The 114094-nt window shown below is 46.4% G+C and carries 112 protein-coding genes, 2 tRNA genes and 1 pseudogene (1 of these 115 cut by a window edge); 52 read left to right on the top strand and 63 right to left on the bottom strand.

What is annotated here, in order from left to right; translation table 11 throughout:
- Window positions 1-72: 72 nt before the first annotated feature.
- The 5 genes from HMPREF9194_RS01410 (at window position 73) to HMPREF9194_RS01390 (ending at window position 4617) form a co-directional block, all read left to right on the top strand.
- On the top strand, window positions 73-1725 hold the full coding sequence (locus tag HMPREF9194_RS01410) for a Na/Pi cotransporter family protein (RefSeq protein ID WP_016524578.1): 1653 nt from the start codon (window positions 73-75) through the stop codon (window positions 1723-1725).
- A 40-nt stretch (window positions 1726-1765) separates the two neighbouring features.
- Window positions 1766-2965, top strand: a complete 1200-nt coding sequence (locus HMPREF9194_RS01405; RefSeq protein ID WP_016524577.1) for a hypothetical protein — start codon at window positions 1766-1768, stop codon at window positions 2963-2965.
- On the top strand, window positions 2962-3729 hold the full coding sequence (locus HMPREF9194_RS01400) for a Nif3-like dinuclear metal center hexameric protein (RefSeq protein WP_016524576.1): 768 nt from the start codon (window positions 2962-2964) through the stop codon (window positions 3727-3729). The genes HMPREF9194_RS01405 and HMPREF9194_RS01400 overlap by 4 nt, the downstream gene beginning before the upstream one ends.
- Before the next feature lie 70 nt (window positions 3730-3799).
- Entirely contained in the window at window positions 3800-4348 is a 549-nt protein-coding gene (gene lspA, locus HMPREF9194_RS01395) for a signal peptidase II (RefSeq protein WP_016524575.1), read from the top strand.
- A complete protein-coding gene (locus tag HMPREF9194_RS01390) occupies window positions 4345-4617 on the top strand; it encodes a hypothetical protein (RefSeq protein WP_016524574.1) in 273 nt (90 codons plus the stop codon). The genes lspA and HMPREF9194_RS01390 overlap by 4 nt, the downstream gene beginning before the upstream one ends.
- A 6-nt stretch (window positions 4618-4623) precedes the next feature.
- Here the strand turns inward: HMPREF9194_RS01390 and HMPREF9194_RS01385 are convergent, their stop codons facing one another.
- Window positions 4624-6288 carry a hypothetical protein gene (locus tag HMPREF9194_RS01385; RefSeq protein WP_016524573.1) on the bottom strand — a complete coding sequence of 555 codons (1665 nt, stop codon included), beginning with the start codon at window positions 6286-6288 and terminating at the stop codon, window positions 4624-4626.
- A 114-nt stretch (window positions 6289-6402) separates the two neighbouring features.
- Window positions 6403-6474 (bottom strand) — tRNA-Val (locus HMPREF9194_RS01380).
- 179 nt (window positions 6475-6653) lie between these two features.
- Between HMPREF9194_RS01380 and glpK the strand changes: the two genes are divergently transcribed.
- Window positions 6654-8159 carry a glycerol kinase GlpK gene (glpK, locus tag HMPREF9194_RS01375; RefSeq protein ID WP_040846445.1) on the top strand — a complete coding sequence of 502 codons (1506 nt, stop codon included), beginning with the start codon at window positions 6654-6656 and terminating at the stop codon, window positions 8157-8159.
- A gap of 58 nt (window positions 8160-8217) precedes the next feature.
- Here glpK and HMPREF9194_RS01370 read toward each other — a convergent pair whose 3' ends face one another.
- From HMPREF9194_RS01370 to HMPREF9194_RS01335, 8 genes are all read right to left on the bottom strand, one after another.
- Window positions 8218-8511, bottom strand: a complete 294-nt coding sequence (locus tag HMPREF9194_RS01370; protein WP_016524571.1) for a hypothetical protein — start codon at window positions 8509-8511, stop codon at window positions 8218-8220.
- A gap of 12 nt (window positions 8512-8523) precedes the next feature.
- Window positions 8524-10080, bottom strand: a complete 1557-nt coding sequence (pheS, locus tag HMPREF9194_RS01365) for a phenylalanine--tRNA ligase subunit alpha (RefSeq protein WP_016524570.1) — start codon at window positions 10078-10080, stop codon at window positions 8524-8526.
- Window positions 10081-10086: 6 nt separating this feature from the next.
- A complete protein-coding gene (locus tag HMPREF9194_RS01360) occupies window positions 10087-10482 on the bottom strand; it encodes a hypothetical protein (protein ID WP_016524569.1) in 396 nt (131 codons plus the stop codon).
- 78 nt (window positions 10483-10560) lie between these two features.
- The gene (locus HMPREF9194_RS01355; protein WP_016524568.1) at window positions 10561-11358 is read right to left on the bottom strand and encodes a hypothetical protein; all 798 of its coding nucleotides are present in this window, start codon (window positions 11356-11358) and stop codon (window positions 10561-10563) included.
- Window positions 11334-11972, bottom strand: coding sequence for a rhomboid family intramembrane serine protease (locus tag HMPREF9194_RS01350; RefSeq protein WP_016524567.1), 639 nt, complete (start codon window positions 11970-11972; stop codon window positions 11334-11336). The genes HMPREF9194_RS01355 and HMPREF9194_RS01350 overlap by 25 nt, the downstream gene beginning before the upstream one ends.
- 28 nt (window positions 11973-12000) lie before the next feature.
- Complete coding sequence (locus HMPREF9194_RS01345) at window positions 12001-13584, bottom strand: DUF5312 family protein (RefSeq protein WP_016524566.1); 1584 nt, start codon at window positions 13582-13584, stop codon at window positions 12001-12003.
- Window positions 13585-13602: 18 nt separating this feature from the next.
- A complete protein-coding gene (gene dusB, locus HMPREF9194_RS01340) occupies window positions 13603-14595 on the bottom strand; it encodes a tRNA dihydrouridine synthase DusB (RefSeq protein ID WP_016524565.1) in 993 nt (330 codons plus the stop codon).
- 18 nt (window positions 14596-14613) lie between these two features.
- Window positions 14614-15387 (bottom strand): TatD family hydrolase, encoded by a 774-nt coding sequence (locus HMPREF9194_RS01335; protein WP_016524564.1) that lies wholly within the window; start codon window positions 15385-15387, stop codon window positions 14614-14616.
- 184 nt (window positions 15388-15571) lie between these two features.
- Between HMPREF9194_RS01335 and HMPREF9194_RS01330 the strand changes: the two genes are divergently transcribed.
- The 4 genes from HMPREF9194_RS01330 to HMPREF9194_RS01315 are packed head-to-tail and all read left to right on the top strand — an operon-like array spanning window position 15572 to window position 18554.
- Window positions 15572-16591 carry a M23 family metallopeptidase gene (locus HMPREF9194_RS01330; RefSeq protein ID WP_016524563.1) on the top strand — a complete coding sequence of 340 codons (1020 nt, stop codon included), beginning with the start codon at window positions 15572-15574 and terminating at the stop codon, window positions 16589-16591.
- 26 nt (window positions 16592-16617) lie between these two features.
- Window positions 16618-17046 (top strand): bactofilin family protein, encoded by a 429-nt coding sequence (locus HMPREF9194_RS01325; RefSeq protein WP_016524562.1) that lies wholly within the window; start codon window positions 16618-16620, stop codon window positions 17044-17046.
- Window positions 16986-17594, top strand: coding sequence for a YaaR family protein (locus tag HMPREF9194_RS11735; RefSeq protein ID WP_084663047.1), 609 nt, complete (start codon window positions 16986-16988; stop codon window positions 17592-17594). Before HMPREF9194_RS01325 ends, HMPREF9194_RS11735 begins: the two co-directional genes overlap by 61 nt.
- Window positions 17595-17624: 30 nt before the next feature.
- Window positions 17625-18554, top strand: coding sequence for a PSP1 domain-containing protein (locus HMPREF9194_RS01315; protein WP_016524560.1), 930 nt, complete (start codon window positions 17625-17627; stop codon window positions 18552-18554).
- Between the two features lie 31 nt (window positions 18555-18585).
- Here the strand turns inward: HMPREF9194_RS01315 and HMPREF9194_RS01310 are convergent, their stop codons facing one another.
- Complete coding sequence (locus HMPREF9194_RS01310; protein ID WP_156827978.1) at window positions 18586-19290, bottom strand: class I SAM-dependent methyltransferase; 705 nt, start codon at window positions 19288-19290, stop codon at window positions 18586-18588.
- 161 nt (window positions 19291-19451) lie between these two features.
- Between HMPREF9194_RS01310 and HMPREF9194_RS01305 the strand changes: the two genes are divergently transcribed.
- From HMPREF9194_RS01305 to trhA, 6 genes are all read left to right on the top strand, one after another.
- On the top strand, window positions 19452-19889 hold the full coding sequence (locus HMPREF9194_RS01305) for a radical SAM mobile pair system MarR family transcriptional regulator (RefSeq protein ID WP_016524558.1): 438 nt from the start codon (window positions 19452-19454) through the stop codon (window positions 19887-19889).
- Window positions 19886-20581, top strand: coding sequence for a radical SAM mobile pair protein A (locus HMPREF9194_RS01300; RefSeq protein ID WP_016524557.1), 696 nt, complete (start codon window positions 19886-19888; stop codon window positions 20579-20581). The genes HMPREF9194_RS01305 and HMPREF9194_RS01300 overlap by 4 nt, the downstream gene beginning before the upstream one ends.
- Window positions 20563-21474: a radical SAM mobile pair protein B gene (locus tag HMPREF9194_RS01295; RefSeq protein ID WP_016524556.1), complete on the top strand. Its 912-nt coding sequence runs from the start codon at window positions 20563-20565 to the stop codon at window positions 21472-21474. The genes HMPREF9194_RS01300 and HMPREF9194_RS01295 overlap by 19 nt, the downstream gene beginning before the upstream one ends.
- A gap of 704 nt (window positions 21475-22178) precedes the next feature.
- Window positions 22179-22685: a YchJ family protein gene (locus HMPREF9194_RS01290; RefSeq protein WP_016524554.1), complete on the top strand. Its 507-nt coding sequence runs from the start codon at window positions 22179-22181 to the stop codon at window positions 22683-22685.
- 38 nt (window positions 22686-22723) lie between these two features.
- The gene (gene rlmB, locus HMPREF9194_RS01285; protein ID WP_016524553.1) at window positions 22724-23518 is read left to right on the top strand and encodes a 23S rRNA (guanosine(2251)-2'-O)-methyltransferase RlmB; all 795 of its coding nucleotides are present in this window, start codon (window positions 22724-22726) and stop codon (window positions 23516-23518) included.
- A gap of 58 nt (window positions 23519-23576) precedes the next feature.
- On the top strand, window positions 23577-24437 hold the full coding sequence (gene trhA, locus HMPREF9194_RS01280; RefSeq protein ID WP_016524552.1) for a PAQR family membrane homeostasis protein TrhA: 861 nt from the start codon (window positions 23577-23579) through the stop codon (window positions 24435-24437).
- A 9-nt stretch (window positions 24438-24446) separates the two neighbouring features.
- On the opposite strand, the gene proB is transcribed toward trhA, so the two are convergent.
- Genes proB through HMPREF9194_RS01265 form a run of 3 tightly spaced genes read right to left on the bottom strand, consistent with a single transcriptional unit; the run spans window position 24447 to window position 27082 of the window.
- A complete protein-coding gene (proB, locus tag HMPREF9194_RS01275; protein WP_016524551.1) occupies window positions 24447-25241 on the bottom strand; it encodes a glutamate 5-kinase in 795 nt (264 codons plus the stop codon).
- Complete coding sequence (locus tag HMPREF9194_RS01270) at window positions 25238-26503, bottom strand: glutamate-5-semialdehyde dehydrogenase (protein WP_016524550.1); 1266 nt, start codon at window positions 26501-26503, stop codon at window positions 25238-25240. The genes proB and HMPREF9194_RS01270 overlap by 4 nt, the downstream gene beginning before the upstream one ends.
- Window positions 26504-26512: 9 nt before the next feature.
- Window positions 26513-27082 (bottom strand): hypothetical protein, encoded by a 570-nt coding sequence (locus tag HMPREF9194_RS01265; protein ID WP_016524549.1) that lies wholly within the window; start codon window positions 27080-27082, stop codon window positions 26513-26515.
- 676 nt (window positions 27083-27758) lie between these two features.
- Between HMPREF9194_RS01265 and def the strand changes: the two genes are divergently transcribed.
- From def to HMPREF9194_RS01250, 3 genes are read left to right on the top strand one after another with little or no spacing between them, the layout of a single operon-like run.
- Window positions 27759-28343, top strand: coding sequence for a peptide deformylase (def, locus tag HMPREF9194_RS01260; RefSeq protein ID WP_016524548.1), 585 nt, complete (start codon window positions 27759-27761; stop codon window positions 28341-28343).
- Window positions 28337-29314 carry a methionyl-tRNA formyltransferase gene (gene fmt / locus HMPREF9194_RS01255; RefSeq protein ID WP_016524547.1) on the top strand — a complete coding sequence of 326 codons (978 nt, stop codon included), beginning with the start codon at window positions 28337-28339 and terminating at the stop codon, window positions 29312-29314. The genes def and fmt overlap by 7 nt, the downstream gene beginning before the upstream one ends.
- 10 nt (window positions 29315-29324) lie before the next feature.
- Window positions 29325-30362, top strand: a complete 1038-nt coding sequence (locus HMPREF9194_RS01250) for a PASTA domain-containing protein (protein ID WP_016524546.1) — start codon at window positions 29325-29327, stop codon at window positions 30360-30362.
- Between the two features lie 13 nt (window positions 30363-30375).
- On the opposite strand, the gene HMPREF9194_RS01245 is transcribed toward HMPREF9194_RS01250, so the two are convergent.
- Window positions 30376-30879 carry a VOC family protein gene (locus HMPREF9194_RS01245; protein ID WP_016524545.1) on the bottom strand — a complete coding sequence of 168 codons (504 nt, stop codon included), beginning with the start codon at window positions 30877-30879 and terminating at the stop codon, window positions 30376-30378.
- A gap of 282 nt (window positions 30880-31161) precedes the next feature.
- On the opposite strand from HMPREF9194_RS01245, the gene hxlA reads away from it, so the two are divergent.
- From hxlA to HMPREF9194_RS01210, 7 genes are all read left to right on the top strand, one after another.
- A complete protein-coding gene (gene hxlA / locus HMPREF9194_RS01240) occupies window positions 31162-31788 on the top strand; it encodes a 3-hexulose-6-phosphate synthase (protein WP_016524544.1) in 627 nt (208 codons plus the stop codon).
- A complete protein-coding gene (hxlB, locus tag HMPREF9194_RS01235) occupies window positions 31785-32351 on the top strand; it encodes a 6-phospho-3-hexuloisomerase (protein WP_016524543.1) in 567 nt (188 codons plus the stop codon). Before hxlA ends, hxlB begins: the two co-directional genes overlap by 4 nt.
- A gap of 161 nt (window positions 32352-32512) precedes the next feature.
- Window positions 32513-33493, top strand: coding sequence for an autoinducer 2 ABC transporter substrate-binding protein (locus HMPREF9194_RS01230; protein WP_016524542.1), 981 nt, complete (start codon window positions 32513-32515; stop codon window positions 33491-33493).
- Window positions 33494-33685: 192 nt separating this feature from the next.
- On the top strand, window positions 33686-35212 hold the full coding sequence (locus HMPREF9194_RS01225; RefSeq protein ID WP_016524541.1) for a sugar ABC transporter ATP-binding protein: 1527 nt from the start codon (window positions 33686-33688) through the stop codon (window positions 35210-35212).
- Window positions 35209-36216, top strand: coding sequence for an ABC transporter permease (locus tag HMPREF9194_RS01220; protein WP_016524540.1), 1008 nt, complete (start codon window positions 35209-35211; stop codon window positions 36214-36216). Before HMPREF9194_RS01225 ends, HMPREF9194_RS01220 begins: the two co-directional genes overlap by 4 nt.
- A gap of 17 nt (window positions 36217-36233) precedes the next feature.
- Window positions 36234-37229, top strand: coding sequence for an ABC transporter permease (locus HMPREF9194_RS01215; RefSeq protein ID WP_016524539.1), 996 nt, complete (start codon window positions 36234-36236; stop codon window positions 37227-37229).
- 11 nt (window positions 37230-37240) lie between these two features.
- Entirely contained in the window at window positions 37241-37669 is a 429-nt protein-coding gene (locus HMPREF9194_RS01210) for a hypothetical protein (RefSeq protein WP_016524538.1), read from the top strand.
- Here the strand turns inward: HMPREF9194_RS01210 and HMPREF9194_RS01205 are convergent, their stop codons facing one another.
- On the bottom strand, window positions 37670-39283 hold the full coding sequence (locus HMPREF9194_RS01205; RefSeq protein ID WP_016524537.1) for a Na+/H+ antiporter NhaC family protein: 1614 nt from the start codon (window positions 39281-39283) through the stop codon (window positions 37670-37672).
- 100 nt (window positions 39284-39383) lie between these two features.
- Here HMPREF9194_RS01205 and aroE point away from each other — a divergent pair, with 100 nt between their 5' ends.
- Both aroE and rpiA read left to right on the top strand, forming a co-directional pair.
- Window positions 39384-40874: a shikimate dehydrogenase gene (gene aroE / locus HMPREF9194_RS01200; RefSeq protein WP_016524536.1), complete on the top strand. Its 1491-nt coding sequence runs from the start codon at window positions 39384-39386 to the stop codon at window positions 40872-40874.
- Complete coding sequence (gene rpiA / locus HMPREF9194_RS01195; RefSeq protein WP_016524535.1) at window positions 40867-41652, top strand: ribose-5-phosphate isomerase RpiA; 786 nt, start codon at window positions 40867-40869, stop codon at window positions 41650-41652. The genes aroE and rpiA overlap by 8 nt, the downstream gene beginning before the upstream one ends.
- Here rpiA and HMPREF9194_RS01190 read toward each other — a convergent pair.
- The 5 genes from HMPREF9194_RS01190 to HMPREF9194_RS01170 form a co-directional block, all read right to left on the bottom strand.
- A complete protein-coding gene (locus HMPREF9194_RS01190; protein ID WP_016524534.1) occupies window positions 41649-43100 on the bottom strand; it encodes a sodium-dependent transporter in 1452 nt (483 codons plus the stop codon). The two genes, rpiA and HMPREF9194_RS01190, sit on opposite strands and share 4 nt — an antisense overlap.
- Before the next feature lie 9 nt (window positions 43101-43109).
- Entirely contained in the window at window positions 43110-43904 is a 795-nt protein-coding gene (gene proC, locus HMPREF9194_RS01185; RefSeq protein WP_016524533.1) for a pyrroline-5-carboxylate reductase, read from the bottom strand.
- 92 nt (window positions 43905-43996) lie between these two features.
- A complete protein-coding gene (gene hypD / locus HMPREF9194_RS01180) occupies window positions 43997-46372 on the bottom strand; it encodes a trans-4-hydroxy-L-proline dehydratase (protein ID WP_016524532.1) in 2376 nt (791 codons plus the stop codon).
- Between the two features lie 3 nt (window positions 46373-46375).
- Entirely contained in the window at window positions 46376-47293 is a 918-nt protein-coding gene (locus HMPREF9194_RS01175) for a glycyl-radical enzyme activating protein (RefSeq protein ID WP_211209547.1), read from the bottom strand.
- A gap of 15 nt (window positions 47294-47308) precedes the next feature.
- Window positions 47309-48475, bottom strand: a complete 1167-nt coding sequence (locus HMPREF9194_RS01170) for a CD0519/CD1768 family membrane protein (RefSeq protein WP_016524530.1) — start codon at window positions 48473-48475, stop codon at window positions 47309-47311.
- Window positions 48476-48769: 294 nt separating this feature from the next.
- Between HMPREF9194_RS01170 and HMPREF9194_RS01165 the strand changes: the two genes are divergently transcribed.
- Entirely contained in the window at window positions 48770-49330 is a 561-nt protein-coding gene (locus HMPREF9194_RS01165) for a helix-turn-helix domain-containing protein (protein WP_016524529.1), read from the top strand.
- 75 nt (window positions 49331-49405) lie between these two features.
- Here the strand turns inward: HMPREF9194_RS01165 and vapC are convergent, their stop codons facing one another.
- The 8 genes from vapC to HMPREF9194_RS01125 all read right to left on the bottom strand — a co-directional run bounded on the left by vapC (window position 49406) and on the right by HMPREF9194_RS01125 (window position 58482).
- Complete coding sequence (gene vapC / locus HMPREF9194_RS01160) at window positions 49406-49810, bottom strand: type II toxin-antitoxin system tRNA(fMet)-specific endonuclease VapC (RefSeq protein WP_016524528.1); 405 nt, start codon at window positions 49808-49810, stop codon at window positions 49406-49408.
- Complete coding sequence (gene vapB, locus HMPREF9194_RS01155) at window positions 49810-50040, bottom strand: type II toxin-antitoxin system antitoxin VapB (protein ID WP_016524527.1); 231 nt, start codon at window positions 50038-50040, stop codon at window positions 49810-49812. Before vapB ends, vapC begins: the two co-directional genes overlap by 1 nt.
- 230 nt (window positions 50041-50270) lie before the next feature.
- Window positions 50271-53459 (bottom strand): hypothetical protein, encoded by a 3189-nt coding sequence (locus HMPREF9194_RS01150; protein WP_016524526.1) that lies wholly within the window; start codon window positions 53457-53459, stop codon window positions 50271-50273.
- A 178-nt stretch (window positions 53460-53637) separates the two neighbouring features.
- The gene (gene era, locus HMPREF9194_RS01145) at window positions 53638-54525 is read right to left on the bottom strand and encodes a GTPase Era (RefSeq protein WP_016524525.1); all 888 of its coding nucleotides are present in this window, start codon (window positions 54523-54525) and stop codon (window positions 53638-53640) included.
- A gap of 69 nt (window positions 54526-54594) precedes the next feature.
- Entirely contained in the window at window positions 54595-55671 is a 1077-nt protein-coding gene (locus HMPREF9194_RS01140) for a YkvI family membrane protein (RefSeq protein ID WP_156827977.1), read from the bottom strand.
- Window positions 55672-55736: 65 nt separating this feature from the next.
- A complete protein-coding gene (locus HMPREF9194_RS01135; RefSeq protein WP_016524523.1) occupies window positions 55737-56732 on the bottom strand; it encodes an ornithine cyclodeaminase family protein in 996 nt (331 codons plus the stop codon).
- A gap of 6 nt (window positions 56733-56738) precedes the next feature.
- Window positions 56739-57608 carry a hypothetical protein gene (locus tag HMPREF9194_RS01130; RefSeq protein ID WP_016524522.1) on the bottom strand — a complete coding sequence of 290 codons (870 nt, stop codon included), beginning with the start codon at window positions 57606-57608 and terminating at the stop codon, window positions 56739-56741.
- 58 nt (window positions 57609-57666) lie between these two features.
- Window positions 57667-58482, bottom strand: coding sequence for a TrmB family transcriptional regulator (locus HMPREF9194_RS01125; RefSeq protein ID WP_016524521.1), 816 nt, complete (start codon window positions 58480-58482; stop codon window positions 57667-57669).
- 476 nt (window positions 58483-58958) lie between these two features.
- Between HMPREF9194_RS01125 and HMPREF9194_RS01120 the strand changes: the two genes are divergently transcribed.
- Genes HMPREF9194_RS01120 through HMPREF9194_RS11730 form a run of 4 tightly spaced genes read left to right on the top strand, consistent with a single transcriptional unit; the run spans window position 58959 to window position 62840 of the window.
- Window positions 58959-59990 carry a thiamine ABC transporter substrate-binding protein gene (locus HMPREF9194_RS01120; protein WP_016524520.1) on the top strand — a complete coding sequence of 344 codons (1032 nt, stop codon included), beginning with the start codon at window positions 58959-58961 and terminating at the stop codon, window positions 59988-59990.
- 2 nt (window positions 59991-59992) lie between these two features.
- Window positions 59993-61606, top strand: coding sequence for an ABC transporter permease (locus HMPREF9194_RS01115; protein ID WP_016524519.1), 1614 nt, complete (start codon window positions 59993-59995; stop codon window positions 61604-61606).
- Window positions 61603-62313, top strand: a complete 711-nt coding sequence (locus HMPREF9194_RS01110; RefSeq protein ID WP_016524518.1) for an ABC transporter ATP-binding protein — start codon at window positions 61603-61605, stop codon at window positions 62311-62313. Before HMPREF9194_RS01115 ends, HMPREF9194_RS01110 begins: the two co-directional genes overlap by 4 nt.
- A gap of 59 nt (window positions 62314-62372) precedes the next feature.
- A complete protein-coding gene (locus tag HMPREF9194_RS11730) occupies window positions 62373-62840 on the top strand; it encodes a hypothetical protein (RefSeq protein ID WP_016524517.1) in 468 nt (155 codons plus the stop codon).
- A 51-nt stretch (window positions 62841-62891) separates the two neighbouring features.
- Here HMPREF9194_RS11730 and HMPREF9194_RS01100 read toward each other — a convergent pair whose 3' ends face one another.
- A complete protein-coding gene (locus HMPREF9194_RS01100) occupies window positions 62892-63680 on the bottom strand; it encodes an AraC family transcriptional regulator (RefSeq protein ID WP_016524516.1) in 789 nt (262 codons plus the stop codon).
- A gap of 156 nt (window positions 63681-63836) precedes the next feature.
- Here HMPREF9194_RS01100 and melA point away from each other — a divergent pair, with 156 nt between their 5' ends.
- The 4 genes from melA to HMPREF9194_RS01080 are packed head-to-tail and all read left to right on the top strand — an operon-like array spanning window position 63837 to window position 68266.
- Window positions 63837-65159, top strand: a complete 1323-nt coding sequence (gene melA, locus HMPREF9194_RS01095) for an alpha-glucosidase/alpha-galactosidase (RefSeq protein WP_016524515.1) — start codon at window positions 63837-63839, stop codon at window positions 65157-65159.
- A 58-nt stretch (window positions 65160-65217) separates the two neighbouring features.
- The gene (locus tag HMPREF9194_RS01090; RefSeq protein ID WP_016524514.1) at window positions 65218-66489 is read left to right on the top strand and encodes an ABC transporter substrate-binding protein; all 1272 of its coding nucleotides are present in this window, start codon (window positions 65218-65220) and stop codon (window positions 66487-66489) included.
- A 47-nt stretch (window positions 66490-66536) separates the two neighbouring features.
- Window positions 66537-67439 carry a carbohydrate ABC transporter permease gene (locus HMPREF9194_RS01085; protein WP_016524513.1) on the top strand — a complete coding sequence of 301 codons (903 nt, stop codon included), beginning with the start codon at window positions 66537-66539 and terminating at the stop codon, window positions 67437-67439.
- Window positions 67436-68266, top strand: coding sequence for a carbohydrate ABC transporter permease (locus tag HMPREF9194_RS01080; protein ID WP_016524512.1), 831 nt, complete (start codon window positions 67436-67438; stop codon window positions 68264-68266). Before HMPREF9194_RS01085 ends, HMPREF9194_RS01080 begins: the two co-directional genes overlap by 4 nt.
- Before the next feature lie 121 nt (window positions 68267-68387).
- Here the strand turns inward: HMPREF9194_RS01080 and pflA are convergent, their stop codons facing one another.
- Window positions 68388-69110: a pyruvate formate-lyase-activating protein gene (gene pflA, locus HMPREF9194_RS01075; RefSeq protein WP_016524511.1), complete on the bottom strand. Its 723-nt coding sequence runs from the start codon at window positions 69108-69110 to the stop codon at window positions 68388-68390.
- Window positions 69111-69119: 9 nt separating this feature from the next.
- Window positions 69120-71360 (bottom strand): formate C-acetyltransferase, encoded by a 2241-nt coding sequence (gene pflB / locus HMPREF9194_RS01070; RefSeq protein ID WP_016524510.1) that lies wholly within the window; start codon window positions 71358-71360, stop codon window positions 69120-69122.
- A 190-nt stretch (window positions 71361-71550) separates the two neighbouring features.
- On the opposite strand from pflB, the gene HMPREF9194_RS01065 reads away from it, so the two are divergent.
- Entirely contained in the window at window positions 71551-71904 is a 354-nt protein-coding gene (locus HMPREF9194_RS01065; protein WP_016524509.1) for a hypothetical protein, read from the top strand.
- Window positions 71905-72031: 127 nt separating this feature from the next.
- Entirely contained in the window at window positions 72032-72436 is a 405-nt protein-coding gene (locus HMPREF9194_RS01060; protein WP_016524508.1) for a hypothetical protein, read from the top strand.
- Window positions 72437-72610: 174 nt separating this feature from the next.
- On the opposite strand, the gene HMPREF9194_RS01055 is transcribed toward HMPREF9194_RS01060, so the two are convergent.
- Both HMPREF9194_RS01055 and HMPREF9194_RS01050 read right to left on the bottom strand, forming a co-directional pair.
- Complete coding sequence (locus HMPREF9194_RS01055; protein ID WP_016524507.1) at window positions 72611-73564, bottom strand: bile acid:sodium symporter family protein; 954 nt, start codon at window positions 73562-73564, stop codon at window positions 72611-72613.
- 265 nt (window positions 73565-73829) lie between these two features.
- The gene (locus tag HMPREF9194_RS01050; RefSeq protein WP_016524506.1) at window positions 73830-75776 is read right to left on the bottom strand and encodes an RHS repeat domain-containing protein; all 1947 of its coding nucleotides are present in this window, start codon (window positions 75774-75776) and stop codon (window positions 73830-73832) included.
- A 106-nt stretch (window positions 75777-75882) separates the two neighbouring features.
- Between HMPREF9194_RS01050 and hisIE the strand changes: the two genes are divergently transcribed.
- Both hisIE and hisD read left to right on the top strand, forming a co-directional pair.
- Entirely contained in the window at window positions 75883-77217 is a 1335-nt protein-coding gene (gene hisIE / locus HMPREF9194_RS01045; RefSeq protein ID WP_016524505.1) for a bifunctional phosphoribosyl-AMP cyclohydrolase/phosphoribosyl-ATP diphosphatase HisIE, read from the top strand.
- Window positions 77214-78554 carry a histidinol dehydrogenase gene (gene hisD, locus HMPREF9194_RS01040; RefSeq protein WP_016524504.1) on the top strand — a complete coding sequence of 447 codons (1341 nt, stop codon included), beginning with the start codon at window positions 77214-77216 and terminating at the stop codon, window positions 78552-78554. The genes hisIE and hisD overlap by 4 nt, the downstream gene beginning before the upstream one ends.
- Before the next feature lie 6 nt (window positions 78555-78560).
- Here hisD and HMPREF9194_RS01035 read toward each other — a convergent pair whose 3' ends face one another.
- The 7 genes from HMPREF9194_RS01035 to HMPREF9194_RS01005 all read right to left on the bottom strand — a co-directional run bounded on the left by HMPREF9194_RS01035 (window position 78561) and on the right by HMPREF9194_RS01005 (window position 86989).
- Window positions 78561-79496 (bottom strand): 1-acyl-sn-glycerol-3-phosphate acyltransferase, encoded by a 936-nt coding sequence (locus HMPREF9194_RS01035; protein WP_016524503.1) that lies wholly within the window; start codon window positions 79494-79496, stop codon window positions 78561-78563.
- Window positions 79497-79577: 81 nt separating this feature from the next.
- Complete coding sequence (gene gdhA / locus HMPREF9194_RS01030; protein WP_016524502.1) at window positions 79578-80924, bottom strand: NADP-specific glutamate dehydrogenase; 1347 nt, start codon at window positions 80922-80924, stop codon at window positions 79578-79580.
- Window positions 80925-81025: 101 nt separating this feature from the next.
- Complete coding sequence (locus tag HMPREF9194_RS01025) at window positions 81026-82627, bottom strand: ABC transporter substrate-binding protein (protein ID WP_016524501.1); 1602 nt, start codon at window positions 82625-82627, stop codon at window positions 81026-81028.
- Between the two features lie 17 nt (window positions 82628-82644).
- Window positions 82645-83325, bottom strand: a complete 681-nt coding sequence (locus HMPREF9194_RS01020) for an ABC transporter ATP-binding protein (RefSeq protein WP_016524500.1) — start codon at window positions 83323-83325, stop codon at window positions 82645-82647.
- Complete coding sequence (locus tag HMPREF9194_RS01015; RefSeq protein WP_016524499.1) at window positions 83318-84991, bottom strand: dipeptide/oligopeptide/nickel ABC transporter permease/ATP-binding protein; 1674 nt, start codon at window positions 84989-84991, stop codon at window positions 83318-83320. Before HMPREF9194_RS01015 ends, HMPREF9194_RS01020 begins: the two co-directional genes overlap by 8 nt.
- Complete coding sequence (locus HMPREF9194_RS01010) at window positions 84988-85914, bottom strand: ABC transporter permease (protein WP_016524498.1); 927 nt, start codon at window positions 85912-85914, stop codon at window positions 84988-84990. Before HMPREF9194_RS01010 ends, HMPREF9194_RS01015 begins: the two co-directional genes overlap by 4 nt.
- An 85-nt stretch (window positions 85915-85999) precedes the next feature.
- Window positions 86000-86989, bottom strand: coding sequence for a helix-turn-helix domain-containing protein (locus HMPREF9194_RS01005; RefSeq protein WP_016524497.1), 990 nt, complete (start codon window positions 86987-86989; stop codon window positions 86000-86002).
- A gap of 102 nt (window positions 86990-87091) precedes the next feature.
- On the opposite strand from HMPREF9194_RS01005, the gene HMPREF9194_RS11725 reads away from it, so the two are divergent.
- From HMPREF9194_RS11725 to HMPREF9194_RS00990, 3 genes are read left to right on the top strand one after another with little or no spacing between them, the layout of a single operon-like run.
- Window positions 87092-88249, top strand: coding sequence for a C40 family peptidase (locus HMPREF9194_RS11725; RefSeq protein ID WP_016524496.1), 1158 nt, complete (start codon window positions 87092-87094; stop codon window positions 88247-88249).
- A gap of 20 nt (window positions 88250-88269) precedes the next feature.
- On the top strand, window positions 88270-89055 hold the full coding sequence (locus tag HMPREF9194_RS00995) for a hypothetical protein (RefSeq protein WP_016524495.1): 786 nt from the start codon (window positions 88270-88272) through the stop codon (window positions 89053-89055).
- Window positions 89052-90005 (top strand): alpha-hydroxy-acid oxidizing protein, encoded by a 954-nt coding sequence (locus tag HMPREF9194_RS00990; protein WP_016524494.1) that lies wholly within the window; start codon window positions 89052-89054, stop codon window positions 90003-90005. Before HMPREF9194_RS00995 ends, HMPREF9194_RS00990 begins: the two co-directional genes overlap by 4 nt.
- Here HMPREF9194_RS00990 and HMPREF9194_RS00985 read toward each other — a convergent pair.
- The 16 genes and pseudogenes from HMPREF9194_RS00985 to HMPREF9194_RS00915 form a co-directional block, all read right to left on the bottom strand.
- Complete coding sequence (locus HMPREF9194_RS00985; protein ID WP_016524493.1) at window positions 89995-91008, bottom strand: hypothetical protein; 1014 nt, start codon at window positions 91006-91008, stop codon at window positions 89995-89997. The genes HMPREF9194_RS00990 and HMPREF9194_RS00985 overlap by 11 nt on opposite strands.
- 101 nt (window positions 91009-91109) lie before the next feature.
- Complete coding sequence (locus HMPREF9194_RS00980; RefSeq protein WP_016524492.1) at window positions 91110-91712, bottom strand: hypothetical protein; 603 nt, start codon at window positions 91710-91712, stop codon at window positions 91110-91112.
- Between the two features lie 94 nt (window positions 91713-91806).
- Window positions 91807-91941: pseudogene (locus tag HMPREF9194_RS12035) on the bottom strand (Txe/YoeB family addiction module toxin); the annotation flags it as partial.
- A 28-nt stretch (window positions 91942-91969) separates the two neighbouring features.
- On the bottom strand, window positions 91970-92230 hold the full coding sequence (locus tag HMPREF9194_RS00975) for a type II toxin-antitoxin system RelB/DinJ family antitoxin (protein ID WP_016524491.1): 261 nt from the start codon (window positions 92228-92230) through the stop codon (window positions 91970-91972).
- Window positions 92231-92441: 211 nt separating this feature from the next.
- Window positions 92442-92714, bottom strand: a complete 273-nt coding sequence (locus tag HMPREF9194_RS00970; protein ID WP_040846103.1) for a type II toxin-antitoxin system RelE family toxin — start codon at window positions 92712-92714, stop codon at window positions 92442-92444.
- On the bottom strand, window positions 92707-92940 hold the full coding sequence (locus tag HMPREF9194_RS00965; RefSeq protein WP_016524490.1) for a hypothetical protein: 234 nt from the start codon (window positions 92938-92940) through the stop codon (window positions 92707-92709). The genes HMPREF9194_RS00970 and HMPREF9194_RS00965 overlap by 8 nt, the downstream gene beginning before the upstream one ends.
- Window positions 92941-93106: 166 nt before the next feature.
- Complete coding sequence (locus tag HMPREF9194_RS00960) at window positions 93107-93382, bottom strand: hypothetical protein (RefSeq protein ID WP_040846102.1); 276 nt, start codon at window positions 93380-93382, stop codon at window positions 93107-93109.
- A complete protein-coding gene (locus HMPREF9194_RS00955; protein ID WP_016524489.1) occupies window positions 93357-94121 on the bottom strand; it encodes a hypothetical protein in 765 nt (254 codons plus the stop codon). The genes HMPREF9194_RS00960 and HMPREF9194_RS00955 overlap by 26 nt, the downstream gene beginning before the upstream one ends.
- A complete protein-coding gene (locus HMPREF9194_RS00950; protein WP_016524488.1) occupies window positions 94121-94945 on the bottom strand; it encodes an SH3 domain-containing protein in 825 nt (274 codons plus the stop codon). The genes HMPREF9194_RS00955 and HMPREF9194_RS00950 overlap by 1 nt, the downstream gene beginning before the upstream one ends.
- A gap of 65 nt (window positions 94946-95010) precedes the next feature.
- Window positions 95011-95640 carry a hypothetical protein gene (locus tag HMPREF9194_RS00945; RefSeq protein ID WP_016524487.1) on the bottom strand — a complete coding sequence of 210 codons (630 nt, stop codon included), beginning with the start codon at window positions 95638-95640 and terminating at the stop codon, window positions 95011-95013.
- 238 nt (window positions 95641-95878) lie between these two features.
- Window positions 95879-96475, bottom strand: coding sequence for an HD domain-containing protein (locus HMPREF9194_RS00940; RefSeq protein ID WP_016524486.1), 597 nt, complete (start codon window positions 96473-96475; stop codon window positions 95879-95881).
- Between the two features lies 1 nt (window position 96476).
- Complete coding sequence (locus HMPREF9194_RS12425; protein ID WP_016524485.1) at window positions 96477-96857, bottom strand: hypothetical protein; 381 nt, start codon at window positions 96855-96857, stop codon at window positions 96477-96479.
- Between the two features lie 69 nt (window positions 96858-96926).
- Window positions 96927-98924 (bottom strand): heavy metal translocating P-type ATPase, encoded by a 1998-nt coding sequence (locus HMPREF9194_RS00930; RefSeq protein ID WP_016524484.1) that lies wholly within the window; start codon window positions 98922-98924, stop codon window positions 96927-96929.
- Between the two features lie 15 nt (window positions 98925-98939).
- Window positions 98940-99242 (bottom strand): ArsR/SmtB family transcription factor, encoded by a 303-nt coding sequence (locus tag HMPREF9194_RS00925; protein ID WP_016524483.1) that lies wholly within the window; start codon window positions 99240-99242, stop codon window positions 98940-98942.
- A gap of 62 nt (window positions 99243-99304) precedes the next feature.
- Window positions 99305-99826: a DNA-deoxyinosine glycosylase gene (locus HMPREF9194_RS00920; protein ID WP_016524482.1), complete on the bottom strand. Its 522-nt coding sequence runs from the start codon at window positions 99824-99826 to the stop codon at window positions 99305-99307.
- Window positions 99826-101928 (bottom strand): methyl-accepting chemotaxis protein, encoded by a 2103-nt coding sequence (locus tag HMPREF9194_RS00915; protein ID WP_016524481.1) that lies wholly within the window; start codon window positions 101926-101928, stop codon window positions 99826-99828. Before HMPREF9194_RS00915 ends, HMPREF9194_RS00920 begins: the two co-directional genes overlap by 1 nt.
- A 341-nt stretch (window positions 101929-102269) precedes the next feature.
- On the opposite strand from HMPREF9194_RS00915, the gene ychF reads away from it, so the two are divergent.
- Together ychF and HMPREF9194_RS00905 are read left to right on the top strand one after the other, a co-directional pair.
- Window positions 102270-103403, top strand: a complete 1134-nt coding sequence (gene ychF, locus HMPREF9194_RS00910) for a redox-regulated ATPase YchF (protein ID WP_016524480.1) — start codon at window positions 102270-102272, stop codon at window positions 103401-103403.
- Window positions 103404-103787: 384 nt separating this feature from the next.
- A complete protein-coding gene (locus HMPREF9194_RS00905; protein ID WP_016524479.1) occupies window positions 103788-104885 on the top strand; it encodes an endonuclease/exonuclease/phosphatase family protein in 1098 nt (365 codons plus the stop codon).
- 2 nt (window positions 104886-104887) lie between these two features.
- Here the strand turns inward: HMPREF9194_RS00905 and rd are convergent, their stop codons facing one another.
- Window positions 104888-105049: a rubredoxin gene (gene rd, locus HMPREF9194_RS00900; RefSeq protein ID WP_016524478.1), complete on the bottom strand. Its 162-nt coding sequence runs from the start codon at window positions 105047-105049 to the stop codon at window positions 104888-104890.
- A gap of 62 nt (window positions 105050-105111) precedes the next feature.
- Here rd and HMPREF9194_RS12525 point away from each other — a divergent pair, with 62 nt between their 5' ends.
- On the top strand, window positions 105112-105234 hold the full coding sequence (locus tag HMPREF9194_RS12525) for a hypothetical protein (RefSeq protein ID WP_281166959.1): 123 nt from the start codon (window positions 105112-105114) through the stop codon (window positions 105232-105234).
- Here the strand turns inward: HMPREF9194_RS12525 and HMPREF9194_RS00895 are convergent.
- Window positions 105226-105299, bottom strand: a tRNA-Ala gene (locus HMPREF9194_RS00895). The genes HMPREF9194_RS12525 and HMPREF9194_RS00895 overlap by 9 nt on opposite strands.
- Window positions 105300-105539: 240 nt before the next feature.
- Here HMPREF9194_RS00895 and prfA point away from each other — a divergent pair.
- From prfA to sdaAA, 3 genes are read left to right on the top strand one after another with little or no spacing between them, the layout of a single operon-like run.
- Window positions 105540-106583: a peptide chain release factor 1 gene (prfA, locus tag HMPREF9194_RS00890; protein ID WP_425425516.1), complete on the top strand. Its 1044-nt coding sequence runs from the start codon at window positions 105540-105542 to the stop codon at window positions 106581-106583.
- An 18-nt stretch (window positions 106584-106601) separates the two neighbouring features.
- Window positions 106602-107288, top strand: coding sequence for an L-serine ammonia-lyase, iron-sulfur-dependent subunit beta (gene sdaAB / locus HMPREF9194_RS00885; RefSeq protein WP_016524476.1), 687 nt, complete (start codon window positions 106602-106604; stop codon window positions 107286-107288).
- The gene (gene sdaAA / locus HMPREF9194_RS00880) at window positions 107272-108174 is read left to right on the top strand and encodes an L-serine ammonia-lyase, iron-sulfur-dependent, subunit alpha (protein WP_016524475.1); all 903 of its coding nucleotides are present in this window, start codon (window positions 107272-107274) and stop codon (window positions 108172-108174) included. The genes sdaAB and sdaAA overlap by 17 nt, the downstream gene beginning before the upstream one ends.
- Window positions 108175-108489: 315 nt before the next feature.
- Here the strand turns inward: sdaAA and HMPREF9194_RS00870 are convergent, their stop codons facing one another.
- The 3 genes from HMPREF9194_RS00870 to HMPREF9194_RS00860 form a co-directional block, all read right to left on the bottom strand.
- The gene (locus HMPREF9194_RS00870; RefSeq protein WP_016524473.1) at window positions 108490-109746 is read right to left on the bottom strand and encodes a radical SAM protein; all 1257 of its coding nucleotides are present in this window, start codon (window positions 109744-109746) and stop codon (window positions 108490-108492) included.
- 224 nt (window positions 109747-109970) lie between these two features.
- On the bottom strand, window positions 109971-111248 hold the full coding sequence (locus HMPREF9194_RS00865; protein ID WP_016524472.1) for an O-acetylhomoserine aminocarboxypropyltransferase/cysteine synthase family protein: 1278 nt from the start codon (window positions 111246-111248) through the stop codon (window positions 109971-109973).
- Window positions 111249-111252: 4 nt separating this feature from the next.
- Complete coding sequence (locus HMPREF9194_RS00860) at window positions 111253-112164, bottom strand: glycoside hydrolase family 113 protein (protein WP_040846100.1); 912 nt, start codon at window positions 112162-112164, stop codon at window positions 111253-111255.
- A gap of 136 nt (window positions 112165-112300) precedes the next feature.
- Here HMPREF9194_RS00860 and HMPREF9194_RS00855 point away from each other — a divergent pair, with 136 nt between their 5' ends.
- Window positions 112301-112627, top strand: a complete 327-nt coding sequence (locus HMPREF9194_RS00855; RefSeq protein ID WP_016524470.1) for a BrnT family toxin — start codon at window positions 112301-112303, stop codon at window positions 112625-112627.
- Complete coding sequence (locus tag HMPREF9194_RS00850) at window positions 112593-112865, top strand: BrnA antitoxin family protein (protein ID WP_016524469.1); 273 nt, start codon at window positions 112593-112595, stop codon at window positions 112863-112865. Before HMPREF9194_RS00855 ends, HMPREF9194_RS00850 begins: the two co-directional genes overlap by 35 nt.
- 24 nt (window positions 112866-112889) lie before the next feature.
- Here HMPREF9194_RS00850 and HMPREF9194_RS00845 read toward each other — a convergent pair whose 3' ends face one another.
- Window positions 112890-114094, bottom strand: the 3' portion of a protein-coding gene (locus HMPREF9194_RS00845; RefSeq protein ID WP_016524468.1) for a transglycosylase domain-containing protein. 1171 nt of this gene lie beyond the right edge of the window; only the last 1205 of its 2376 coding nucleotides appear in the window; the start codon falls outside the window, past its right edge; its stop codon occupies window positions 112890-112892.

Genomic DNA, 114094 nt, shown 5'->3' with positions numbered 1-114094 from the left:
AAAATCATGCCCGTCACCCCGTTCAGGTCATCAAGCCTTGTCCGGTTTGCCCGAAATATGATAGGCTGAATCGTGCGTATTGTAACGGTTATATTTCAGCTTGCCGGCAGCCTTGCCCTGCTCATGTACGGCATGAAAATGCTCGGCGAGGGCATTCAAAAAAGCGCGGGAAACAGCTTGCACCGTTTTTTGGCAGTTATGACAAGCAACCGTTTTGCCGCGGTATTTACCGGCTGTCTTATTACCATAATTATCCAATCGTCCGGCGCCACCACCGTTATGGTCGTGTCGTTCGTCAACGCGGGTTTAATAACGCTGCAGCAATCCGTAGGCGTTATCTTCGGCGCAAACATCGGCACAACGGTTACCGCATGGATTGTCGCTCTGTTCGGTTTTCAATTCAACATTGCCGCCGCGGCCATCCCCGTCTTCGGTATCGGCTACCTTATAAAATACGTACGCAAAATCAAAAAAGAAAGCGCGGGCGAAGCGCTCATGGGTTTCGGCCTGCTTTTTTTAGGCTTGGATTTTTTATCGGCGCTGTCGCCCGGCGCGGACAACGCGGCTGTTTTGAACGTTTTTCAAAACAACGGCACGGTAAGCATCCTCTTGGGAATGCTCGGCGGCTTGCTGATTACGGCAATTATCCATTCGTCGAGCGCGGCTACGGCCGTTATTTTAACCCTGTGCCGCAACAGCGTCTTGCACTGGGAATTTGCGGCCGCAATGGTGCTCGGATGCAACATCGGTTCTACGATTGATGCGGTATTGGCATCGATGGGCACAAAGGCAAATGCGCGCCGCGCGGCCCTCGTTCACGTGCTGTTCAATGTTGCCGGCAGTATTCTCGCATTTATTTTTTTCCGGCCGCTATTGGCACTCGTCGACTTTATTACCCCGGGCACGGTTATGCAGACACTGCCTTCCCACGTTGCCATGCTGCATACCTTATTCAACGTGCTGAGCACGCTTTTGTTTTTACCCTTTACCTCACAAATCGCCTTGTTAACCGAAAAGCTGATTAAAACCGAGCCGAACGAAATTCCCGGTGAATACCGTTTGGACTTTATTTCAAGCGGTATAAAAGAATCCGTAGAACCGCACATTATACGGGCCGAAAAAGAAATCTCGGATATGATCATGCTGGCGATTGCAATGTTCGCGCGCATACGGGAAGGTTTTTCCGACAGAACCGAACGCTTTATTTCGCAGCAAATGGAATTTATTGAAGAACGCGAAGAATATGCCGACCAAATGCAGGAGCAGCTTTCCCTCTACCTGTACAAATGCACGGAACTGCCGGTTACCGAGCGCCAACGCAACAATCTTGCCGCCATGCTGCATATCGTGGACGAAATAGAAAATATTACCGACGATTGCTGCAGCATAGCCATTCACTTAAAGCGCAGCATAGAAAAAAACATGCAATTCGACAAAGCCGATATGGACGCACTGCAGCCCTACGTGGATTTGGTTGAACAATTATTGAACTTTGTAAACGCGCATATAAACCGCCCGCTTTCGCCCGAGGAAATGGCACAAGCGGCGGAGACCGAAAACAAAATCGATTCGTTCAGGAAAGAATTAAAAAAGGTTGCGCGTAAACGGCTCGAAGAAGGCGCGGACGTTAAAGCCGAACTTTTATACATCGATTTGGTGCGCAATATCGAAAAAATAGGCGACCGCGCATACAGTATTTCCGAAGCCCTCACGCGCACAAAATAAGCCCGTTGTACTATTTTTTCTTTTGATTTATGATAGACGAATGCTGGGTTTATCCGATGAATTTTTGGGACAGGCAGCCGTCCTGCTGCTGCTTTTGCCGGTACTGTTCCGCCCGTTTTTCAAAAAACACGCATACGCGGATTCGACCGTTACGCTTTCGCCGCTGAGCGTCGTTCTCGCGCTCCTGCTCATCGCCGTGTACGGGCTGTCGTATGCACTTGCGGCAATCACGGTAATTGCGCTGTCGGTGCTGCTGATCAATATCCGCGCTCTGCAGCGTTTTAACAGCCGTCTGTATGTGGACCGCTACAGCATGACCTTTCGCATTGCGGCCGTTATCGAATCGATTGTCGTGCTCTTTGCGCTTGCCGCCCTCTTCGTTTTGAGGCCGGAACCGGCTCCGACCGAGCCGCAGCGGACGCTGTACACGGGGTCGTTCAGCCGGGGCTTTGTACCTAAACGGGAATTTTTTCGCCGCACAAGCCTTATAACCTCACTGTACGAACCGCGCGGCAACAATGCTGCAGACGGGAATAATACCGCTGCCGGCACTGCCGGTTCGACACCGAAAAAAAAGCGCATAGCGGTCTTTGTGCCCGACATAAAAAACGTCAGCGGCGATTCCGCGCTGCGTTTAAGCGCCGCATCTATGCAGGGAATTACCGTTTTTACCGGTGACTTTTACGAACCGAGCCTTTTAAAAAACACTCCGAACAAAATGCTTTTTAACCGCTTTTATACAAAGGCCTTCAGCCTGCACCGTCTGTACCGAAACCCAAAGCGTTTCGGCGCGGTTAAAGCCGATTTGCTTGTGCAAAAAGAGGCCGAAACCGAAGCGCTTCTTATAAAGGCCGGCGAGTATGCCGACTCGGTCGTCCTGGTAACCGAAGGCGATTCGCTTTTATGCGCAAAAGAACTGTACGCAAAATATCCTTCGTTTGTACGGGGAATCTTCGATTCTTCAACGCTGCAGGGCATTGAAAATGCACCCTCCGGGAGCCGACCCGATACTTTTAACTCCGGAATTTCCCTTTCGGCGGAATTTAAAAAAGCGGCCGATTACTATTCGGCTCAAAGGGCCGATTTACTTTTCGTAAATCCGTCCGATTCGCTCGCGCTCTTTTATACGGATTTTAAAAACATAGGCGGCTTTTTTGCCGCACGTCGCGCCGAAAAAACAAATCAAAGCCCCGTCCGCTTTGCCGGCGCACTTAAATCATATATGGAGAAGCTGCCATGACCTTACATGAAATCGACACATGGTTTCGTTCGGTTTTGAATCCCGACGCATACGCACAGGACCCTTCGCAAAACGGCATACAGGTACAAAACGAAGCGCCGGATGCAACGCAAATCGTAAAAGCGGCCTTTGCCGTCGACGCTTGCGCCGAAACGATACGGCGCACCGCAGCTGTCGGCGCCCGGCTTTTGGTTGTCCATCACGGCATATTTTGGAACCGCGAACAGGTACTCACCGGCGCCCACTATCGGCGCATAAAAGAACTCATCGTCAACGACATCGCTTTGTACGCGTCCCATTTGCCCCTGGACGCACACGAAGAAGTAGGGAACAATTACGGACTTGCCCGCCGCTTACGGCTGAACGACTTACGCCCCTTCGGCACGTGGAAGGGCATGACGATAGGCGTTTTCGGCGAATTTTCAGAGCCGGTCGATCTTGATGAACTCATGCGGCGATTGTTCCCGAACGGAGAAAAGGTGCGCACATTGTTGCCCTTCGGCACAAAAGAAATTAAAAAAGCCGCGATTATTTCAGGCGGCGCGGGGAGCGATTTGCCGCAAGCAATCGCCGAAGGCGCCGATGTTTTTATCACGGGCGAAATAGAACACGAACAATACCACGAAGCGCTCGAAAACCGCATCAACGTTATAGCCGGCGGCCACTACCAAACGGAAACGGTAGGCGTTTCGCTGCTTGCCGAAAAAATGCGCAAAGAGCTTGGAATCGAAACCGTTTTTATCGACGTTCCCACGGGCTTATAGGGCACTTTTCCGTTTATGCCGAATCCTTTCCCGCTAGGCGTTTTGTAAAAAAAATGCTATAGTGAATGTCATGGTAAAAGATTCCGTATTAAAAGACAAGAAAGCCTTATTCAAAAAGCTTGTGCCGCTGCTGCTGACAATCGCCGTCATCGCGGCGGATCAAATAACAAAACACCTTGTCGTACAAAACATTCCGCCGTATACGGTCGGTGCCGGCTTTTTCGGCGACCTCGTGCGCATCATTCACGTGCATAATCCGGGCGTCGCGTTCAGTATCGGCGTCGGATTGTCGCATCCGGTCAGACGGCTTGTGTTCGCCTTTTTGCCCTTGATTGTCCTCGTATTGATTTTGGTGCTGTATTTCAAGTCGAACGATTTTACGCCCTTGCAGCGCTGGGGCATCTGCGGCATCGTCGGCGGCGGGTTCGGCAATTTGATCGACCGCTTTTTCAGGGCGGAAGGCGTTATCGACTTTATAGACGTGAAGTTTTTCGGCATATTGGGCTATGACCGCTGGCCGACTTTTAACGTAGCGGATATGTCGGTCGTCATTTGCGGCATTTTGCTTTTGATTTCCTTTTTTGCCGCCGGCGCAAAAGCAAAAGGAGAAGACGCATGACAAAAAAACAAACGACCATCGTATTCCTTATAACCGCGACGATTGCCAACATTTTGCTGATTCTTATTTTGCTCGTTTTATTTACGGTTGCAGGCGGCCTTATTTTTAAAGAAAATTTGGGAACCGCCCTGCCCTTTTTGTTTTTGGGCGCGATTATCTCCGGAATTTTTATCTATCAAAAAGCGGTAAAATTCGTTATAAGAAAATTCAATTTGGAAGATAAAATGGAGCCGCTTTTTTCGCACAACCGACGCGGCCCGCGCGACTGAAAACAATCAATATCCGTCGGACATGGCGCGGTTAAGGTCGCGCTGATACAGTTCCTGATACACAAGGCTTCGCGTGCGCAGTTTTTCTTTTACCTCTTGAGCAAAAGGCATGTGGCGCCAAAAAATCCCGCGGATGTCCTTTTCGAGGCGCTGCACGCCTTCGCTTTCCTTAGTCATCCACAAAAGATAATCTTTTATAAAATAATCTTTTATGTCGCCTTTCAGTTTTTCCGACACAAACCACTGATAATACTGTCCGGTCAAGCCTTCTTCCATCCAATAATATGAGGCCTTTTCCTTTGCAACCTGCCAGCGTAAATCGGCAACGGCCATAAGCAAAGCGGCTTTTAAACTTTTCGGGTACATCGGAATAACGATGCGGCCGCGGCTCGTAATGCGGTTGTAGCGGTCGAAGGGCTCCCAGCAAAAGCCGAATTCGCCGTAGGTCGGAATTAAAATAACGAAGGGAACGATTCGGTTCAGCACGTTTTTATGCATGCGGCAAAAAGCGGTCGGGTCAACCGATTCTATCCACGACATAATATCGATGACGTTTTCACGGAAGCCGGTTTCGCGCGGAATACAGTGAAAAAACTCGCGCGTAAAAATCGGAAACTGATTTCCCTGCCGCCCGACGGTCATCTTTGCCATTTGGCGTACCGTCGTTATTTCGGTATCGATTTCGGAACTGCTTACTTCCACGTTTTGTTCGGCGCCGGATGCAAGCTTTTGTTCCAACGAATTGGAAATTTCTTTCGCTTCTTCAAACTCGGCGGCATAAGAAGTCAGTTCTTTATCGTTTTTTAAAAAAGCGCGCAGCCGTTCGTTTATTTCGAATACGATTCGTTTTTGCATTTCGGAAAGCGGCTGCTTGTGAGGTTCGGCACCCATAATCGGCGGATGATCGAAGACGATGTCTATGCGGGATCGTATTTCCGCCTCAAGCATGGCGCGCTCGCTTTCTTTCATCGTTAAAAAGTTTTCGGCCGATTGCAGTTTTCCCGCGTTCTTCGTTTTAAGCTGCATAATGCGCGCGGCTTCTTCGGCGCTTCCCGCAGCAGGTTTTTTGCGCACGGGCGATTCGTCGGTAGCCGAAATCTTTATGCGACCCGCGGCAATATCGCGGAACCATTCGTCAAGATAATAAACCGGTTCGTTCGAAACGTTTTCCACAATCGCTTTGGAAAACATATCCTTTTGCTCGGTCGTAAATAAAGACGGCAAAACAACCCCGTAGCGCAGCACCATCTTTTTTATTTCGGGAGTCGAGCGGCTCGCCATCTTCGGCGCGAGGGAACGCACGAATTCCCAATAAGCCGTAACCAGCTGCTGGCGCAAAACCGTACGGTCTTTTGCGTCCTGACAATTCAAATATTTGGACAAAACCGTGTGCAGGCGCTGAGCGCCTTCTTTTTCACCCGAGAGCGCAACCTTGTAATAGGACGCGTCGTTAAAAACCTGCGTCGTGTACGTATCGGAAAAAAAACGCTCTACCGGCTGAAAATGTTTGATGAGCAAGTTGACGGGCGCCCACGGAGCGGTCGGTTTCAGGTTTGCAGGATCTACGGTAAGATCTTCTTCGTGATTTTGTTCGATTTCTTCGTCCGCCGCCAAATCAGCTTCGGCATTTTCAAGCAAAGCCGCAATTTCGGGAGCTAATTCATCACTCATATCAACGTCCTTTTAAAATGCTGACCGCATGGTTTTAATCAGTGTAACATGTTACGCTTTCTTGTGCAAGGACAATGAAGTAGTGCAGATGAGATGACGGGAAACAAGATTGTCTGGACGATACTGGATTTGAACCAGTGACTTCTACCGTGTGAAGGTAGCACTCTACCGCTGAGTTAATCGTCCGCAAAAAGTACGATACCATAAAACGCCGTTTTTGTAAACAGGGTGCATAAGGTATGCATAAGGTATTCCTGCTCAACACCATTGATTACCGATTTTTTACAATTCCGGGATTCCGCATTATAAAAATTTCCAACGGAACCCCTCTTGTAAAATTCTTTTCCTGTGATACAATGGACTGTATGAACGATTACATTTTAGCCCTCGATCAGGGAACGACCAGTTCCCGCGCGATTTTATATAATGCGGACGCGCAGCCGCTGCTTTCGTGCAACAAAGAATTTACGCAATACTATCCGCAGCCCGGCTGGGTCGAACACGATGCCGAAGAGCTTTTTGAATGCCAGCTCGCCGTCATGAAAGAAACGGTGCAAAAAGCCGAACAAAAATTCGGCATACGCGCTTCGGATATTGCCGCGGCGGGCATTACGAATCAGCGCGAAACGGTTGTGCTGTGGGACAAGGCGACGGGAAAACCCGTATACCGCGCCGTCGTGTGGCAGTGCCGCAGAACGGCCGGCTTGTGCGAACATTTGCGTAAAGAAGGCATGAATGAAGTTATCCGCGAAAAAACCGGACTTTTGCTCGACGCGTATTTTTCGGCAACAAAAATAAAATGGATTTTAGACAATGTTGAAGGTTTGCGCGCTCGCGCGCAAAACGGTGAAATCCTTGCAGGCACCATCGATACCTGGCTTATATGGAAACTCAGCGGCGGGAAACGCCACGTTACGGACGTTACAAATGCAAGCCGCACCATGTTGTACAATATTTATGCAGGCGGCTGGGACAAAGATCTTTTAAACCTGCTCAACATACCGCTTTGCATGCTGCCCGAAGTACGCAATTCCAGCGAAGTGTACTGCAATACAAGCGAACAAGTGTGCGGCTTTTCGATTCCGCTCGCTTCGGCCGTCGGCGACCAACAGTCGGCTTTGTTCGGGCAAGGCTGCTTTAACAAGGGCGACGTCAAAAACACGTACGGAACGGGCTGCTTTATGCTTATGAACACCGGCTCGGTTCCGGTCGTATCAAAAAACAAGCTCCTTACCACCATTGCGCTCGGCATAAACGACGAAGTGCAGTACGCTTTGGAGGGCAGTATTTTTATGGGCGGCGCAACGATAAAGTGGCTGCGCGACGAACTTGAACTTATTTCTTCGGCTCCCGAAATCGACCGCTTGGCCGAATCGGTTCCCGATTCAAACGGCGTATACATAGTGCCGGCCTTTACCGGTTTGGGCAGCCCCTATTGGGACATGTATGCGCGCGGTACGATTATCGGCCTTACGCGCGGCGTAAAAAAAGCGCATATTTGCCGGGCGGTTTTGGAAGCGATTTGCTATCAGGTAAAAGACGTTATAAACTGCATGGCCGAAGACGCATCTCAGCCGGTTGCCTCGTTAAAGGTCGACGGAGGCGCGAGCGTAAGCAATATTATGCTCCAGTTCCAAGCCGACATAATGAACACAAGCGTGTGTCGCCCCAAAAACGTTGAAACGACGGCGCTCGGAGCGGCTTTTTTGGCGGGTTTGGCGGTCGGATTTTGGAAAAACAAAGACGATATTTTGGCGCATTGGCAAACCGACCGTTTGTTTACGCCGCACATGAGCGATGAAAAGCGCGAAGAACTGTATGCCGGCTGGAAGCGCGCGGTCGACCGTTCGCGCGGCTGGATAAAAAAGTAGCGAAAACCGGCGGCTTTAAAATAAAATCCGCATACGTTCCGGTTCGCGCCGCACGGTTTTATACATCAAAAGCGGAGGGTTCTTCTTTCGGCTTGTTTTGCCGCAATTCGGCAAGCTCCGAAGAAGCTTTAAGCGAACCTTTGTGAGCGAAAAAAGCGATTGCGGCCAGCGCAAGCAAAATAAGTCCCATCGCGGCATAAAACCAGACGGGCGGCGTTCCTTCGCGTATCGCTTTCCACATATTGTACGCCATAAACGCTAAAGCCAAAAAACAGATATTCCGGCTGCGTTCGAGAGAACGCTTTTTTTCTTCCAGAGCGGCGGCGCGCTCATTCAATTCCGATTCGGTCATAGATTGTTGCGTTTATAAAGCGCGGCGAAGGCGCGTTTGTTCGATGTCGGTGCTGAAGAGGTCGCGCAAATCGTTGATACCCAGCGCCATAAGCGCCATGCGGTCTATACCGATACCCCACGCAAGAACGGGAACTTCAACGCCCATTGCTTTCGTAACTTCGGAACGGAATATCCCCGAACCGCCCAGTTCGAACCAGCCCAAAACGGGGTGTTTTATGTGCACTTCGATTGAAGGCTCGGTAAAGGGGAAGTAGCCGGGAACATATTTGACGTCCGTTGCCCCCGCAATTTCGACGGCGAACATTTCCAAAAAGCCGAGCAGCGTTTTAAGGTTTACTTCTTTGCCGAGTACGATGCCCTCGGTTTGATAAAAGTCCGACAAGTGGGTTGCGTCAACCTTATCGTAGCGGAAACAGCGCGCAATGCCGAAGTATTTTCCCGGAACCGAGGCTTTCGCAAGCTGATGAGCCGACAAAACCGTTCCCTGACTGCGCAAAATAAGGCGGCGCGTAAAATCGCGGTCAAACGTATAATTCCAGCCGCGGCTTCCCGTATTGCCGCCGTTTTCGTGTGCGGCGGCTACGTTCGACAAAAAAGGCTCGTCGATTTTTTTTGCGTACATCGGATTTTTTACGTAATAAACGTCGTGAATGTCGCGCGCCGCGTGGAACTGCGGCATAAACAGCGCGTCGCTGTTCCAAAATTCCGTTTCGACAAGCGGCCCGTCGAATTCTTCAAAGCCGAGCGAAGCGAGTTTATCTTTTACGCTTTCCAAAAACGACACGTAAGCGTTTGCGCGGCCGGGTATGACGCGCGCCGGAGGAATGCCGATATTGTACGAGCGGAAGCTTGCGTTTTTCCATTCGCCGGAAGCGAGCAATTGAGGCGTTACTTCTCCGATTTCGTTTCCGGTAATGCCGGCTTTTTTAAGCGCTTCGGCAACCGGCGCAGATGAATCGGTCAGTTTATACGTAACCGTTTCACGCTCGACGATTTTAAACGGACTGTCCGCCGCACCGCGCTTTTTTGCAAGTCCTGCAATAATGTCCTGTTCTTCGGGCGAAAGCGAATCCCGGTCGAGCTGACCGTTTTCCGAAGCGGCGGCCCTTTTTAACAATTCTTTGACAATCGAAATGCGCTTCGGAAGCGGCTTGTCGGTTACGACAACCTGCTTTTCGTCGTTCATCGCCAAAACGCCGTCTTTTGAAAGCTGGCCGAATGCGCTTCCGATGTCTTTATTTTCGATGTGCAGCGCCGCCGCGATTTTCGGCAGAATGTGCGCGCCGTGTTCTTTTATAAAGTTCACAAACCGCTCTTCGATCGTGCTGCCGATTTTTACGACGCTGCGGCCGAGTTCGGTAATTTCGTAATACGTGTGCGCCGTCCGTCCGGTTTCTTCGGCAAGTCCTTTTCCCGTAAGCCACGAAAACGCCTGGTTCGCATGTCCTTCCTTGTAGCCGAGGTCTTTTTCAAGCCGGGAGGCGGTAAGTTCGTCTTTTGCCGTATAGGCGAGCAAAACCTTCACTTCAAGCGGATGAAGGTTTTTTATGAGAGCTTGTATGTCCATGTCGATTTAATATACCGTTGCCTGTTTTTCCAAAAACCGAATGCGCGAAGTATAATATACTTTCTTTTTTGCACCGTCGTATTTTGTGGAATCGGCGCCGCGGTACACATAATGATAGTACTTGCGCACGCCTTTTTCTTCGGTTTCCTGAATGAATTTCATCGCACGGTCGCGAATTGCAATCATCGCATCGGCCTGATTAAACATGCTTTGATTAATCGTAAACGTAAAAAACGCTTCACCGGTCGCGGGAAGATATTCAATCGTCATCGTGTACGGAAGACCGGCTTCCGTTTTTGCTTCTTCTTCGATTTTTACGACATTCAAGTCTTCGGGAATCTGAGCGCACAAAACGGTTCCGACGCACAAAGCAAAAATCACACCAAAAAGTATCTTTTTCATTCAATCCTCCTAAGCAAAACAAAAACTTCCGTCTGTACCGAAGTTTCATACGGTTTTCGGCCGCAGCCGCATATCGAATTAAAATTGCGTATACTCGTCTATTTTACTCACAAACAGAAAAAAATCAAGGTCGGCGCAGTACTTTCCGCTTTTTATATAATAGCGGGGCAAGTCCGTTAAAAGTACGGTGCCGCTTATTTCTTTCGGCTTATTTTTTAAGAGGCTTTGCGCATAAGAGCGCACCGCGTTTTTAAGCGCAATGCGGCACGCTTCTTTTATGCCGTCTCCGCCTGCGGAAATCGGCGCTTCTCCCCTGCCTGCGATTTTCGGGTAGGCTGCCGACTGCCAGCGAAGGCGCCTGATGCGCATCGCTTCGCTGAGCCGGTACTCAACCCAGCATTCAAGCCGGTTCGATTCGGGAACGAAAACGGCATCGGTATAGGAAAGCCGTTCGTCATCTGCGTCGATGCGGACAATCGGCTGCACTTCGAAAAATTCGGGAACGGCGCGCAGTTTGTCCGACGGAGTATAGGAAAAGCGCCAGCCGTACACCAAGCCTTCGGTCATAAAGGGCGCAAGCGCTTTAAGTTCGGCAATGGCCGGCTCATAGGCTTTTTTGCCCTTTCCGCCCGTTTTTTGCAAAGAAGGAAGATCGTCGATCGGATACCACAGCGGGAAGCGCAAAAATTCATAAGATGCCGCGTTTTGCGCATGGGTGCAAAATGTGCCGGAGAAAAATCCGTACAAAAACATCAATACGCCCGCTACGAAAAAAAACGGCGCGCGCTTTCGCAATGTTTTTTGCGGCGTGTTTTTGAGCGACAAATCTTTCGGCGCCGGTGTAAGGATTTTCAGCGCCGGTATGCGTCTTTCCATATTTTCCACGGGCTTTGTCCCATACGGATTTTTATATACGCCCACGCTGCCGCAAAGCCGAAAAGGTGTGTCATGTGCGCGACTCCGGAGCGGGCGCCGAAAAGCTGATTGGCGGCTTCAATAAGCGCAAAGCCGACAACGAGCAGGGGCGCCGGAACGGGCAAAACGCCCCAAATATATATGCGCGAACGCGGAAACAAAACGGAAAACACCAACAAAACGCCGAACACGGCACCCGAAGCGCCGAGCAAAAACACATTGTGCATGCCCGCCGCAAGATACACGGCAAATGACAGCGCCCCGGACGCGATTCCCGTAAAAAAATACATAAGCACAAATTCTTTCGAACCCAAGGAACGTTCAACGGCAATGCCGAAAAACACGACGCCCAACATATTGCCGATCAAATGCATAAGGTTCGCATGCACGAACATATACGTTACAAACTGCCAATACATATGGGCGCGGACAATCAAAGCCGTATTCAAAGACAAGTAGACACTCAAGCGCGGGTACGCTTCGGTTAAAATAAAAACGAGCACGTTCAGCGCGGTTATGATTAAAGCGCAGTTGCGGTATGAATACGAAAAACGTCGGCGTATATTCGGTTCCAAAGCATCCTCCTATCGACGCCCGATACTACTATCGGTTTGCTTTTGCGGGAAGTTCCACCTGCCCGATAACCGCATAGTTTTTCATCACGAGCAAAAAAGCCGCCCACTGCGGCAGCGATTGTTCAAGAAAATCGACGCGGCTGCGGTTGCGCGAAGAGGTAAACAAAAATTTTATATTCGACATAACTTCCGGAACGGACTTTTTTGCATCGTCGGTAAGAAGCAGCAAATAACGGTATAAATCGTAAAAATACGATACCTGCGTTTGCACGAAATTCTTGGCTTCCGCATTCACATTGTTCACCATGACTGCCAAATTGCGCGAAAATTCGGGATCGCGGCGCCCGTCGTTCATGTAGCCGATAATCAGGTTTATATCGTTTTTTGCGCCTTTCGCAAAGGATTGTTCAAACGCGTTCAAAATCCGCTGAGCATCGTTGCATGCATACACGGTTGACGAAAAATCCGTTTTTTGCTCCGGATTGTTAAAAAAACCTTCGAGAATAATGTCGTTCAAAAGCCCTTTTACCTGTTCTTCAAAAAAGCGGCTTAAAAAGGTTTTTATAATCTGCATCGGCGTTATCCACAAAAACGAAACCGCCGAATCCTGCTTTAACAGTTTGTTGTTTTCTTCGTTGTATGAAGCCAAAGTCAAAAGCGGCGTATCGCCGAACAGGTCCTTCGTTTCGCGCTCAAGCTGACTGTCCTGCAGCTCGACTTTTATACGCTCTTCTTCCGACTGAAAACGCGTGCGCAAACGCGATGCATAATCGGCAAGCGGCGACGATTTTACAAAAACGGTATCCGGCTTAAAAGAGGCGTCGTCTTTGGCGATTAAGATACATGCTTTGAGCGTTTCGCCGTTCAAAAATTTCGTAAGCACGGCGGCGATTTTTTTTACGTGCACGACCACTTCGTCGGTAGGCAACTTGGCATCGTTTTGGGCGGAAGAAGCAATCGCCATAAGGGCGCGCGCCAACGAAGCGTTTATTTCAAGGCCGGAAGTAATATAATACAGATCCTGCAAAAAAGTTACCGTTTTGTCTATGAGAACCGGCGCGAAGGTGTTTTCGGGATTCAAAGAATCGAAGGCCGGATTGAACGCTTTTAAAAATGCGATAAAATTAAACGCGCACAAATCGTAAAAAATTTCAAGATTTTTTAATGTGGCTTCTATTTGAATAAAGGCCGGCGAACGCAGCATGTGTATGAGTTCTTCCAAAGTATGGTTTTGCGATTCGGCCTCCCGCTGAATGTTACCGCTTTGCTCGAATCTATGCTTGCGCTCTTCGTAAGAAAGCGAGGCGAGTTTTTGCCGATCGTTTTGCATATAGCCGGTTTCTATGAGCATATCGTACACGCGATTTTTAATGCGGGCGTTTTCGCTCGCGCGCATAAAACCGAGCAGTTTAAACAGGGGCGTCGTGTGCGTATACAGCAAAAAGATAAGCTCGCCGAAAGCCGGAAGCAGCTCGCCGTTTTTATACAGGGGCGGATTCATTTGCCGAAGCTGCGTTTCAAGCTTTCTCAGTTGCTGCTTTTGGGGCATGTCGGATTTTTCCTGAGCGAATAAGGATTTAAAAAAATCGATAAGCTGCTGTAAAATACCCATATGTTTATTGTAAAGAGATTATTCCGTTTTGACAATAAGCGCTTGAAAGATTTCCCGATAATCGTCGGCGGTTTGCGCCGAAACAACCTGTTTGCGGTACTGCGCGCTGCCTTCAAAGCCTTTTATGTAAGCGCAAAAGCGCTTGCGCATTTCGCGGCAGGCAACGTCTTCGCCTTTGTCGGCGCATAAAAGTTCCAATTCGGAAAAAGCGGCCTTTAAGCGCTCTTGCAGCGGCACCGGCTCATAAGAACCCGTTTGCAAAAAATCGCGGGTTTGGCGGAATATAAAAGGATGGCCCATGGCGCCGCGCGCAAACATGACAGCCGCGCAGCCCGTTTGCTCAAAAGCCGCACGCGCGTCTTCGGGGCTGAATATATCGCCGGAAGCGAACACGGGAATTTTTCCTTCCAAAAGACGAACGCAGGATGCGATAACGCTTTTGTCCGCCTTGCCCTCATAGCCCTGCGCGCGCGTGCGGCCGTGAACGGTTAAAGCGGCCGCTCCGGCCTCACAGGCGGCGCAAGAAGCTTCGTGCCACGTTAAATGTTCGGCGTCCCAGCCGGAACGTATTTTTACCGTTACGGGAATCGGCACCGCTTCAACGGCCGCGCGCACGATTTCGTAGAGCTTTTCGGGATACCGGGTTAAAAAAGAGCCCGCCCCGCTTTTAATGATTTTAGGCACGGGGCAGCCCGCGTTTATGTCGATAAGTTCGGGCTTTACGCGTTCGTACACAAGGCGCGCGGCCTGAGCGACAACCGCCGCATCGCCGCCGAAGATCTGCACCGCATAAGAGCTTTCGTTCGGCGCGCGCTTCATAATCGCTTCGGTTTTATCGGAACCGCGCACCAACGCTTCGGCGGACACCATTTCCGTGTAAGCAAAATCGGCGCCGCCGAGCCGGCACACGCTGCGAAAAGCGCGGTCGGAATAGCCGGCGACGGGCGCAAGAAACAAATTGCCCGCAATGCGCAGCGAACCTATATCGACGGGACGGTACAAAGACTGCATAAAAACCGAAAATCGGCGTTACTCGGGCAAACGGAAAAAAGCGCAGCTGTTTTTCCACAATTGAGCGGCAAGCGCTTCCATGTCGGTTTCGAGCATTTCAGCCAAAAAGCGCACCGTAGACGGTATGTACGAAGGCATATTGCGCTTGCCGCGGTATTGCGCGGGAACCATAAAGGGGCTTTCCGATTCTATCAGAATACGGTCAAGCGGCAAAGCCAGCACCGTTTCGTGCAGGTTGCGCGCATTGCGGTACGTAAGGTTGCCGGCAAACGAAAAATATAAATTCATGTCGAGCGCTTTTTTTGCATACTCGGCGTTTTCGGAATAACAATGCAAAACGCCGCCGGCCGAAGGAATGCGTTCCGATAAAATATCGAGCACGTCTTTTCCCGCATCGCGGTTATGGATAATGACCGGCATATTCATCTTTTCGGCAAGCTCCAGCTGCGTAATGAACAATTCTATCTGCGAACGCTTGTCGCCGAATTTACGGAAATAATCCAAACCCGTTTCACCGAGGGCGACGACGTTCGGCAGTTTCAGGCTTTCTTCTACGGTTTTAAGCCAATCGCGGCCCGGATTGTTCACCTCCGAAGGAGCGACTCCGACTGCATGATACACTCCGGATACGGACTTCAAGTTGCCGTACACAAGGGAAAAATCATGCAAACTGTTGCAAATGCTTACGATCCGCGTAACTTGGGCTTGCTTCGCTTCCTGAACGACGCGCAACTGTTCAATGGGATCTTCGTAAATAAGCCCGATGTGGGCATGAGTATCAAAAAACTGCATGGCTTTCTTCCAAAAAAGATAATACGGGACAACACGGATCCCGGAGAAGCGCGGGCATCAAGAATTCCCGCATCTCTACCGATAAGAATAACATAGGAATTGTGTATCGTCAACAAATATTTATATTTGACATGATTGTTTTCTGATGATATACTGAAGTATCGTATATATTGTGGAGAAAAGTGTGGCACGGATCCGTACATATAAAAGATTGGAAAAAAGCCTCGTCCATTCGATAATGGTGTTTTTCGGGGGCGTATTCCGTAAAGTTGCCGCGTTTTTCGTTTCGGCCTTTAAATTCTGCGACCGCAAACTGACGATTATGATCGTTCCGCATTCGCAAAGCAAGGTTATCAATTTCAGAACAAACATCTTTTCTTTAGGCGCGGGAACCTTGCTGTTTTTCGGCATTCTCGTTTCATTCTTTTACTTTAACCGCCGCACGGCAACTTCAGCGGCCGAAATAGCACGGCTCCAAGACGAAAACCGCAAAACGCTTGCAAGCTTGGACGAACTGCGCGACGAAAACAACAACCTTTTGCAAACCGCCGAACGCTTTCAAAACACGCTGAGCCGGGCGCTTTCGCTTATCGGTATAAATCAGACGGCGGTTACGCGCAATTCGAATCAAAACAGCGACTTGTCGTCTCTGTTCGGCATGCGTGAAATTGCGCGCGGTTCGGTAAAAGAAAGCGCCGACGTACGCGAGCTTTCGGATTATCTTGAAAATACCATTCAGCCCATAGAACAAATCGGCAAAATGCTTCAAACGCAGGGCGCGATGTTTTCCGATACGCCGAACATTTGGCCGATTAAAGGCGGTTTGGGACATTTTTCGATGCCGTTCGGTCAAGCGCTCCATCCGATTACCGGCCAGTGGTATATTCATAAAGGGCTTGATATTTCGACCTACCGTTCCGGCGATCCGGTTATTTCAACGGCAAACGGACAAGTCGTTACGGTTACTTACGACGCTTCTTTCGGCAACTACGTTATTATTCAGCATAAATACGGATATTACACACGGTACGCCCACATGCAGTCCGTCCGCGTAAAAACGGGACAGTTTGTTTCTCAAGGCGAAGTAATCGGAACGATAGGAAATTCGGGCGTTTCGACCGGACCGCACTTGCACTACGAAGTGCACATCGGTTCGGATGTTGTGGATCCGGCAAAATACGTTAACATTAAGCTTAAAAATTAATCCCGCCGGCACAACGGGAGTTTTCCATGAGTTCACAGTATGATGATATTTCCGTAAATACGCTCATTGCTCCGGGCACTTTTATCAAGGGCGACATGCACTTGGAAGGCTTTATCCGGCTCGACGGCGATATAGACGGGAATATAGATACTTCCGGCAAAATCATCATCGGGAAAAACGCGCGCGTACGGGGCAATATAACGGCTCTTGCCGCGGTTATAAACGGCATTGTCGAAGGCGATATTGTCGCGCCGGAAGGCGTTCAGCTTTTTTCTACGGCTTCGGTTCGCGGCGACATCGTTACAAAAAAAATATCGGTTGAAGAAAATGTTTTTGTGCAGGGACAGTGCATTGTCCTTGACGACGAAAACGCCTTTAACGGGGCAAAAAGTTTATGGCAAGACAAAAAAGCCATCCGCGAAAAAGCCTTTGCCGAAACACGGAGCGCTTTTTAATGGCCGCAGTGGACCCGATGCATATATCGCCGTTTTTCAACGTTCCGGACGCACAGCCGCGCAAAAAGGTTAAAGACGAACGAACGTCGGCAAAGGGCAAAAACGCCGGTTCGGTTTTCGGTACCCTGCTTAAAGAAACCGAAAAAGAAGCCGCGCTCGAAACGGAATTTGAAACCGAAAGCGAAGTTCGGGAAAATCAAAACGTGCGGGGAAAGGCGGGTTTGTCGTTCGACGAGCGGCTTACCGAATTGGTGGATGCCGTCTATGCGGCCGGCGACGAGTTGAAAAAAAATCCTTTTACCGATACCTTTATAAGATATAAAAAACAGCTTTCGCGTTTTATGAAGTTCGTTGTGCAAAATGCATATGAACTGGAAGTGCGCGAACGGCGGAAAGGAACCAAAAGGCAGCAGCTTGTAACCGTGCAAACGATAAACGCGAAGCTGGACGAGCTTGCCGCCGATATTCTGTACAACCAAGCGGATCAGCTGAAAATTCTTGCCAAGATCGAAGAAATAAACGGCCTTTTGGTGGATTTTTTATCCTGAATCCGGAATTTTACAAATTAAGGAAACGTCATGTTTGATGAAGATATAGAAAAACCGAGCAGCGAAGAAGACCTTTTGGCGCTGGAAGATTCCGATGCGCGGCAGGACATTCAGGGCGATGCCGGCAACTTTGTTTTTCCTTCTCCTTTGTATAAACTCGCGCTGGATTATTCGGGTGAAAGTTTATACGCAACTGCGCCGCAAGACTGCACTTTGGCAGCCGGCGACTTTATTGCCGTGTCGACCCGCTACGGAAAAGATTTGGCAAAGGTGCTCGGAATTGTAAAAAAACCGATCGGGATCCGAGCACAGGATATTGTCGAAGCGGAATGCAAAGCTTCGCCGGAAGATTTAAGCCGTGCCGCCGATTTACGTAAAAAGGAAAAAGAAGCCCTGCGCATCTTTAAAGAAAAAACGGCGGCGCATAAGCTCGACATGAAACCGCTCGGCGTTCATTACCTTTTCGACGAACAAAAAGTGCTGTTCTTTTTCAGCTCCGATAATCGCGTGGATTTCCGCGAACTGGTTAAAGATTTGGTTTCGGTGTTTAAAATCCGCATAGAACTGCGTCAAATAGGTGTGCGCGACGAATCGCGTTTAACCGGCGGCTTGGGAGTGTGCGGGCGCCCGTATTGTTGTCATTCGGTTTCCGATAAATTGCGCCCCGTTTCGATCCGCATGGCAAAAGAACAAGGCCTTTCGCTTAATTCCATGAAAATATCCGGTCAATGCGGGCGGCTTTTGTGCTGCCTGTCTTACGAATACGATTGGTACGCCGAAGCGCGCAAAAAAATGCCGGGAGAAGGTTTGCAGATTTTTTACGACAATACGAACTTCCGCATAAGCGAATCGAACCCTATTACCGGTATGATAAAAATGTCCGGAGAAGACGGGCGCGTGCTGGAAATCCCCTCTTCGCGTTTTAAACATACGGAAGGACGCTGGCGCCTAACCGACTGATTCAAAGCCTGCGAAACGGCACGGCCTCGTCTTACTTAAGCACCCACACGGCGGCCTTATCGGCACCGCAGCGCTCGCCTTCCCAATCCGTATAAAAATCGACCGAATCGAATCCCGCTTCTTTTGCGAAACGTTCCGTTTCGTCCGCGGGCGGCATATACACCGGCACATCGGTGCGCACGGGGATAAACTTTTCGCCTTCACGCTCCAAGTGCTGCGAAAGCAAAAGCGTGCCGTCATCGTCCTTTTTTAAGACGGAAAGCAGTTTTACGCGTATGCTTTCGCGCACCTGCGGAAATCCCGGCATATGCAGTACTAAGGAACCGCCGGGCGCAAGCAGCTTCCGACAATCGAAAAAGAATTTGCGGAATAAAATCTTATCGCCGATAAAATACAGCGCGTCTTCGAGCATGTATAAACACTGATAAAAACTTTTTGCCAAAAATCTGCCTATTTCCGAAGGCGTCATTTGAAAAAAGCGCACGTCGGCATTCGGGATCCGTTTGCGGCGCACGGCCGTATCGATAAAATCCCGCGAAGCATCCGTACCCGTCACATCGTAACCGTCGCGGGCAAGCGCATGCTCAAAAGCGCCGGACGCACAGTTTATACGTAAAAGCCGTGCGGGCGCTTCATAGTGCCGTAAAAGTGTACCGAAAAAGCTTTTTTGCCCGTCCGAAACGGGATATAATTCATCATAGTATTCGACAATATTTTCCAAAGATTCCATGTGCATGAATATACTATATTTTTTGAAATAATACTACAGTTTTTAATAAATATTAAAAAACCGTAATGAATCGGACACGTTAACGAATTTATCCTGAAAAGTTAATCCGTTGACAATAGAATCTCCTATATGGTAGTATCTAATTGCTACTATATAGGAGAGTTTATATGAAAACGAACGGCGGCTTTCTTGTAACGAAGATTAAACAGCTCGGAGATCGAATTTTTGAAAAGATTCTCGGCGAAAAGAATATTGACGCGTTCAACGGCGCGCAAGGTCGAATTCTCTATGTACTGTGGCAGAAGGACGGGATTCCAATCAAGTCGCTTTCGGAGAAATGCGGATTGGCTATCACCTCGCTTACTACGATGCTGGAACGAATGGAAAATCACGGGCTTATAAGCCGTGTGCAGGCTGAAACGGATAAGCGAAAAACGCTCCTGTATCTGACCGAAAAATCCCGCTCCTTAAAAAGCGAGTATGATGCCGTATCCGAAAAGATGAGCGCAATTTACTACGAAGGTTTTTCAGATAAAGAAGTCACTCAGTTTGAGCATTACCTTGAACGTATCAGAAAAAACCTGGAGGCACGGCAGGGAACATGAGTATTTGCATAAAGGATCAAATCCAAAATATAAATCTGGTCATCGGCTGCACAGTAGGCTGTGCTTATTGCTATGCACGAAACAATGTAAAGCGGTGGCACATAATTGACGACTTTGCATATCCGGAGTTCTTTCGCGGCAAACTCAAGATAATGGAAAAACAGCGTCCGCATAATTTTCTCCTGACGGGTATGAGCGATTTGTCAGGGTGGAAAGAGGAATGGCGGGAGGAGGTTTTTGACAATATCCGTAAAAATCGGCAACACCGGTTTCTCTTTTTGACCAAGCGGCCCGACTTGCTGGATTTCGATACCGACCTTGAAAACGCATGGTTTGGCGTTACGATCACACGGAAATCCGAACTGTGGCGGATCGATGTCCTGCGAAAGAATATCCGGGCAAAACACTATCATGTCACCTTTGAGCCGCTGTTTGACGATCCCGGAAAGGTTAATCTGACAGATATCGGCTGGATCGTAGTCGGTACGATGACCGGAGCGCAAAGCAAAAAGGTTCATACGGAGCCGGATTGGGCATACTCTCTGACAGATCAGGCACATACACTTGGTATTCCGGTTTTTATGAAAGAAGATCTTGTCCCTATCATAGGTGAGGAAAAAATGATTCAGGAAATGCCTGAAGAATTTAATAGAGTATTGGAGGCGCAGAAAACATGGCACAAGCGGAAATAAACGGCATCCTTATCGGAAACGTTGATACCAAGAATATTATGACCAAATCCGGCCTGCCGGTAGGCGGATATTCGGTCAACCCTTATGTAGGGTGTACTCATGCCTGCAAATATTGCTATGCATCATTCATGAAGCGCTTTACAGGACATACCGAAGCGTGGGGCACTTTCCTTGATGTGAAGCACTGGCCTAAGCTGAAAACCCCGAAGAAGTATGCCGGACAGCGTGTGGTCATCGGGTCTGTAACGGACGGCTATAATCCGCAGGAGGAAACATTCTGTAATACCAGAAAGCTGTTGGAACAGCTCAGGGGCGGCGGCGCAGACATCTTGATCTGTACAAAATCGGATCTTGTGGTACGCGATATTGATCTTTTGAAGGAATTGGGACGGGTTACGGTGTCATGGTCAATCAATACGCTGGATGAGGATTTCAAAAAAGATATGGATAGTGCCGTAAGCATCAAGCGGCGCCTTAATGCTATGAAGCGGGTATATGACGCAGGTATACGTACCGTATGCTTTGTTTCGCCTGTATTTCCGGGCATCACGGACTTTGAAGCAATATTCGAAAAGGTAAAGGATCAATGCGACCTGTTCTGGTTGGAAAATCTTAATCTGCGCGGCGGCTTCAAAAAGACAATTTTGGATTACATCGCGGAAAAGTATCCTGATCTGGTGCCTCTTTATAATGAGATCTATAATAAACATGACCGCAGTTACTTTGAGGCATTGGAAGTAAAAGCCGAAGAGATGGCGAAAAAATATAACTGCCCGTTTGTAGATAACGAAATGCCGTACGGCAGAGTTCCGCAAGGGCATCCGGTGATTGTGGATTACTTCTATCACGAAGAAGTCAAAGGATCGGATAATACGGGGAAAAGAAAGCGATAACCTCCGGTTTGTTTAAAAAAAGCCATCGGTTTATTTTCAGTAAGAAATATTTTATTTTTTTGCCCGCTTCGCCGAATTTGACAAAAAATATTTTGTTTTTCTTTCTTTTGATGAATCCGGCAAAAAATATACAGTGCAGACACTAAAGTCTTTAAAAACGGGCTTTGGTACGTAGTTTTCCCTCTAAAATTATATTGTCTGCACCTATAACATAGATGAGCAGTTATCTGTCCAAACTATGTTCCAAGGAGGCGTGTATGGATTATCTTCCCCGGCACAAAAGTGTAGAAGAATTGACTTTTACCGAAAATTGCATGCCTTGCTGCGCTATCTTTGTAAAAAGCAGGCAACAAGTTATTTTACGCAGAGCATCGACGAACTTGTTGAAACGACAAAAAACAACGAAAAGTTAGAACTTCGTAACTGTCACTGAATATTCATAAAGATGACTTACTCAGACAGGGTTCACAAATAGGAGAGAAAATAGGCTTTGAAGAAGGTATGCGCAAGGGGGCATATCAAGCAAAAATAGAAACGGCAAAGATTTTGTCAACCATGCATTTATCTTGTTCGGACATAGCAAAAGCCACCGGCCTTGCCGAAGCGGAAATAGAAAAGCTGTAAATTCCGATAAATGATAAAGCTCCGACAATGAGTTCTCGCCGCTCGTTGACCGGCGCGGGGGATTTGCGTATAATCGGGATATGGAAAAGCAAAATACTCAAAAGCAGTGCCCGTGCGGCTCGGGTAAGCTTTTTGCGGACTGCTGCGGGCCCGTTATTGCCGGAAAAACCGCGGCGAAAACAGCCGAAAGTTTAATGCGTGCGCGCTATTCGGCCTATGTTATGCATGACATAGACTTTATCGTTTCGAGCTGTGCGCATGAAAAAGGCGAAAATAATATAGATACGGAAGAAACGCGCCGCTGGAGCGAAGAATCCGAATGGCTCGGCTTAAAAATAATCAACACCGAAAAGGGCGGCGAAAACGACACGCAAGGTATAGTGGAATTCGGCGCGGCGTACAGCCGCAAGGGGCTGAAAGACGTTCATAAAGAAAAAGCCGAATTCGTAAAAGAAAACGGCCGCTGGCTGTATAAAACGGGAACGATTACCCCCGTTACGATTGTGCGCGAAGGCAAAAAACCGGGCAGAAACGAAAGCTGCCCCTGCGGTTCGGGCAAAAAATATAAGCATTGTTGCGGGCGATAGCACACAGCAATGCGTGCTGCTGCGGACAGTAAAAACATATGCAGATAAAAACGGGCTTCCACGCCATAGAAGAATACCTTAAAAGTACCGAACATCTTTTAAAAACAAAACCCGATGCGGCGCACGGTATCGAAATCTTATATTCGAAAGCGGGTCCGCGCGTAAAAAAAATTTTGGAACGCGCCCGCGCTTTGCACATTCCGTGCACGCAAACGGACGACGCACACCTTGATTCGCTTGCGGCGCACCTGAACGCTTTGTCGAGGGAACACCGCGGCATTGTGCTTTCGCTGCCTGCGGGAAAAGAAGAAAAAACGGTCGATTTCGACACCTTTATCGACATGCTGACCGAAAGCTGCGCAAGCGAAAAACGCAGCGCGTTGGTCGTTATGCTGGATTCGGTTACCGATCCGCATAATGTCGGCGCGGTTATCAGAAACTGCGACCAGTTAGGCGCCGATTTACTCGTCCTGCCAGAACGCCGCGGAGCAAACGACGCTTCCGTTATCGAACGGGCAAGCGCGGGAGCTTCTTCATGGGTTCCGACCGCGGTAGTAACCAATTTGGTGCGCAGCGCAGAAAAACTGCGCGAAAAAGGCTTTTGGGTATACGGCGCGGCGGCAAACGGAACCGGCGCCCACACGCTTGATTTGACGGGAAACGTCGCCTTCATTATGGGAAGCGAAGGGTCGGGCATAAGCCGCCTTTTAGCGTCCAAGTGTGACGATTTCGTGTCGATTCCGTGCAGCGGCAAGCTCGACAGCTTAAACGTATCGGTTGCGGCCGGCATTTTACTTTACGAACGGCGACGCCAGCTTTTAAATAAAGCGTAAAAAGCGTGCAACCTTTTGTTCAAAAAACGCTCTAAACTATGAATGCCGAGGAGAACTCATGAACGATTCACCGGATAAAGACAGCGAACTTTCAATCCGCGAAGAAGCGGAACAGAAAATCAAAGAAATAAAGCGCAAGGCAAAACAGGATATAGACGACGTAAAATACGAAATGCAGCTGAAGCTTTTGGCCGACAACCGAAAAGCCATAGATCGCGCGTGCAAAAAGGAAAACAGGCGGCGCTACCGTGAGGCAAAGCGCGAAGCGTACCGCAACCGCACCAAACGCTATTCGCTCGGCGAAGAAATATTCAATTCAATTACGCACGGCATAGGAGCTGGTCTTGCAATCGCGGCTTTGGTGCTGCTTATCGTAAAGGCGGCCACGCAGGCGCCGCACGGACTCAAAGCGTATTATGTAACGAGCTGGACACTTTTCGGTTCCTCTTTGGTTATCTTGTACCTTATGTCGACGCTCTACCACGCGCTTACGCCTCCCAAGGCGAAGAGCGTTTTTTCCGTATTCGACCACGCATCGATTTACGTGCTCATAGCCGGAACATACACGCCCTTTTGCCTCGCATCGCTGCACGGCGCACTCGGCTGGACCTTATTCGGCATTATTTGGGCGCTTGCGATAACGGGCATCACGCTGTACTCCGTATTCGGCAGCAAATTGCGTGCAGCTTCGGTCATCACGTACATTCTCATGGGATGGCTCATCGTTTTTGCGTTTAAGCCGATGTACAATGTGCTTCCGCCTGTAAGCATCGTTTTTTTAATAAGCGGCGGTATCGCATACACCGCCGGCGTCTTTTTTTACTCGATGAAAGACCGCAAATGGATGCATTCGATTTGGCACTTGTTTGTCATGGCCGGAAGCGTCTTGCACTTTTTTTCGGTGTATTTTTCGATTTAACCGCCGCAACTAATCGCGGCAAAAGAGTGTAGCGTCGGCCGAACCGGAAGCGAGGTTTTCCAATATGCGCTCTTTGCCTCCGTTTGCCAAAATCATCGGTATGCCGCAGGCGAACATTTTTTCGGCGGCTTGAAGCTTTGTTTCCATGCCGCCGGTGCCGAACGCGTTTGTTTTGCCGATGCTGATGTGCTTTTTTAATTCATCGATGTCCGAAACTTTTTGTATCAATTCGGCGCCGGGGTTTTCTTTGGGATTCGCCGTATACACGCCGTCTATATCGCTGAACAAAATCAGTAAGTCGGCCGACCACAATTCGGCGGTAAGCGCGCTCAAATTGTCGTTGTCGCCGATACGGATTTCTTCGACGCACACCGAATCGTTTTCGTTTATAACGGGGAGCACGCCTTCATCGACGAGCGTAAAAAGCGTGTTGCGCATATTCAGCGTTCTGTAGTCGTGGGTAAAATCCTCTTTGGTAAATAACAGCTGACCGATGTGAATTCCGTACTTAAAAAACGCGGCGCGCCATTGATACATCAGTTCCACCTGCCCGATCGCACAGAGCGCCTGCCGATAATGGATATCTTTTTTGCGCGTCCATCTGTTCAGCGCGGACATGCCGGCAACCTGAGCGCCGGACGACACAATGACAAGCTGTTTGTTCCGTGCAATCAAATCGGCACACTGAGCGGCAAAGCCGTCCATAAAATCGGTATTGATTGTACCGTCCGCTTTTGCAAGCGTATTCGAGCCTATTTTTATAACGATTTTGCGCGCACCGGCTATCGCATCGGCAACATTCATCGAACCTGTCCTTCTCCGTCTATGCAGTATTTTGTCGTCGTAAGCGCGCTTAATCCCATGGGACCGCGCACGTGCAGTTTTTGCGTGCTGATTCCCCATTCGGCGCCGAAGCCGAATTCTCCGCCGTCGGTAAAGCGCGTGGAAGCGTTTACATATACGCAGGCGGCATCGACTTGCGTTTGAAAAAACCGCGCGTTCGCAACGCTTTCGGTAATGATCGATTCGGAATGTCCGCTGTTGTGTGCATTGATGTGTGTAACGGCTTGTTCAACCGAATCGACGACTTTTACGGCAAGTATATAATCCAAAAACTCGGTACCGAAATCGCCGTCGGACGCAGGCACAAGCTTTGTGTTCCGCACCGAAGAAAGCGCGGAGTTTTCAACGGCGGCATTCAGTATGGGAAAAGAACGCTCGCAGCAGCGCAGTTCCGCCCTGCCGGCAAAACGTTCGGCCAAAGCGGGCAAAAAACATTCGGCGAGGTTTTTGTGCACCAACAGCGTTTCGATCGCATTGCATACGCCGGGGCGCTGCAGTTTTGCGTTTTCGGCAACGGCGAGCGCCGCTGCGATATCGGCGCTTTCGTCGACAAACAAATGGCATACGCCCGTTCCCGTTTCTATAACGGGCACCGCGGCGTTCGCGCACACCGTTTCGATAAGGTTTTTACCGCCGCGCGGAAGCACGACGTCTATTTTCCCGCGCGCTTTAATGATTTGATTGACTTCTTCGTGTCCGCCGCAAGCCAGCTCGAGCGCGTGCGGAATCGGCAGCGCTTTTTTTATCGCGTTTACGAGCGCCTTATTCGATTCAAGCGCGCTCGAACTTCCGCGCAACAGCAGCGCATTACCGCTTTTCCACGCTAAAGAAAAAGCTTCCGCGGTAACGTTCGGCCTCGATTCGTAAATGATGGCGGCAACGCCCATCGGAACGCAAACCTTTTTTATGTTTAAACCGTTTGCCGTTTTCCAGCCTTCGAGCACGCGCCCGATCGGATCAGGTTGAGCGATGACAGTCTGAATGCTTCGGATTATTGCGCCGATGCGCTCCTCGGTTAAAAGCAGGCGGTCTGCAAGAGAATCTTTGATGCCGGCCTTTCGGGCTTTTTCAACATCGATTTTATTTGCAGCTAAAATTTCGGAACGCGCATCGCCGATCGATTCGGCCGCTTTCGCAAGCGCCGCATTTTTTTGCGCCGTACAAAGGCCGGCCAAGCCGAAAGAAGCTTCGCGCAAGCCTGCAAAAATTCGTTCGTCAATCATAGCGGCAGGTCAATAATTTGCCAAAAAACACATACCCAGCAAAATGTACAGCCGGGCAAGATTTTCGGAACACTTTTTTTTCGGCGATACGTTTTGTAAAAACTGCCAAAACACGCCGAAGTCCGGGTCGATGCGCAAAGCGTATTCGGCAAAGTCGTCTTTTTTCGACTGCGAACCGAAGAGCAAATATACGACATCGTGCAGCAGCAGCATAAACTGCTCGTAGACACCGCCGTAGGCTCCTTTTTCCAAGGCGGAACAGATTCCGTCAATCTGAAAAAGAACCTGTTCCTTTAAAGCTTCGTCCGATTTTTCCACCCACGTTTTTTGTACAAGCAGGGCCGAATTGCGGTGGAAACTTTTTATGAGCTTTTGTTCGGCTTCTTTTCTGATGCCGGAAGACTTTTGCGTCAAGCGCGCAAATACATGGTCGGAATCAAAAATGCCGGCAACGACGGAAGCGCTTTGTGCGAGAACTCCTTCATCGCCGCTTTGCGAAAAATTTTCCAAAGCGGCGGCAACTTCGTTGTTGACGATTTGAGCCAATAGTTTTTTTTGTGTGTTTCCGGAATTCCGCATACCTAAGGGTGCCTTTTTCCGGCGGTTTTGTCAAGGGTGTGCCGGCAGGGATTCGGCATAAACGAAAAAACGGTGAAAAATAAAATACATTTATAGCGAAACTTCGCCCGTACTCGGCATGGTTGCGCTTTTAGGGCAAAATTACCCGTGATAAACGCGCAAAACGCCTCGCGGGCGGGTTTCGCTCTGACCGTGTTTTTATTTGCATTTTTTTCATTTCTCTACTCATGCCGAGCCTCTGCCCGTCGAAGCATCGCGAACAGTCAAATCCGGCAGCTCTGGGCCGCGACCTCCAAAAAAGATTGTGCAGGGACGTACAATTCTTTCTCCGAGTTTTGTTTGCACAAAACTCGCCTATCTATAACTCTTTCCGGCTTCCTACCAGGACAATTTGAATGTTGCGGCAAGGATGCCGCTGAAACGGACCGTCTTGTGAGTTTTCAATGTGTCGCCGGGCAGCGATTCGGTATGAGCAGAAAGTTCAAAAGAGTCGTGTTTATGGGAAATGGCGTGAAAAAAGTACCCGTGAACGGCTTGTGAGCGCAGCGAATTGCCTGAACGGGTGCTTTTTTTTCACGCCTTATCGAAAGCTGATATTTTTTGTTTCCCTTCATGCTGAAGCCCTGCAAGCGTACTTCTTGACCCGATTTTTATATTTGTATACTATAATAGGGATATGAAGATTTTTAAATTAGGCGAAGACGTGCTCAGACAAAAGGCGCTTCCGGTGGAACATATAAACGACGATATCCGTTCTTTAGCCGCACAAATGCTGACGGCAATGCAGGAAAACAACGGCATCGGATTGGCGGCTCCGCAAGTCGGTATGTCGCTGAGGCTTTTTGTCGTCGATACCGGAGACGGAGTTCAGCGCATATTTATAAATCCGCAAATAATCGAAACGTCCGAAAAAACGAGCCTGTACGAAGAAGGCTGTCTTTCGATTCCGAAAGTATACGAAAAAATCGAACGCCCCGAAAGGGTAAAAGTTCAGGCATTTGACGAAAAGGGCGCCCCCTTTACGCTGGATGCCGACGGCCTTTTGGCGCGCGTCATTCAGCACGAATACGACCACTTGGACGGCGTTCTGTTCATCGATCGCGGAGATCCGGAATTCAAGCAGGCAACTATAGAAAACTTTAAACGGCGCGAAGAACGCAGGCGCGAAAAAGCCGCACAAAAAGAAGCGCAGGCGCGAAAAATCGCGGCAAAAATCGCTCACAAAAAACAAACGGCACAAGAGGCGACAAGCCGGTGCTGAATATTGTTTTTGCGGGAAGTCCCGCCATAGCCGCAATTTTGCTGAAGGGGCTTATCGAATTAAAACAAGTCGGCATTGCCGCAGTCCTTACAAACGCGCCTTCTCCGGTCGGGCGCAGTAAAACGCCGGTGAGCACGCCGGTCGCGCAGCTTGCGCATGAAAACGGCCTTACCGTTTTGGAGCCGGAAAAGCTCGATACTTCCGTGCGCGAAAAAATCGCCGCGCTCAAGCCGGATCTTTTAGTGTGCTTTGCCTACGGCAAAATATTCGGCCCCAAATTCCTTGCGCTTTTTTCGAAAGGCGGCATAAACCTGCATCCGTCGCTTTTACCCAAATACCGCGGGCCTACGCCCGTTCCTGCAGCAATCCTTGCAGGAGAAACAAAAACCGGCATTACCGTGCAGCGTTTGGCGCAGCGCATGGACAGCGGCGATATCCTCGCCCAAAAAGAAATCGTCCTGGACGGAACCGAAACGGCCGAAGAAGTGCTCATGCATGCCGCGCGCGAAGGAGTTCCGCTCGTGTCGGACGTGCTTGCCCAAATTGAATCGGGGACGGAACGGGCGGTTGCGCAAAACGAAGAAGAAGCGTCGTACTGTAAAGTTTTTTGCAAAGCGGACGGTCTTTTGGACTGGACAAAAAGCGCGGCAAGCCTGTGCGCTCAAGTACACGCCTTTCAGCCTTGGCCGGGAACGTTCACCTATGCGGGAAACGCCAAGCTCTACATTCATACCGCAAGCGTATACCGCGGCGACTGCACATTCGGCGAAGCGGCGGCGGGGACCGTTATCGGTATAGACAAAGACTGCGGAATTCTGGTACAAACAGGAGACGGAGTTCTTGCAATACAAAAACTGCAAAAGGAAGCTAAAAAAGCCATGTCGTGGAAGGATTTTTTGAACGGCAGCCGGAACTTTATCGGCACGCAATGTTCGAGTTCTGCGTCTTCGAACGTTCCGTCCGCGCAATAAGGAATACAAGATGAATTTAAATCATTGGAAAAAACTGAGTTCTTTCGGAATCGATTTGGACAAAACCGAAGAAACGATACGCACAAACCGCAAGTTGATTTTTACCGTTGCGGCGCTCATGCTCTGTTTTATGTTTTTGGCGGCTCTCGCGGCATTCTTTATAAGCGTAAAAAGCCCCGAACGCGTTATGGTTCCCGACGTTACGGGAAAAGATTTGACCGATGCGCTGCAGGAAATGCAGGCGAAAGAACTGTACCCGAAAATACGTTTGCGCTATTCGAAAAGTCCCGAAGAAAAAGGCAGCGTTCTTGAACAAAGTCCTTCCGGCGGAACGATTGTAAAAGCCGGCGAACGCATAAACCTTACCGTAAGCCAGGGCGTTGTGCTCGACCGCGTGGAAAACTACGTCGGAATGAAAATCGACGATGTGCGCGCGCAGCTGCAAACCCTGTTTGCGTCTTCATCCGTTCAAATGATAAAATTGCCCGATGTTCCGATTTATAAAGAAGATGCCGCCGAAGCCGGCACTATTTTGGAACAAAACCCGCTGCCGAACACAAACCTGAGTTCGCCCGTAACGCTTGAGCTGGTCGTTTCCTCCGGCCCCGGCCGCGAAGAAGTGCCCGTTCCGAATATCGTCGGGCTTTCGCTGAACGACACTTTGCTGCAAATGAGCCGCAGCAAAATCATCTTTAACTTTACCGCGCAGCTTCCGGCTGAAGGGCAGAAAGCGGGAACAGTTGTATCGCAAAAGCAGAGCGGAAATCGGCAAACTCTTCCTGCCTATTCGCGCGTAGACGCCGTTATCGCGATTCCCGATTCTCCGAAAGGGAACCTTGTATACGGCCTCTTGGATGAAAGGCTTCCGCCCTACCCCTACGCTCTTCCCGTCGAACTGAAAGCGGAAACACCGGAAGGCAACGCGTACAGCATTGTCGCCCTGCAGCATACCGGCAACCGCTTGACGATTCCCTATGCCGTCCCGCACAATACGCGCCTCATTCTTACCGTTTCCGGCAACGAAATACGGCGCTTTACCGTGGAGTGAGGGCAAGATATTATTATGCCGAAGGGAAAATCGCTTCTGGCTCATGCCGACGTAAAGGACGTTGAATCAGTTCGTATGTAATACCACATACATCTTCGGTGTCTAGATATGCGAAGTGTCCGTCGTTATCAAGACCGAAACCGCCACCTTCCATAATAATTGAAAACCCGGCATCAAAGGCATTTTTTAAAGCTTTTTGAATATCTTTAACATAAATACCGAGGTGCTGCACTCCATATCCGTGTTTCTTTATGAAGTCGGTATAGATTGTATGTCCTTCTAAGTTTTGGATAAGTTCTATTCTGGTATTTCCAAAATACCCCAAAGCAATCCGAGCTCTATATGTTATAGGCTTATTTTTATAATTCATAAATTTCAAAAGTGGTGGCCCGTATGTATAGATATGCCATCCGCCCATTCCAAATTTTTCATAGTAAGCCTTAATAGTTGCATCTACATTTTCAACTACATAACCAATCTGCCCAATAGATTGATTTAGAAAATCAGCTTGCATCATAAGTTCTCCTCAAATTGAAATATTAAATCAAGGGAAGCGTCCGAAAACTAAAGTTTTGGGTAACATCCGATGTCGATTCATGATAGGCATGAAAAATAAAAAAGTCAAGTAAAGTTTTTTTCAAGCTTACCTTCGACAATACCTCCTCTCATTGCATGTTTCAGATAATTTAATATATTTTGTTGCGTGTTGTGACATATTGTGATATTCTGGAAACAATAAAAGCTTTAATATAATAAAAAACTTTTTAAAGACTCTCGTAGATACTGATTAGGAGGAAAAATGAAATTACAAATCGCTGTGGATATTACCGACACTGCAAGGATTTTAGAGATCGCAAAGGGAATTTATGATATAATTGATATCTTTGAAATAGGTACTCCTGCTATCATAAAAGAAGGTCTATCCCCTGTACGAAAACTAAAAGAAAAATACCCTGATTTATGTGTATTGGCTGACAGCAAAATAGTCGATGGCGGTAAAATTGAAGCACAAAATATATGTGAAAGCGGAGCCGATATCATGACAGTATTAGCCTTTGCAGACAATACAACTATTGCAGAGGTAGTGGAAACTGCACATGCATACGGCCGCAAAGTACTGGCTGATTTAATTTGTATAAAAAATATACGAGGGCGTTCGGCTGAGTTAATAGACTTAGGAATTGATTATATAGGGGTACACACAGGTGTCGATATGCAAAAAAGCGGACGAACCCCTATAGGAGATCTGCATGAATTACTTGCTTCTGTTCCGCGAAACATGGTAGCCGTAGCAGGAGGAATCGGAATTAAAACACTCCATTCTTATGTGATACAAAAACCGGAGATTATCATTGCGGGGAGTGCTTTATATAGTGCCCCGGATATCCGTACAGCCGTTCTTAATATGAAGGAGGCCATGAAATGAAAAATGAAAAGGAAATTCTATTTTCTATTTTAGAAGAATTAAAAACGACTTTCTCTGCACTAAAATGGGAACAGCTGACTTCATTAAAGGATCATATTTTAAAATCAGATAAGATTTTTGTAGCTGGTGCGGGACGTTCGTTGTTAATGATTCGGGCTTTTGCCATGCGTTTAATGCATATGGGACTCACTACCTATGTTGTAGGAGAAACAGTCACTCCTGCAATAACAAAAAAAGATTTATTAATTATCGCATCGGGGAGCGGGAAAACAGAAACACTTGTGGCTATTGCAGGAAAATGTAGAAAAATTGGAGCAACTTTAGCTCTGATTACGGCTATTCCCGATTCTCCTATCGGAACTATTGCGGATATTATCATTCATATCCCCGCTGCAACGACAAAAAATGATAAGAGTGTAAAGTCTTCTATTCAGCTCGGTTCCGCTACTTTTGAACAAAGCGTCTTATTAACCGGCGACACGATCATTCTTTCCATTGCTGATAAATATTCTCTAGAAGACAGTAATAAAAAACTTATGATAAGGCATGCCAATTTGGAATAATATCAATAGTCTTCTACTCTGTAAGTATTGTATTAGTAATATTGATATACACTTAAATAATGTTGACAGCCTAAATTTTCCATGGTAGAATTATTTTAATGATCACAGTTGCATTCGTAATTATTAAAAATTAGGCAAAGACTTTTATAAGGAGGTTTCTAATGAAAAGATTTATTACAATCTTCGCAGTCTTATCAATGGGTGTGTGTATTTTTGCTGGCGGAAAGGGAGAAAAGGCTGATTACACAATGGTTACTATTCCTAAATTAAAATCGGCATGGTTTGAACCTTATGATGCTGATGCAAGAAAAGCGGGCAAAGAATTTAATACAGAAGTTTATATGCAAGCACCGGCTGCTGCGGACGAAGCACAACAAGTAAGAATTATTGAGGATGCCATTAATCAGGGAGTCAATGCGGTTCTTGTTGTCCCCAATGATGCTAATTCATGTATACCGGCATTTAAGCGTGCCAGAGAAAAGGGAATCGTTGTCCTTACTCATGAGTCACCGAATCAACCGGAAGCAGATTTTGACATAGAGATGATTGATAACGTTAAATTCGGAGAGCGGATGCTTGAAGAGATGGTTAAAATATCGGGAACGAGTGGAAAATACGCAATTTATGTAGGATCTCTGACCGTACCGGCTCATAATATTTGGGCAGATGCAGCAATCACTCTCGCGAAAAAGAAATATCCAAACTTGATTATGGTGGATAGTAAATTTCCCGTTTCTGAAGATAGAAATGCCGCCCGCCAAAAAACACTGGAACTATTGACGGTATACCCTGATCTCAAAGCTATTTTGGCATTCGGAAGTCAAGGAGCCCCTGGGGCAGGTCAAGCCATACGTGAAAAAGGGCTCAATGATAAAATATGTGTCATCGGAACAACCAGCCCTCTTGAAATCGCGCCTTTCTTAAAAGATGGGTCAGTTGATATGGCCGTTCTCTGGTCATCCGGTGATGCTTCGTATGCAATGGTCTATATTGCGAAAATGATTCTTGATGGTAAACGAGCCGAGATTAAAAATGGTTTAGAAATCCCAGGTTTAGGAACACCCGTAATCAAGGGGATGAATATTTTATTTAATAATCCGTTGATTGTTGATAAAAATAACTGTGACAAGTACAATTTTTAGCTTTGACTGTAGATAAGATAAATACGTAGGGCTGTTTGACTAAATTTCAAATGCCCCTACGTATACCATTTATATGACTTCGAAATTTAGCTGGAAAGAAATACAGAGTTTTGGTTTGACAACAAGACAAGATATTAAAACGGGTTCAGTATGTCTTTGCTTTAATATTATAATAATTAAGCGGAATGATAAATGGATTTCATTAAAATAGAAAATGTATATAAAGGCTTTGACGGTGTGCAGGCATTAGAAAACGTTTCATTTTCCGTTGAACTGGGAGAAGTTCACGGATTAGTCGGTGAAAACGGATCCGGAAAATCTACATTAATGAAGATTATAGCAGGGGTACTGCGCGCAGACACCGGTAAAATTACAATACATGGGCAGGTTGTGCACTCTTACGGACCGCTGTCAGGAATGCTATATGGCATCAGTGTAATTTATCAGGATCTATCTCTTTTCCCTAATTTAAATGTTTTAGAAAACATTTCTCTTTGTGCACAGATTGCAAAACGTAAAAAACTTTATTCAAATCATCAGAATATTATACAAATAAAAAATATTTTGGAAATGCTGGATGCAGATATTAATTTATATGATTTAGTAGAAGAATTACCGATCGCAAAACAACAGCTGGTTGCAATCGCTCGAGCGTTAAATAATGAGGCGAAACTTCTAATCTTTGATGAACCGACAACAGCTCTTACGAGAGAAGAGATAAACAATCTATTCTCTATTATTCATAAGCTTAAACAACAAAATACAGCTGTTATTTTTATTAGCCATAAACTTGATGAAATTATGGAAATCTGTGATAAAATTTCCGTTTTACGCGACGGTAAACTTATCGCTACTCGCAACAAAAATCTTCTCTCAATACCTGAAATTGAAAAACTTATGGTTGGACAAGCGCTTATATATACAAAAAATTCAGATAAAGATATAAAACCGAATACTCCCATAGTTTTGGAAGTAAAAAATCTTTGCAAAAAAAATAATTTTAAAAATATAAATTTTGTATTGCGAAAAAAAGAAATCTTAGGTATTACCGGTTTATTGGGGTCAGGCAGAACTGAATTAGCTACAGCCTTGTTCGGGATTGCTCCATCTGATTCGGGACAAATTATTATTGATAACCAACCCGTTTGTATAAAAAATGTACAACAAGCAGTAAAGAATGGTATAGCATATGTCCCCGAAGACCGATTAACGCAAGGATTAATCATGAATTACTCCCAGCGAGAAAATATCAGTATTGCTATGCTAAAAAATTTTAAAGCTTCAAACGGTTTAATCGATGAAAAAAAAATTACACTCACAGCTGATAAGTGGATAAAGACGCTAAAAGTTAAAACAGATTCGATGTACAAAACGGTAAAAACTCTTTCAGGTGGGAATCAGCAGAAAATAGTCTTAGGGAAATGGTTGGAAATGCACCCAAAAGTGCTTATACTCGATGGCCCCACCGTTGGAGTAGATATCGGGGCAAAAGCCGGTTTGTTTAGAACTATTAACGAAATGGTAGAAGCAACCGGAATGTCCGTTATTCTTATTTCCGATGAAATAAGGGAAATAACTGCAAATTGTCATACCGTTTTAATATTACAAAACGGATGCATACGTCATAGGTTAGAAAGGTCAGAAGAAATAAATGAGAGCTATATACAGAGCCTGTTAGAAAACCAAAAACGAAACAGTATGAAAGGTTATAAAACATGAATAAAATTCAAGTAATTCTAAAAAAACGCGAAACAACTTTGTTTATTATAATTTTAGCGTTAGTAGTTTTCGTTTCATTACGTGTACCAAGCTTTTTTACGTATGAGAATATTTGTAATGTATTAAAATCTTATACGGTTGTTGGGATTTTCTCTTTAGGAGTTCTTTTGGTTATTATCAGTGGCGGATTTGATGTTTCCTTCACTGCAATCGCACAAGTAAGTGAATATATAGTAGTCTGGCTACTTCTAAAACATATACAAGGAAATTTAGTTGTTGCTTTTTTTTTAGCCATAATAGCTGGAACGCTGCTGGGATTATTCAATGGATTCTTAATAGACCATTATAAAATGCCTGCAATTATTATAACAATTTCCACTCAAAATCTTTTTTACGGTATCTTATATGTTATTACAAAGGGGAAGCTTTTATACGAGATTCCTTCATATTTGTGGCCGCTAAGTAATGCAAAAATACTCCCGGCAATAGCAGAGAATGGCTCAACGTACGGGTTAAGTACAGTAACCGTATTATGGCTCGGCTTATCAATTTTTCTTGCTTTTATACTCCGCAAAACAGTTATAGGGAAAAGCGTTTATCTTATAGGAGGTAACGCGGTAGCCGCAGAACGAGTCGGTATTAATATCCGAAAGACAATATTATTCGTTTATGGTCTTGCCGGTGCAATTGCAGGTATTGCTGCAATTGCTCATGTGTCAATTGTACAAACTGTTATTCCCAATTCAATTGTCGGAACAGAAATGGCTGTAATAGCAGCCGTTGTGTTGGGAGGAGCTTCGATTACGGGGGGAAAAGGATCTGTATTGGGAACATTTCTTGGAGTTCTGCTTTTCGCAATTCTCAGCAACAGTTTAACATTACTGAGGATTTCTTCATATTGGTATAATGTTTTCACTGGAGCAATCATTTTATTAAGTATCGCAGTAAATGCACTTCAAGAATTGGCTCAAGAGCGCAGAAAAATCCGTGTAAAAGTAGACTAATGTTTAGGACAAATTTTATGAGAAAAAATAACTTTTTTAGGAATTTATGTTCGGAAGAATATTTTTCGCTTATTATTACATTTGTTGTGCTTTTCATCCTAATGGGAATAATCAATGGCAAAAAATTTATATCACTTAATAATATAAGCGCAATGACATATCAAATGCCCATGATTGCTTTGCTCGCAATTGGGATGATGGTATCTGAATTATCGGGTGGTATAAATTTATCTATCGTTGCAAATGCAAATTTTAACGGAATAATGTTATACCTACTTTTAAATAAAGCAACACAAGGACATATGGCTGAAGCAACCGGAATGCAGCTGGGTATAGCAATTATTATCGGATTCGCAATATGTATTTGTATAGGCTTTTGTAATGGAATTATGATTGCAAAACTGAAAATTCCCGCTATTTTGGTAACATTAGGAATGATGACTCTTCTACAAGGTTTTAGCCTTGTTATCACAGAAGGCTATACTATATCAGGGTTCCCTTCTGCTCTCACCTTTATAGGAAACGGGAAAATAATCGGTATACCAACCTCCCTTCTTTTATTATTAATCATTATTTTTATTTCGCACTTTATTTTAAACCGAACTGTTTTCGGCAAACAGCTATACATGACAGGTGCAAACAGTATAGCTGCAAAATATTCTAATATCGACATAGACAAAATTATTATATGGGAATATATCTTCTCCGCAAGTTTTGCCTTCTTTTGTTGCTTAATTATGATAGGGCAAATGAATTCCGTGAAGGCAAATTATTATGATTCATACCTATTAATAGCCGTCCTCGCCAGCTTCTTAGGAGGCGTAAATCCTAACGGAGGATTTGGAAAATTAACAGGGACTGTTCTGGCGTCCATGATTTTACAAGTTATTTCCACAGGATTTAATTTAATGAGAATGGATCCCTTCGTAGTAACAGCAACATGGGGAGCAATAATTATTTTAGTGCTATTTGGAAAAGAAATCGTAAATAAAATATTCGTACGCAGCGCTTAAAACGCGAAGAAGTGCCCGTTCCGAATATCGTCGGGCTTTCGCTGAACGACACTTTGCTGCAAATGAGCCGCAGCAAAATCATCTTTAACTTTACCGCGCAGCTTCCGGCTGAAGGGCAGGAAGCGGGAACGGTTGTATCGCAAAAACAAAGCGGAAATCGGCAAACCCTTCCTGCCTATTCGCGCGTAGACGCCGTTATCGCGATTCCCGATTCTCCGAAAGGGAACCTTGTATACGGCCTCTTGGATGAAAGGCTTCCGCCCTACCCCTACGCTCTTCCCGTCGAACTGAAAGCGGAAACACCGGAAGGCAACGCGTACAGCATTGTCGCCCTGCAGCATACCGGCAACCGCCTGACGATTCCTTATGCCGTCCCGCACAATACGCGCCTCATTCTTACCGTTTCCGGCAACGAAATACGGCGCTTTACCGTGGAATAATCAGCCTTTGCTTATCTTCGGCAAAAGAATCATGCCGGCGGTAAAGACGATCAAAACGGCTGCCCACGAAGCAATCGGATTCATAAAGATGCCGCCGATGATAAAGCCGGCCAAAGAACAGGCCGCTACAAAGAGTGCATAAGGCAATTGCGTTGCAACGTGTTCCAAATGCGGACAGGCGGCGCCCGTCGAAGACAAAATCGTCGTATCGGAAATGGGCGATGCATGATCGCCGAAAACGGCACCTCCCAGCACGGCAGAAACGCAGATAAACACGGCGTTCAAAGCGGCGCCTCCGGTTAATCCGGCATCGCCGACAAGCCCGACGGCAATCGGCATAACAAGCGGAATCATAATGCCGAACGTTCCCCAGCTAGTGCCGGTTGCAAACGCGATAAGCGCCGACAGCACGAACACGATACCGGGTATAATCCACAGCGGAAAGCCGCTTCCGACAACCGTTTCCGAAAGGTAGCGCCCCAGCCCCAACCCGCCGTCCGCAGGCGAAGAGCGTATGACCGTTCCGATCGACCATGCCATTGTCAAAATAATAAGAGCCGGCACCATCGATTTTATACCGTCGCGGACGGCTTCGCTCGCTTCTTTTAAATTCATAAGGCGGCGCACAAGATAGTAAATATACGTAAAAAGCAGCGTAAAAATAATGGCGTAAAACAGCGCATACGAAGAATCGGTGTTGTTAAAAGCGTCGCGTAAACTCATCGACGAAGCGGCTTGCGCCAAATTCGTAATCGATTCGCCGTCTACGGCATTGATCCACGACACAATCGGGAAAAAGGCGACGGCAAAAACGATGAGCAGTAAAATGGGAACCAACATATCCGCCGGCTTTGCCCGCGTAACATTTTCGTCACGCAAATCGCCGGAAATAACGCCGTATACTTTTTCATTCCACAGCACGCCGGTTTCTTTTGCCAAAGTTTCCGACCGTTTCATCGGACCGAAATCGCGCTTAAAAAAGATAACCACAAGCACCATGAGAAGCGTCGTCAGCGCGTACAGATTATACGGAACGGCGCGGATAAAAAATTCAAAATCGCTTATGCCCAATTTATCGAAGCCTTCGGCGTTGCGCACAATCGACATAACCGTAACGACCCAACTCGATACGGGAGCCAAAATGCACACGGGAGCGGCCGTCGAATCCAAAATATACGCAAGCTTTGCGCGGGCAACCCTGTTTTTATCGTTTATAGGCCGCATAACCGTTCCGACCGTCAGCGAGTTAAAATAGTCGTCGATAAACACAATCAGACCGAATATAAAGGTCGCAAACTGCGAGGCGGTGCCGCTTTTCAGTTTTTTGGACATCCATACGCCGAACGCTTGCGCCGCACCCGTTTTGGACAACATACCGACCAAGGCACCGAGCAGGCCGCAAAATAAAAAAATGCGGATATTCCAGCCGTCGGCCAAAGAACCGGCAAGTAAATCACTCACGTTCATTAAAGCCGCCGCGGGATTTCCTCCGGCAACGATAAGGCAGCCGGAAACGATTCCCAAAAACAGCGACACGATAACGTCTTTTGTAATAAAGGCGAGCGCAATTGTTAAAACGGGCGGTATGATCCCCCACATGCCGAAATGTTCCATAAACCGAAAACCTCCTCGTAAAGGCTTTTACAAAAATAAAAAGTGGTGTAATATTAGCATATATTCAATATTTTATACAGTATGTACAAGGGGTGCGTACATGAAGGCGCCGAAAATATGCCTGTGCTTAACCGGTTCAACATTGGCCGAAGATTTGGCCATTTTAAATAAATACCGGCAATGGATCGATATGGCCGAACTCAGAGCCGATTATTTGAGCGACGATGAACGATTGTATATACGGCGCTTCCCCGAAATGGCCGGAATGCCGATTATCCTGACCATACGGCGCTTTATCGACGGCGGGACTTACCGCGGGGGAGAAGCGGCGCGCACGGCTCTTATGGCGCGAGGTCTTGCGTTCGCGTCCCAAAATGCGCAAAAGAATTTCGCCTACATAGATTTGGAAGAAGACTTGGACGTACCGAGCATTCAGGATGCCGCCCTCGCCTTCGGAACACGGGTTATCCGCAGTTTTCACAATATGCACTCCGCAGTGGAAAACCTTCCGGCTAAAATGGCGGCCATACGCAAAACAGGTTTTGAAATCCCGAAAGTCGCCTGCATGCCGCAACACTTGTCCGAGCTTTCAAGGCTGTTTAAAGAGTGCGCCGGCTTGGATTATGAACACATTGTTTGCACCATGGGCGCATACAGCATTCCGTCGCGGATATTGGCCGAACGTACCGGCTCTTTTTTAACCTACTGTTCTCCGCCGTCTCCGGATGCCTCTTTGGCAAAACTCGGCCATGTGGATCCGGTCGGATTGAACAAAACCTACAACTTCCGTTCCATCGACGATAAAACCGAACTCTTCGGCATAACCGGTTATCCGCTGGCGCACACGTCGAGCCCCGAAATACATAATGCAGGCTACCGCAAGCACGGCATGAATGCGGTTTATATTCCGATAAAGTCCGAAACAATCGACGAAGCGCTCGAATTTGCCGAAACAATCGGCATGCGGGGACTTTCGGTAACCGTTCCGCATAAAGAGCGGGTTTTGCCTCTGTTGCAATCGGTGTCGGAAAAGGCGGCGAAGGTCGGCGCATGCAATACGGTTGTGCGCAAAGAAAACGGCTGGGCCGGCTACAACACCGATATCGAAGGTTTAAAAAAAGCGCTGTTGGAATTTATCGGTACGAAAAATCTGCACGGCAAAAAAGTCGCAATCATCGGAGCGGGCGGAGCCGCAAAAGCCGCAGCTTACGTCGTATGGGAATTGAAAGGAAAAGGCTGTGTTTTCAACCGAACGCTCGCATCGGCACGTTCTCTTGCCGAAAAATACGGTTTTGCGTATTCGGGTTTGAGCATGAACGACCAAAAAAAACTCGAAGAATATTCGCACCTTATCATTCAAACGACACCGGTCGGAATGGGCGCAAAAGAAGAGGATGAAGGAGCCGACCCCATTGAATTTTACGGATTCGGCGGTACGGAACAAGTGTACGACATCATTTATTATCCGGAAAAAACGCCGCTTTTGTGCCGCGCCGAAAAAGCCGGCTGCCGCATCCAAAACGGATATTCGATGCTCATCTATCAAGCGGAAAAACAATTTGAATTATTTACGGGAGAAAAATATGGATAAAAACATCGGTAACGGCGCGACAAAAACCGTGCAAAAAGGCGGTTTGTCGCAAAAAGAACAAAAAGAACTTGTCGGGAAAACGGCGGTCGACCGCTTGATGGAAAAAGGACTTATCCGATCCGGTATGAAAATCGGCTTGGGAACCGGCTCGACCGCAATCGTTGCCGTGCGCCGCCTTGCCGAACTTTTGCACGGCGGAGCGCTGAGCGGCATAAAAGCCGTCGTTACGAGTTTTCAAACCGGCATCGCCTGCGAAGAATACGGCATTCCCGTTTTTACGCTGAACAGCAAAGAAATCGGCGGTACGCTCGACCTTGCAATCGACGGCGCCGACGAAATCGACCCGGAAAACAATTTGATAAAGGGCGGCGGCGCCGCACACGTACAGGAAAAAATTGTCGAATACAATTCAAAACGCTTGGTTATCATTGCCGACGAAAGCAAACTCGTACCGCATTTGGGAACGCGCTTTCCGCTTCCGGTGGAAATTATCGCCGCCGCACGCTTTCCCGTTATCCGCGAAATGCAAAAACTGGGCGCATCCTGCGTTTTACGCACCTGTTCGGGAAAAGACGGGCCGGTTATTACGGACAACGGCAACCAAATCCTCGACTGCACGTGGCCACTACTCGCCGACGGCAGTTCGCCGGTAGTCCCTTCAAAAATGGAAGATAAGGTAAACAAAATTACCGGCGTCGTCGAAAACGGCTTTTTTACGAAAAACCGCCCGCTCGTCTTCGTCGCCCGCGCCGACGGCACCGTGGAGGAACGGCCTTAAAGACTTCCCTGCTTGATCTTTTTGTTCATATATTTATTCAGCAACATGCAAACGAGAATGGATACGGCGCACTGCACCAAAACCGTTCCGGGATTATCTACCGCAAAGGGCGTCCACCAGTTTTTAGACCACTGCATGGACTGGCCGAGCCACCACGCGATAATCACGCACAAAAAGAACGGATAGATGATTATGCACCAATCGTACCACCGGCCTATTTTAAAGTCGCTGGTCGGATTTATGCATGTTTCGCGGAACTTTTTAATGCCGAAGCGGTATACCGCAAGCGCATAAAACAAACCGCACACGAGCAGCCCTATTCCCCACACCCAATCCTGATTATTGAAAATACGGTTGTCGATTGCCGACGGAAGGCCGAAAACAAAGCATGCCGCCATAATAACGCACACGGCTTTTTTGCGCGACCAGCCGAAATCGATAAAGTTTTTTACAATAACTTCGGTTTGCGGCAAAAGAGACGTCAGAGCGGATAAAGAAAGGGCTATGAAAAATAAGGCCGCAACTATCGTGCCGCCCTGAATCGAGTTAAACAACTTGGTAAGGCAAATAAAGGTTAAGCCGACATTCCCCTGCTTTAAGGCATCCAAGGCGGCCGCATCCGACGCCGAAAAAGCGAAGACTGCGGGAAGCACGACCAAGGCCGAAAGCATGGCCCCCACAATATCGCTTCCCGTAATTAAAAAGCCGTTCAGCGTAATGTCTTCGTTCTTTTTCATATAGTTCGCGTAGGTGAGCATCATGCCCCAGCCGGCTCCCGAAGACCATGCAGCCTGCGTATACGCATTGAGCCATATGGACGGCAATTTCAAATTGCTCCACGAAGGCATAAACAAATAGCGTAAGCCGACCGAAGCCCCCGGCTTCGACAAAACGCTGAAAACGCAATACAGCAAACACAAAAAAAGGAGAGGAATAAGATATTTTCCGGCTTTTTCAATCCCCTTGTTTACCCCGCGGAATAAAATAAATCCGACGGGAATCAGCGCGATTATTTGAAAAATAACCGCTTCTTTGGGATTGTGGATAAAGGTTTCCCACAACTGCTCGGTATCCTGAACGTGGCGCAAAGTACCGTTTAAAGCGTATACCAAATAACGCAAAGCCCATGCAAGAACGATAACATAATAAAACGTAATGGCGGCGCATACAAAACCGATCCACAATCCCTGCCATGTACGTTTTTCTCCGGCAAAGATTTTGAAGGTTCCGACGGTTCCCAGTTTTGTCTGCTTACCTATCGCCAGTTCGGTGATAATAAGCGGTACAACCCAGGTTATATTCGCAATAAGATAGGCGATTAAAAAACTGCCGCCGCCGTTAATTCCGGCAACGCGCGGAAACCGCCACATATTGCCGGTACCGACGGCCATGCCGACACCGGCCATAATGAACCCTAAACGGGAAGTCCACTGTTCTCGTTCTTGCATAGTTCGTTCCTATAAGCTTTTTGATTTTTTTATACAAGCATCCATAGCTTCAATTACGGAGCTTCTGAACCCGTCGCGCTCCAAAACTCTTACCGCTTCAATCGTCGTGCCGGCCGGCGAACACACCATGTCTTTCAGGTCGCCCGGATGCTTTCCCGTTTCCAGTACCATTTTTGCGCTTCCGAGAACCGCCTGTGCGGCAAAGGTGTAGGCCGAAGAACGCGGAATTCCTCCCATAACGGCGGCATCCGCCATCGCTTCTATGAGCATAAAGACATAAGCAGGAGAGCTGCCGGCGACGGCGACAACCGCATCCATCATATATTCGGCGACCGTTTCCGTTTTTCCGAAACTGTCGAACAAGGTGCGCACGCTTTTTAATTCGTCTTCGCTTACCGTTTCGCTGCGGCACAAAGCCGTCATACCCTCGCCGACCAGGGCGGGCGTATTCGGCATAGTGCGCACGATTTTTACCGCTTTACCGAACAGGGACTCCAGCTTGGCAAGCGTTTGTCCGGGAGCAATCGTAACGATAAGGTGATTTTGCGTAACCTTGTCTTTTATGCCCTTGATGACGTCCGCATAAAACTGCGGTTTAACGGCAAGCACGACGGTGTCGGCAAAAGCGACAATTTCGTCGGCGCTTGCAAGCGCTTTAATGCCCAGTTCTTTTTGAGCGGCTTCCGATGCGCTTTTATACACGTCAAAGGCCGCAACATCCTGCGCGGCAAGCACTTTTCCTTTTAAAATTCCGGAAATCATAGCTTTTGCCATATTTCCGCAACCGATAAATCCCAATTTCATAGTAAAACTCCTGCAAGTAACGTGTATTGTAAAGAATGCGGGTACGGAACCGCACAAAAACGTATTTTCGGCGGCCCCGTGCCCTTAAACGATTAGGCGAAAGACTGTTCCGTTCTTTCGATGATTTCATCCTGTAACGCTTTACTTAAATTTCTGAAGTGGTCGCTGTAACCTGCAACGCGCACAATCAAATCTTTGTATTCTTCAGGATGCTTTTGCGCTTCGTACAAAACGGCGCGGTCGATAACGTTAAACTGAATGTGGTGACCGTCCATTGTAAAATACGAGGCGACAAAGTCGGCCAAGTGATTCAATCCGTCTTCGCCGGCAACAACGCTCGGCGTAAACTTTTGGTTCAGCAAGGTACCGCCGGTATTCAAGTGGTCCATCTTTGCCGCGGATTTTATTACCGCCGAAGGTCCGTGCGTATCGGCGCCTTTTTCGGGAGAAATACCTTCCGAAACGGGCTTGTGCGCAAGCCGTCCGTTCGGACTGGCAAGCATTACATCGCCGAAATACACGTGACAGGTCGTCGGGAGCATGTTGACGCGGTACGTACCGCCTTTCATATTCGGCCGGCCGGTAACCGCTCCCTGATAGAATTCAAATACGGCCTTCATAATCGAATCCGCGTAATCGTCGTCGTTGCCGTATTTAGGCGTCTTGTTGCGCACCAAATTGGCAATGACGGGCGAAGATTCGAAGTTCGATTTTAAAGCTGCCATCAATTCTTTCATCGTGAATTTCTTGTTGTCGTACACGTTGTATTTAATCGCTGCCAGCGAGTCCGTTATGGTTCCGATACCGACGCCCTGCAGATAATTGGTGTTATAGCGCGCACCGCCGGCATTGTAGTCCTTGCCTTTTGTGATACAATCGTTCGTGATTATCGAAAGGAAGGGTGCGGGCATATAATCGGCGTAGATTTTTTCGATGATGTTGCTGCCTTCAATCTTGATGTCGATCAAATACATAACCTGTTTTTTGTACGCATCGAACAGTTCGTCGTAGGTTTTAAAATCTTCCGCGTGTCCCAATTTTAAGCCGAGCTGCTTTTTGCTTACCGGATCGAAACCGTTGTTAAGCGTCAGTTCGAGTATTTTGGGCAGGTTAAAATAGCCGGTCAAAATGTAGGCTTCGTTTCCGAACGCGCCGGTTTCGACACAGCCGCTGGTTCCGCCGCGGCGGGCATCTTCTATGGATTTTCCCGCGTTCAGCAATTCCTGCACAATCGCTTCGGTATTGTAAAACGCCGGTTGTCCCCAGCCTTTGCGCGAAATTTCGCATGCACGCTTGAGGAATTTGCGCGGTGTTTTGCGGCTTATCTGAACGTTCGAACTGGGCTGCAACAGCTTCATTTCATCCATGCAGTCCAAAATAAGATAGCTGACCGGGTTTACGCCGTTTTGTCCGTCGGGGGTTATTCCGCCGGTGTTAATGTTCGCAAAGTCGGTGTACGTGCTGCTTTCCTTGAGCGTAATGCCGACCTTGGGCGGTGCCGGCTGGTTGTTGAATTTAATCCACAGGCATTCGAGCAATTCAAGCGCTTTTTTGTCGTCCAGAGTTCCGGCTGCGCAGTCTTTTTCGTAAAAGGGAAACAAGTGCTGATCCAAACGGCCGGGGCTGTATGCATCCCAGGGGTTCAATTCGGTAGTTACACCCAAGTGCACAAACCAGTACATTTGAATCGCCTGCCAATAGGTTTCGGGTTTGTGAGCCGGAACAACCTTGCAGTTTTCCGAAATCTGCAAAAGTTCGGCTTTGCGCTTCGGATCTTTTTCTTTTTCGGCCATTTCCGCCGCCAAACGCGCATAGCGTTTACCCAAAATCATAATCGCATCGCAGGCGATATCCATCGCTTTTAATTGCTGGCGGCGCTCAAAAGCTTCGGGATCGTGTAAGAAGTCGAGTTTTTTCAGTTCGTGCGCGATGTCTTTTTTATAGTCGGCAAAGCCTTTTTCGTAAATTTTGCCGGAGCCGACGGTATGACCGGGACCGCGCTGTTCCATGAATTCGGTAAAAATACCGGCGCTATAGCAGTCCTTCCATTTTTCGCTCATTGAACGTAAAATTCTGCTGCGGATGGAACGTTCTTTCCAATACGGAATGATTTTCTTTTTTTGCAGTTCCAGATCTTCTTCGCTGACTTTAAAGTTAATCAGATCGCGGTCATTCATAACCTTCATATCTTCAAGCGTATGACAGCACAATTCGGGGAAGGTCGGCGCCTTTTGCGGACCGTCGCCTTTTTCGCCGACAATCAATTCGCCGTCGTTTATGCACAATTTTTTATGTTCCATGAAGTATTTAAAGGCCGTAGCCCGCATTTCCGGAACGGAAATCGTTCCCTCGTATTTTAAATACGCATCGGTCATCAAATCCGCACGTTCCATGTACAACCGCGGTTCCGTTTCAACGCTTTGTTGTCTCAATTTTTTAACGCGTGCATTCATTCCTCTTGCTTCCATAAGTCAACCTCCTATCGTGATATTATGAAAACCTTGTTTCTTAAACATTCGTTTTATTTCATTCATCCGTTCGTCGGACGGACGAACCATCAATTCATCTTCGTATTTCAGACGCAGGCGCCCGTATTTTACCGAACCCGTGTTGTGGTACGGCAGCAAATTGATTTTGCAGGAACTCATTTTGTTTTTTTTAAGCCATGCGCACATCCGCAAAAGCTCTTCATCGTCCGCGTTCACATTGCCGATTACCGGAATACGGACGTTGACGTTCGCGCCGGCATCGTGCAGTTTTTGTAAATTATCCAGTATGGGTGCGGCAGGCACACCCGTAAATTTTTTATGGCGTTCGTCGTCAATAAATTTTATATCGTATAAAAATACGTCGACGTACGGCATAATCCGTTCAAAATTCGCATAGTTCGTATAGCCGCACGTATCGATTGCAACGTTAAAGCCTCTGCCCTTCAGCCGGCGCGTTACATCTTCAAGAAAATCAACCGGCTGCGACATAACTTCCCCGCCGGAAAGCGTTACCCCTCCGCCGGATTCTTCGTATAAAATCTCGTCTTTTGCCGCTTCTTTAAGCAGCTCATCGGCCGTATAAGGTTTTCCGCTTATTTCACGGGCATTGTTCGGACAAATATCGGTGCATTTTTCGCAAGTAATACACTTTGATCCGTCCGTTTCCACAATACCGTCTTTGGCATAAATCGCATGCGCGGGACATGCGCTCACGCATGCAAGGCAGCCGCTGCAGCGTTCGACATAATGCATCACCTGCGGCCGGAAAGACTGGCTTTCCGGATTATGGCACCACAGGCAGTGCAAAGGACAGCCCTTAAAGAAAAAGGTTGTCCGTATGCCCGGCCCGTCATGCAAAGAAAAACGTTGAATGTTTATCAATAATGCAGTGTGTGCCATTTTCATCCGAGTCCGTTAAAACAGACAAATCAATTTATACAAATAGTTTGCAGCGACGCCCGCTACCAAGCCGCCTAAAAGCTGGCACAAAATGGCGGGTTTTACAAACTGCGTTTGTTTGAGCGTGTCGAGCATACCGATGTGCGTACTTAAAAATCCGCTCATGCAAATTCCCATACCGGTAAAAGTCGCTACGGTTCCGGCGTTCGCAAAACCGGCAGCCAAGAAGCCCTTGGTCAAGCCCATTGCGCTTCCTACGGCGCCCAGCGCGGTAAAAGGATAGGCAAGCAACTCGGGAACGTTAAAGCCCCACAAAAAGCGCGCAACGGGCAAAAAGTATGCGCCGATACGCGGAAGCAGTTTTACGCCTTCGTAGGCGACACCGAGGTATTCGCCGTTGGCACCTGCGGGACCGAAGGTCAAAATCATAACGAAGGTACAAATCAAAACGGTACCGGAAGCGCAAGCCAAGCCGAGCGTAACACCGGATTTTGCGCCGTCCATCAAAGCCGACATAAAGCGTTCAAAAGTGCCGCCGCTGCGGATTTTACGCATATTCAGGCCGGCGTCTTTTGCCGTTATTTTGTATTTTCTGTCTTCTTTGTAGTACTTTTTCGCGATAAGGAGCATCACGCGCACCGAAAAGATACCGCCGATGATTGCGCCGATATTGCCGATTAACACGGCGGAAAAATACGCTTTGCCCAAGCTGAGCATATAGGCCGTAACGATAAGCCCCATACCGAACGTCGTACCGAGGTTCGTATAGGTGGCTTTTTCCGCAGGGGTAAAATACCGGTCAAATTCTTCGTCGGCTGCGAGCGCCAAAATCGCGGGGTTATCGGAAATATACGTCGTAACCGCACCGAGCGCCGCGGCTCCGGGCAAGCCGAACAAGGGCCGCATAACCGGCGAAATTATCTTGTTCACCAAAGCGATAACGCCGAATTCGGCCATAACGCTGGCAACCGCGCCCGCTAAAATGGCAACCGCCATAATGTAAAAAGATGTATTCATCAATACATCATGTCCCGTTTTCATCATAACGCTGAAAACGATGTCCATTCCCATAACATAACCCAAATAACCGAAAAGCAGTACTATAACCGCCAGCGTTATAAAGGTTTCCAAACCGACAGCCTTTTTAAGGCCTTTTTTCATCTCTGCCGATGCATCTGCCATGATCAGCGCCTCCTTTACCGCGGCAAAACCTATTGCCGTTACAAACTGATTACAATAAAATTGTATCTATAAAAAAGAGTGTATCACACTCTTCGGGATATTTCAATCATAAAAATGAAAAAATTGGTGTTTTTTTTACAAAAAATTCATTTTCGTGAAATTTCGACACGTTTTCCGCTCAGACGCTTCTTCGGTGCGGGGCGGTTCGAAAACTTCAGCTTTTCAGACAGCTTTTTTGATTTCTTGAAAGAAACGGGAAAATGATATATTATATAAATATAAAAAGGACAAATCATGAAGCAAGAAGCGGGAAAATGGCTCAAAAAACTGCGGACGGAACGAAAAATAACGCTTGAACAATTGAGCAAAAAAACGGGACTGTCGGTAGGTTTTTTATCGCAGTTTGAACGCGGCCTTACATCGATCGCGATCGATACGTTGGAAAAAATCGCGGCGGTATTCAACGTTACGCTAGACTATTTTATTTCTCCCAAAAAAACACAGCCCTCGGTTACGTTAAAAAACTACGCCCTCGAAGTCAGCGATATCATAAGCTCAAACATTATCATTCGGACAATCAATAATAACATTACGGACAAGGTGCTTTTTCCCCGCTTGATCGAAATGCTGCCGCTGCCCGAAAGCGAACCCATAAAAACCTACACGCACGAGGGAGAAGAATTCGTGTATGTTTTGGAAGGAATCCTTACTTTACTGCATAAAAATCAGGAATATACGCTCTATCCGGGAGACTCCGCGCATTATCTGTCTACCGAAAAACACAATTGGGTAAACAAAACCAATAATGTCGTAAAATTTTTATGCGTGAGCACGCCGAACCCTTTTGCAAAATAAGCCTGTTTGCGCTTTCGCACATATAATTTACCTCACAATCTTCGTCAGCACGGTATCTTTTTGGCAGCGATTTTTTTATTCAGCTTGTGTCCAATCCTCGATTTTCAGACTTTTTATACGGGAAAACTCGCCGGTATTATTAGTAACAAGAATCAGTTTTTTTGAGAGCGCTTGAGATGCTATGAGCATATCGTAAGAACCGATTATCCTCCCCCGCTTTTTCAATTCGGAACGGATTTTTCCGAATTGTTCGGCATCGTTATCGTCAAAATTCAAAATATAAAAGGGTGCAAGAAATTGCAGTAATGAAATTTTATTTTTCTCGACATAATCGCTGTTGTATACGCCGAATTGCAGTTCGGCAACGGTTATGCTTGAAATGTAAATTCCGGCATATATGCGCTCTTTTAATTTTTCCAATACTTGCGGCGATTTTCGGTTTTTAAGAAAGATGCATATATTTGTATCCAATAAATACATTATAAGGCCGCTCTTTCCTGCGGTTCGTCCTGTATCCGCCCTTCCGCTAAAAAATCATCGGTAAAGCCGTAGAGTCCCTGCAAAAATATTTCCCATTCTTTATTTTTGGGGAATAAAACAACCGCCTCTCCCGCTTTTTGTATGAGAACATCGTTTCCTTCAAAGCAGTATGCTTTCGGCAGTCTAACCGCCTGGCTTCCGCCGTTACGGAATAATTTTGCAGTTTCCATACACACCTCTTGCAAAGAGTATATACTGACGTATAGATATTGTCAAGAAAAAGTATATGTTCGTTGTATTAGATAGGAGCTCCTGGGCACAGTAACAGTTGATTCCCTGTACCGAACCGTCACCGAATTTTATATACCTCCTCACGCTTATCTAAAGCGATTATATAAATATCGTCTTTTTCTAAATAAAAAATCGCACGGTATTTGCTTTTACCGCTCCTAGCATTATGCTAATATTTCTGAATATACCAATCATGATTACTGTTTTGGTTGATAAGATTTACACCGTATCCGCCTATATAAATATTGTTTAATACATCAGGGCCCGTAACACTGAAATTATTGATATCAATTTCTATTTTGCGTAATAAAACACCATTTGAAGTATATTGTAGCAAGCAGTTCCCCGATTCATAACCTATAAAGTAAAAATTTCCTCCGGTATCTTTTCCGATATAATAACAGTCGGTACTCCAGTAAGGAATCTTAAAAGAGGTAAGCGTAGTTCCAGTGGAACTATATTTATACAATAATCCGTCATACCCGCTGGCACCCGAAATACTGTCATATCCGGTACCGGAAAGTATGATATTTGTTCCGTCAAAAAGTATTTTATTCGGGACTTCATCATCACAATGTCCGTAATCTATTGTTTTATTCCATCCCTCTTGTATCTCCAATCCTTGCGGAGAAAATTTTTTAATCACAATATCTTTTTTACTGTAGGTACCGGCTTTATTTTCATTATAACCTGCCGCATAAATATTGTTCCTGGAATCAAGACAGATTGAAGTAATGTTTTCGATTCCTGTTTCAAACCCCATCATTCTCGGCTGAAGATATTCCAACTCTTTCATTGCAATACCGTATGTTCCCGCATAGGAAGGTGAAGAACCGTCAGTTTTAACTGTAACGGTAACAGTATCGTCTTTTGAAGCAAAAAATAATTGCGGTCTTAAAAAAGTATTATCTTCATTTGAGAAAACAGTTTCGCCGCTCGAATACGCGGCAGAAATCGTTACGTCGGCTGTTTTTGTCCCATCTCCGTTACTACCGGATTCGTTTACACAGATTATATAGGGCATTCCTTTTTTTACATTTAATGTATATGTTTGTGTACCGTTTGTAGGAATTTCCGCCGATTGCCAGTCCGAAAATAAAAAGTCGGTACCTTTTTCATAAGACTTATACATAGCTAATGCATAGGAACCAAGGGAATAATATTTATTCATAATGACAATAAGATTACCATCCTGCTCCGCTTTGATTTTTTCTGCATCTTTTCCGTATCCGTAGTATTGATCTTTAAAAACATAAAAATCGGTGTTTCCGTATTTTGCGGATACCTTACAAGCCCCTGTTTTTGTATTTAATGCAGTTCCAAATCTATCATCCCATGTTACAAGATATGCCTGTCCTGCAAGAACGGAATATTCAAATGCAGACGGTATGTCCAATAAATTACCGTTATATCGTCCTGTACTGTCTACTGAAACGCTGCTGTAAACAGCATTACCGTTAGGAGTAAATTTTCGAATTCTTGTACCATCAGTACAAAAAATATTATTTGAAGAGTCAAAGACGGGCTGTGTCAGAAACTGATTTGTCCACAAAAGAGTTCCGTTTTCGCTATACTTTGATTTTCCTATAAAAATGTTATTTTCCGGATCGACAAACAAGTTTCCGCCCGTATTCAGTCTCCAAAGTTCCGTACCGGAAGCATTGAATTTTACCGTATTATAGGTACTTGCAACAATGAGATTCCCGAAATTATCAAGCATTGCATATTCGGGATTGTCATGCTTGGGGCGATAAGTATTATAGTCATCATAAAAATCCAACTTTTTTTCCCATTCTTGGATCCCTGTCATATTAAATTTTTTTATCCACCAATCAAATCCTGAATGGTCATTTATAAGCTCCCAGCCATAACCGATTGCATATATATTACCGTTATAATCCGTTAAGATTTTTGTAACCGCATCATTACCGTCACCCTCATTCCCGTCAAAGGTTTTAGGCCAATAACTGCCGGTACCTTTTATGGTAAAGGCAAAGTTCGGTTGATCGGGAGAATCATTATAAATGGTAATTGTTGCGGTTTTTTCACCTATACTTGTCGGCTTAAATGCAATACAAGCATCTTGAATGTGTGCTCCGGACCCAACGGTTTTTATTGACGGTTGTGTAACTTCAAATTGGTCGGCATTCCTTCCTGAAATTTGAATGGCCGGGGTACCTGTCAAATTCAGCGAGGAGGAATTTGTTCCCACTATTGAAATATAAAATGTTGTAGTTTTTACCGTACTGCCTATTCCGATAGATCCGAAATCAACCGTCGGCATTGTATTTTGAGCAAATTGTACATAGTTTCCTTTCGGCGTATTTAACAATACATACAGATAACTGCTGTGTTGCGGAACAGAACCGGATGTTGTTCCGGAAGCTCCGTCCTGAGCTAAAATCTGCCAACTGCTTCCATCATAGATATAAGACTTTTTTTCGGAAGAATTGTAATATGCCCATCCAGCAGCGGGAGAAGCAGGTGCGGATGTTAGGGCTCCTTTCCATACTATGAGATAGCCGTTTACAGTATTATTACTGTTCGCACCGTTTTTGGCAATGATATTCCATACGGAACCGTCCCAAATATAACTACAGCCGTCAGTTATATTATAGTAACTCCAGCCGATTTGCGGATTTGGGGGAGGACTGGTAAGTTCTCCTTTCCATACAATTGACACATATATTGTGGAATTTCCGGATGCAGCGAAAAGCTCCCATGTTGTACCGTTATATATATAACTTGATTGTGTTGTTGTATTATAGTATGCCCAATTTATCTCCGGATTTATAGGGGCTGATGAGAATACCCCTTTCCATACTATACCGACTCCATCTTGCGCAATAATATCCCATGAAGAACCATTATAGATATAAGATTTTTTTGTACGTGTATTATAATACGCATATCCTTTGAGTACGTTACTCGGTTCAACATCTAAGCTGCCAAGCCACACGAGGATTCCCGTCGATCCGTTTCTTCCGGCTTTTGCAAGATGTTCCCATGAATATCCGTTATAAATATATGAGTTACCGTTTATTAAATTATAATACGCCCAGTTTCTTTGAGGATTAGCGGGAGCAGATGTAAGTTCTCCTTTCCATAATACGCTGATTCCGTCTTGGGCCATTATCTGCCATGAAGAACCGTCGAAAAAGAAAGATTTTCTCATATTGATATTGTAATATGCCCACCCCATTTTAGGATTTGCAGGGGCAGAATAAAAGGAACCTTTCCATATCGGAGTTATATAATGAATCTTTGTTACTTCTTCCGTAATTTGTTTACAATTAAGTAGAAAAACCAGCAGAAACATACTGCAAATCAAAATGAAAAGAGATTTAAGTTTTTGCATATTCCTTTCCTCTTTCTATTGTGTATAATACCATTATTTTACATTGTATATTATAACAGATAAATACGTATGGTACAATCTAAAAAAATTTACAAAAAGAAAAATACTTATTCCAACATTAACATAACATAAAAATTTGCTTTTTTACGCGTGATATACCGGTTCAGCTATTCACATCCTACCGCAATATCTTTGTCAGTACGGCGTCTTTTTGGCGCCAGTTTTTGTTGACTTTTACCTGCAAATCCAAATCGATGCGGTAATCGAAGATGCGGCGTAAAGCCTTTATCGATTCAACGCGGATGCTTTTGATTAAGGATGCGCCTTTGCCGATAACCATGCCTTTTTGACTTTCGCGTTCAACGACCAAAAAGGCGCGCACCCACAACTCCCTGCCGTCTTTACGGCTTTCCATATCGGCAATTTCCACGTAGACTGCGTGCGGCAGTTCGTCGCGCAAACGGTTGACCGCTTGCTCGCGGATAACTTCGGCAATGCGGAAGTCGACTTCCTGATCGGTGTAGTATTCTTCGGGATAGAGCGCTTCTCCTTCCGGAGCAAGCTCATACAAAGCGGCAAGAACGGCGTCGATCCCTTCACCCGTTTTTGCCGAAATGTTAAAGACTCTTGCCGCGCCGAGCGAGGGAAGCTGTTCGGCTATAAAAAGTTTGCACAGTTCCGGCTTCGAGTCGCAGCTGTCGGTTTTATTTATTGCGGCAACCAGCTTTGAGCTGAAAGGCTGCAAAAGCGACGCAATGAGTTTTTCTTCGCTCCCCGCTTCGCGCGTCGAATCCAAAACGTATAAAAGGAGGTCGGCCGTTTGCAGCGGCTCTTCGGCAATACCTTTGAGTTTGAGGTTCAGTTTTTTGTCGGATTGATGATAGCCGGGCGTATCGATAAACACGAGCTGCCCCTTATCGGTGTTTACAATGCCCCGCACGGCATTGCGCGTCGTTTGCGGGTGCGGCGACACAATCGAGATTTTTTGATTGCCTGCGGCATTTAAAAAACTTGATTTTCCGGCGGACGGGCGCCCGATTATCGCGACGACTGCTGTTTTACTCATAAGGTCAGTATAGCCGAAAGCATGGGCGCCGTCTATGTAAAAAACCGCTTAAAAAAATCGGAATAAAAATTATTCGCTTTTGCGTCGCCGGAATACGGTAATTACCAAACATGCAAACACGAAGATTCCCACATATCCTATGTACGGGTAAATAAAATTAATGAGCACGCTGAACGGTAAGCCGCCTATAAAATAAGCGGTAACGGCTAAAATCACCGCGCAAAGTTTAAATTTTACGCTTTTATCATCGGCGGCAATTCTATTACAAGTTGTCCACAGCATGGGAACGGCGGTCGTATATATGCTCGAATATAAAATAACGGAATAAACTATGCCGCCTACACGCGGAAAAAGCAAGTCCGCAATAAATACGGCAGGCATCTCTTTGCCGGCCAAGACGGAAATATTACCCAAAAGGCTGAAGTTGATAAGCATTGCAATCGTAAAGAACACAACGCTGCTGAACAACCCCGTCGCTACCGCTTCCTTTTTGCTGTTCGTCTTACCGCCCAATTCGGCAAGAAAAGGGTAAAGCGTCAGCGCGCAAAAAGCGGCATAATTGATCCCCGATAAAAACCAAAACGGAGAAGCTTGTTTAAAACCGTATTCGCCTATGGCGGCGGAAGAAGCGGCAGACCAGTCGGCTGTTTTTGCAATGCTGTATACGGAAAGCACAATGATAATCAATATGATAACATGGCCGATTTTGGCTATCACGCTCACGAGTTTTTCAAAGCCGGCCAGAACTGTTCCCAAAGACAACACAAGCATAATCAAACGGCCGATTCTGTTCGGCACAGAAAAATATTCGGCCGACAAAGTTCCCGCTCCTGAAATCATTACCGCATAAATCGAAAAAAGAATGAGCGGAGTCAGCCATGTAAAAAAAGTCCCGAGATACTTTCCGCAATAAACCTTATATATATTATTCGCTTCCGTAATTCGTTTTTTTCGCCCGGTTTCTATCGTTACCACTGTAACACAGCAAAATATTGAAAGCATAATAAGAGCCGCCAAACAGCTTTTTACCAAGCCGTAGGACGAAAAAAACTGTATTATTTCCTGCCCGCTTGCAAGACCGGACCCTATCAAGTACGCAATCGTAGCGGCGGTATAATTGGCTACTTTAAAAATTTCTTTTTTCATGGCAAAACCGACGTACCGGACGGATTTTTCCGCCCGGTACATATTCAGAGATTTTTAAACGAACGCTATATTTCTATAACGCTCCCGATTTTTGCCTGAACGGCTTTTTCGTATATGCGCTGTCCGGTTACCAAGTCGAGCACCGCGCTGCCGGTTGTTTCGAAAAAGGTGATTTCGTCTTGCGACGTTCTGCCCGGTATTTTCCCCGACAGTACCGAACCGAGTTCGCCGGTAATTTTATCGGCGCTGAAAACGCCTTTTTTTATCGGCTTTATCAAATCGCCCGACTCTTTTACCGCATCGTTCGTGTCGACATATATCTTGGAAGCGCCGATGATGATTTTTTCATCGATTTCGGACATCGACGGAGTATAGGAGCCGACTCCGTTTATATGAACGCCTTTTTTTACCAAAGAACCGTCAAAAACGGGCTCGCTCGCAGTCGTTACCGCCGTGATTACATCGGCGTCTTGAACCGCATCCGCCGCAGATGAGGCAGGTACGATTTTAACGGAGAATTTCGAACCGAATTTTTGCGTCATTTTTTCGGCAAAGGTTTTGGCGCGCTCTTTGTTTATATCGAACACTTTTACCAGTTTAATGTGCCGGACGTTTAACACAGCTTCCAACTGACTTTCGGCTTGCCCGCCGGTTCCGAAAAGCGCGAACACTTTGCTGTCTTTGCGGGCAAGAATATCCGTTGCAGCTCCGGCGACCGCTCCCGTTCTGATTCTGGTCAAGTGCGTACCGTCCATCATACAGTTTACTTCGCCGGTTTCACAGTTAACTAAAATCATCGTCGCGGGAACGCTCGTCAATCCCTTTTCGATATTATCCGGATATACGGAAACGATTTTAACGCCCGAAGCCTTCGCAGGCTCCGCATAACCGTACATATACAAGGTTTGTCCGTTGTATTTTTTTATGTCCAAATTTGCGCGAAGCGGAATAGTGCTTTTTCCTTCGGAATACAATTGCAGCGCATCTTTGTCGGCCTGAATCGCATCCTTCATTGAAAAGACTTCGCTCATTTGGCGCGCATTAAGAACCGTAATTTTCATAACGCTTTACTCCTGCGCTTTGCGTGAACTTAAAAGCATTGTAATCGCGCTGTAAATGATAACCGCGGCAACAACCCACTGCAGCGCCGACGTGTTAAGGCTTTTTACGACAAAGACGGCGACAAGTACGCCGAGAACGCCGAGCGTAGAGGTAAAAAACGTAATTTTTCTGCTGTAGGAATCGAGCTTAATAAACTGTATCGAACCGACCGGAACGGAAAAGGTACAGGCACCCATCATTATCGGAAACGTTACTCCCGGGTTCAATCCGAGCGCATATACGGTCGCCATTGTCAAAGCATAAGAGCCGATACCGATATTGTTCAATGCACCGTAAATCAAACACAGTACGGCAAAAAGAATCAATTTCCATCCGACAAGGGCGGTTGCATCTCCTCCGGAAGGATAAATGTTGAATTTGTTTGCAAGAATAAGAGCGGCCGCAACCAAGAGTCCTACGGAAATAAAACGTTTTATGATATTCGCCGGAAGTTTTACGACAAAACGCGGGCTTACGTACGCGCCGATTACCTGACAGACGATTGCGATAATCAAAGTTGCCATTCCCACATTGATAGTGGAAATATAACAGAGTGCCATAACCGCAACGGGAACAACGCATTCGGTGTTCAGCGTACCGGGAAGTCTTTTTGCATCGACCCATTTAACCTTCGGGTACAAGGCCGACCCGATCGCAAAATCCGAAATTCCGAATGTAGACAAAAGAAAAATAATGAAAGAAGAAATCGCCATGACAATGGGATTGCCCGGTTCTTTCATAAATTCACCTTTGTGCGCAATTAAATCGCGCACAAAATACACCACGAAAATTCCGTTTACAACGGCAACCAACGCAAGGATGATTGTAACAAGCATCTAATGCCTCCTGAAAAATCGGCGGAATCAAGTGCTTAATACTTAATTACGTCCCGCCTTAATTTGAAAAAGAGAACACATTGCGAAGCGCTTTCATATCTTCGCCGAATTCCGTGGTAACCTGTCCTTTTAAGTGATCAATCAGTTTAAGACTGTAAGCATCGTGGAGCGTGTATTCTTTTGCAAAAAATACCATGCGGCTGTTTTTCGTATACGTCGCGTCGACCTTTCCGTTATCCTTGATGCTCGCGGACAAGGTCTCTCTTCCGTCAACCGTTACGATAAGCCAACGGTTCCCAAGTTCGTCAAGTTTTTCCTGCTCAAAACCGTGCTTATATACATTCTTTACTTTTGTTTGATACTTTCCCGACAAATCGTATAATACGACAAGTACTTTGCCCAACTCTTTTTGCTTTTTAACAAGACAGTCTTCAATGCGCGCGTCCAACTCGTCGGCCCAAATCTGAATGCAAATTTCCCGAGCTGCATCGTTCAACATTTTATATATTTTGATCTTTACCGCATCCATCGAATACAGATTCCAAATATCTTCATTCGATTCCGGATCGCCGATTTTTTCCGCAGCTTCTTCCAGCTTAGTCAGGTTTTCCGATACTTTTTTTTTGATAACATCCGACACTTCGGAAACCGGCTGTGCATTATAAAAAATCTTTTTATCACGCCTTGTTAAAACAACAGCTCCTTTTTGCACCAGAGACTCAAGCACTCCGTATACTTTCGATCTGGGAACGGCGGAAATTTTACTTACCTCGTATCCCGTACACGAACCGCTTTCCAACAATGCAATATAGACCCTGCTTTCGGATTCGGTAAATCCGAAGTTTTTAAGCAAAAAAATCATTTCATCCGTCATTCGAAAAACCTTCCTGCAATTCAAGTTCTACGAAAAACACTATGAACGGTTTTTACAAGTTATGCAATACCTGTCATAAAACGGATTTCGGTGCCATGCTTCACAAAAAGCATAGTTACCTTCGGTAACTACTACCCTCCTTTTACGATATTATACGCCGATACCGTCCGCTTGTAAAGTCTTTTTTGAATAAATCGGTAAATTTTTCTCAAAAAAATTATTGCACCGTCGCGGTACCGTTCGAAATATAGAAGTTTTCGGACAGCTTCTTTAATATCGAAAACGCGATATTTTAAATTAAGTCTTTATACGGAGCCGAACGGCTTATTGCAAAAAAAATCGTTTACAGCTATACTGCTTCTTATACCGGGGTGTTAACGCGAGGGCTTTCGGCCCGACCGTTTTCTGAGAGCAAACCCGCAGGGCGGCCGCACGGCCGTCCGAACCTGATCCGGATAATGCCGGCGGAGGAAGTTATGAAGACTCGTCTTTATATTCTTATTTCATCTTTTATTGTATTTTTTTCGGTTGCCGCTCTTCTTCCCGCAAAGGGAAAAGGCGACGTTCCGCAAGAGCGCAGTCGCGAAGTCGTCGTTTATGCGTATGATTCGTTTGCCTCGGACTGGGGGCCGGGTGCGGAATTGGTTAAGCGTTTTGAGGAGGAAACGGGTTATAAGTGCACGCTCGTTTCGGCGGGAGATGCCGTTCAAGTGCTTACGCGCGCCGTCCTTGAAAAAAAAGCGCCGCAAGCCGACGTTTTAATCGGCATAGACGGCAACATGATCGAAGCGGCAAAAAAGCAAGGCGTTCTCGCCCCGTATAAAAGAGCGCTTGCCGAAAAGCTGATCCCGGCCGATTTGGTTCCGGACAAAGAGTGGTTCGTTACGCCCTACGATTGGAGCTATTTCGCTTTTATTTACGACACGGCATCTTCGGTGAGCGCCCCGCAAACTTTGTCCGATTTAACAAAAAGCGCTTACGCAAAAAAAATCATCCTGATGGATCCGCGCACTTCAACGCCCGGTTTGGGTTTTGCCGCATGGACACGGGCGGTTTTCGGCGACTCATATCTTGAATTTTGGAAAGCACTGAAGCCGAATATTTTAACGATGGCGCCCGGCTGGAGCGAAGGGTACGGCTTGTTCACAAAGGGAGAAGCGCCGCTTGTCATAAGCTATACGACGAGTCCCGCTTACCATGTCGAATACGATAAAACCGACCGCTATCAAGCGCTCATTTTTCCCGAAGGGCATATAATGCAGATTGAAGGCGCGGGCTTGGTAAAGGGCGCGCCGAACGAAAAGGGCGGTAAAGCTTTTTTGGATTTTTTAATCGGCGAAAAAGCCCAATCCGTACTGCCGCTTACCCAATGGATGTATCCGGTAAATCCGGCGGTTGTGCTGCCCGATTGCTATAGGGCCGCCCCGAAAGCCGGCAAAGCGCTTTCGGTAAAAGCTTCCGACCTTGAAAAAACGGTACGCGAAATTACCGATTTATTGGCAAAGTAACTATGTTGTTTAAAGCTTTCCGCCGCATTGCCGCGGCCGGAAGCGTTGCAATCTTTGTTCTGCTTTGCGCGTTTTTTTTGCTTGCCTTGGGCGCGGCTCTCACGCCCTTGGCAAGCGGCGCACAAAGCGCTTCTCCGTTTTCCCTCGTATCCGTGATGCGGCCCGCTTGGTACACGATAAAGATTGCGGCCGTATCGACCGGTATTGCCGTCGCGTTTGGACTTGCAGCCGCTTTTTTTACCGCAAACCGCACCTTTCCCGGCAGACGCTTTTTGCTTGCTTTATCGGCGGTACCGCTTTCGGTTCCGACCCTTTTGATAGCGCTGGGCTTTGTGTCGGTGTTCGGCATGCACGGCAGCGCGAACAGGCTTTTTGCAGCCGCCGCAAGAGCCGCAGGCGCCGATGTGCAAAATGCGCCGCTTTCTTTTTTGTATTCGTTTTGGGGAATCGTCATCGTACAGGGATTTTATAATTTTCCGCTCGTCATGCGTTTGTGCAGCGATGTATGGCAGCGACTGCGGCCGGATGAAGCGGATGCCGCCCGCCTCCTCGGTGCATCGGAATGGAAGGTGTTCCGCTCCGTTACGCTGTACCAGCTTGCACCGGCTATCGCCTCTTCGGCCATGCTTGTTTTTTTGTATTGCTTTTTCAGTTTTATCATCGTGCTGCTGTTCGGGTCGGCGGGCGGCACTACGCTGGAAGTCGCCGTGTACCGTTCCGTCCGCAGTTCGCTCGATTTAAAACAGGGTGCCGCTTTTGCGCTGTGCGAAACGCTGCTGGCGTTTTTATTCGTTTCTCTGTACAGCCGTTTTGAACTGTCCGGCAGACGAAGCAGCGGCATCACGGGAAAAAGCGAAACGGCGCCGCGTCGCCCGCTCAAAGCCGGCATGGAAGCCGTATTTTTTGCAGCAGTTTTTATACCGGTTGTTTTATTTTTTTTATGGCCGTTTTTTTCCGTGCTCGGCGGCGCCTTCAAATACAAAAACGCTTTTTCGTTCGGAACATTCGGCACTTTATTTTCGCGTCCGTCGTTTTGGTTTTCTTTGCGGAACACGCTTATCGCTTCAAGCGCAACCGCAGCCGTTTCGGTCGCGGGAGCGTGTGCGGCATCCTTTTTCATTCATGCTATCGATCCGTTCAAAACGAAAATCGGCTTTCGGCTTGTGCCGATTTTACCCATGGCGGTTTCTTCGGTCGTTTTGGGCTTCGGCATAATAGTCCTTGTCAGGAAGGGCAGCCCGCTTCTTTTGATCGGCGCGCAAAGCGCTCTTTTGTGGCCGCTCGCGTTCCGCTATATATCTTCGGCGCTCGACAGAATTCCGCTTTCAATGCTCAATGCCGCGCGCCTTTTATCGGCCGATCCTTTGGACTGCGTTTTCCGCATACAGCTGCCGCTTATACATCGAACGCTCATTTCGGCCTTCGGGTTTTGCTTTGCAGCCGCAAGCGCCGAAGCTTCGCTGCCGCTTATGCTGTCGGTTCCGCACTTCGAAACGCTCGCGCTTTTTACGTACCGACTTGCAGGCGCTTACCGGTTTAACGAAGCGTGCGCAGCCGGCTGTATACTCGGACTTTTAAGCATCGGCTTTTTTATTTTGGGAGACAGATTAAAATGAGTTATTTTGAAGTTCGCGGCCTGCGAAAAACCTGGCCGGGTATACGCATAGAATTTTCCTGTTCAATCGAAAAAGGATGCATGCTCGGAATTGCCGGACGTTCCGGTAGCGGAAAGTCCACCGTATTACGGCTCATAGCCGGCTTGCTTGAACCGGACGTTTGCAAAAAAGGCGAAGAAAAAGGTACAATCACGCTTGCGGGAAAAGACATTCAAAACCTTGCACCGGCAAAACGTTCGATCGGCATGGTATTCCAAAGCGCGGCGCTCTTTCCGCACTTGCGCGTCGACGACAACGTTGCCTACGGCCTACGCTGTCTTTCCCATTTGCGGGGCGGACTTCCAAAAAAACAAAGCAGAATACGCGCCGCCGAATTTCTTGCCGAATTCGGTTTGGAAGGCTTTGCCGAGCGCTACCCTGATTCGCTTTCGGGCGGCGAAGCTCAGCGCGTAAGTCTTGCGCGCACCCTCATCGTCCGGCCGGATTTGGTCCTGTTCGATGAACCCTTTTCGAGCCTCGACGCCCCGCTGCGGAAAAAACTTGCCGCCGACATCCGCTCATTGCAAAAAAAAATCGGCTTTACCGGCATCGTCGTAACGCACGACATAGAAGAAGCAAAGTTCATGTGCGACGATATAACCGTCTTGCGCCGCGGCAGCCAAATCTGGACCGGCAAACCGCAAGACTTCGGCGAAGAGCTTTTGTAAGGGGGAACAAAGACCGGTTTTTGATTTTTTTAAAAGAGTTATTATAGAAAGGAGAAACTATGAACGGACAAAACACGGGAAAAGATTTTGAAAAAAGAGTATTCGCTTTTTTTAAAGAAAGAGGGATCGATGTTGCCGAACAACCAGAGATTGCGATTGCTTTTGAAGGAAAGGAGCAAAAATCTCACAAGTTTGATTTCAAAAACGAAAATATCCTCGTTGAATGTAAGGCGAATAAGTGGACAAAAGGCGATAATGTCCCCTCGGCAAAATTAACGAACTGGGATGTCGCAATGCTGTGTTTCTATCTTGCCCCCAAGGGCTATAAAAAATACTTTTTTGCAAAAAAATATTACAATCAAAAGAAAAGTCGAACGCTACTGCAGTATTATTGTACTACTCACTGTAATCTGATTCCCACAGATGTTATTTTAGTTGATTATGACGTTAAAGCTGAAAGCTGTACCGTATACACCTATGACAAAACTTCGCAAAAACACACGGAAAACAAAGAATTCGTTTTTTAACGCATAAAAAGTTCCTACTGTACTTTATGCATAACAAGTCGTTATTTAATCTTATTTTTCGCAGCTGCGGCGGTACTGCGACGGCGTTTGCTTTTCATACAAACGGAACACTTTGCAAAAACCGGAACTGTCGTGAAACCCGCATGCAAAAGCAATTTCGGTTATGGCATATTCGGAATATCGTAGCATATCTTTTGCAGCCTCAATCCTGCACAGGGTTAAATACACTTTCGGTGAATATGCCGTGTATTTTTTTACTATTTTATACAAATAAGTTCTATCGATACCCAAATACATGCTTATTTGATCTATGTTTATATCATACATATAATTATAACGGATATACGTGAGCGCGGCGGATAAATATCTTTTTTCGCTGCTTTGCACTTCTTTTTCCATTTTTTGCTTAAAACAGGAAAAAAATAAATAGCACCAACCGTTTAACTCCGTTTGCGAGCACAGAGAACCCTGAAATCGCATAAGCGCCGTCTTTAAAAATATTTCCAATTTTTCAGTTTCACATGCCGTTTTTACATAAGTGTCTTCATTGAGGAAAAATAGTTTAATCAGCCGATCCGCTTCTTTTCCATCAAAAGCAAACCATAAGTATTCCCACGGTTGCTCGTTGTCTGCTTCATAAAAACAAACTTCTTGCGGTCGTATTAAAAACATTTGATTTTTACATACGGTATAGATTTGCTCTCCTGCATGCAGCACTCCTTTCCCGTTTACAATAAAATGAAGCACATAGTGTACGCGTACGGCAGGTCCAAACGAGTGTCCCGGATCGCATTTTTCATAACCGTAATAATAAAACTGCAAGGGCGCTTTTTCTATCATGGTGTTCTTTTAATTGTATCGGCAAGTTTTTCAACAAAATGACAATTTAAAGGATACAAAAAAACTATTTTTATTTGTAAAACCGTTTTAACCTAAAAAAGGTTGTATTACACGCTTTATTTTTGCTTCGTCAAGTTTACAAAAAAAGGATGATATATGCTAAAAATTACATTTATGGGAGCAGGCAGTACGGTTTTTGTCCGCAATGTACTGGGCGATTGTATGCGAACGAGCGCTTTGCAGGATGCTGAAATGGCTTTATACGACATAGACGCTTCACGCCTTAAAGATTCGGAAACAATCCTATCGGCAATAAACGCAGACGTCAATAAAAGCCGTGCACGCATAAAATGTTATTTAGGAGAAAAAGAACGCAAAGCAGCTTTAAAAGATGCGGACTTTGTGGTAAATGCCATTCAAGTGGGCGGTTACGAGCCGTGCACGGTTACCGATTTTGAAATACCGAAAAAATACGGGTTGAGACAAACTATTGCCGATACGCTCGGCATAGGCGGCATTATGCGCGCACTGCGCACCATTCCCGTCATGGAAGATTTTGCCCGCGACATGGAAAAAGTATGTCCGAATGCAATTTTATTAAACTATACCAATCCTATGGCAATGCTTACCGGCTATATGCTGCGTTATACCGGTGTGCGTACGGTCGGTTTGTGCCATAGTGTGCAAGTGTGTTCAAGTACTCTTTTAACCGAATTGGATATGAAAGATAAGCTTGAAGGCAGACGGGAATTGATTGCCGGTATAAATCATATGGCGTGGCTTTTGGATATCCGTGATAAAAACGGAACGGATTTGTACCCTGAAATAAAAAAACGTGCACACAAAAAAAATATCGAAGGTAAACATCACGATATGGTACGCTTTGACTATATAAAAAATCTCGGCTATTACTGTACCGAATCGAGCGAACACAATGCCGAATACAATCCTTTTTACATAAAATCACAGTATCCCGAATTGATAGAAAAATTTAACATTCCGCTGGACGAATATCCGCGGCGCTGTATCAAACAAATAAAAGATTGGCAGGAAGAAAAACGCCGTATTTTAAAAAACGGCAAAGTAACACACAAACGTTCCAATGAATACGCTTCGCACATTATGGAAGCCGTCGTTGTCAACAAACCGTATAAAATAGGCGGCAATGTATTAAACGAAAATCTTATTGACAATTTACCGAAAGAAGCGTGTGTTGAAGTTCCCTGCTTGGTCGACGGCAGCGGCATTACCCCTTGTCATGTCGGCGCTTTGCCGGTGCAGCTTGCAGCAATGAATATGACTAATATAAATGTACAGCTCATAACGGTAGAAGCCGCACGTACTCGAAAAAAAGAATACATTTACCATGCAGCTATGCTTGAACCTCATACTGCAGCGGAATTAAGTATAGACGACATCCGGCGTTTGTGTGACGAATTAATTGCCGCTCACGGTTCGTATATGGCTATGTACAAATAAAATTCGGCGGCATTTTTAGCCGCTGTATATATTTTTTCGTAAAATGAAGGAGGAAAAAATGAAAACACGCATTTTGACTATTGTTGTTGCCCTTTTGTGCGCGTATGCGCTTTTTGCCGGAGGCAGCCAAGATACCGCTTCAGCGGCAAAGGGCGATGTAACACTGACGGTTGCGATTTGGGACAAAAATCAAGAACCTGGTTTAACGAAAATTGCCGCTGATTTTACCGCGGCAACGGGGATTAAAACGGCCATTCAAGTTACGCCGTGGGAACAGTATTGGACGATGCTTGAAGCCGGAGCAACCGGAGGGTCCTTACCGGACGTTTTTTGGATGCACTCAAATGAATTTTCAAAATACGCAGAATACAACATGTTGTTGGATTTAACAAAACGTATTGCGAACAGCAAAAAACTGGACATAAGCCAATTCCCTTCGGATATTACCGCTTTATATAACTACGGTAAAAAGCAGTTTGCCGTTCCTAAGGACATCGACACCATTGCATTGTGGTACAATAAAACCATGTTCGACAAAGCCGCTTTGGCATATCCTGATGAAAGCTGGACATGGGATACTTTCCGTCAAGCGGCAAAAAAACTGACAAAAAAAGACGGAAGCCAATATGGTTGCGTAATACGACCAGATACCAATCAAGCCGGCTGGTACAATATCGTATTCGACATGGGTGGCGAAATTCTTTCAGCGGATAAAAAGAAGTCGGGTTTCGATAAAGCCGAAACAATAAAGGCGATAACTTTTATAGAACAAGTTATAAAAGACGGTTCAATGCCGCCGTACAATGTTATTGTGGAAAACCGCGGCGAAGCTTTGTTTGAAGCGGGAAAAGTCGCTATGGTTACCGAAGGTTCATGGATGCTGCCGGAACTGTGTAATAATGATTATGTTAAAGCGCACTGCGACATCGCCGTATTACCTAAAGATACGGCAAGCGGGAGGCGCTGTTCCATTTACAACGGTTTAGGGTGGGCGGCTTCTTCAAATACAAAGTACCCCGAACAAGCATGGGCGCTCATTGAATATTTCGGATCAAAAGAAGCTCAAACAAAGCAATCGGATTTGGGTATTGTTATTTCCGCATATAAAGGTACTACCAAAAACTGGGTAAACGCATATCCGAAATTCAACCTTAAAGCATACTTGACTATGATGGATGACATGGTCATACGTCCTTATTCAAAATCAACGGTTGCATGGGAAGATATGTCGATTCAAAAACTGATTGATGTATGGACGGGTAAAAAAACGGCTGCCGCACTGTGTCCCGAGATTGCCCGTGAAATGAACAAATTGCTGGCAGAAGAATAAAATTTACAAAGAGCCGGTTTTTTTCCGGCTCTTTTTTAGGAGACAGTGTGAATAAAAGCATAAAAAAGCGGAATATACATACTTTTTTATGGGGTTGGTTGTTTTTATTACCGACTGTATGCGGGCTCCTCATTTTAAATATTATTCCTATTTTTCAAACCTTATATCAAAGTTTTTTTAAAACGGGGGCTTTCGGTCGCGGCAATAAATTCATTGGTTTCGGCAACTATGTTAAACTATTTCAAGACGTAACGGTATGGCAAGCTTTAATCAATATTTTTAAATATGCGGTTGTAGAGGTTCCTTTTTCCATTGTTTTTGCCGTTATACTGGCAGTATTGCTTAATCGCAATATGCGCGGCAAAAGCATATACCGTACTATTTTCTTTTTACCGATGGTTGCTGCCCCCGCTGCAGTCGCCATGGTGTGGAGATGGCTGTACAATTCAGAATTCGGTTTATTAAATCATTTGCTTCGCTTAATGGGCTTTTCTGCAGCCAATTGGCTTTCCAATCCGTCTACCGCTTTTATCTCGATAGCTATAGTCGGTATATGGTCGATTACCGGATACAATATGGTATTGTTTTTAGCCGGCTTACAGGAAATTCCTCAAGACTATTATGAAGCGGCCGAAATAGACGGGGCAAGCAAACTACGCCAATTTGTTTTTATAACGCTGCCGCTTTTATCGCCGACTATGTTTTTTATAACCGTAACGCGGGTTATCGGAGCATTGCAAGTATTCGATTCCATTTACGTTATGCTCGATATAACTTCTCCGTCATTTTATAAAACGCAATCGCTGGTATACCTCTTTTACCGGTATTCATTTATGGAATCAAATAAAGGCTATGGGTCGGCTATTGTACTGTTGTTGCTCATCGTTATTTTAGTAATCACGGGCATTCAACTGCGTTTACAAAAAAAATGGGTATTGTATAACACATGAAAAAATCTTCCGTTGTTTATTCCGTTTTAATTCATTGTATTTTAATTGCCGGTGCCGCTGTTATGATCGTTCCGTTTCTATGGATGATTTTAACTTCATTTAAATCGATATCCGAATCCACACAGCTTAATCCTTTTATTATTTTCCCCTCAGTGTGGCGTACCGATGCGTTTTTTTCGGTGCTGACCAAAATGAATTTTGTTCGCTTATACTGGAATACTCTCTTGCTGATTGTCGAAAGAATTATCTGTGCAGTTCTTACGGCAACTACAGCAGGTTATGCGTTGGGTAGACTTCATTTTAAAGGAAAAAACCTCGCTTTTTCGCTCGTGCTATTTCAAATGATGGTGCCTCCGCAAATTTTTATTATTCCGCAGTATTTGATTGTCAGCAAAATGGGTATGCTCAATACATCGTTTGCTCTGCTGTTTCCCGGTTTGGTAACTGCATTTGGTACTTTTTTACTGCGTCAATCGTTTATGACACTGCCCAAAGACCTTGAACAAGCCGCCGTGCTTGACGGCTGTAATACCGGTAGTATTTTTTTATTTGTTATGGCACCTTTGGTAAAATCTTCTATGACTGCACTCGGCATATTTACCGCATTGTTTGCATTTAAAGAACTGATGTGGCCGCTGGTTGCTAACACGGATCAAAACACTATGCCGCTTTCGGCAGCTCTTGCAAAACTGCAAGGACAGTTTACCGCAAACTATCCCGAATTGATGGCTGCTTCTTTTTTGGCTTGTTTACCGATGATTGTTATTTATATTATTTTTCAAAAGCAGTTTATAGCGGGAATTGCTACATCGGGAAGCAAACTTTAAAGTATAAAAGTGCGCATCAGTGCAAGCTGAGTTTTAAGCGAAACGCACCTAAAAGCCTTTTTTGTCACGCAAAAAGTATAGCATTTAAGCGGGCTTACCGTCAAATTTTATGCGCCGTCTTTTACGTTACCGCCAATCCTTTATCGATAAAGATCTGCTTTGCTTTTTTAAATTCTTCTTGCGAAAGAGCCGGCACACCTTCGAGCGGGTACTTCATTCCCATCTGCTTCCACTTAAAAACGCCCATCGTGTGATAGGCCAAAACGTCGACCTTTTCCACATTGGGAAGCGTTTTGATAAAATCGGCAAGCTTGTTTAAATAGGCTTCGTTATAGGTGATGCCGGGAACGACGACGTGACGTATCCACAGCGGCTTGTTAATCGAACACACGTAATCGAGGAAGCGCAAAACAGGTTCGCGCGAAACGCCGGTTAAGTCTTTGTGCTGCTCTTCGGTTGCCGATTTTAAGTCAAGCAAAACGAGGTCGGTGTATTCGAGCGCGCTTTTTACCGTGTCGTTTAAATAATAGCCCGAAGTATCGAGCGCGGTATGAAGCACATCGCGTTTGCACAGTTTAAAAAAATCGCGCACGTAATCGGCTTGCTCGAGCGGCTCCCCGCCGGTAACGGTTACGCCGCCTGCGAAAAGGTAATAATGTTTGTACCGCTTGACGCGTTCGAAGGTTTGTTCCGCCGTTTCGATAATGCGTGCGTCTTCACGGTGCCATGTATCGCAGTTATGGCAGTACTTGCAGCGCAGCGGACAGCCCTGTAAAAACACTACATAGCGTAGTCCGGGGCCGTCCACCGTGCCGAAGCTTTCATATGAGTGAATAAAAGCCATAGCGTACGTTTACATCGACTGGTTTATAGTCCTTGACAACACGTCGAGCTGCTGTTCTTTCGTCAGCTTAACGAAGTTTACGGCGTAGCCGGAAACGCGAATCGTAAGCTGCGGGTACTTTTCGGGGTTGGCCATAGCGTCTTCCAAAAGCTTGCGGTCGAACACGTTGACGTTTAAGTGCTGGCCGCCGTCCGGCTCAAAGTAGCCTTTCAGCAGGTTCGTTAAATTGTCCACGCGGATATTTTCCTGTTTGCCCAGCGCGTTCGGTGCAATCGCAAAGGTGTACGAAATACCGTCGCCGATGTCTTCAAACGGAAGCTTTGCAACCGACGAAAGTGCGGCAATGGCGCCGTTGGTATCGCGTCCGTTCATCGGGTTGGCACCGGGCGAAAACGGCTCGTATGCGCAGCGCCCGCACGGAGTGGCGCCCGTTTTTTTGCCGTACACGACGTTCGACGTAATCGTCAGTACCGACTGCGTCGCTTTTGCGTGGCGGTAGGTTTCGTGGCGGCGCAAATAATTCATAAATTTGCGCGCAACCATAACCGCAAGCTGGTCGGTTTCGTCGTTGTCGTTTCCGTACGGAACATAGCTGCCTTCGCGCTTAAAATCCACGGCAAGGCCGTCTTCGTTTCTGATAACCTTTACTTTCGCGTTTTTAATTGCGGCAAGAGAGTCGGCAACGATCGCCAAGCCCGCAATACCGGTCGCCTGAATGCGCTCGACATCCGCATCGTGCAGCGCCAATTCAAAAGACTCGTACGAATATTTGTCGTGCATGTAGTGAATGACTTTGAGCGCGTTCATGTACACGCCGGCAAGCCATTTCATCATTTGCTCAAAGCGATCCATAACTTCGCAGTAGTCAAGATATTCGGACGTGATCGGTTTAAATGCCGGCGCAACCTGCGCACCCGATTTTTCGTCGCGTCCGCCGTTGATAGCGTAGAGCAAACACTTGGGCAAGTTGGCGCGTGCGCCGAAAAGCTGCATTTGCTTGCCGATTTTCATCGGCGAAACGCAGCACGCGATACCGTAGTCATCTCCGAATTCGGGGCGCATCAAATCGTCGTTTTCGTATTGAATCGAAGAGGTTTCGATTGAAACGCGCGCGCAGAATTTATTCCAATTTTCAGGCGCATGGTTCGACCAAAGCACGGTCATGTTCGGTTCGGGCGCCGGCCCCAAGTTATACAGCGTGTGCAAATAGCGGAACGACGTTTTCGTAACAAGCGTTCTGCCGTCTACGCCCATGCCGCCAAGGGATTCGGTAACCCAAGTGGGATCTCCCGAAAAAAGCTCGTTGTATTCGGGCGTGCGCAAAAAGCGGATAATGCGCAGTTTGATGATGAACTGGTCGATTAATTCCTGCGCTTCGCTTTCGGTCAGTTTTCCGTCGGCAATGTCTTTTTCGATAAAGATATCCAGGAACGTGGAGGTACGTCCCAAAGACATCGCCGCACCGTCCTGGTCTTTTGTCGCCGCAAGAAAGCCGAAATACAGCCACTGCACCGCTTCGCGCGCATTTTGGGCGGGGCGGCGTACGTCAAAACCGTAGCTCGCGCACATGCGTACAAATGCTTCAAGCGATTTTATCTGTTCGCTGATTTCTTCACGGTAACGGATATCCGATTCGGAAAGTTCGTACACGTCCAACTGGTCGAGCGCCTGCTTGCGCTCTTCGATAAGCGCATCTACGCCGTACAGCGCTATTCTGCGGTAATCGCCGATAATACGGCCGCGTCCGTAGGCATCGGGAAGCCCCGTAATAATACCCGATTTTCTGACGGCCCGCATGTCTTCGGTATAAGCCGAAAAAACGCCGTCGTTGTGCGTTTTGCGGTACTTGGTAAAGATCTCCTTCGTTACCGGATCGGGCGTAAAACCGTAGGCTTCCAGCGATTTTTCGACCATGCGCCAGCCGCCCTTAGGATAAATACCGCGCTTAAGCGGGGCGTCCGTCTGCAGTCCGACGATAACTTCGTTTTCTTTCGAAATATAGCCGGGCCCGTAGGCGTCTATGCCTTGCGGTATTTTTACTTCCGCATCGTACACGCCTCGTTTCGTTTCCTCTTTGAACATTTCTTTAAGCTTGTCCCATACGGCAAGCGTCCGCTTTGTAGGCGGCTGCAAAAAGGTATCGTCTCCCGTGTACGGTGTATAATTGTGCTGAATAAAGTCGCGCACATCGATTTCCGTGCGCCAATATTCGCCGTTAAAATCCTTAAAATAGTCCGAGTTAATATTCACGTCGGGCACTCCTTAACATAAGATACACATAATATAGTGAGACTAACAAATCAAGTCAATAAAAAAGCGAATTTTTCTCAACAACTCGGCATGAACGGAAGCAACAAAAAACTCCGCTTTTTTTATTCTCTGCGCCTATAACTATAGATGAGTAGTTACCTGCTTAAAACTATGTTACAAGGAGACGTGTATGGATTATCTGCCACGTTACAAAAGCGTAGATGAGCTGACTTTTACCGATGACTTTATGTTCGGTACCATCATGAAACATAAGCCTGTCTGCAAGGGCGTACTGGAACGGTTCTTGCACATCAAAGTCGGCAAAATTGAATACCCATCTTTACAGAAAACGATTGCCCCGTTCTACGAGAGTAAGGGGATTCGCCTCGACGTCTATGTCGCCGAATCTTCGCGCGTCTTCGATATTGAAATTCAAACTTCAATTCCGCCCGACCTGCCCAAACGCACACGGTTACAGCGAGCGTCTAATATAGCGCCGCTCACTGTAACGCCGAGTTTTGCCGACGCAAAACATCGCGGATAATTACGTTACGGTTCGCAATTTTGAAAAATTGCTCACTCCTAAAAACACATAGTCGGTTCCGGCACGGACGCCGGGAAAGCCGTATAACTGCGATGTTTCGGTAGGCGAATGCCGGACGAAACTCGTAATGAAAAACGTACAGGGAAGTACGTTTTTCAGACCTGACAAAACAACAAAAGTATTTTATAATGCAAGTGCGTACGACAAAGAAAAAGACGACGAATTGCATGCGTTGCTGCGCTATCTTTGCAAAAAACAGGCAACAAGTCATTTTACACAGAGCATTGACGAACTTGTTGAAACGACCAAAAGCAACGAAAAGTTCAGGAGCTTGTATATGTCATTGAATATTCATAAAGATGATTTACTCAGAGAGGGCGCAGTTATAGGGGAGAAAATAGGCTTTGAAAAAGGTGCCTATCAAACAAAACTTAAAACGGCAAAGATACTAAAACAACTCGGCGATTCCGTTCAAAAGATAATGCAGGCCACCGGCCTCACCAAAGAAGAGGTGGAAACCATCTCTTTCTGACAGATTGAATATCGGGCATTTCGCGCTCCGACATTGTATAGGTGCGCGATTCACTCGGTCAATTCTTTTGCCGATAGCCGAATTCGATAGCGGGGGCTGTCCGAAAATTGTAAGCCTATCGGCCTGCAGTTTTCGGACAGTTTCCTTGATTTTATATGCAACGGCTCTTTGAATTTACTTAGCCGCGTTGCGATCGGGATGACGGCTTGCGAGGAAGTTCGCATACACGGCGCCCGAAATATTATGCCACACGCTGAACACGGCACCCGGAATCGTCGCAAGCGGATACTGCGCAAAGTGCGTCGCGGCAAGCGATGTTGCAAGTCCCGAATTCTGCATACCGACTTCGATTGAAAGGGCACGGCATTTGGTCGTGTTGAGACGCAGTAATTTTCCGACACCGTATCCCGCCGCGTAGCCGAGCAGATTGTGAAGGATAACGACAAGCACGACGATAAGGCCGACCGTTTTAAGCCGCGCGGAATTCGCGGATACGACGCTCGCAATAATCATGATGATCGCGATCGTCGAAATAAGCGGAAGGATACGCACGATCTCGCGCGTCGCTTTTTCGAAAAAATAATTGCACACTAAACCGAGCGTAATCGGCACGAGCACGACTTTTACAATCGATAAAAACATCGCGACGGCATTGACATCGACACGCTGTCCGGCATACAGGAGCGTCAAAAGCGGCGTCATAAGCGGCGCGAACAGCGTCGATACCGCGGTCATGCCGACCGACAGCGGAACGTCTCCTTTGGAAAGATAGGTCATGACGTTCGACGACGTGCCGCCGGGACAAGTGCCGACGAGGATAACGCCGACGGCGATTTCCGTCGGCAGACTGAATGCTTTTGTCAAAGCGAACGCGATAAGCGGCATGAGCGTAAACTGCGCGATAAAACCGATGATGATATCTTTCGGCCGGCTGAACACGACTTTAAAATCGCTCACCTTGAGCGTAAGCCCCATGCCGAACATGACAATGCCGAGCAGCCAATTTATCCAGCTCGTTTTAATCCACAGACAAGTTTGCGGTGCAAAGAGCGCGAGCGCGGCAACCGCGATGACGATGAGCGCCATCCACTTACCGAAAAAATCGCTCAGCTTTTCAAGAAATTTCATACTAATTACATCCTTTATGCGTCTTTAATTATACTAAAGTATTTTAGCATAAATTAAACGGTAATGTAAAGCGGACGAACGATTTCAAACTGTGCTTTCGATGGCGCTCTTAAAGGACAAACGTCCAATTCCGCTTTTTCCATTTCGGATAATAACAAAAAATGCTATTGAACTTATCATCAAAGATCGAATGGAAGACGCGCCTTACAAGCGATGCCTCTGTTTTCATAATCGGACTTTTGAGCAAATTCTATTGCTGCGCAATTTACTCGGTCAATTCTTTTGCCAATAACCAAGGATCTAAATCGTCTTTCCAATTATTTTTCGAAAATTCAACATACCAAAATCGGCAGATTTTAAATGTGTCGTAATCGGTATCTTCAATTTCCAAAACCTGAATGCCTGTTTTTTTATCATAACGATATATTTTACGATCTTTTACGTTTCCGTATTTATCTTTACAGGTCATTTCAATAAGCTTTCCGCTTTTATTGTATCGATAATTGTACACCAGATTAGGATATGTTTTTTGAATGACATTACCTTTTTTGTCATATTCACAGGTCCATTCGAATACCTCTCCTTCTAAAAGATTTTTTCCGATTCCTTTTATAATCTTTTCACCGGCGTACACGTATTCAAATTTATATTCAAAGTCTTTATCGGTATTGTCTTTTTTATACAATATGTTTCCAAATTTATCGTATTCGCAAAGGGAAGCGGGTGCCGCATCTTGCTCGTATATTGTTTCACTGCGAATCGGTTTTCCGGCCTTATTGTATTTTTCGTGTTTAATGTAGTCCGGGTGTTCCGTTGTCGGCGCATAGCTGTAGCGGACGGCCGTTGTAACCGCATCGGTTCCGTCTTTTGTGTCTGTATAAACCGTTGTGTCTTTATTAAAAATTCGGCTGCGTTTCGGATCGACTTTCCATCTGCCGTCTTCTTTAAACATTTTCGAATCGTAAAAACAAATTTCAACCAAGCGTCCTTTTTTATCATATTTAAAAGTTTGTGTATTGCGAACCATACCCGTTTTGTCATACCACATCATGCGGGCAACTCTGTTTCCGTTTTTATCAAAATGATTTTCTTCAATATTTGCCGTGTCTTCATTAAATTTGCCGGTAGCGTCATCCTTTATAAAAAAACGTTTATAGGTTGCATAACCGCCTTTCGGAATTGTTTGTGTAACATCTACAAAGCTATCTTCTTTTTCGCCCTTTTGGGCTGCCTGAAGGTTTTCAGTTTGACGGCTCATTTGAATAATCAGGTTTTGTCTTTGGATTACGATTTCATCCGGATCTTCTAAAACAAAATCGCGGCCGTACATATGAAGTTCATTGTTCATCACATACACAATATTTCCGTAAAACCAAATCGGATCGCCGAGTTTATATTCTGTGCTGAAATATTGGGCAAAATTTTCAGGGAAATAAATATGTATCTTCAGGCCGTCAAATTCAACAAGAGCTTCCAGATTTAAGTTGTTAAGATATTGATTTTGAATAATTTTTTCACTCGCATCGATAATCGGATGTTTTTGTATGGGATAAGCGTTCATTACGGTTTTAATTTTTATAGGTACGGTCGGGAATGTATCGGCACCGGAAGAATTTGTTTTTGTAACAATATCTTCAAGGCTTTGTAAAATGCCATCCGGAAACACTATCGTATCGTGTTTTGACAAAAGGGGACGGAACGTAAGATATTTGGCCGTACCGGCTAGGAGGCTCTCCTCTCCGTAATACCAATACGGACCGATTTGCAAGGGTAAGCGTTGCGCACATAAAACAAGGTGAGGATCCAAATCCGCAACACGAATAACAACAAATACCGTATCATTACCGATACCCAGCTTTTCATTTGCTTCGACAGGAATCGGATTTTCCATACTTGCTTGATTGAATTTCAGATCGGGGATTATATTCGAATATAACAATTGATAATACATACTGTGAATTTTATTTTTATAATAATAATCGACTCGGTAACGTACAATTACAACACCGTTTGCCAGTTCTGCAGGAATATGCATAGAAGATCCGGTATTTGCTTTTGCGTCTCCAGTTGCATAAATTACCTGTCCGGAAACAAGACTCGGAACAAGGTCGCCTTTTCCGATGCTAAGAGCCGCTTTCGGAATAGTAAAATTCTGTGCCGAACAAAGTATCGATACGAAAAGCGCAATCAATACCGATAAGATTTTCTTCATTGTATAATCCCCCTTATCGTATTGATTATCATATCACCTATAGATATTCTTGTACACGCCGAATTTTCTACTTGCTTGCCCCCTCTTTTTTTTATATACTTTCGGCATGGTTATTTCATCGATTGACTTAAAAGGCGGAAAGGTCGTTCAACTTAAAAACGGGAAAGAGCCGGTGCTTTCGCGCACCGACGCCGATTCTTTGGCCGCCGAATTCAATATATACGGCGAAACGGCCGTTATCGACTTGGACGCCGCCTTAACCCATACGGACGAAGGCCCGCTTAAAGGACAAACGCCCAATTCCGCGCTGCTTGCACGCCTTTTGCGCAAGGGCAATATGCGCGCAGGAGGCGGCATCCGCACCGTAAAACGCGCAAAAGAATTGATTTCTTTGGGCGCCGAAAAGGTTATCATAGGTTCGGCAGCCTTCGCCGGAGGGGGCGAAAGCCGCAAGAGTGATACCGGTACGCAATCGGTTTTAAACACGAATTTTTTGGATGAACTGGTTAAAGCTATAGGCAAACAGCGTATTATCATCGCAGTCGACGCGCGCGACGGCATCATCAGCGTAAAAGGCTGGACGCAATCGAGCGGCATTCCGCTTTTGGACGGAGCCCGCGCGGCCGAAAAATATGCGGGCGAACTGCTTTTTACCTGCGTCGAAAAAGAAGGCTGCATGGGCGGAACCGATATGGAAGCCGTGCGGTCGCTGCGGCAGGCCGTCCGGTGTCGGCTGACGGCTGCAGGCGGCGTCAGCACCGTGCGGGAAGTCGAAGAACTTGAAAAACTGGGCGTCGACGTTCAGCTCGGCATGGCGCTCTATACGGGCGCGGTCAAACTGAAAGATTGCTTTATCGCCTGCCTGAATTGGGACAAAGCCGAAAAACACACGGGCGGTCTTATTCCCGTTATCGCGCAAAGTACGGCAGGCGAAGTGCTTATGACCGGCTTTGCAAACCGCGCCGCGCTCGAAAAAACATTCGACACCAAAAAACTCACCTTTTGGAGCCGCAGCCGCAACTGCCTGTGGACAAAGGGCGAAACGTCGGGTAATACGCTGTCGGTTGTAAAAATGCGGGCGGACTGCGACCGCGATACGGTACTTGCCGTCGTCGAACCTGCCGGCCCCGTCTGCCACACGGGAAGCTGGACTTGCTTTTCGTCGGAAGCCGGCGCGAAATCGAATTTGGAACGCCTCGAAAACATCATCGCCGAACGTTTTGCGCACCCGACGCCGGGTTCGTATACGGCAACGCTCGACGACAAACGCGTGCGCGAAAAGATTGCCGAAGAATCGCAGGAACTTATCGAAGCGAACGGAAAAGACGAAGTCGTGTGGGAAGCCGCCGACCTTATGTATTTTATCGGCGTACTGCTGCACCGCGAAAACGTGCGCTGGCAGGATGTTTACGACGAACTTGACCGGAGGCATAAAAAATGACCCTTATAAAAGCGGACGCGCTCGATCAGTCTTTTTTCGCGCCGCGGACATTTGCGTCCGACGTACGCTCTGCCGTTCAGCACATACTCGATGAAGTAAAACAAAACGGAGACGCGGCGCTTCATGAATTTGCAAAAAAATTCGACCGCGCCGATCCGGACAGCTTTGAGATTCCCTACGCCGATTTAAAAGAATGCGAAAACAATTTGCGTAAAAATAAAACGTCCGTATACGACGCCCTGTGCCGTTCGCGCGATTTGGCGCTAAAGTTCGCATATAAGCAAAAGGAATGTTTTACCGATTTTGAAATCGAATTGACGGACGGACTTTTTACCGGTCAAAAAAACATTCCCGTCGAACGTGCGGGCCTCTATGTTCCCGCCGGAAGTTTTCCGCTTTTGTCTTCGGTCGTTATGACTTCAAGCCCCGCAAAGGCGGCAGGCTGCAAAGAAATCATTTTATGTACGCCCCCTAAAGCTGGATCGAAAACGGGCCGCAGCGAAAAACGGACACCATGGGCCGACGAAGGTATTTTGGCTGCGGCTTCCATCTGTTCGGTAGGCCGCGTATTTGCCGTCGGAGGCGCACAGGCAATAGCCGCCATGGCCTACGGCACTCAAAGCATTCCCCGCTGCGACGTTATCGCAGGACCGGGCAACAAATACGTTGCCGAAGCAAAACGCCTCATCACGGGCGATGCGGGCATCGACCTTGTCGCGGGCCCCACCGAAGTTTTTATCATCGCCGACAAAGATGCAAAGGCCGAATGGGTCGCCGCCGATTTACTTGCACAAGCCGAACACGATGCGGACGCGCAGGCGGTTTTGGCAACGCCTTCGAAAACCTTTGCAGAAAAAGTAAACAAAGAGCTTGAAAAGCGGCTTGCCCTGCTCCCGACGGCGCCAACCGCAGCCGAAAGCATTAAGCGGCACGGACTCATTATTATAACCGACTCGCTCGAGCAAGCCGCCGACATTGCAAACCGCAAAGCGCCGGAACACTTGGAACTCGCACTGAACGAAGGCAAAAAGCGCGACGAGATTGCCGCCCTTTTGCACAATTACGGCTCGCTTTTTATCGGCTGCTTTGCCGCCGAAGTGCTCGGCGACTACGCCGCAGGCTTAAATCACACGCTGCCCACTTCAGGCTCGGCGCGTTTTACCGGCGGTCTTTCGGTCAGGCATTTTTTAAAAACGGCAACGACGCTGCGCGCGGCGGAAAACAAAGCGGAACTTCCGAAAGGCGTGAAAGATTCGTTTAAAGCGGCATTTGAATTGGGAAAGGCCGAAGGCTTGTATGCGCATGCCCGTGCGGCGGATGTACGCCTGCAATCGTAAAGGTTCTTAAACGTAATAGTCCGAGTCTTTTCCCGTTACCTTTTTGTACAGCCGAAGATATTCGTCTTGGTGAGCGTCGTGCTGCTCTTTTAACATACGCATGATTTTTTGCACGACAAAATTCTTTTTGTCTTCCATGTCGGCGGGGGCTTCGGCCATAGCTTCATCGCGGAACTGCCTGCAAGCGATAACGGGACTCGCGGTCATGATGACGACATCTTCGTACACAAGGTCGGCAAGCATATCTTCGGGGTTGTCGGGACTTATTCTGAGGCAGCTGCCGTTCGTCGACACCAAAATCATCACATCGAAGAGCCGCAGATACGAATCGATTTCGCGCAAACCTTCGCGCGTTTCAGGCTGACCGGGCCGATAGCGGGTGCCGCTGGGAAATACGAGAACCGCCTTTCCCTGCTTTTTGCATTTATCGAGCGCGCGCATTGCGGCCATGTTTATCGCGCGGCTTTTGGCGCTTTCTTTTTCAAACTCGACCGGATCTTCTATAGCGGCAAGGCTTCGGCTCGGATACACGACGATTCGCGTAAACGCTTCGGCCCATGCTTTTACCATCGGGTTCGCTTCGTTCAGCTTCATGCCGGCGATCGCGACAATCCGTTCGGACAAAGCCGGCCCGAAGTCTTTTCCGCAATGTTCGAGCAAATAACACAAAGCCGGCAAATCCATATTGCTGAAATGCTCGACGAGCAAAAGTCCGCGCTTGCCTTCCTGTATGGCGCGGAAAAACGCTTCAAAATTATGCAGATTTTCAAGATGCGAACCTTCGAGCAGATTTTCCGCAAGCATCGCATCCATAAACCGGCGGGTCGCCTTATTCGCTTCCTGGTAAACATTCGTATTATCGATTTTATCGGCGGCTTTAGCCAAGCGTTTTAAATCGGCAAACATGTGTGCGTAGCGCTGTGCAAGCGGCATCGGATCCATAGCGGCATCTCCTGTGCGGTTTTATGATTATAGGATATCCCTGAAGACGTATACTGTCAAGTTTATCGGACTTATCGGAATCTATACGACACCGTGAGCGATCATCGCTTCGGCGACTTTCAAAAAGCCGGCAATATTGGCGCCGGCAACGTAATTGCCTTTCATGCCGAAACGTTCGGCGGCGCCGTAAGCATTATCGTGAATGTCTTTCATAATGCCGTTCAATTTTGCGTCGACTTCTTCCCGCGACCACGAATAGCGCATGGAATTCTGACTCATTTCAAGACCCGATACGGAAACGCCGCCGGCATTGGCCGCTTTGCCCGGTGCAAACAACACGCCTTCCTTTTGGAAAACGGCAACGGCATCAGGCGTACTCGGCATATTGGCGCCTTCGGCAACCAGCTGCACACCGTTTGCGACAAGGGAACGCGCATCGTCGACCGACAATTCGTTTTGCGTCGCGCACGGGAAAGCGCAATCGACGCTTACCGCCCACGGACGCTTTCCTGCAGTATATTCGGCATTCGGGTATGCTTTAACATATTCGCTTATGCGGCCGCGCTTAACGTTTTTAAGGTCCTGTATAAACGCAAGCTTTTCGGCGTCTATGCCGTCTTTATCGTAAATAAAGCCCGAAGAATCGGACATCGTAAGCGGTTTTGCCCCGCACTGAATAAGCTTTTGCACGGCAAACTGCGCAACGTTGCCGCTTCCCGAAACGGCACAGCGCAAGCCTTTAAGCGTTTTGTTTTTGACGGCGAGCATATTCGAGGCAAAGTAAACCAAGCCGTAGCCGGTTGCTTCGGGACGGATGAGCGAGCCGCCGTACGAGCGCCCCTTTCCGGTAAGCACGCCCGTAAATTCGTTGCGTATGCGCTTGTATTGGCCGAACATATAGCCGATTTCGCGGGCGCCCACCCCGATATCGCCTGCCGGCACATCCGTGTCGGGGCCGATATGGCGGTACAGTTCGGTCATAAACGATTGGCAAAAACGCATAACTTCGCCGTCGCTTTTCCCGTGAGGATCAAAATCGGCACCGCCCTTTGCGCCGCCCATGGGCAGCGTCGTCAAGCTGTTTTTAAAAGTCTGTTCGAAGCCCAAAAACTTCAATATGCTCAAATTGACGGACGGATGAAAGCGGATGCCGCCTTTATACGGGCCGATCGCTCCGTTAAACTGAATGCGGTAGCCCCGGTTCACTTGAACCGTGCCCTTGTCGTCGATCCACGGAACACGGAATATAACGGTGCGGTCGGGTTCGACACAGCGCTCCAAAACAGCGTTCCGTTCGAGTTCCGGCATCTTTTCGGCAACGACTTCCAGCGTTTCAAGCACTTCGCGAACCGCTTGCAAAAATTCCGGCTCGGCCGCATTTTTCGCCTGCACTTGATTCCATACTCTTTGAACATATGCGTTTTTCATGATTACCTCGCTGTACAATGTGCGTATTTTATCACAAGAGCTTTTACTGTACAAGTGCGCTCAAGGACTTCAGCATGAACGAAAGTCGGCAAAAATATCCGCTATTTTATCAAAATCCGTGCGACGTCAAAGCTGAACGAGTCGTCGGCAAAAGAAAAATCTTTTACTTTTTTCGAATTGTACACAATCATTTCTTTTGCGTAAGAAAGCGGCACATTCACGGCTTCGTCGTGCAGCGTCGTTAAAATATAACGGTAATCTTCTCGTATCGCATCTTCGTTTACGGTACTCATCATGTCGGCAATGCAGGCATCGATTTGCGCTTTTTGCGCCAAACCCTGCTGAGAAGTTTTATCAAGCCCGTCGTCGACCATGGCGGTTAAAAATACTTGCGGATCCTGCGGAAAGCCGTAAGTGTCATTGACGGATATTTCGAATGCGCCGTCCATACCCGTTTCGAACCACGTCATCGTTTCATAGCCCTGCAAAACAAGGTCGATGCCGATGTCCGCCAGCTGCCCTTTTACGGCCGTAAGTATTTGTTCGTCGAGCGGTTTTGAACTTTGATAAATCGCCCTCAGACGAAGCGGCGTTCCGTTGCGCATTCTTATTCCCTGCGCGTTCATATCGGTCCATCCGGCTTGGTCGAGCAAAGCAGCCGCCAAGTCTTTGTCGTATTCATACGGCGTCAATTCGATATCGCAATTCGGCGTATCGCGCGTAAACAGCGTATCCGCTTTTACTTCTTTTCCGTATAACACGGTATTGATAATTTCATTTTTATCGATCGCATGTTCAATCGCCGTGCGCAGCCGCTTGTCTTTTGTAAGAGGCGAAGACGCATTCAGCAACAGATTCCTCGTAATATACGTTCTGTCGGAAAATTTCACGGAAAGCGCCTCATCGTTTGCGATCTGATTCAGCATATCGTAGGTGATTTGATACGAGCCGAACAGTACATCGATTTCGCCGGCTTTGAGCGCGAGCATGCGGCTGTCTTCATCCGGTATGATTTTTACGGTAAAAGAATCGGGTCCCCGATTTTCGCCGTACCACGACGGATTTTTCGTAAAACGATAGGTTTGTCCTTCCGTGCAATGTGCCGCCTTAAGTTCATACGGGCCGGTTCCCGCCGTATCCGAAAGAACGGAACCGTAGGGGTTGTTGCCGTTTTCAAACATTTTGGGAGAAAGCATGCCGAAGGCCAATGCGCTCAGTTCCTGTAAAACGGTATAGTACGGTTTTTCATAATAAAAACGGACGGTATATTCATCCGGAGCATCCACTTCGCTTATGCGTGAAACGGCTCCGTAATAGCCCAAGTATTCTCCGACAAATTCCCGTATCTTTTCGATATTTGTCTTTACGGCTTGCGCGTTGAACGGCGTGCCGTCCGTAAACGCAACTCCGCGGCGCAGATGAAAGGTCCACGTGTGTTCGTCGTGTTCCCATGTTTCGGCAAGAGCCGGCTTGACTTTTCCATCCTCAAACCGGACAAGCGTTTCATACACCAATTCGGAATAATGGGTAAAACCGAGTCCGTCCATTATTCCGTATGGATCATAGCTGGCAAAAGCGACGGAATCGCCCACGACAAGATCGCTCGCGCCGGTTTTTGACGACGCATTTTTGCATCCCGAAAGGGCAATCAGTACCAGTACCGCGAATAACACTGCGATATACCGCATTTTTCTTATAACCATAATAACACCCCTTTATATTACGCCGGTATTTTTCCGGCTTTTATTGAAACAATTGTTTCGGTCATAAAAGAAGCTGCGCTGAAATCGTGCGTGATAAACAAATACGCGCATCCGGTTTCGGTTTGCAGCCGCTTTAACAACTCAAGAATATGAAGCATAACCGTCGGGTCAAGCCCGGCGGTCGCTTCGTCCAAGATAACCAGTTTCGGAGCGACGGACAGCGCGCGGATAATACATATCCGTTTTTGCTGTCCGCCCGATAATTCATGCGGATATTTTTCCAAAAGATATTCGGGAATATTCGCCGCAGTCAAAAGCGGAAGCAATTTTTCCGCGCATTCTTTTTCGGACAGCCGGTAATAATTCCGCAGCGGTTCGAAAAGGCTTTTTTTTATTTTTTGCCGCGGATCAAAGCAATTTAAGTTATCCTGAAAAACCGGCTGAACGGTTTTATACAAAGTCCTTTTACGTGCGAGCGCGAAAATATCCGTTCCGTCCCAAAAAACGCTGCCGGCCGTCGGTTTTTCAAAGGCGCAGATTAAACGCACCAGCGTACTTTTCCCGCTGCCGCTTTCTCCCATCAGGGCGACCGTTTCCCCGTCTTTAACCGTTAATGAAATATCGTCGAGCGCTTGTACCGAACCTCCGTCTCGGCCGCGTAACCGATAATGCATACTTATATGTTTTACTTCAAGCATGGGCCGCCTCCTTTCCCAAGCGCGATGCGGCCAGCAGTTCCGCCGTATACGCATGACGCGGCGATTGAAGAATCTTTTTCGCTGCACCGTATTCGACGATTTTGCCGTTTTTCATCACGGCAACAGTGTCGGCGATGTTTTCCACGGCATTCATATCATGCGAAGCAAAAAGCACCGTCGTATGAGAGGTTTCGGCCGTTTTTACGAGCAAATCGGTGATAAGGCGGCTGTTATAAGCATCCAACGCTCCGGTCGGCTCATCGGCAACCAAGAGTACCGGCTGCAGCGAAAAAGCTATGGCAATCATAACCCGTTGAAGCATACCGCCGCTCAATTGGTGGGGATAACTTTCCATAATGCGCGCGGCTTCGTAAAGTCCCGCTTTCCGCAGCCGTTCGCACCCTATGTAAAAGGCGTCGCGCATGCTGCAGGGAAGGTGGGCTTTAATTGTTTCTATAAAGTGATTTTTTATCTTCATGCACGGATCAAGCGCGGCGTGCGGATTTTGCATTATATAGCCGATATCTCTTCCGTTTATACGCCGATGTTCATCTTGAGCCAGCGGCAGCAGTTCCCTGCCGCACAAAAGAATGCTTCCGCTTTGCAGTGCCTGTCCCTCAAGCAAACCGAGAATCGCTTTACAAACGGAAGTTTTGCCGCTTCCGCTTTCGCCGATTAAAGCAAAGATTTCTCCCTTCTTAATCGAAAAATTAACATTGCATATTTTAACCGGCTCATTCGGATACTCAATACACAAATCGGCTGCGGAAAGGACGGTATTCCTATCCGTTTTTTCTTCGATAACGGATCCCCGTTCGACTTGAATGCCGCTCGAGCGGGAATTGTGATGCCGAAGAGAGCGATACGGTGAAAAAAACAGCCGCAAGCCTTCTCCCGTAATATTGCAGGCGCACACGGAAAACAACACGCATAAGCCCGGATAGACGGCAAAACGCGGCGACTGAATCAAGCTGCTTTTCGCTTCCGAAAGCATCGCGCCCCATTCCGGAGTACCGGCAGGAAGTCCTATCCCCAAAAACGAAAAACCCGAAATCATCAGCACCGCATCCCCGATGCCCATAGCAAGCAAAACAATAAGGTTCGGCGCGATATTCGGAAAGATATGTTTTGCCGCAATGCCTAAAGCCGAAAGCCCTGCGGTTTTTGCGTAAACGATATAAGTTTTGCCGCTTTCGTTTTGCGTATAGCTGCGCACCATCCTGCCGTACCAGCCCCAATAGGCAAAAACCGCGCTTATAAGCAGGTTTGCCAAGCCGTTTCCCATAACGCCGACAACGGCGAGAACCAGCACCGCAGGCGGCATCGCCATACTTATATCGCAGCTTAATACGAACAGTTTGTCCGCGATGCCGCCTCTGAATGCGCACAGAATTCCCAAGGGTGTTGCAAGCAGCGCGACGCTCCCGATGACGGCCGCGGCAAGTCCCATGGAATAGCGCGCGCCGTACATAAGCCGCGATAAAACACATCGTCCGTACGCGTCGGCACCTAAGGGCATCGAGCCGGAGCTTCCGGCAAAACGCAGGCTCATATTGATTTTATACGGATTGTTCGGCGCGAGCACACCGCAAAAAACGGCTGCCGCGGCGATCAACAAGAGCATAATGAGACCTGCAACAAGCGCCGCGTTCATCTTTTTCTTCATGCGCGGTTCCTCAGCAAGGGGTTGAGCGCAGCGCCGAGAAATTCCGCCGCGCCGTTGCACACGACAAACGCGAATGCCGTCAGCACAAGATAGGCGTTGATAACGGGAAAATCGCGGTTGATTGCGGCGTTCAATGCATAGATGCCGATGCCGGGAATTGAAAAGATACTTTCCGTGATTGCCGTTCCCGCGATTAAATAGCCGATATTTTGCCCCCACAGCGTCAAAAGAACGGGCGCCGCGTTGCGCAAAAGATGGCGAGCCATAATGTGCCGGCTGCCGATTCCGCGCGCTTTAGCGTATTGAATGTACTCTTTATCTTCGTTTTCCAATAAAAACGAACGCAAAAGCCGGGTAAGCATGCCGATCATCGGCAGCGCAAGTACAAACGCGGCAAAAAGCACACTGACGATATGCCCGTGCCCGATAACCGGAAACCAATGCAAATGCATGCCGAAATACCGTAAACACAAAAGGCCGGCAAAATAACCGGGCACGGAAAAACTTACAAAAGAAAAAAAGCCGATGAGCCTGTCCACAAAGCGGCCATTGTTTAAAGCCGCCGTTATGCCGAGCGGAACGGAAAAAACGATAATAAAAACGGCCGCGCATACGGCGACGGTCAATGTTGCCGGCAAAGCTTTGCGCAGTTCGGTTCGTATGTCTTTTTTGGTAATATACGAAACGCCGAAATCCAAACGGGCTGCCCGCTTTATCCATGACCAATACTGTTCGGGCAGCGTTTTATCGAATCCCGTAATTTTTTTATATTGAGCGATCAATTCCGTGCCGGCGGAACGCGAAATTCGGCGCGCATAGGCTTCGGCAGGATCAATCGGCGATATATTCGCCAAAAAAAACGACAAAAAAGACACGCACAATAAAACGAGCAAAAGGTATGCCGTTTTTTTTATAATTTCCATACTTCGCGGCCTCTTTCGTTTATTTTTGCCGGAAAGAGTTCCGCTCTCTACCCCGATCGGGATTAATTATACCCCGAAAGGAATTTTATGGTTTACGAAAATCGCTCGGATTTTTACCGTAAATTTGCCGAAAAGCATGCGAAAAATGGCTCACATTTACATAACCGACTTCATAGGCAATTTGGCTGACGGTTTTATCCTCGTCTTCCAATAACGATTGCGCCGTTTCCATTTTTAGCGTATTGGTAAATTGGTGAATGGTTTTCCCGAACAGCTCTTTAAATCCGCGTTTTAAACGATTTTCGTTTAAAAATACGAGCCGTGCCAATTCGGGAATGGTCGGCGGGTCGGTGTAGCGCTCTGATAAAATATCATGGGCGCACAAAACGGCCGCATAATCCGGCGAAGGCATTGCCGCTCCGACAATACCGCGCGAAGGATTTAAAATATAACGCCGATAAAGCAGCGTTAAAAGCGTTTTTACAATTCCTTCGTAAAACAGCGGCTGCGCGGCGGCGTCGATTGAGGTATCGAGAATAAGTCTGAACAGGTTTTTCAGCGGGATTTCAACTTTCTTCGGTCTCATCAACCAATGAACCAAGCCGTCCGTTTCTTTGGTTTTCGTTTTTTCTTTTGTTTCTTCGCGGCAAAAAGGAAGCAGCTTTTTAAATTCACCCGTCCCGAACAGCGAAACCGCCAAGATTTCTTCGCCGGAAGGATACATCATCATGCCGCGGCTTTTTTGCTTTATGTAAATGCCCAGCTCGTTCGGAGAAAGACACGTATCGATTACGCCTGTTTCGCAATAGGCGATGTGACCGCGAAAACAGCAGGTTGTTTCAAACGCGGAATCGTAGCCGTCATAATTCATTATAAGCGGATATTTCAGTTTTATATGAATAATCGAAAGGCCGGCGTTGCCGCAGGGAAAAATATTGCGGATGGTTCCGCGCCCGATTTCTTCGGGAATTGTGTATGTTTTACAGCAGGCCCCGTCCGCACACGTAAAGCCGAACTGCTCTCTCAATATATAATCATAGTCGTCTATTTGTTTAATGGCCAAAGCCGATCGCATTGTTATCCTCCGCTAAGATAATAACAAATGGAATAAAAATATTGAAGACTGTAATTGAAGCATACTCTTGAGCCTTTATACGGAATAACGTATACTGATTTTATGACGTCGTCCGCAAAGCGCGCGCTTTTTTGCACATATCTCGGCATTTTCATCTGTTTTTTACAGGCAGTCTTTCTTGCTGCGCAAGAGCAGACGCCCGAAAAGCTGCGCGCAAAAGTCGTCGCCGCGGCCAAGCAATATATCGGCGTTCCGTACCGTTACGGCGGTCTGACCGCCGCGGGTATGGACTGTTCGGGTTTTATCTACACGGTTGCGCGCGAAGCGACGAAAGTGCAGCTGCCGCGCACGGCCCGCGCGATGTATTCGTTTTGCAAAACGGTTCCCGATGAAAAAAGAGAACCGGGCGACATCGTGTTTTTTAAAGACGGCGGCGAAAAGATAACTCACGCGGGTTTATACATCGGGAACAATCAATTCATCCACGCCGTAAGCGACGGGGAGAATACCGGCGTTATCGTGTCGTCTTTAAACCAAGGCTCGTGGAAACGAAGATATGCCGGCTGCGGCCAGTTTTTGCCGCCCTCGCTTCCGCAGGATACGCGGGACAAAAAGACTACGAAAGCACCCGCCTCCGCAAAAGACGGCGCGGATGAAAAAACTTCGGAAAATGCCGTAAAAAAAAACGATAAAGAAACGACCGCACGAGCGGAATCCGCGGCCGACATCAGCGCTTCAGACGATCCGTTCGACGATATTTCCGCAAAAATATTCTGTGCGTTTTCGGCGCAGCTCCGCTGGAATTTTTTTTCGGCCGACAAATTTGTGCCGACGGTTACGGGAGCATCCTTTCAAACCGACGTCTATTACAAAGGCCGCGTCCTAAGACCGGGACTTTCCGCCGCATTCCGATTGGAACCGCTTATGGGCATATATCAGTTTCCGCTTTGCGTTACGCTCGGTCTTCCGCACGGGTTTTGCCTGTATGCGGGCCCGGTTTTTACGGCAGGAAGCGCACATTCGCTCGGCACCGACCGGAAACTTTCCGCCCCGATCTTTCCGGGCACATTCGGCGCGCTCTGGCAAAGTCCGTCGTTTCGGGCAGACAAAAGCGAAGTTTCATTCATTCAGGATATAAATTGGACGGTGTTTTCGGGAGCCGGCAATACGCGGCTCGACTTTACGGAAAGCGCGGCTTCGGGCTTGCGTTTTTCAACGGGAATTCGCGTAACGATTTTGGCAAAGGATTTGTTTAATTGAAAACACACAAGGATGTATTTATGGAAAGCATACAATTTTCAAAGGCCGTATCGGCAGCAAAAACAGCGCAGGCTGGGCGGTCCGCACCGACAGCCGCGGCATTGCTCGCGTTCGCTTTGTTCTTCATTTCAATTTTCGCTTTTGCAGGCTGTACGGCCCGGGCAGCCTTGTCGCTCGATGCGGGTAAGGGCGCCGCTTTAAGTTTTAAAACGGAAGCGGGAAAATCGCTCGAACAAACCGTAACGGCTTTTACCGGCACCGAGGAAAACAAAACGCTTTTTGACGACGCGAAAATAAAAGCCGGATTTAAAAAAGCGGGCTTTACGCTGGATTCTTTATCGTTTTCGGGAAAAACGGGTATTTCGCTGAACGCGCACAGCGCGGACATCCGCACGGCCGACACGGGCGGCGCGCTTTCGCTCCGAAGCGACGGTGACGGCGAAACGCTGACGGTAAAGTTAAGCCCCGCAACCCTCAATTCGCTTTTAAAACTGATGCCTGAAGAAACGGCCGAATATACGGAATTCCTTATGGCACCGGCCTTTACCGGCGAAAAAATGAGCGAAAAAGAATATGCCGACAGCATCGGCAGCATGTACGGCAGCACGATGCGAAAAGAATCCGAATCGTCGTTCTTTATTTTTGACGTTTCGGCTCCCGGCGAAATCACGGAGGCCGCCGTCCTTCCTGCTGGAACGGGCAGCGCTTCAAAAAACGGGAAAAAAGCTTCTTTCCGCATCGCATTGAATACTTTTTTGTCGAATTCCGGCGAAATAATCATACGCACGCGGTGGAAAACAAAATGAATGCGCATACTTCCAAATGTCATTTTTGCGCAACATGCGACGGTTTCGGCTGCACAGGCGAACTGCCCGGCATGGGAGGCTTCGGCGGCAATATCAATTTCCGGCTGAATTGCGCCGCATGGAAAACGTTTGAATTGCCCGACGGACTTTTTGAATCGGCGCTGCGCGAAGCCGAAAAAGGCGGCGATCCGTCTTGCATTCTTCCGTTTAAAATGCCGGAAATCTGCCTTGCGCCCATAACCGGCGCGGTGGAAAACGTCGGTTACGAAGAGGAAGAATCTTTTTACTTCGACATAATAAACGCCTGCGATGACGCTTCCGTAAAGCTTTCTATCGGCGACGGCTGTCCCGACATAAAACTTTTGTCCGGCATTAAAGCGGTTGAAACGCGCAAAACGGTAAATCCGCAGGCGGCCGCGGCCGTTTTTGTAAAACCGTACCCGAACGAACGCATCATCGAACGTTTTGAGTGGAGCAGCGGCATTGCCGAGATAGTCGGCGTAGACATCGATTCATACAACATAGTTACCATGCGCCGTCTGGTCAGCTTGGAAAAAAAGACTGCAGAACAGCTTTCCGAGCTAAAACGCAAAACCGACCTCCCCTTCGCGATAAAAGGAATTTTCAACGAAAGCGAGTTGGATACGGTAAAAAGCGTAAAACCGGACATCGTCGTTATTTCGAATCACGGCGGAAGAGTTGAAAACCGCATAGGAAGTACCGCCGAATTTTTGGCTTCGTACGGTAAAACGCTGCGCAAAAACTGCGGCCGACTGTGGGTTGACGGCGGCATCCGCACCTTCCGCGATATCCTCGTTGCGGGCTTTTTGGGCGCCCATGCGGTAATGGTCGGCCGCCCCTTTATCACCGCTTTGTGTGCTTCCGGCGCGCGCGGCGTACGGGAAACCGCGGAACTTTTGCGCGGGAAAACAAACGCGACTATTTTTTGACCTTAGCCGTTTCTATTATTTTATTAACCATATCAATATTTTTTTCTATAAAGGATGAATATCCGTTTATTCTTAATACGTCAAAGTTATCCCCATCACCGGAGAAAAGACAAAGTTTCAATGTATTTAATTCCCAATAATCATAAGAAATCACATCATAAGTTACACATACGGCATTCCCTATTTCTTCCATTTTGTATGATGCCGGTACGACACATCCCTTCATAGATGTTACAAGAATATCACCCAATATATAGGTGTATAAATCATTAAAACCATATTCTTTCAGCGATATTTTTTCCGTATAAATCACCGAGTCTCTTTTTGTTGTATGGGGAAAAACATAATAATTTGAATCAAGAACATAATTCTCAGGAAGGTGTAATTCAAAATCATTATAATCGACTTTGACAGATTTTTTAGGTTTTACTTTATTCATATCTCTGATTTTCGGTTTAGGAATATCCGCCGAATTTAAAAAATATGATAATTCTTCCGGAGAGATAACTCCGAACTGAATACATTCAGTGATTATATTTTCATTTTCATCTTTTTCCCAAATTAAATTTGTAATCGGTATAAAAAAATCAATAAGTCCGGATTTTATAATTGTTCCCGAAACCAAATCTCTTTTTATTGTAACAAATCTTCCGGGAAGATTCTTTCTCATACCCATATCCGTATAGAAAAACAAATTTAACAATTTAGGTCTTAAAATCGTTTCAAAGTCTTCTTTCGTACCTTCATTTACTTCTATCAATTCTACCGCTGTATTAAAACCTTTTATAATGTTGACGGTTGCAGCATACGCTTTTTGATTAGCCATATCCCTATATCGCATAATATAGCCGTCACCGATATTTACAAGGTTTATAAAATTTCCCGTATTCTCTCTGTAAACAACGCCCAATCCGGCTCTGTCTCCCAGTTCCGAAAAACTCATTTGAGCAAATACACAATCGCATAAAAGAATTGAAAGAATTAATAAACCTATCTTTTTCATTTTTACTCCTTGTACGCTCCCGGCGGCATTCAGCAAATATTGTTTAACCCGCAACGCAGCTCGGCTATGCTGTCGGCTTTGAAAACGGTGTTATGTGTTTATTATTCATACAGTATATAAACCGTAAAAGGTTTACAACCTCCGTCTTCCTCAAACACCCTGATTAATCTATCGGCTATTTTTAATCTCCTTTGAGGAAGATCAAAATATGTATATGTGGATTTATCATTTCTTGGTGCAAAATCTATATATTGATATACGGTCTTTTTATTTGTATTTATATAAAAACCGTTAACCGCATATGCAATTCTTGCATCATCTTTTATTTTCAAATATACCGGACCGATAATTTCTTTATTCACATTTTCTTTCAGTATTTTTTTTATATACTCGGATTTATAAAAATATTTTGACTTAATATATAAATCATCCGTATGATCCGATATGTAATATTTTAAAATTTTTGATGCTTCGGGGGAAATAAATTTTCCTCCTTTTATCATGTCTTTATAAATACTTTTAATTTCTTTTTTTTCGTTTTTTTGAAGTAAATTGTTATCAAATTTTTCCGTTAATTCATCAATTTTCTCTTGTGAGGTAAAAAGGATTGAACATGAACCGAACAAGCAAGTTAGTAATGAAAAAAATATTATTAACAAAGAATAAACTCTTTTTATTAAATACTTTTTCTTTCCTTTTCCCATAATCGGATTCCTTTTTCAGTTAAGTTTTCCTCCGGCGCTAAGCAGGTATCCACATAACGGGGTACAACGTCCTGTTGTCAGATTGAAACGGGTGCTAGGCTTTTGATTGATGGTAATGTGTACCGCACTGAACAATATAGAGTTTATTATCTTCAACTTTATACACAAGTCGATTTGCCGTATCTATTCTTCTGCTCCAATATCCTGATAATTCATGCTTTAATGGTTCCATGCAATATCAGACCAAACCTTTACCGTCAATCGGATTCCTTTAATTCATGAATTTGACATTTCCCGGTTTCAATCTGATGTATACTTTTACGCAAATATTTCATATTTTCTTCCGAATAAATATACGGATCTTCGGATGCTTTCAGCGCAAATGGAAGACCGTTTTCTCGAATTGTAGCTTTTACAAAAGAATTTATTGCCGAAGAAATATTTATTCCCATAGAATCACAAATTCGTTCAAAACTTATTTTATCGTTCTGTGTAATTTTTGCTGATATTGTAGTCATCTTAATACTCCTTACTACAATATACTACACAGGCGTCTAAACATCAACTATTCACCCTACTAATTTTTTCCGCTCGGTGTTACACCGCGAAGCAAAGCTATCATTTTTATATTTTCCTTTACCATACCAATGGCATGTGAGCATAACATTCACTTAATCTGCAAACGAGCACAGTCCCGTTTGTCGGCTTTGGAAACGGTATTAGGAAATATTATTTATAAGCATCTTTCCGTGCTTCAATATTCACTATAAATACGATAACCGTATCTTCCGATATTTTATAGAACAGACGATAATCCCCTATTCTAAAACGATATAGGTCTTTGTAATTTCCTTTGAGTCTTTTAATATTGGGGCCAAAATAGGGATTTTCACGTAATACCGGATATACATATTCCGTAATCTTTTTGTATAAAGATTTATATTTTGCAGATTTTATCTTCTTTTCAAATGTTTCGGTTTCCGCTATTCGATACTTAGTCAATTATTCGATACCTTCCGGCTGAAATATCGGATAAACCTTTTTTAATATCTTTCCCATACTTGAGTATTTCATTCATTTCCGTATCATCGACAACCGTCTCATTCATAGTATAATTGAGCGTTGCATATTCCAGATAATTTGAGATTGTTCTTTTCTGCCCGGCAGCAGCCAGTTTGAAAATGTCATAGGTACTGTCATCTATACGAACGGTAATTGTTTTTGCCATTTTACGCCTCCGCTTCAAATGTATTCATTTATATTCAAAATGTCAACCAACTGCTTTAGCAATTCAATGATTTTGAATCAAGCGGAAGGCATCAACCTAACATTGCTTTAAACCGTATTTTTAACAAACACCCGAAATATCGGCTGTGGCAACGGCGTCAGACGATTTAATTTATTAACACTGCATCCACAAGACGCATTATATCGGTTTCCGTTCTGATTCCATTAAATACAGTTTTATTTTTCTTAATATCAAATACTTTATAACAGACGGTCCAATTCTTACCAAACAGTCCATTACGCAAGGAATCTTTAAAAGGACTGATACAAAGCGGTACCAGAAAATAATCATCAGATAAAAGCACTAAAGGTCCGGCCATTCGCTCGTATCTTTGCTTAAACGTACATTGAATATCACTAAAAGTTGTTAAATCCGTTATCACACAACTTCCGCTGTCGCTCCTGAAAGATTTCATATTCTCTGTTTGTGTAACGGATGAACCTTCCCGTATTATTTTTATAACGACTGCAGGGATAAGACCAGCCGATATCAATTTCATTCTTTCGAACATCACCTGTTGAACGGTCAATTACAAAACTTCCCGAATCGCCGACAAATCCTCCGTCCATATAAAAGTAAACCGTATTATCATCTGCCTGCACAGCGGTAATAAATCTGCTTTCGTACCGTTCTCCGTGTTTGTCAAGAACATCTTCCGCTTCAAAAAGTTTACTAATTTTTTTTGTTTTGGAATTATATTCATATAAAATATGCGGTTCTCTGTTTTTTTCGCATCTTTCGCACCAGAAGAACGAATCCTTCGTAAAAGTGCTGAATCGGTAAATCTCTTTTTCAAAATCGAATAAAATCTTTTCTTCATTTGTAATATAGTTCAGTCGAATTATTCGATATACGTTTTCCGCTTTCTCGGCAAATAAAACGGAATTCGAATGTTCTCTATCAAAATGAAGTTCCAAAATATTTCGATTCTTTAAACTTTCAAGTTCGGCAAGCATCCGATTGCCAGTAAATATCGAAAACGTTTTATTGTCGGAATACCCCTTTTGAAATAAATATACAAGTGAAAAATTCTGATTGTCTTTTTTATCAGCGGCACAAGATAATATAATCGGTAATAACGTAAAAAAGAGAGCAATTAAAACCTTAAATCTCGTTTTCATTACTCATCTTTCCAATATAATTTTTCGGAAATTTTATTTTTTGAAATATAAAAGTCGGCTTCGGAGTTAAACCATCTTCCAACCGATATATATTCAGGTTCTGAATTCCAAGGTTTTAAGAAAACAATTAAATGACTCGTCGATTCTTCAGAATATAGTTCCAATAGTTTTTTTTCTTGTAAATCCGTTTTTGCAATGAAATACCCCTCGTTACTTTCTTTATCCTTATACAGTCCGGTAAATATTTTATATTCATCGTAAATAATATTCGTATACATATCATATGCATCCAATGAGAATTGTTGAGGTTCCCCAACGTAATCTTTAGAAAAAATGTAAAAATACTCCCAATCATTATTCAATAATGAAGGCTTTAAATCATTATAGGAAGATTTATATTCCCTGTATCTGTATTCATTAACGTCTAAGGAATTTTCAGGGAATTTTTCTAAAGGTTTAAGGTACCCTCCGAATACCCAACCGCTTTTATCGTTATTATGGTGAATTTTTACCCAAACACTTGTTATTTTATCTATTTCAACGGGATTTTTATCCGCCTCTTCAACATATACAAGAAAATTATCCGGGTATTTGTTTATAATATATGACGTTAAAGAATTCGATTCTCTAACTCTTAATCCTTCCGTTGAATTGATTCTATAATATTTTCCCGGAACAATATTAACATCGATATTTGAATTACTTTCTATTTCCGTTGCATTTGATTTCTCTGTTTCTATAATTGAATTATTCCTTTCTTTTTCTGTTTTCGAACAACTAAATAATAAAAAGCATGTAATTAAAGTAAATATAATTTCTTTCATTTTCACGCTCCCGTTTATTTAAAACGCAGTACGGATCGGCTACGTTGCCGACCTTGAAAACGGTATTAGGATACTTCTTCATATTTTTTTGTAAGTTTATCGAATTCCTTACAACTATCAGCAAAATCCGTTCTTAATGCCAATAAAGTATTTTTGTCAAGTACAGAAATCAGTCTGTCAATTCTAAAAAATCTTTCAGTTATGTTCTTCGTATAATAATACACGAGGACTTGATAAAAAATATACAGAAGGGATTTTTCTTCAATTCTAAAATTGAAAAAATCTTCTTTACTAAATTGGAGAAAATCCACTTTAAAAGCCTTGTATAATTTATATGCCTTTGCATATTTCCGTTTTTTATTAAATTTAGCAAGACGTAATTGAAGATAGAAAATATTGAATATCTCTTCTTTATATTTTGAATAATCAATTTTTGAGAACATATCGAAAAGCGTTCCAAGTTTGAATATATTTCTTTTTTCAAACCCGCATATTTCATCAAGTATTTGAAATGATTCCTCCAGATATATTTTCTTTTCAAAATTTTTTATGATTCGGCTTTCTATTAGTTTCAGATGTTTCTTTAATTGAAAACAACTTATATACAAAAGATAGTTTTCTTTAAAATCATCATACTTTAATGTTTGATATGATTTTAATCCTTCGTATACAGGTAAACTCACAAAAGTATCCATAAAAATAAAACCGACTTTGTTTTAAAAACCTTGGACGTCATTTACATCGCCCGCCCGACTTTCTTTCATCCTTTCCCCATTATACCACAAAAACCGCTAATTTTTCATCCGGCGCACTGCGGTTCCCGGTTTCCGCATTATAAAAATTTCTAACGGAACCCCTCTTGTAAAATTCTTTCCCTGTGATACAAATAGACTGTATGGAAGAGCTTTTTGAATGTCAGCTTGCCGGGATTGCTTATTTTTTGTACAGCCCCATTGCAACGCTTTTATCGATTACGCGCAGCATGAATTCCCATAATTCTTCGGAAAAATCTTTTATAAATGCCTTCTTTTTTATGATTTGCGCTTTTGTGAGGCTTTTTGTAACGATGTTTTGATTGTTGACGGCGCAGTGATTTAAAACCGGCTGCAGATTGTCGAGCACACGGGCGTACTGCGCTTCGGGCGTTTGGGCATTTTCGAATTCTTCCCAAAGTTCCGTAAAATATTTTTTTTGATCGTCGGGCAATAAGCCGAATATTTTGCGCGCCGCTTCTTTTTCCGCAGGTTTTATATTTTCACGTGCACTCTCGTCGTATAAAAAAACGTCGCCCGCATAAATTTCGACCGTATCGTGAATCAAAAGCATCGCAAGCGTTTTTTCGGTATCGATTTTTTCTTTGCAGTATTCACGCAAAATGAGCGCCATAAGCGCCACGTGCCACGAATGTTCCGCGCTGTTTTCGCGGCGTTCACCGCCGTGCGTGCCGTTTTGCCTGTAAACCGCTTTCAGTTTTTCCAGCTCGAAAATAAAGTTCATCTGTTTTTCGAGCCGCGTATTTCCCTGCTCCATATTATTTGTGTATACTCCATGTTTCGTTATCGGCGTAAAAGGTTCTGACTGCATATCTTTTTCCGGAAGTTTTCCCTTCTGCATAGAGCGGCGCATTTTTTACGATGACAACAAGAGTTTCGATATCTTTGTCGATTGTTACATCAATGAATATTTTACCGGTCGATATGATGATTGCTTCATCCGTATGATTTTGAACACGAATTCGTATAAAATCCGCAGGAAACGTCCAGTCGCATCGCGTGAAAAGGAGCGCGGCAAAAAATATAATCGCCGACGCGAAAAGCGGCATTTTGCGATTTCTTTTTACGCCGTATGAACGGAGAATGTTTTCATTCGATTTAAAAAAATTAAAAATTTCTTTTTTTGCCGCCGGTTTCATCAGAGGTATTGTACCCGATTTTACGCACCGCGGCAATGTCCGAAAAGAAATATCTGCGGTACATCGCGTCTACTTTATCTTGAGTGCGCGCATGGAATTCAATACCGCGAGCAGGGCAACTCCCGTGTCGGCAAAAACCGCCGTCCACATGTTGGCGATGCCGAATGCGCCGAGTGTAAGCACCAACAACTTTATGCCGAGCGCAAAGATGATGTTTTCGTGAATAATACGCAGGCTGCGCCGCGCTATGCGTATGCTCAGCGGCAGCTTGGCAGGATCGTCGTCCATGAGTACAACATCGGCGGCTTCGATTGCCGCATCGCTTCCCAAAGCGCCCATGGCGATGCCGACGTCGGCAAGGGCAAGAACGGGCGCATCGTTTATTCCGTCGCCGGTAAAAGCGAGCGTGTCTTTTACGCTTTCGGCCGATTCGTTTTGCGCCAAAAGTTTTTCAACCATTTCAACCTTTCCGTTCGGCAGTAAATCGGTGTATACGATGTCTATGTCCAGCTGCGAAGCGACGTAATCGGCTGCGGCCTTGGAGTCGCCGGTAAGCATGACGGTTTGCTTTACGCCGGCTTTTTTTAAACGGCGCACCGCCTCGGCGGCGTTGGGTTTCGGCTCGTCGGTTATGACAATGTGCCCCGCATATAGTCCGTCGACCGCTACGTGAACGATGGTGCCGAATTTGCTGCAATTGCGCCACTTTGCGCTGACCGAATCCATAAGCCGCGTGTTGCCCGCGCAAACGGTTTTGCCGTCGACAAGGGCGGTAATTCCCTGACCTGCAATTTCGTTCACGCCCGATACGCGTTTTTCGAATGCGCCGCTTTCGGCGTTTTGTCCCGTGCGTTTGCGGAATTCTTCTTTTATCGATACGGAAATCGGATGATTTGAATAGCGTTCGGCAAGGGCGGTCAATTCAAGCAAGCGTTCTTCGTTGATTGTGTCCGCATGAACCGCCGTTACCGTAAAGACGCCGCGCGTAAGCGTTCCCGTTTTGTCGAACACGGCCGTTTTTACATGCGCCAAAGCTTCGAGATAGTTGCCGCCTTTAATTAAAATGCCGTTTTTCGACGCGCATCCTATGCCGGCAAAAAATCCAAGCGGTACCGAAATCACCAGTGCGCAGGGGCACGATATAACCAAAAATATAAGCGCGCGCTGAATCCATTCGGCCCACTGGCCGCCGAAAACGAGCGGAGGTATAACCGCCAGCAAAACGGCACTGCACACGACAATCGGCGTGTAAACACGCGCAAAACGCGCAATAAACGTTTCCGTTTTCGCTTTTTTTTCGGATGCGTGCTCGACCATTTCCAAAATTTTCGATACGGTCGAATCGCCGAATTCTTTTGTAACCGTGATTTTTAAAAGTCCGCGCAGGTTTACGCTGCCGCTCAGCACGTCGTCGCCCTCTTTTACGTCGCGGGGCAGCGATTCTCCGGTTAAGGCGGCCATGTTTAAGCTGCTTTCGCCTTCGCTTATTGTGCCGTCCAAGGGAATCTTTTCACCCGGCTTTACGATGATGGTGCTTCCGACTGCGATTGAAGACGGCGGCACTTGTACCAATTCGCCGTCCCGTTCGATATTGGCGTAATCGGGACGAATGTCCATAAGTGCGGTTATGGATTTTTTCGATCGGGTTACCGCATAATCCTGCAGCGCTTCGCCGATTTGATAAAACAGCATAACCGCCGTCGCCTCGGTATATTCACCCAAAATCATTGCGCCGATTGTAGCGACCGACATTAAAAAGTTTTCGTCGAAAACTTCTCCGTGCAGAATATTTTTCAAAGCCCGCCACAAAACATCATAGCCGATAATAAGATACGGAACCGCGTATAAAAGCACGGCGGCGACTTTATTCGTACCGATAAACGACAGCGGCCCTTTTTCAAGCAGCTTTACGGCGGCAAAACTTACAACCGTCAAAACGATGCGTAAAATCATGCGGGAACTTTCGCCTTCTTCGTGCGAACAGCCGCAAGAGCAGGTGTGCTCGTGTTCGGCGCCGTGTTCATGAGAATGTTCATGTGAATGTTCGTGCTCGTGTGAATGTGCCATCCAATCCTCCTAGGATTATTCGCAAATATGTTCCATACCCTGATCTATAATCGTAACGACGTGATCGTCGTTCAGCGAATAAAACAACGATTTGCCTTCGCGCCGGTTGCGCACCAGTTTGCTTTGGCGCAAAATCTTCAGCTGGTGCGAAACGGCCGACTGAGTCATATGTAATTCCTGCGCCACATCGTTTACGCACAATTCACCTTTGCGCAGCATGTACAGAATTTTAATGCGTGTCGTATCGCCGAAGATTTTAAATAAGTCGGCAAGATCGTAAAGCTTTTCTTCGTCGAAATCGTTTATTGTGAAATTCATACACACCTCATATGACTACATGTTCATATGTTTATATAACGATATTTTAATTTTGTCAAGCATTATTTTGCGATAACTTTATACGCGTCGATGAGTTTTTCGAGGGGCCAGCGGCCGCGGTTTGCGGCGCTCGTGGACGGGAGGCAGACGGCCGGAATGTTCGTGAGCGGAAAGCACAAGTCGTTGTACAGCGTCCACGCCGTTTTACCGGTTGTGTATATGCGCCGTATGTGCGGAAAAATGCGCAAATCGTTTGCGACGGGTTCTTTTATGGAAGCGTCGTTTGCACCCGATATTCGGCATGAATACAAAACGTCCCACAAGGCGATGCCGTGACGCAAAACCAAAGCGCGCTTTTGTTCGGTTGTTTCGGGAATCGGTTCGGAAAAGACGGCGGCGAGCACCGGCCAAAAGCGGTTTTGTCCGTGCCCGTAGTAAAAGCCGCTTTCGCGCGAAACGGGCGACGGCATTGTTCCCAAAATAAGAATGCGCGAACTGCCGTCGTAAACGGGGGCAAAGGGATGGACGATCCGCACATCCTGCACAGCCGTGCCGGTTCCCTTTGTTGTCCCGCGTACTTTCATTATACTTTGAATTTTTTAACTTCGTCCGCCAAATTGCCGATACTTTGCCGGTTCTTTTCGGTAATCTGACTTACTTCCTGTATGGCGTTGTTTATTTGAGTTGCTCCGGCGGCCATCTCATTCATGCTGTCGGTTATCACGCGCGTCAGATCGTCGAGCTTATTCATCTCTTTCGCCATTTCCTTGCCGCCTTTAAGCATTTCGGTCGAACCCTCGCTTACCTGAACGGTAACCGCGTTGATGTCTTTTATCGCGGTAAGAACTTCCTTGCTGGCGTTGCCCTGTTCGCGCATCGCTTCGGTTAAGCGGGCGCTCATCTGTTTTACCTGCTCGGAAAGCGTAAAGATAATGTTGAATTTTTCTTCGACAGTTTTGGCTGCCGATGAAAGCGTTTCGATTTCGCTGCTCAGATTTTTAAGTGTCGAGGTGATGGTTTTACCCTGAGCGCTCGATTCTTCGGCGAGCTTGCGGATTTCGTCGGCAACAACGGCAAAACCTTTTCCCGCTTCGCCCGCATGGGCGGCTTCTATTGCGGCGTTCATTGCAAGGAGGTTCGTTTGGCTCGCAATGTGCTGAATGACGTTCGACGCTTCCATCAGGCTGCCGGATTCTTCGGCAATCGTTTGTGTAATGTTGCCCGAACTGACCAAGGTTTCTTTACCGTCCGAAGTTGCCGATGCAAGGTCTTTTATGACGGTATCGGTTTTTTCGAGCGTGCGCGAAATGGAATCGATGTTTGCGACCATTTCTTCGATTGCAGCCGAAGATTGGGCGACGCTTGCCGCCTGCGTTTCGATGCTTCCGTTAAGGTTTTCTATTGTACGAATGATTTCTTCGATGGTTGATGCCGTTTCGGTAACGCTTGCGGCTTGAGTGAGCGTTTGCTGTTTTACGCCTTCGATATTTGCGCTGATTTGATTTACAGCGCTCGCCGTTTCGGTCATATTGCTTGCAAGTTCGTTGCCGACATCTCTCATCGTCCGGCTGTTCGTTTCAACGGCTTTAATCGATGAGCCTATTTTTGTAATCGTCTGATTAAAATATTCCGAAAGTTCGGTAATTTCGTCATTGCCGATGAGCGGCAAACGTACCGTCAAATCGCCTTCGCCCTGCGCAATATTTTTAAGCGCCGCTACAATCGTTCTGACCGGATTCACCATCGCTTGTGCGATAAAAAATATAAAAACGAGGGCGACGACCAAAAGTATAACGCTCAAAACGGCCATGGAATAGCCCAACAGGGTTACGCTACCCATAAACTCATCAACAGGCGCACTGATGATAACGGTCCAGCCGGTTGTCTTCATTTCGGCGTATGAAGCAATGTTGTTGTTCCCGCCGAAAGTATAATAACCGACAGACGACTCGGTCGAGCTGATCGCTTTTTTTGCAAATTCATTAATGGAAAAAAGTTCCTCATTGTTTTCTTTATTTAAGGTGAAGTTTTCCTGCCGGGAAACCAACTCTTTGTTTTTGTGGGCAACGGCAACTCCGTCCGCTCCCAAAATGAAGCAATAGCCGGTATCCCCTACGACAATGTCGGCGATATCGTCGGTGAACTTCATTCCCGGAGCATCGGCCGTCAATATGCCGATGATGTTGCGATTGTCATCATAAATAGGTACGGCAATTGTAAACACGAGCGTATGATTCGCAAATTCATAATACGGTTCGGATATAAAAGGTTTTCCTGCGGAAGCCGCTTTAAAATATGGCCGCTCTCTTACGTCGTAAATATTTCCGTCAACGGAGTAAAAATTGCCTTTTAAATCCGCAATATCCAATTCGATTATTTGATCATTTCGCGCAGATTCTTTTTTCAGCAGTTCCACCTTGTCTCTGGGGGAAATGGACGGATTCCGTATAGCGGGCATGCCGGCCAAATCTTGGATAAATCGCAAAAAGACCTGCATTCTCAAATCGATAATTTCCGCCGTATCGGAAGCTTTATCTATAAGGCTTGTCGAAACCCTTTCTTTAACGGCTTGCCGCCCCATCCGTGTTGCAACGGCGCCCTGAATCGCTACCGCGATAATAAGCAATAGTCCGAAAACAATAAGCAGTTTTTTTCGGATCGAAAACATTTTCTTTGACTTTTGCATACGAATCCCTTTTCTCCTTATGCTGCGGTGACATTATATAACTAATCGTCAATTACAACAAGGATTAAAATGTAAAATAAACATATTTACTTAATCACTATTATCGGAAAAATTCAATATAAAATAAAGTTGAAAAATAAATATTGACATAAGGTGAAAAACATGCCGGGTATTCGGAAACAGGCGTTTGTTGCCGATTTCCGCTCATGCAGAATGTTTGCCCCGCTCATATAACTTGCGTATTTTATGCAAAGCGTATAAAATAGCGTCAATCATTTTATGGGAGTGTCGTTGTCGCCCGCTCGCCGGCCGTACACGCGCTTCCGAACAAGGACTGTGCCATGGCTCTTAATTGCGGTATTGCCGGATTGCCGAATGTAGGCAAATCGACCATTTTTTCCGCACTTACGTCGGCTCCCGCCGAAGCGGCGAATTATCCTTTTTGCACGATAAATCCGAATATCGGTATTGTGGATTTGCCCGACGAAAGGCTCGATTTTTTATTTGAAAAATTCGCTTCAAAACGACGCGTTCCGGCTTCCGTCGAATTTGTCGATATTGCCGGTTTGGTAAAAGGCGCGTCGAAGGGCGAAGGGCTGGGAAATCAGTTTTTGGCACATATACGCGAAGTCGGCATTTTGGCGCACGTTGTGCGCTGCTTCGACAACGACGATATTGTGCATGTGGCAAACAAGATAGATCCGGCCGACGATATCGAAACGATCAATATGGAACTTGCCTTTGCCGATTTGGATACGGTCGAAAAGCGCATTGAAAAGGCGAACCGCGCCGCACGCGTTATGGGTAAAGACGAGCAAAAAAAAGCTGCGGTTATATTGTCGGCTTTGGATAAAATAAAACCGCTTTTGGAAAACGGCAAAAGCGCGCGCTTCGCTTCGTTAACCGACGACGAAAAAGAGGCCGTGTACGATCTGCATCTTATAACAATGAAGCCGCAGCTGTACGTATGCAATACGGATGAAGAAGGCGCAAAAAACGGCAACCGCTATATAGAAACCGTAAAAAAGATCGCGGCTTCCGAACGCTTTGCCGACGGCAGCGCTTCGGACGTAGTCGTTATCTGCGGAAAATTCGAAGCCGAACTTGCCGGCATAGAAAGCGAAGCCGAGCGCAGCGAATTTTTAAGCGAACTGGGACTGAAAGAGTCCGGCTTGAGCGTTTTGGCGCGGACGGCTTATCGTCTTTTGGGACTGCGCACGTTTTTTACCGCCGGCGAAGACGAGTGCCGCGCATGGACAATCCGCGCGGGAGATACCGCGCCCCAAGCGGCCGGCGTTATTCACACCGATTTTGAAAAAGGCTTTGTAAAAGCCGAAGTGTATTCGTTTGAAGATTTTAAAACCTACGGATCGGAAGCCGCTATAAAGGCCGCCGGAAAATACCGCGTCGAAGGGCGCGACTATGTCGTCCAAGACGGCGACGTTATATTTTTCAAATTTAATGTAACGAAATAGTTCGAACGGCGGGTTTCATAATCATTCGTACAGTATAGAAAATATGCGGAGGCAATGTCAGTCCGCATGCGCCGCGGTTGAGCTTTTCGGGTACAATTACCCGAGCCAAACGCTCAAAGCGTCTCGCGGCCATGACATTGCCTGTATCTTATTTTACCCGTACTTTTAGAAAGTATATAAAACCCGCCGCCCAACATATGTATCACGCGGAGAGAGACCGGTTTGTCGGAGGTAATGTCAGTTCGCAGGCGTCACGGTTGAGCTTTTCGGGTAAAATCATCAGGCTTACATACACTTTTTTTATCGGCGCGCCCTATAATAATAGACGGAAGTACCGCCGGCGTTGGTGCAACGCCGAAACGGCGCTTTCGAAAGGGGGCGGCTATGAAAAACACGCGGAAAGGATGCGGCGGTAAAAAGACTTGCGTACAAAGCTGCACACTTGCGGCGTTTGTACGCATTTTGTGCCTGTGCTTTGCAGTCTTTGTTTCGGGAAGCTGCGCGTCCGAAAGCCGGAGCGTCCGCATTATCAGCTGGAACGTGCAAACTTTTTTCGATGCGCATACGTGCGGAACCGAATACAAGGAATTCCGCGCTTCGGGCGGCGCGTGGAACCGCGAAAAATACGAGCGACGTTTGGAAAATCTGTGCGGCTTTATTAAAGAGCATCCCGCGGACATCTATGTATTCGAAGAAGTGGAAAACGAAGAGGTTTTGCAGGATATCGTAAATCTGTGCGCAGGTTTTTCCGTTTTTTCGCAATCACGGCCGCAAGCGATTTTTGCATTTGACGAGGGCGGAAGTTTGGGCATTGCCGTTTTGTCGCGGCTTCCGATACACGAAGCTGCGGTTCACCAAATCGACATACGCGCGCTCTTTGACGGGGGCGGCGCCTTGAATCGTGTAAGTCAGCCTCCGCTCCGGCCTTTGCTCGAAGTGCACGCCGAAAGCGGCGGGCGGCCTTTTGTTCTTTTTGCCTGCCACTGGAAGTCGAAAAGCGGCGGCGCACAAAAAAGCGAATTGTGGCGCGATTTGCAGGAATGTTTACTTGCGCGGCGTATCCGCGAGGTTGCAAGCGCGTATCCTTCCGAGCCCCTTATCGTCTGCGGCGATTTTAACCGCGCGCTCGAAGAATTCAACATTGAAGAAGACGCCGTAAAGGGAAAAACCGTGTCCATGGCGTATGACTTGCAGCCGCAAAAAGCGGAAACGGAACGGGAGCATGCCGAACTTTTATCCGCATGGTTTATCGGCGGCGGATCGGGTTCGTATTATTTTCGGGAAACATGGGAAAAAATCGATCACTTTTTTTATAACGAGTTTGTTTTTGCGCCGGCCTTTTCGGTACTCGACAGCGGGCCGCATACGCAACCGGGCGGAATTCCGTTCCGCTACGATCTGTACAAGGGCGCAGGCTACTCCGACCATTTGCCGCTGTCTTTCGATTTTTTTACGGAACAACCGAAAAGCACCGGCCGGTAATCTTATTCGACTTTTGAAAAACTGTCTTTTCCGACTCCGCATACGGGGCATACCCAATCGTCGGGAATATCTTCAAAAGCCGTGCCGGGTGCAATGCTGCCGTCCGGATCGCCTACGGCCGGGTCGTATTCATACCCGCAAACCGTGCATACATATTTTGCCATAATATCCTCCATGGTCTTTAAGACCGCTTCAATCATAAACCATATTGCCGGATAAGTAAAGAGTGCGAAGAGAACGCGTAGACGATGCGAACGAAAACAGTGCAAGTTATCAATACTATTTTATCGGAAACAAAATCGAAATGATAAAAAAACAAAATGATGTTTTTGTCGAAAACTGGAGATGAGGGGACTTGAACCCCTTACCTATTGCATGCCATGCAATCGCTCTAGCCAGATGAGCTACACCCCCGAAAGTATAACCAAGATAACAGAAAAGCGGGAAATATGTCAAGAGCGCACAATCGATAAAAATCCTTTTTGAATCATTCCGGCATCAGATCGATACAAGTATTCTATTTTTCCGCATTATCGTTCCCGTTTTTTTCGGTTAGCTTTAACGTGAGATAATTCGATTCTCTGTCAATTCGTCTCTCTTGTCCGCGGCGTTTGTTTTTTGTATAATAAAGCTATGATTAAACGGCTTGAAGAAATGCAAACGCGGTTCGAGGAACTGAATCAAATTATTCAGGACCCGGAGTTGATAAAAAATCCGAAAAAATATAAAGAAACCATGCGCGAGCACGCTTATTTAAGCGAAGTAAACGAAGCTTTCGGCGAATATAAAAAATTGCTTCAGGGAATTGAGGACGCAAAGCATCTTATTACCGAAGAAAGCGATCACGACATGAAAGAATTTGCGCGGGAAGAATTAAAGGAGCTGGAAGAAAAACAGCCCGGCGTCGAAGAAAAACTGAAGCTTCTTTTGATTCCGCCCGATCCGCTTGAAGAAAAAAATATCATTATGGAAATCCGCGGGGGCGCCGGCGGAGACGAAGCGTCCCTTTTTGCGGCCGACCTTTTCCGCATGTACACGCGCTATGCCGACATGAAGGGCTGGTCGTATGAAATCATGAATGCAAACGAAACCGAAGTGGGCGGCTATAAGGAAATCTCTTTTTCAATAAGCGGAAAATACGTATATGGCAGTTTGCGCTATGAAGGCGGCGTGCACCGCGTTCAGCGCGTGCCGGAAACCGAATCGCAGGGGCGCGTGCATACGAGTGCCGTTACGGTGGCGGTTTTGCCGGAAGCCGAAGAAACCGAAATAGAAATAAAGCCTGAAGATTTGCGCATCGACGTTATGAGGGCGGGCGGCCCGGGCGGACAGTGCGTCAACACAACCGATTCGGCGGTGCGGCTTACCCACTTGCCGACGGGGCTCGTCGTCATTCAGCAGGACGAAAAAAGTCAGATAAAAAACAAGGCAAAAGCTTTGCGCGTTTTGCGTGCGCGGCTTTTCGATTTGGAAGAATCGAAAAAAAATGCCGAACGTGCGGCCGCACGCAAAAGCATGGTCGGAACGGGCGAACGTTCCGAAAGAATCCGCACGTACAATTTTCCGCAAAACCGCGTAACCGATCACCGCATAAACCTTACGCTGTACAAGCTCGACCAGATTATGCAGGGTTTTTGCGACGAACTCATAGACGCGCTGTGCATTTATGCAAAGGAAGAGCGGCTGAAAAACGGCTAGACCTAAGAGGCGTGAAGTATGGATATAAGCGTTTTTCAAGTTACCGGCCCTATTATGACAGGCCCCTCAAGTTCGCACACGGCGGGTGCCGCACGCTTGGGCAGAATTGCATCGGCGATCGCCCGCCCGCCTTTTGCGAAAGTGCGCTTCGGTTTGTACGGCAGCTTTGCCGAAACCTACCGCGGACACGGCACCGACAAGGCCTTGGTTGCCGGCGTCTTGGGCTTTTTTGAAGACGACGAACGCATTGCCGACTCGTTTGCCTATGCGCGCGAAGCCGGTTTGCAGTACGAATTTTATGAAGCCGATTTGGAAGGCATGCACGAAAATTCGGTAAAAATAACGTTTATAAAAGACGGCGGCACGCAAACCGACATCGTCGGTTCTTCGATCGGCGGGGGCCGCATTTTGATTAAGTCGATAAACGGCTTCGACACGGAATTCGCCGCGGAAACGAATACGCTGGTAGTTGTGCAAAAAGACGTTCCCGGCGTTATCAGCGAAATTTCAAGCATATTGGCGCAAAACAAGATAAATATTGCGGTTATGAAAGTGAGCCGCACCGAAAAAGGCGGCACGGCGTGCTGCGTTATAGAAACGGACTCCCCGGTGGACAGCGGCATAAAAGAAAAGCTCGACCGGTCGGCGAACGTCGTTTCGGTAACGGTTATCGATTTGCAGGAAAAATATGTATCAGAATTTTGAACAGCTTTTATCGCTGTGTTCCGAAAAAAAAGAAGCGCTGTGGCGCATCATTTTGGAAAACGAATGCACCGTGCAAAATACGACGGAAAATGCCGTTTTTGCCGAACTTGACAAGCGCTTTACCGTCATGGAAGAATCGGCCGCCAAGGCTTTGGATAAGCCGCTTGCCACCGCCGGCAATCTTATAAGCGGTTATGCCTGCCGGCATAATGCATACAATAAAAAAACGCCGGGTTTATGCGGCACCTTTATCAATCGGGTTATCGCCCTTGCGCTTTCGGTCAGCGAAGTAAACGCTTCGATGGGGCGCATTTGCGCCGCGCCGACCGCCGGAGCAAGCGGCATTATTCCGGCCGTTCTTATCGCGCTGAAAGAGCGGGAAGTATTCTCTTCTTCGGCCGATACAGCGGGCGCAGCGGGACGCAAAAAGATTCTTAAAGCCCTGCTGACCGCTTCGGGCATAGGAGCCGTCATCGTTAAAAACGCAACCGTATCGGGTGCCGAAGGCGGCTGCCAAGCCGAATGCGCTTCGGCTGCGGGAATGGCCTCCGCCGCGGCGGTCGAGTTTGCCGGAGGCACGCCCGCGCAAAGTCTCGACGCGTTTTGCTTTTGCCTCATGAACGCTATGGGCCTTATCTGCGATCCGGTTGCGGGCTTGGTACAGGTGCCCTGCGCACAGCGGAACGCAAGCCAAGCCGTAAATGCCCTGCTCAGCGCCGACATGGCTCTTGCGGGTATGACAAGCCCCATCCCGGCCGATGAAGTGCTCGAAGCGATGTACCGCGTCGGCAAAATGCTTCCCTTTGAATTGAAAGAAACGGCGCGCGGCGGCATCGCCGCAACTAAAACCGGCAAGCTGCTGCGTAAAACCCTGCTGAACGGATAAGAGAATTTGTAACGGGCAGGGCGGAATATATTGGCAACAGATGGTGGAGAAAACTTTTTAAATCTTGTATCGGTGAATTTTCTTCTTTAATGAATATTGTTTTAAAACAAGCAAAACATATTTTAAATTTAACCAGCGGAAAAACGGTTTTTGTCGAGTGTGAAAAAACAGAAAAGGTAGTAAATTTCTATATAGAAAACGGCTTTCACATTTTAGACAATGAAAGTATGTCCGAAAACAAAAAAGATCTTATACAGCTTTATAGGCTGCTATAACAAATGAAAACGACACTTTATTATAATAAGATGAGCAATTCTAATACAGTTTCAATTTTTCAGGCCAGGGATTGTGCATGGCGGTATCCCATGTTTTATCGATGTATTGATGTGTGTACTCTTGTTCCACCCAATGAAAATAATAGCTTCCTTTATCGGTAAGCCGCCAGCCGAAGTCGGTTTTTTGTAATAAACCCGTTATAGTTCCAAGTTGCAGCCAAAAAGAAAAATCCTTTTTAAGTTCAGATAAGAATAAAGCCGCATATTCCGATTCATATAATGTACCGTTATAACAATTCCAAAAAAGCCAATATAATTTACGTGTTCTCGCAGTAAATTGCATTTTTAATGCTGTCGGTATTGTATTTTTTTCTATTCCTCTAATGTATTCATCAACTGAAAAAGTATTTACTTTAAACGCTTCTTTGCCTAAGGAGGTGGCGCTTGGTCCAAAGCCGAGAAAACAATCTCTGGTAATTGACGAATAACGCGGACATTCTTTTTTACCGAATGTCCAAACCGATGTTCGCGTAAAATTCATTTTGTCAGCCGTTTCCAAAAGAACCGATAACAGCTTTTTTTGTTTTGTATGACCTTGAGGTTTTTGGGAATTATCAGCATAAGAAAAATCAATAAACGGATAGGTGGAAATTTGTGTAGCACCGAGTTCTACCGCTTTAATAAAATCACATTGTAAATCTTTTTCAGTTTGTCCGGGAATACCGAAAATTAAATCTACATCAACGGCTTTAAATTTATTACTTCGTAGTGATGCAAATATGACATCGGCATCAATGCTCTCTCTCTTTAAATTTGATAATAATCTTTCATCAAATGACTGAATCCCGATACTTACCATGTCAAAACCGGCATCGGCAAGTTTTGCGGCGGTATCATACCGCACATCGCGCGGATGTAATTCTATACCGGTATTTCCTTCTATCTCAAAATGAGTATTTATTTTATTCCGAATGGTATGAAGATCATCAATCATTAACGCGGGACTCCCGCCGCCGAAATAAAGACTGGTTACTTGTTGTTTTTTAGATTGAAAAAGCTTCCGTGCAACCATATCAATTTCACGCAGTAATGCTTGCAAATAAGAAGAAGCCGTATCGGCCTCATAATGAATTTTGTAATACGGACAAAAAGGGCAAAGCACTTTACAAAACGGAATATGTACATATAAACCGAAATGTGGAACATTCATATCCGGTAAAAAATCTTTAGCCTGTTGAAATATAAAAGGTTGTATCTGATGAGCTAAAAAAAAGCGCATTACATTTGTTAAAAGCATTAAAACCTCAAACAGTATTTACATTATAATTGTTTTTATCCATTCTCCACGTCGTTTCAATTGCAAGCGTTTCCGGATTATGTGTTTAATTTTTTAATACGTTATGAGAAGGAAAAACCCGTCCGAAACAAAACAGGCCGAAAACCGAAAGAAAAAATGCTGCAAAAAGACCAAATAGTTGGGAGTTCCTTTTAAACAGTTAAAAGGAACTCCTTGTCGGCCTTTTACACCTTTTCGAGCGCGCGCTCTATATCGTCGATAATATCCTGCACGTTTTCAAGTCCGCACGAAAAGCGCACCAAACCGCCGTCGATTCCGGCCGCTTTCAGCTGTTCGTCCGTAAGCTGGCGGTGCGTAGCCGAAGCCGGATGAAGCACGCAGGTTCTGATGTCGGCAACGTGTACGACGTTCGAAGCAAGCTTCAGCGCATCCATAAAGCGCACGGCACCGGATCGTCCGCCCTTTACCGTTATGCTGACAACGCCGCTTGCGCCGAGCGGAAGGTATTTTTGCGCGACCTTGTAATACTTGTCGCCTATAAGGCCGGGATAGCGCACCGATTCGATTTTAGGCGAGTTTTTAAAAAACTCGGCAACACGCAACGCGTTTTCACAGTATTGCTTCATGCGCACAGGAATCGTTTCCAAACCCAAATTCAATAAAAAAGCCGAATGCGCCGACGGGTAACAACCGAAATCCCGCATCAGCTGCATACGCGCTTTTATAATGTAGGCAAGATTGCCGAACTCCCGCGTATACACGACGCCGTGATAGCTGTCGTCCGGCTCGATAAAGTCGGCGTACTTGCCGCTTTTTTTATGCGCGGAGGCCCAGTCGAATTTTCCCGAATCGATGATCACGCCGCCGACTTGCAGCGCATGTCCGTCCAAATATTTTGTCGTGGAATGAACGACGATGTCCGCGCCCCATTCTATAGGCCGGCACAAATACGGCGTCGCAAAGGTATTGTCGACAATGAGCGGAACGCCGTTTTCGTGAGCGATGTGCGCAAGTTTTTCGATATCGCAGACGGCTAAAGCGGGGTTTGCAAGCGTTTCGCAAAAAAACGCTTTGGTGTTCGGTTTAAAAGCCGCCCGTATGGTTTCGGCCGGAGCGTCGGCGTCGACCCATATGCATTCGATGCCGAACTTCTTTAAGGTTACGGCAAAAAGGTTGACGGTGCCGCCGTATATCGTCGACGCGGAAACAAAACTGTCGCCTGCCGAACAAAGGTTCAAAACGGACAGCAAAGAAGCCGCCTGACCGCTGGACGTAAGCATTGCGCCGACGCCGCCTTCAAGGGCTGCAAGTTTTTTTTCGACCGCATCGCAGGTGGGATTGGATATGCGCGAATACATATATTCGGTCGGCATATCGAAAAGGCGGGCGATATGTTCGGTGGAATCGAAACGGTACGTTGTGCTTTGAACAATCGGCATAACCTGCGGAGCGCCGTTTTCGGGCGTATAGCCTGCATGCAGGCATTGTGTTTCTATGTGCATGGCCTTAATAGTTTTCTTTCATCCACAAAAAATTATCGGCGATTTTTTGCCAGCGCGAATTACGCTTGTGCGGAACACAGTCTTCCTGCCAATACCACCAAAAATAGCCGCCGACATAGCGATCGTTATACGGCATCATGCGGTAATAGGCGTCGGCTTGAGCGTTAAAAGCCTTTCCCGCCCGGTGCGGATCGGCAAAGCCGACCTCGCCGAAGCCCAACTGCGAAGCGGGGAACATCTCATATAAGTTTTTAAACATATCGTCCCAATCGTCGTGCATGCCTTCGTTGTCTTCGTCGTAATAACTGACCAGTACATAATCGAGCGCGTTTTTCATATCGGGAGGGATAAACTTTTCGAGCCATTCCTCCATCGTCATACTTTGATCGCCGGGCTTAAACATATAGGTTGTAAGCGCCGATGCAAGACCGCGATCGTGCACATATTTCCACGCCGCATAGGCTTTTTGCCCGATCAATTCGTCCGTACCGCCCAGCCACCCTTCGCCGTTAATTTCGTTGCCGACTTCCCAAATATCCGTATAGGGAGCAAGATGCGCAACGCAGTCGGCAAAGCGCGCCGTATAGGATTCGACCGTTTCATACAGCTCCATGTCGGAAGAATCGCAGGGACAAAGCAAAACGTAGGAAACTTCATGCAATCGCGCCAAAAGCGGAACAAAGTCCGCCGGTTTTTTATCGGCATCGATAATGACGCGGGCGGTCGGCTTAACGGGAAGCGCTTTTATCGCATCGATGATTTTATTGATCGACGATTTTGAAACCGCATCGAGCGTTATGCCGTACAAGGGGGAAGGAATTTTTTGGCGCGTTTGCGCACTTTGCTGCGCATGCAGCCGCGATGCCAGCGAAATCATACAAACCAGCAGCGTACAAAACAATATTTTACGTATCATACGGTAATGATAACACGGAAATCGCGTAAATGCAAGGAAAGTCGCATATAAAATCCCCCAAAAAAACATTATGTAAAAAAACGATTTTCTTGACAACTAGTTATTACATACTGTAAAATATATGTCAGAGGAATACATGCCAAAAGGTGAGTTGATTATAGACGGTCGTTTTGAGTGGTGGTCTGAAAAAAACGAGGCAAATATAATAAATCACGGTTATTCGTTCAAAGAAATTGAAGCCGTTTTTGATGATCCGTATTTTTATGAGATGTACGATAGAAAACATTCTGACGAAAGTCAAACGAGATATTTTGGATTAGGGTGCATTGCAGATAAATTTCTGGCATTGCAAGTAAGCTTTACAGAAAAAGAGCGAATACATCTCATTACGGCAAGAGATGCAACGCCGAAAGAACGGGAGAAATACTATGAACGACTTAGAAAAATTTATCACAAAATGTGAAAAAAACGGAAAACCGTATGACAAAATAAATCTGACAGATGCACCTGAATTGACGGACGAGGATTTTGAAAACGGGTATTTTAAATACTTTCGTCCGCCCAAAAAAACTGTTACTATCAGACTTGATATTGACAATTTGCATTGGCTTCAAAGTGTGGGCAAAAAAGATTATCAAACGAGATTGAATGGAGCTTTGCGTTGGGCAAGGTTAAATGATTGTCCGATAGCGAATATATAAACAAGAAGTGCAAGCCCTCTAATCCTACTCCACCGTAAAAACGACGGTTTGTTCTTCGTCCGCGCATACGGCACGCACGCGGTGTTTTCCTTTACCCGCACTAAGATTTATAAAAAACGGGCGTTCCAACACCGCGTATTCGGCGCCGTCCAAAAACACGCGCACCGTATCGCCGTGCCCGCCGTTTATTTCGAGCGGCACAACGGCGATGTTTTTATATGCGCGGTCGTAGAGGAAACGGCTTCCCGACACGGGGCGAACTATCGTAAGCGGAGCACCGCCGGCATTGACGGCACCGTAGCGTTCGGCCGATAAAAACCAGTTTCGATATTCCTCCGGATACACGGTTTTTAACCTTCCGTTTTCTTTTGTGTGCCAAGTGCAGCGGAGCTTTTTTTTATCTTCGGCGGTAAGGGAATCGGGAAGGTATTCGCTTATCGTGTTCGGACAATCGGGAGAAGCGATCATGCCCGAAAGCGCGCACACGGTTCCGCGGTGCCAATGTTCCGGTTCGGCAAAGTTGCGCGCCGGAAGAATCTTGCCGCTTCCGTCCGCAGAGGTTTGCAATCGGGTAAGCACTTCTTTTGCAACGTAAGCGGGAATCGAACTGCCCGTTTTACCGATAACGGTTTCGCCGGAAAAGTTTCCGAGCCACACGCCCACGGTATAGGCGGAACTCGCACACAGAGCGATAAGGCTTTGATATTGATTTGCCGTTCCCGTTTTAAACATGGACGGGAAGTCCGTTTTGAACACGGACGAAAAACCGAATCCTTTTACGCGCGCTTCGCTGTCGGACAAAATCGAACAGATAATGCGCGCGCTGTCCGGAGAATATACGCGCGAAGGCGAAAAATTGTCGTTTACCGAATCGGGCGGCGAATCAGCCGAGCGAAGTGCTTCTCCGCTGCTGCCGGAATCTTCGAGCAAGCGAAGCGGAATAACCGTTCCGTCGCGCGGAAAAACGCTGAATGCCCGCACCAATTCATACAGGGATACGGGAGCGCTTCCGAGCGCAAGGGCAAGTCCCGCGTCGAGGCCCTTTGTGCGTATCGAATCGAAATGCAGTTTATCGAGCGTGTCGGCATAAAAAGCTTCGCCGATCGAATCCAAAAGGCTTACGGCCGGCACGTTCAAACTGGATGCAAGGGCGGTACGGAAGCGCACGGGACCGTTATAGCGGTTGTTGAAGTTGCGCGGAATGTACACTTCGTTCGAGCCGAAGCGAA

This window comes from Treponema maltophilum ATCC 51939 (genome assembly GCF_000413055.1).
Classification (GTDB): domain Bacteria; phylum Spirochaetota; class Spirochaetia; order Treponematales; family Treponemataceae; genus Treponema_C; species Treponema_C maltophilum.
The sequence above is the reverse complement of the archived record's forward strand: the minus strand, read 5'-3'. Positions and strand labels throughout refer to the sequence as shown.

Excerpts from the sequence above, each read along its gene's own strand:
- era (WP_016524525.1), bottom strand. The coding sequence starts at position 54,525 with ATGAGTAAAACAGCAGTCGTCGCGATAATCGGGCGCCCGTCCGCCGGA.
- HMPREF9194_RS00945 (WP_016524487.1), bottom strand. The coding sequence starts at position 95,640 with ATGGATACTTTTGTGAGTTTACCTGTATACGAAGGATTAAAATCATAT.
- vapC (WP_016524528.1), bottom strand. The coding sequence starts at position 49,810 with ATGTATTTATTGGATACAAATATATGCATCTTTCTTAAAAACCGAAAA.
- HMPREF9194_RS01135 (WP_016524523.1), bottom strand. The coding sequence starts at position 56,732 with ATGAAAATTACGGTTCTTAATGCGCGCCAAATGAGCGAAGTCTTTTCA.
- HMPREF9194_RS01245 (WP_016524545.1), bottom strand. The coding sequence starts at position 30,879 with ATGATGCAAGCTGATTTTCTAAATCAATCTATTGGGCAGATTGGTTAT.
- HMPREF9194_RS00950 (WP_016524488.1), bottom strand. The coding sequence starts at position 94,945 with ATGAAAGAAATTATATTTACTTTAATTACATGCTTTTTATTATTTAGT.
- pheS (WP_016524570.1), bottom strand. The coding sequence starts at position 10,080 with ATGGACATACAAGCTCTCATAAAAAACCTTCATCCGCTTGAAGTGAAG.
- HMPREF9194_RS01175 (WP_211209547.1), bottom strand. The coding sequence starts at position 47,293 with ATGGCACACACTGCATTATTGATAAACATTCAACGTTTTTCTTTGCAT.
- HMPREF9194_RS11735 (WP_084663047.1), top strand. The coding sequence starts at position 16,986 with ATGGCAAGACAAAAAAGCCATCCGCGAAAAAGCCTTTGCCGAAACACG.
- HMPREF9194_RS01130 (WP_016524522.1), bottom strand. The coding sequence starts at position 57,608 with ATGCTTGTTACAATCATCCTTGCGTTGGTTGCCGTTGTAAACGGAATT.
- rd (WP_016524478.1), bottom strand. The coding sequence starts at position 105,049 with ATGGCAAAATATGTATGCACGGTTTGCGGGTATGAATACGACCCGGCC.
- rlmB (WP_016524553.1), top strand. The coding sequence starts at position 22,724 with ATGCAGATAAAAACGGGCTTCCACGCCATAGAAGAATACCTTAAAAGT.
- HMPREF9194_RS01065 (WP_016524509.1), top strand. The coding sequence starts at position 71,551 with ATGGATTATCTGCCACGTTACAAAAGCGTAGATGAGCTGACTTTTACC.
- prfA (WP_425425516.1), top strand. The coding sequence starts at position 105,540 with ATGCAAACGCGGTTCGAGGAACTGAATCAAATTATTCAGGACCCGGAG.
- gdhA (WP_016524502.1), bottom strand. The coding sequence starts at position 80,924 with ATGAAAAACGCATATGTTCAAAGAGTATGGAATCAAGTGCAGGCGAAA.
- pflA (WP_016524511.1), bottom strand. The coding sequence starts at position 69,110 with ATGGCTTTTATTCACTCATATGAAAGCTTCGGCACGGTGGACGGCCCC.
- HMPREF9194_RS01265 (WP_016524549.1), bottom strand. The coding sequence starts at position 27,082 with ATGCGGAATTCCGGAAACACACAAAAAAAACTATTGGCTCAAATCGTC.
- HMPREF9194_RS00990 (WP_016524494.1), top strand. The coding sequence starts at position 89,052 with ATGAATGCGCATACTTCCAAATGTCATTTTTGCGCAACATGCGACGGT.
- HMPREF9194_RS01090 (WP_016524514.1), top strand. The coding sequence starts at position 65,218 with ATGAAAACACGCATTTTGACTATTGTTGTTGCCCTTTTGTGCGCGTAT.
- HMPREF9194_RS00940 (WP_016524486.1), bottom strand. The coding sequence starts at position 96,475 with ATGGAGCAGGGAAATACGCGGCTCGAAAAACAGATGAACTTTATTTTC.
- HMPREF9194_RS01230 (WP_016524542.1), top strand. The coding sequence starts at position 32,513 with ATGAAAAGATTTATTACAATCTTCGCAGTCTTATCAATGGGTGTGTGT.
- HMPREF9194_RS01360 (WP_016524569.1), bottom strand. The coding sequence starts at position 10,482 with ATGAAAAAGATACTTTTTGGTGTGATTTTTGCTTTGTGCGTCGGAACC.
- hisIE (WP_016524505.1), top strand. The coding sequence starts at position 75,883 with ATGGTTATTTCATCGATTGACTTAAAAGGCGGAAAGGTCGTTCAACTT.
- HMPREF9194_RS01120 (WP_016524520.1), top strand. The coding sequence starts at position 58,959 with ATGAAGACTCGTCTTTATATTCTTATTTCATCTTTTATTGTATTTTTT.
- HMPREF9194_RS01190 (WP_016524534.1), bottom strand. The coding sequence starts at position 43,100 with ATGCAAGAACGAGAACAGTGGACTTCCCGTTTAGGGTTCATTATGGCC.
- sdaAB (WP_016524476.1), top strand. The coding sequence starts at position 106,602 with ATGGATATAAGCGTTTTTCAAGTTACCGGCCCTATTATGACAGGCCCC.
- hxlA (WP_016524544.1), top strand. The coding sequence starts at position 31,162 with ATGAAATTACAAATCGCTGTGGATATTACCGACACTGCAAGGATTTTA.
- hxlB (WP_016524543.1), top strand. The coding sequence starts at position 31,785 with ATGAAAAATGAAAAGGAAATTCTATTTTCTATTTTAGAAGAATTAAAA.
- HMPREF9194_RS00915 (WP_016524481.1), bottom strand. The coding sequence starts at position 101,928 with ATGCAAAAGTCAAAGAAAATGTTTTCGATCCGAAAAAAACTGCTTATT.
- HMPREF9194_RS00905 (WP_016524479.1), top strand. The coding sequence starts at position 103,788 with ATGAAAAACACGCGGAAAGGATGCGGCGGTAAAAAGACTTGCGTACAA.
- HMPREF9194_RS00860 (WP_040846100.1), bottom strand. The coding sequence starts at position 112,164 with ATGATACGTAAAATATTGTTTTGTACGCTGCTGGTTTGTATGATTTCG.
- hypD (WP_016524532.1), bottom strand. The coding sequence starts at position 46,372 with ATGGAAGCAAGAGGAATGAATGCACGCGTTAAAAAATTGAGACAACAA.
- HMPREF9194_RS00850 (WP_016524469.1), top strand. The coding sequence starts at position 112,593 with ATGAACGACTTAGAAAAATTTATCACAAAATGTGAAAAAAACGGAAAA.
- HMPREF9194_RS01165 (WP_016524529.1), top strand. The coding sequence starts at position 48,770 with ATGAAGCAAGAAGCGGGAAAATGGCTCAAAAAACTGCGGACGGAACGA.
- HMPREF9194_RS01270 (WP_016524550.1), bottom strand. The coding sequence starts at position 26,503 with ATGATTGACGAACGAATTTTTGCAGGCTTGCGCGAAGCTTCTTTCGGC.
- HMPREF9194_RS01205 (WP_016524537.1), bottom strand. The coding sequence starts at position 39,283 with ATGGAACATTTCGGCATGTGGGGGATCATACCGCCCGTTTTAACAATT.
- HMPREF9194_RS01370 (WP_016524571.1), bottom strand. The coding sequence starts at position 8,511 with ATGACCGAATCGGAATTGAATGAGCGCGCCGCCGCTCTGGAAGAAAAA.
- HMPREF9194_RS00930 (WP_016524484.1), bottom strand. The coding sequence starts at position 98,924 with ATGGCACATTCACACGAGCACGAACATTCACATGAACATTCTCATGAA.
- HMPREF9194_RS01290 (WP_016524554.1), top strand. The coding sequence starts at position 22,179 with ATGGAAAAGCAAAATACTCAAAAGCAGTGCCCGTGCGGCTCGGGTAAG.
- HMPREF9194_RS01170 (WP_016524530.1), bottom strand. The coding sequence starts at position 48,475 with ATGGCAGATGCATCGGCAGAGATGAAAAAAGGCCTTAAAAAGGCTGTC.
- HMPREF9194_RS01400 (WP_016524576.1), top strand. The coding sequence starts at position 2,962 with ATGACCTTACATGAAATCGACACATGGTTTCGTTCGGTTTTGAATCCC.
- HMPREF9194_RS01100 (WP_016524516.1), bottom strand. The coding sequence starts at position 63,680 with ATGATAGAAAAAGCGCCCTTGCAGTTTTATTATTACGGTTATGAAAAA.
- HMPREF9194_RS01050 (WP_016524506.1), bottom strand. The coding sequence starts at position 75,776 with ATGAAGAAAATCTTATCGGTATTGATTGCGCTTTTCGTATCGATACTT.
- HMPREF9194_RS00985 (WP_016524493.1), bottom strand. The coding sequence starts at position 91,008 with ATGAAAAAGATAGGTTTATTAATTCTTTCAATTCTTTTATGCGATTGT.
- HMPREF9194_RS01020 (WP_016524500.1), bottom strand. The coding sequence starts at position 83,325 with ATGCTTGAAGTAAAACATATAAGTATGCATTATCGGTTACGCGGCCGA.
- rpiA (WP_016524535.1), top strand. The coding sequence starts at position 40,867 with ATGGATAAAAACATCGGTAACGGCGCGACAAAAACCGTGCAAAAAGGC.
- HMPREF9194_RS01035 (WP_016524503.1), bottom strand. The coding sequence starts at position 79,496 with ATGGATCCGATGCCGCTTGCACAGCGCTACGCACACATGTTTGCCGAT.
- HMPREF9194_RS00980 (WP_016524492.1), bottom strand. The coding sequence starts at position 91,712 with ATGGGAAAAGGAAAGAAAAAGTATTTAATAAAAAGAGTTTATTCTTTG.
- hisD (WP_016524504.1), top strand. The coding sequence starts at position 77,214 with ATGACCCTTATAAAAGCGGACGCGCTCGATCAGTCTTTTTTCGCGCCG.
- ychF (WP_016524480.1), top strand. The coding sequence starts at position 102,270 with ATGGCTCTTAATTGCGGTATTGCCGGATTGCCGAATGTAGGCAAATCG.
- proB (WP_016524551.1), bottom strand. The coding sequence starts at position 25,241 with ATGAATGTTGCCGATGCGATAGCCGGTGCGCGCAAAATCGTTATAAAA.
- dusB (WP_016524565.1), bottom strand. The coding sequence starts at position 14,595 with ATGCAGTCTTTGTACCGTCCCGTCGATATAGGTTCGCTGCGCATTGCG.
- HMPREF9194_RS01325 (WP_016524562.1), top strand. The coding sequence starts at position 16,618 with ATGAGTTCACAGTATGATGATATTTCCGTAAATACGCTCATTGCTCCG.
- HMPREF9194_RS00865 (WP_016524472.1), bottom strand. The coding sequence starts at position 111,248 with ATGCACATAGAAACACAATGCCTGCATGCAGGCTATACGCCCGAAAAC.
- HMPREF9194_RS01060 (WP_016524508.1), top strand. The coding sequence starts at position 72,032 with ATGAAAAACGTACAGGGAAGTACGTTTTTCAGACCTGACAAAACAACA.
- HMPREF9194_RS01225 (WP_016524541.1), top strand. The coding sequence starts at position 33,686 with ATGGATTTCATTAAAATAGAAAATGTATATAAAGGCTTTGACGGTGTG.
- HMPREF9194_RS01300 (WP_016524557.1), top strand. The coding sequence starts at position 19,886 with ATGAGTATTTGCATAAAGGATCAAATCCAAAATATAAATCTGGTCATC.
- glpK (WP_040846445.1), top strand. The coding sequence starts at position 6,654 with ATGAACGATTACATTTTAGCCCTCGATCAGGGAACGACCAGTTCCCGC.
- HMPREF9194_RS01295 (WP_016524556.1), top strand. The coding sequence starts at position 20,563 with ATGGCACAAGCGGAAATAAACGGCATCCTTATCGGAAACGTTGATACC.
- HMPREF9194_RS01215 (WP_016524539.1), top strand. The coding sequence starts at position 36,234 with ATGAGAAAAAATAACTTTTTTAGGAATTTATGTTCGGAAGAATATTTT.
- sdaAA (WP_016524475.1), top strand. The coding sequence starts at position 107,272 with ATGTATCAGAATTTTGAACAGCTTTTATCGCTGTGTTCCGAAAAAAAA.
- HMPREF9194_RS01055 (WP_016524507.1), bottom strand. The coding sequence starts at position 73,564 with ATGAAATTTCTTGAAAAGCTGAGCGATTTTTTCGGTAAGTGGATGGCG.
- HMPREF9194_RS11730 (WP_016524517.1), top strand. The coding sequence starts at position 62,373 with ATGAACGGACAAAACACGGGAAAAGATTTTGAAAAAAGAGTATTCGCT.
- aroE (WP_016524536.1), top strand. The coding sequence starts at position 39,384 with ATGAAGGCGCCGAAAATATGCCTGTGCTTAACCGGTTCAACATTGGCC.
- HMPREF9194_RS01125 (WP_016524521.1), bottom strand. The coding sequence starts at position 58,482 with ATGACGGATGAAATGATTTTTTTGCTTAAAAACTTCGGATTTACCGAA.
- HMPREF9194_RS01305 (WP_016524558.1), top strand. The coding sequence starts at position 19,452 with ATGAAAACGAACGGCGGCTTTCTTGTAACGAAGATTAAACAGCTCGGA.
- melA (WP_016524515.1), top strand. The coding sequence starts at position 63,837 with ATGCTAAAAATTACATTTATGGGAGCAGGCAGTACGGTTTTTGTCCGC.
- HMPREF9194_RS00995 (WP_016524495.1), top strand. The coding sequence starts at position 88,270 with ATGGAAAGCATACAATTTTCAAAGGCCGTATCGGCAGCAAAAACAGCG.
- HMPREF9194_RS01140 (WP_156827977.1), bottom strand. The coding sequence starts at position 55,671 with ATGAAAAAAGAAATTTTTAAAGTAGCCAATTATACCGCCGCTACGATT.
- HMPREF9194_RS12425 (WP_016524485.1), bottom strand. The coding sequence starts at position 96,857 with ATGAAACCGGCGGCAAAAAAAGAAATTTTTAATTTTTTTAAATCGAAT.
- HMPREF9194_RS01005 (WP_016524497.1), bottom strand. The coding sequence starts at position 86,989 with ATGCGATCGGCTTTGGCCATTAAACAAATAGACGACTATGATTATATA.
- HMPREF9194_RS00920 (WP_016524482.1), bottom strand. The coding sequence starts at position 99,826 with ATGAAAGTACGCGGGACAACAAAGGGAACCGGCACGGCTGTGCAGGAT.
- HMPREF9194_RS01025 (WP_016524501.1), bottom strand. The coding sequence starts at position 82,627 with ATGGTTATAAGAAAAATGCGGTATATCGCAGTGTTATTCGCGGTACTG.
- HMPREF9194_RS01335 (WP_016524564.1), bottom strand. The coding sequence starts at position 15,387 with ATGCAGTTTTTTGATACTCATGCCCACATCGGGCTTATTTACGAAGAT.
- HMPREF9194_RS00975 (WP_016524491.1), bottom strand. The coding sequence starts at position 92,230 with ATGACTACAATATCAGCAAAAATTACACAGAACGATAAAATAAGTTTT.
- HMPREF9194_RS01345 (WP_016524566.1), bottom strand. The coding sequence starts at position 13,584 with ATGGGTATTTTACAGCAGCTTATCGATTTTTTTAAATCCTTATTCGCT.
- HMPREF9194_RS01355 (WP_016524568.1), bottom strand. The coding sequence starts at position 11,358 with ATGGAAAGACGCATACCGGCGCTGAAAATCCTTACACCGGCGCCGAAA.
- HMPREF9194_RS01390 (WP_016524574.1), top strand. The coding sequence starts at position 4,345 with ATGACAAAAAAACAAACGACCATCGTATTCCTTATAACCGCGACGATT.
- HMPREF9194_RS01015 (WP_016524499.1), bottom strand. The coding sequence starts at position 84,991 with ATGAAGAAAAAGATGAACGCGGCGCTTGTTGCAGGTCTCATTATGCTC.
- HMPREF9194_RS01115 (WP_016524519.1), top strand. The coding sequence starts at position 59,993 with ATGTTGTTTAAAGCTTTCCGCCGCATTGCCGCGGCCGGAAGCGTTGCA.
- trhA (WP_016524552.1), top strand. The coding sequence starts at position 23,577 with ATGAACGATTCACCGGATAAAGACAGCGAACTTTCAATCCGCGAAGAA.
- HMPREF9194_RS01220 (WP_016524540.1), top strand. The coding sequence starts at position 35,209 with ATGAATAAAATTCAAGTAATTCTAAAAAAACGCGAAACAACTTTGTTT.
- HMPREF9194_RS01010 (WP_016524498.1), bottom strand. The coding sequence starts at position 85,914 with ATGGAAATTATAAAAAAAACGGCATACCTTTTGCTCGTTTTATTGTGC.
- HMPREF9194_RS01080 (WP_016524512.1), top strand. The coding sequence starts at position 67,436 with ATGAAAAAATCTTCCGTTGTTTATTCCGTTTTAATTCATTGTATTTTA.
- HMPREF9194_RS00955 (WP_016524489.1), bottom strand. The coding sequence starts at position 94,121 with ATGAAAACGAGATTTAAGGTTTTAATTGCTCTCTTTTTTACGTTATTA.
- HMPREF9194_RS01405 (WP_016524577.1), top strand. The coding sequence starts at position 1,766 with ATGCTGGGTTTATCCGATGAATTTTTGGGACAGGCAGCCGTCCTGCTG.
- HMPREF9194_RS00855 (WP_016524470.1), top strand. The coding sequence starts at position 112,301 with ATGCCAAAAGGTGAGTTGATTATAGACGGTCGTTTTGAGTGGTGGTCT.
- def (WP_016524548.1), top strand. The coding sequence starts at position 27,759 with ATGAAGATTTTTAAATTAGGCGAAGACGTGCTCAGACAAAAGGCGCTT.
- HMPREF9194_RS01315 (WP_016524560.1), top strand. The coding sequence starts at position 17,625 with ATGTTTGATGAAGATATAGAAAAACCGAGCAGCGAAGAAGACCTTTTG.
- HMPREF9194_RS01310 (WP_156827978.1), bottom strand. The coding sequence starts at position 19,290 with ATGCACATGGAATCTTTGGAAAATATTGTCGAATACTATGATGAATTA.
- HMPREF9194_RS11725 (WP_016524496.1), top strand. The coding sequence starts at position 87,092 with ATGACGTCGTCCGCAAAGCGCGCGCTTTTTTGCACATATCTCGGCATT.
- HMPREF9194_RS00925 (WP_016524483.1), bottom strand. The coding sequence starts at position 99,242 with ATGAATTTCACAATAAACGATTTCGACGAAGAAAAGCTTTACGATCTT.
- HMPREF9194_RS01250 (WP_016524546.1), top strand. The coding sequence starts at position 29,325 with ATGAATTTAAATCATTGGAAAAAACTGAGTTCTTTCGGAATCGATTTG.
- HMPREF9194_RS01110 (WP_016524518.1), top strand. The coding sequence starts at position 61,603 with ATGAGTTATTTTGAAGTTCGCGGCCTGCGAAAAACCTGGCCGGGTATA.
- HMPREF9194_RS01150 (WP_016524526.1), bottom strand. The coding sequence starts at position 53,459 with ATGCAAAAACTTAAATCTCTTTTCATTTTGATTTGCAGTATGTTTCTG.
- vapB (WP_016524527.1), bottom strand. The coding sequence starts at position 50,040 with ATGGAAACTGCAAAATTATTCCGTAACGGCGGAAGCCAGGCGGTTAGA.
- HMPREF9194_RS01385 (WP_016524573.1), bottom strand. The coding sequence starts at position 6,288 with ATGAGTGATGAATTAGCTCCCGAAATTGCGGCTTTGCTTGAAAATGCC.
- lspA (WP_016524575.1), top strand. The coding sequence starts at position 3,800 with ATGGTAAAAGATTCCGTATTAAAAGACAAGAAAGCCTTATTCAAAAAG.
- HMPREF9194_RS00965 (WP_016524490.1), bottom strand. The coding sequence starts at position 92,940 with ATGGCAAAAACAATTACCGTTCGTATAGATGACAGTACCTATGACATT.
- proC (WP_016524533.1), bottom strand. The coding sequence starts at position 43,904 with ATGAAATTGGGATTTATCGGTTGCGGAAATATGGCAAAAGCTATGATT.
- HMPREF9194_RS00870 (WP_016524473.1), bottom strand. The coding sequence starts at position 109,746 with ATGCTTTTAACAAATGTAATGCGCTTTTTTTTAGCTCATCAGATACAA.